95 protein-coding genes, 1 other RNA gene, 2 pseudogenes and 1 riboswitch (2 of these 99 only partly in view) are annotated in these 115,343 nt (G+C 63.4%); of the genes and pseudogenes, 56 read left to right on the top strand and 42 right to left on the bottom strand.

The annotated features are described in order from the left end of the window. Positions 1–2,317 carry the 3' portion of a GcvT family protein gene (locus tag SJ05684_RS11095; protein WP_034851339.1) on the top strand. The gene continues 131 nt to the left of window position 1, outside the view, so only the last 2,317 of its 2,448 coding nucleotides appear in the window; its start codon lies beyond the left edge, outside the window; its stop codon occupies positions 2,315–2,317. 231 nt (positions 2,318–2,548) lie between these two features. Continuing rightward, complete coding sequence (locus SJ05684_RS11090; RefSeq protein WP_034851336.1) at positions 2,549–4,093, top strand: trimethylamine methyltransferase family protein; 1,545 nt, start codon at positions 2,549–2,551, stop codon at positions 4,091–4,093. A gap of 163 nt (positions 4,094–4,256) precedes the next feature. Here the strand turns inward: SJ05684_RS11090 and SJ05684_RS11085 are convergent, their stop codons facing one another. Next, positions 4,257–4,778: a hypothetical protein gene (locus tag SJ05684_RS11085; RefSeq protein WP_034851335.1), complete on the bottom strand. Its 522-nt coding sequence runs from the start codon at positions 4,776–4,778 to the stop codon at positions 4,257–4,259. Positions 4,779–4,850: 72 nt separating this feature from the next. Then, a pseudogene (locus SJ05684_RS30390) lies at positions 4,851–5,161 on the bottom strand (ABC transporter substrate-binding protein); the annotation flags it as partial. An 84-nt stretch (positions 5,162–5,245) separates the two neighbouring features. On the opposite strand from SJ05684_RS30390, the gene SJ05684_RS11075 reads away from it, so the two are divergent. Continuing rightward, positions 5,246–6,169, top strand: a complete 924-nt coding sequence (locus SJ05684_RS11075; protein ID WP_034851386.1) for an alpha/beta hydrolase — start codon at positions 5,246–5,248, stop codon at positions 6,167–6,169. Positions 6,170–6,327: 158 nt separating this feature from the next. Here the strand turns inward: SJ05684_RS11075 and SJ05684_RS11070 are convergent, their stop codons facing one another. The 10 genes from SJ05684_RS11070 to bcoG form a co-directional block, all read right to left on the bottom strand. Beyond that, positions 6,328–8,322, bottom strand: coding sequence for a CocE/NonD family hydrolase (locus tag SJ05684_RS11070; RefSeq protein ID WP_034851333.1), 1,995 nt, complete (start codon positions 8,320–8,322; stop codon positions 6,328–6,330). Between the two features lie 94 nt (positions 8,323–8,416). Continuing rightward, positions 8,417–10,048, bottom strand: a complete 1,632-nt coding sequence (locus SJ05684_RS11065) for an ABC transporter ATP-binding protein (RefSeq protein WP_034851330.1) — start codon at positions 10,046–10,048, stop codon at positions 8,417–8,419. Then, on the bottom strand, positions 10,041–10,868 hold the full coding sequence (locus SJ05684_RS11060) for an ABC transporter permease (protein ID WP_034851329.1): 828 nt from the start codon (positions 10,866–10,868) through the stop codon (positions 10,041–10,043). Before SJ05684_RS11060 ends, SJ05684_RS11065 begins: the two co-directional genes overlap by 8 nt. After that, entirely contained in the window at positions 10,865–11,992 is a 1,128-nt protein-coding gene (locus SJ05684_RS11055) for an ABC transporter permease (RefSeq protein WP_034851326.1), read from the bottom strand. Before SJ05684_RS11055 ends, SJ05684_RS11060 begins: the two co-directional genes overlap by 4 nt. Further along, positions 11,977–13,566: an ABC transporter substrate-binding protein gene (locus tag SJ05684_RS11050; RefSeq protein WP_034851324.1), complete on the bottom strand. Its 1,590-nt coding sequence runs from the start codon at positions 13,564–13,566 to the stop codon at positions 11,977–11,979. The genes SJ05684_RS11055 and SJ05684_RS11050 overlap by 16 nt, the downstream gene beginning before the upstream one ends. A gap of 376 nt (positions 13,567–13,942) precedes the next feature. Beyond that, a complete protein-coding gene (locus SJ05684_RS11045) occupies positions 13,943–14,725 on the bottom strand; it encodes a carnitinyl-CoA dehydratase (protein WP_034851321.1) in 783 nt (260 codons plus the stop codon). 5 nt (positions 14,726–14,730) lie between these two features. After that, complete coding sequence (locus SJ05684_RS11040; protein ID WP_034851385.1) at positions 14,731–16,815, bottom strand: acetate--CoA ligase family protein; 2,085 nt, start codon at positions 16,813–16,815, stop codon at positions 14,731–14,733. 4 nt (positions 16,816–16,819) lie between these two features. After that, a complete protein-coding gene (locus SJ05684_RS11035; RefSeq protein ID WP_034851320.1) occupies positions 16,820–17,980 on the bottom strand; it encodes an acyl-CoA dehydrogenase family protein in 1,161 nt (386 codons plus the stop codon). 239 nt (positions 17,981–18,219) lie between these two features. After that, positions 18,220–19,710 (bottom strand): carnitine 3-dehydrogenase, encoded by a 1,491-nt coding sequence (locus SJ05684_RS11030; RefSeq protein ID WP_034851317.1) that lies wholly within the window; start codon positions 19,708–19,710, stop codon positions 18,220–18,222. Between the two features lie 234 nt (positions 19,711–19,944). Beyond that, positions 19,945–20,847, bottom strand: a complete 903-nt coding sequence (gene bcoG, locus SJ05684_RS11025; RefSeq protein WP_034851315.1) for a 3-dehydrocarnitine:acetyl-CoA trimethylamine transferase BcoG — start codon at positions 20,845–20,847, stop codon at positions 19,945–19,947. Between the two features lie 107 nt (positions 20,848–20,954). Here bcoG and SJ05684_RS11020 point away from each other — a divergent pair, with 107 nt between their 5' ends. After that, positions 20,955–21,926: a GlxA family transcriptional regulator gene (locus SJ05684_RS11020; RefSeq protein WP_034851313.1), complete on the top strand. Its 972-nt coding sequence runs from the start codon at positions 20,955–20,957 to the stop codon at positions 21,924–21,926. Positions 21,927–22,149: 223 nt separating this feature from the next. Here the strand turns inward: SJ05684_RS11020 and SJ05684_RS11015 are convergent, their stop codons facing one another. The 6 genes from SJ05684_RS11015 to SJ05684_RS10990 all read right to left on the bottom strand — a co-directional run bounded on the left by SJ05684_RS11015 (position 22,150) and on the right by SJ05684_RS10990 (position 27,973). Next, positions 22,150–22,623: a 6,7-dimethyl-8-ribityllumazine synthase gene (locus SJ05684_RS11015; RefSeq protein WP_034851311.1), complete on the bottom strand. Its 474-nt coding sequence runs from the start codon at positions 22,621–22,623 to the stop codon at positions 22,150–22,152. A gap of 90 nt (positions 22,624–22,713) precedes the next feature. Next, positions 22,714–22,879: riboswitch (FMN riboswitch) on the bottom strand. Positions 22,880–22,998: 119 nt separating this feature from the next. Then, positions 22,999–24,060 carry an ABC transporter ATP-binding protein gene (locus SJ05684_RS11010; protein ID WP_034851384.1) on the bottom strand — a complete coding sequence of 354 codons (1,062 nt, stop codon included), beginning with the start codon at positions 24,058–24,060 and terminating at the stop codon, positions 22,999–23,001. A 5-nt stretch (positions 24,061–24,065) separates the two neighbouring features. Continuing rightward, positions 24,066–24,854, bottom strand: coding sequence for an ABC transporter permease (locus tag SJ05684_RS11005; RefSeq protein WP_034851309.1), 789 nt, complete (start codon positions 24,852–24,854; stop codon positions 24,066–24,068). Further along, positions 24,851–25,732 (bottom strand): ABC transporter permease, encoded by an 882-nt coding sequence (locus SJ05684_RS11000; RefSeq protein ID WP_034851308.1) that lies wholly within the window; start codon positions 25,730–25,732, stop codon positions 24,851–24,853. The genes SJ05684_RS11005 and SJ05684_RS11000 overlap by 4 nt, the downstream gene beginning before the upstream one ends. Positions 25,733–25,801: 69 nt before the next feature. Further along, positions 25,802–26,905: an ABC transporter substrate-binding protein gene (locus SJ05684_RS10995; RefSeq protein ID WP_034851306.1), complete on the bottom strand. Its 1,104-nt coding sequence runs from the start codon at positions 26,903–26,905 to the stop codon at positions 25,802–25,804. 189 nt (positions 26,906–27,094) lie between these two features. Further along, entirely contained in the window at positions 27,095–27,973 is an 879-nt protein-coding gene (locus tag SJ05684_RS10990) for a MurR/RpiR family transcriptional regulator (protein WP_083846054.1), read from the bottom strand. Positions 27,974–28,144: 171 nt separating this feature from the next. On the opposite strand from SJ05684_RS10990, the gene SJ05684_RS10985 reads away from it, so the two are divergent. The 8 genes from SJ05684_RS10985 to SJ05684_RS10950 all read left to right on the top strand — a co-directional run bounded on the left by SJ05684_RS10985 (position 28,145) and on the right by SJ05684_RS10950 (position 37,129). Then, a complete protein-coding gene (locus SJ05684_RS10985) occupies positions 28,145–28,915 on the top strand; it encodes an N-formylglutamate amidohydrolase (protein WP_034851379.1) in 771 nt (256 codons plus the stop codon). Positions 28,916–29,057: 142 nt separating this feature from the next. Further along, entirely contained in the window at positions 29,058–29,567 is a 510-nt protein-coding gene (locus SJ05684_RS10980) for a TRAP transporter small permease subunit (RefSeq protein WP_034851377.1), read from the top strand. Continuing rightward, entirely contained in the window at positions 29,564–30,889 is a 1,326-nt protein-coding gene (locus SJ05684_RS10975) for a TRAP transporter large permease (RefSeq protein ID WP_034851303.1), read from the top strand. Before SJ05684_RS10980 ends, SJ05684_RS10975 begins: the two co-directional genes overlap by 4 nt. A 112-nt stretch (positions 30,890–31,001) precedes the next feature. Then, positions 31,002–32,048: a TRAP transporter substrate-binding protein gene (locus tag SJ05684_RS10970; protein ID WP_034851300.1), complete on the top strand. Its 1,047-nt coding sequence runs from the start codon at positions 31,002–31,004 to the stop codon at positions 32,046–32,048. Positions 32,049–32,147: 99 nt separating this feature from the next. Next, positions 32,148–33,518, top strand: coding sequence for a glutamine synthetase family protein (locus tag SJ05684_RS10965; protein ID WP_034851375.1), 1,371 nt, complete (start codon positions 32,148–32,150; stop codon positions 33,516–33,518). Between the two features lie 162 nt (positions 33,519–33,680). After that, complete coding sequence (locus SJ05684_RS10960) at positions 33,681–35,066, top strand: aldehyde dehydrogenase family protein (RefSeq protein WP_034851298.1); 1,386 nt, start codon at positions 33,681–33,683, stop codon at positions 35,064–35,066. Then, positions 35,063–36,208: an iron-containing alcohol dehydrogenase gene (locus SJ05684_RS10955; RefSeq protein WP_034851296.1), complete on the top strand. Its 1,146-nt coding sequence runs from the start codon at positions 35,063–35,065 to the stop codon at positions 36,206–36,208. The genes SJ05684_RS10960 and SJ05684_RS10955 overlap by 4 nt, the downstream gene beginning before the upstream one ends. 204 nt (positions 36,209–36,412) lie before the next feature. Next, the gene (locus SJ05684_RS10950) at positions 36,413–37,129 is read left to right on the top strand and encodes an AAA family ATPase (protein ID WP_034851294.1); all 717 of its coding nucleotides are present in this window, start codon (positions 36,413–36,415) and stop codon (positions 37,127–37,129) included. Between the two features lie 108 nt (positions 37,130–37,237). Here SJ05684_RS10950 and SJ05684_RS10945 read toward each other — a convergent pair whose 3' ends face one another. Together SJ05684_RS10945 and SJ05684_RS10935 are read right to left on the bottom strand one after the other, a co-directional pair. After that, positions 37,238–38,527 carry an NAD(P)/FAD-dependent oxidoreductase gene (locus tag SJ05684_RS10945; RefSeq protein WP_034851292.1) on the bottom strand — a complete coding sequence of 430 codons (1,290 nt, stop codon included), beginning with the start codon at positions 38,525–38,527 and terminating at the stop codon, positions 37,238–37,240. Between the two features lie 265 nt (positions 38,528–38,792). Further along, the gene (locus tag SJ05684_RS10935) at positions 38,793–40,238 is read right to left on the bottom strand and encodes a L,D-transpeptidase family protein (RefSeq protein WP_034851288.1); all 1,446 of its coding nucleotides are present in this window, start codon (positions 40,236–40,238) and stop codon (positions 38,793–38,795) included. Between the two features lie 225 nt (positions 40,239–40,463). Between SJ05684_RS10935 and SJ05684_RS10930 the strand changes: the two genes are divergently transcribed. Then, on the top strand, positions 40,464–41,324 hold the full coding sequence (locus SJ05684_RS10930; RefSeq protein WP_095694252.1) for a DUF4432 family protein: 861 nt from the start codon (positions 40,464–40,466) through the stop codon (positions 41,322–41,324). 72 nt (positions 41,325–41,396) lie between these two features. Then, positions 41,397–41,735 carry a protein tyrosine phosphatase family protein gene (locus SJ05684_RS10925; protein ID WP_034851279.1) on the top strand — a complete coding sequence of 113 codons (339 nt, stop codon included), beginning with the start codon at positions 41,397–41,399 and terminating at the stop codon, positions 41,733–41,735. Positions 41,736–41,751: 16 nt separating this feature from the next. Here the strand turns inward: SJ05684_RS10925 and SJ05684_RS10920 are convergent, their stop codons facing one another. From SJ05684_RS10920 to SJ05684_RS10910, 3 genes are read right to left on the bottom strand one after another with little or no spacing between them, the layout of a single operon-like run. Beyond that, the gene (locus tag SJ05684_RS10920) at positions 41,752–43,398 is read right to left on the bottom strand and encodes a thiamine pyrophosphate-binding protein (protein WP_034851277.1); all 1,647 of its coding nucleotides are present in this window, start codon (positions 43,396–43,398) and stop codon (positions 41,752–41,754) included. Between the two features lie 44 nt (positions 43,399–43,442). Next, positions 43,443–44,393, bottom strand: coding sequence for a DMT family transporter (locus SJ05684_RS10915; RefSeq protein ID WP_034851274.1), 951 nt, complete (start codon positions 44,391–44,393; stop codon positions 43,443–43,445). Then, positions 44,390–45,340: an alpha/beta fold hydrolase gene (locus SJ05684_RS10910; protein WP_034851270.1), complete on the bottom strand. Its 951-nt coding sequence runs from the start codon at positions 45,338–45,340 to the stop codon at positions 44,390–44,392. The genes SJ05684_RS10915 and SJ05684_RS10910 overlap by 4 nt, the downstream gene beginning before the upstream one ends. A 223-nt stretch (positions 45,341–45,563) precedes the next feature. On the opposite strand from SJ05684_RS10910, the gene SJ05684_RS10905 reads away from it, so the two are divergent. The 4 genes from SJ05684_RS10905 (at position 45,564) to metF (ending at position 50,566) form a co-directional block, all read left to right on the top strand. After that, positions 45,564–46,337, top strand: coding sequence for a ribonuclease T2 (locus SJ05684_RS10905; protein WP_034851267.1), 774 nt, complete (start codon positions 45,564–45,566; stop codon positions 46,335–46,337). A gap of 118 nt (positions 46,338–46,455) precedes the next feature. Next, positions 46,456–48,105, top strand: a complete 1,650-nt coding sequence (gene ettA / locus SJ05684_RS10900) for an energy-dependent translational throttle protein EttA (RefSeq protein ID WP_034851264.1) — start codon at positions 46,456–46,458, stop codon at positions 48,103–48,105. A 491-nt stretch (positions 48,106–48,596) separates the two neighbouring features. Further along, on the top strand, positions 48,597–49,619 hold the full coding sequence (locus SJ05684_RS10895; RefSeq protein ID WP_095694251.1) for an ArsR/SmtB family transcription factor: 1,023 nt from the start codon (positions 48,597–48,599) through the stop codon (positions 49,617–49,619). 2 nt (positions 49,620–49,621) lie between these two features. Continuing rightward, entirely contained in the window at positions 49,622–50,566 is a 945-nt protein-coding gene (metF, locus tag SJ05684_RS10890; protein ID WP_050979911.1) for a methylenetetrahydrofolate reductase [NAD(P)H], read from the top strand. A 289-nt stretch (positions 50,567–50,855) separates the two neighbouring features. Here metF and SJ05684_RS30385 read toward each other — a convergent pair whose 3' ends face one another. The 6 genes from SJ05684_RS30385 to SJ05684_RS10860 all read right to left on the bottom strand — a co-directional run bounded on the left by SJ05684_RS30385 (position 50,856) and on the right by SJ05684_RS10860 (position 57,403). Continuing rightward, complete coding sequence (locus SJ05684_RS30385) at positions 50,856–51,092, bottom strand: hypothetical protein (protein WP_034851245.1); 237 nt, start codon at positions 51,090–51,092, stop codon at positions 50,856–50,858. Positions 51,093–52,013: 921 nt separating this feature from the next. Further along, positions 52,014–52,919, bottom strand: coding sequence for a DMT family transporter (locus tag SJ05684_RS10880; RefSeq protein WP_374188700.1), 906 nt, complete (start codon positions 52,917–52,919; stop codon positions 52,014–52,016). A gap of 175 nt (positions 52,920–53,094) precedes the next feature. Continuing rightward, positions 53,095–54,285 carry a lytic murein transglycosylase gene (locus SJ05684_RS10875; RefSeq protein WP_034851243.1) on the bottom strand — a complete coding sequence of 397 codons (1,191 nt, stop codon included), beginning with the start codon at positions 54,283–54,285 and terminating at the stop codon, positions 53,095–53,097. Positions 54,286–54,492: 207 nt separating this feature from the next. Next, positions 54,493–55,278 carry a glycoside hydrolase family 25 protein gene (locus SJ05684_RS10870; RefSeq protein ID WP_034851241.1) on the bottom strand — a complete coding sequence of 262 codons (786 nt, stop codon included), beginning with the start codon at positions 55,276–55,278 and terminating at the stop codon, positions 54,493–54,495. A 209-nt stretch (positions 55,279–55,487) separates the two neighbouring features. Continuing rightward, positions 55,488–56,156, bottom strand: a complete 669-nt coding sequence (locus SJ05684_RS10865) for a class I SAM-dependent methyltransferase (protein WP_034851239.1) — start codon at positions 56,154–56,156, stop codon at positions 55,488–55,490. Further along, positions 56,153–57,403 carry a BtaA family protein gene (locus SJ05684_RS10860; protein WP_034851237.1) on the bottom strand — a complete coding sequence of 417 codons (1,251 nt, stop codon included), beginning with the start codon at positions 57,401–57,403 and terminating at the stop codon, positions 56,153–56,155. The genes SJ05684_RS10865 and SJ05684_RS10860 overlap by 4 nt, the downstream gene beginning before the upstream one ends. A gap of 183 nt (positions 57,404–57,586) precedes the next feature. On the opposite strand from SJ05684_RS10860, the gene SJ05684_RS10855 reads away from it, so the two are divergent. Further along, positions 57,587–58,951 carry a serine hydrolase domain-containing protein gene (locus SJ05684_RS10855; protein ID WP_034851249.1) on the top strand — a complete coding sequence of 455 codons (1,365 nt, stop codon included), beginning with the start codon at positions 57,587–57,589 and terminating at the stop codon, positions 58,949–58,951. A 20-nt stretch (positions 58,952–58,971) separates the two neighbouring features. Here the strand turns inward: SJ05684_RS10855 and SJ05684_RS10850 are convergent, their stop codons facing one another. The 3 genes and pseudogenes from SJ05684_RS10850 to SJ05684_RS10840 all read right to left on the bottom strand — a co-directional run bounded on the left by SJ05684_RS10850 (position 58,972) and on the right by SJ05684_RS10840 (position 62,061). Further along, a complete protein-coding gene (locus SJ05684_RS10850) occupies positions 58,972–59,967 on the bottom strand; it encodes a lytic transglycosylase domain-containing protein (RefSeq protein ID WP_034851235.1) in 996 nt (331 codons plus the stop codon). 117 nt (positions 59,968–60,084) lie between these two features. After that, positions 60,085–60,716 (bottom strand): annotated as a pseudogene (locus SJ05684_RS10845) (LysE family translocator). Positions 60,717–60,846: 130 nt separating this feature from the next. Continuing rightward, on the bottom strand, positions 60,847–62,061 hold the full coding sequence (locus tag SJ05684_RS10840) for a pyrophosphate--fructose-6-phosphate 1-phosphotransferase (RefSeq protein ID WP_034851233.1): 1,215 nt from the start codon (positions 62,059–62,061) through the stop codon (positions 60,847–60,849). Between the two features lie 316 nt (positions 62,062–62,377). On the opposite strand from SJ05684_RS10840, the gene SJ05684_RS10835 reads away from it, so the two are divergent. The 25 genes from SJ05684_RS10835 to ligA all read left to right on the top strand — a co-directional run bounded on the left by SJ05684_RS10835 (position 62,378) and on the right by ligA (position 92,873). Then, a complete protein-coding gene (locus SJ05684_RS10835) occupies positions 62,378–63,085 on the top strand; it encodes a J domain-containing protein (protein WP_034851231.1) in 708 nt (235 codons plus the stop codon). Next, on the top strand, positions 63,082–63,846 hold the full coding sequence (locus SJ05684_RS10830) for an N-acetylmuramoyl-L-alanine amidase (RefSeq protein ID WP_034851230.1): 765 nt from the start codon (positions 63,082–63,084) through the stop codon (positions 63,844–63,846). Before SJ05684_RS10835 ends, SJ05684_RS10830 begins: the two co-directional genes overlap by 4 nt. 225 nt (positions 63,847–64,071) lie before the next feature. Further along, on the top strand, positions 64,072–64,599 hold the full coding sequence (locus SJ05684_RS10825; protein WP_034851227.1) for a lytic transglycosylase domain-containing protein: 528 nt from the start codon (positions 64,072–64,074) through the stop codon (positions 64,597–64,599). Between the two features lie 246 nt (positions 64,600–64,845). Further along, the gene (locus SJ05684_RS10820) at positions 64,846–66,033 is read left to right on the top strand and encodes an NAD(P)/FAD-dependent oxidoreductase (RefSeq protein ID WP_034851225.1); all 1,188 of its coding nucleotides are present in this window, start codon (positions 64,846–64,848) and stop codon (positions 66,031–66,033) included. Positions 66,034–66,103: 70 nt separating this feature from the next. Next, positions 66,104–66,504: RNase P RNA component class A (rnpB, locus tag SJ05684_RS10815), an RNA gene on the top strand. Positions 66,505–66,965: 461 nt separating this feature from the next. Beyond that, positions 66,966–67,406: a division/cell wall cluster transcriptional repressor MraZ gene (gene mraZ / locus SJ05684_RS10810; RefSeq protein ID WP_034851224.1), complete on the top strand. Its 441-nt coding sequence runs from the start codon at positions 66,966–66,968 to the stop codon at positions 67,404–67,406. Between the two features lie 14 nt (positions 67,407–67,420). After that, entirely contained in the window at positions 67,421–68,446 is a 1,026-nt protein-coding gene (gene rsmH, locus SJ05684_RS10805; RefSeq protein ID WP_034851222.1) for a 16S rRNA (cytosine(1402)-N(4))-methyltransferase RsmH, read from the top strand. Positions 68,447–68,452: 6 nt separating this feature from the next. Next, positions 68,453–68,836: a cell division protein FtsL gene (gene ftsL / locus SJ05684_RS10800; RefSeq protein WP_034851220.1), complete on the top strand. Its 384-nt coding sequence runs from the start codon at positions 68,453–68,455 to the stop codon at positions 68,834–68,836. Further along, on the top strand, positions 68,836–70,584 hold the full coding sequence (locus tag SJ05684_RS10795) for a peptidoglycan D,D-transpeptidase FtsI family protein (protein WP_034851219.1): 1,749 nt from the start codon (positions 68,836–68,838) through the stop codon (positions 70,582–70,584). The genes ftsL and SJ05684_RS10795 overlap by 1 nt, the downstream gene beginning before the upstream one ends. A 162-nt stretch (positions 70,585–70,746) precedes the next feature. Next, complete coding sequence (locus tag SJ05684_RS10790) at positions 70,747–72,204, top strand: UDP-N-acetylmuramoyl-L-alanyl-D-glutamate--2,6-diaminopimelate ligase (RefSeq protein WP_034851217.1); 1,458 nt, start codon at positions 70,747–70,749, stop codon at positions 72,202–72,204. Between the two features lies 1 nt (position 72,205). Then, positions 72,206–73,639, top strand: coding sequence for a UDP-N-acetylmuramoylalanyl-D-glutamyl-2,6-diaminopimelate--D-alanyl-D-alanine ligase (locus SJ05684_RS10785; protein WP_034851215.1), 1,434 nt, complete (start codon positions 72,206–72,208; stop codon positions 73,637–73,639). A gap of 145 nt (positions 73,640–73,784) precedes the next feature. Further along, positions 73,785–74,885, top strand: a complete 1,101-nt coding sequence (gene mraY, locus SJ05684_RS10780) for a phospho-N-acetylmuramoyl-pentapeptide-transferase (protein ID WP_034851213.1) — start codon at positions 73,785–73,787, stop codon at positions 74,883–74,885. A 6-nt stretch (positions 74,886–74,891) separates the two neighbouring features. After that, complete coding sequence (gene murD, locus SJ05684_RS10775; RefSeq protein WP_034851206.1) at positions 74,892–76,283, top strand: UDP-N-acetylmuramoyl-L-alanine--D-glutamate ligase; 1,392 nt, start codon at positions 74,892–74,894, stop codon at positions 76,281–76,283. A gap of 74 nt (positions 76,284–76,357) precedes the next feature. Continuing rightward, entirely contained in the window at positions 76,358–77,512 is a 1,155-nt protein-coding gene (gene ftsW / locus SJ05684_RS10770; RefSeq protein WP_034851204.1) for a putative lipid II flippase FtsW, read from the top strand. Positions 77,513–77,521: 9 nt separating this feature from the next. Beyond that, positions 77,522–78,649: an undecaprenyldiphospho-muramoylpentapeptide beta-N-acetylglucosaminyltransferase gene (gene murG, locus SJ05684_RS10765; protein WP_095694299.1), complete on the top strand. Its 1,128-nt coding sequence runs from the start codon at positions 77,522–77,524 to the stop codon at positions 78,647–78,649. Continuing rightward, complete coding sequence (murC, locus tag SJ05684_RS10760; RefSeq protein ID WP_034851153.1) at positions 78,646–80,061, top strand: UDP-N-acetylmuramate--L-alanine ligase; 1,416 nt, start codon at positions 78,646–78,648, stop codon at positions 80,059–80,061. Before murG ends, murC begins: the two co-directional genes overlap by 4 nt. After that, entirely contained in the window at positions 80,058–81,032 is a 975-nt protein-coding gene (gene murB, locus SJ05684_RS10755; protein WP_034851151.1) for a UDP-N-acetylmuramate dehydrogenase, read from the top strand. The genes murC and murB overlap by 4 nt, the downstream gene beginning before the upstream one ends. A 322-nt stretch (positions 81,033–81,354) precedes the next feature. Continuing rightward, positions 81,355–82,281, top strand: a complete 927-nt coding sequence (locus SJ05684_RS10750) for a D-alanine--D-alanine ligase (RefSeq protein WP_034851150.1) — start codon at positions 81,355–81,357, stop codon at positions 82,279–82,281. Next, the gene (gene ftsQ / locus SJ05684_RS10745; protein ID WP_034851148.1) at positions 82,269–83,207 is read left to right on the top strand and encodes a cell division protein FtsQ; all 939 of its coding nucleotides are present in this window, start codon (positions 82,269–82,271) and stop codon (positions 83,205–83,207) included. Before SJ05684_RS10750 ends, ftsQ begins: the two co-directional genes overlap by 13 nt. Next, a complete protein-coding gene (gene ftsA, locus SJ05684_RS10740) occupies positions 83,204–84,535 on the top strand; it encodes a cell division protein FtsA (protein ID WP_034851146.1) in 1,332 nt (443 codons plus the stop codon). The genes ftsQ and ftsA overlap by 4 nt, the downstream gene beginning before the upstream one ends. Before the next feature lie 99 nt (positions 84,536–84,634). After that, positions 84,635–86,395: a cell division protein FtsZ gene (gene ftsZ / locus SJ05684_RS10735; RefSeq protein WP_034851143.1), complete on the top strand. Its 1,761-nt coding sequence runs from the start codon at positions 84,635–84,637 to the stop codon at positions 86,393–86,395. 300 nt (positions 86,396–86,695) lie between these two features. Then, positions 86,696–87,649 carry a UDP-3-O-acyl-N-acetylglucosamine deacetylase gene (lpxC, locus tag SJ05684_RS10730; protein WP_034851141.1) on the top strand — a complete coding sequence of 318 codons (954 nt, stop codon included), beginning with the start codon at positions 86,696–86,698 and terminating at the stop codon, positions 87,647–87,649. A 340-nt stretch (positions 87,650–87,989) separates the two neighbouring features. Continuing rightward, entirely contained in the window at positions 87,990–88,856 is an 867-nt protein-coding gene (locus tag SJ05684_RS10725; protein ID WP_034851139.1) for an outer membrane protein assembly factor BamD, read from the top strand. Positions 88,857–88,950: 94 nt separating this feature from the next. Further along, on the top strand, positions 88,951–90,624 hold the full coding sequence (gene recN, locus SJ05684_RS10720; RefSeq protein WP_034851137.1) for a DNA repair protein RecN: 1,674 nt from the start codon (positions 88,951–88,953) through the stop codon (positions 90,622–90,624). 95 nt (positions 90,625–90,719) lie between these two features. Continuing rightward, on the top strand, positions 90,720–92,873 hold the full coding sequence (gene ligA, locus SJ05684_RS10715; protein ID WP_034851136.1) for an NAD-dependent DNA ligase LigA: 2,154 nt from the start codon (positions 90,720–90,722) through the stop codon (positions 92,871–92,873). A gap of 180 nt (positions 92,874–93,053) precedes the next feature. Here the strand turns inward: ligA and SJ05684_RS10710 are convergent, their stop codons facing one another. Then, positions 93,054–93,455: a VOC family protein gene (locus SJ05684_RS10710; RefSeq protein ID WP_034851134.1), complete on the bottom strand. Its 402-nt coding sequence runs from the start codon at positions 93,453–93,455 to the stop codon at positions 93,054–93,056. Between the two features lie 376 nt (positions 93,456–93,831). Between SJ05684_RS10710 and panC the strand changes: the two genes are divergently transcribed. From panC to SJ05684_RS10685, 5 genes are all read left to right on the top strand, one after another. Beyond that, on the top strand, positions 93,832–94,707 hold the full coding sequence (panC, locus tag SJ05684_RS10705; protein WP_034851132.1) for a pantoate--beta-alanine ligase: 876 nt from the start codon (positions 93,832–93,834) through the stop codon (positions 94,705–94,707). A 2-nt stretch (positions 94,708–94,709) separates the two neighbouring features. Continuing rightward, positions 94,710–95,531 carry a 3-methyl-2-oxobutanoate hydroxymethyltransferase gene (gene panB, locus SJ05684_RS10700; protein ID WP_034851130.1) on the top strand — a complete coding sequence of 274 codons (822 nt, stop codon included), beginning with the start codon at positions 94,710–94,712 and terminating at the stop codon, positions 95,529–95,531. 262 nt (positions 95,532–95,793) lie between these two features. After that, positions 95,794–96,510 carry an AzlC family ABC transporter permease gene (locus SJ05684_RS10695; protein ID WP_034851129.1) on the top strand — a complete coding sequence of 239 codons (717 nt, stop codon included), beginning with the start codon at positions 95,794–95,796 and terminating at the stop codon, positions 96,508–96,510. Between the two features lie 3 nt (positions 96,511–96,513). Continuing rightward, positions 96,514–96,825 carry an AzlD family protein gene (locus tag SJ05684_RS10690; RefSeq protein WP_034851127.1) on the top strand — a complete coding sequence of 104 codons (312 nt, stop codon included), beginning with the start codon at positions 96,514–96,516 and terminating at the stop codon, positions 96,823–96,825. 214 nt (positions 96,826–97,039) lie between these two features. Next, positions 97,040–97,279, top strand: coding sequence for a PA2433 domain-containing protein (locus tag SJ05684_RS10685; RefSeq protein WP_034851125.1), 240 nt, complete (start codon positions 97,040–97,042; stop codon positions 97,277–97,279). Positions 97,280–97,623: 344 nt separating this feature from the next. Here SJ05684_RS10685 and SJ05684_RS10680 read toward each other — a convergent pair whose 3' ends face one another. From SJ05684_RS10680 to SJ05684_RS30000, 4 genes are all read right to left on the bottom strand, one after another. After that, positions 97,624–99,459: an aminopeptidase P family protein gene (locus SJ05684_RS10680; RefSeq protein ID WP_034851123.1), complete on the bottom strand. Its 1,836-nt coding sequence runs from the start codon at positions 99,457–99,459 to the stop codon at positions 97,624–97,626. A gap of 546 nt (positions 99,460–100,005) precedes the next feature. Continuing rightward, positions 100,006–100,881: a 50S ribosomal protein L11 methyltransferase gene (locus tag SJ05684_RS10675; protein WP_034851122.1), complete on the bottom strand. Its 876-nt coding sequence runs from the start codon at positions 100,879–100,881 to the stop codon at positions 100,006–100,008. A 217-nt stretch (positions 100,882–101,098) separates the two neighbouring features. Further along, on the bottom strand, positions 101,099–101,698 hold the full coding sequence (locus SJ05684_RS10665; RefSeq protein ID WP_034851191.1) for an SCO family protein: 600 nt from the start codon (positions 101,696–101,698) through the stop codon (positions 101,099–101,101). A 172-nt stretch (positions 101,699–101,870) separates the two neighbouring features. Then, a complete protein-coding gene (locus SJ05684_RS30000; RefSeq protein WP_034851119.1) occupies positions 101,871–102,029 on the bottom strand; it encodes a hypothetical protein in 159 nt (52 codons plus the stop codon). Between the two features lie 239 nt (positions 102,030–102,268). On the opposite strand from SJ05684_RS30000, the gene SJ05684_RS10655 reads away from it, so the two are divergent. The 4 genes from SJ05684_RS10655 to SJ05684_RS10640 all read left to right on the top strand — a co-directional run bounded on the left by SJ05684_RS10655 (position 102,269) and on the right by SJ05684_RS10640 (position 106,114). Further along, complete coding sequence (locus SJ05684_RS10655; RefSeq protein WP_034851190.1) at positions 102,269–104,338, top strand: methyl-accepting chemotaxis protein; 2,070 nt, start codon at positions 102,269–102,271, stop codon at positions 104,336–104,338. Between the two features lie 2 nt (positions 104,339–104,340). Beyond that, a complete protein-coding gene (locus SJ05684_RS10650; protein ID WP_034851117.1) occupies positions 104,341–104,805 on the top strand; it encodes a chemotaxis protein CheW in 465 nt (154 codons plus the stop codon). A 255-nt stretch (positions 104,806–105,060) separates the two neighbouring features. Next, entirely contained in the window at positions 105,061–105,447 is a 387-nt protein-coding gene (locus SJ05684_RS10645; protein WP_034851115.1) for a hypothetical protein, read from the top strand. A 343-nt stretch (positions 105,448–105,790) separates the two neighbouring features. Next, positions 105,791–106,114, top strand: a complete 324-nt coding sequence (locus tag SJ05684_RS10640; RefSeq protein ID WP_034851112.1) for a hypothetical protein — start codon at positions 105,791–105,793, stop codon at positions 106,112–106,114. Between the two features lie 74 nt (positions 106,115–106,188). Here the strand turns inward: SJ05684_RS10640 and SJ05684_RS10635 are convergent, their stop codons facing one another. Both SJ05684_RS10635 and SJ05684_RS10630 read right to left on the bottom strand, forming a co-directional pair. After that, positions 106,189–106,686: a CreA family protein gene (locus SJ05684_RS10635; RefSeq protein WP_034851110.1), complete on the bottom strand. Its 498-nt coding sequence runs from the start codon at positions 106,684–106,686 to the stop codon at positions 106,189–106,191. Between the two features lie 246 nt (positions 106,687–106,932). Further along, positions 106,933–108,165: a GGDEF domain-containing protein gene (locus SJ05684_RS10630; protein ID WP_034851188.1), complete on the bottom strand. Its 1,233-nt coding sequence runs from the start codon at positions 108,163–108,165 to the stop codon at positions 106,933–106,935. Between the two features lie 299 nt (positions 108,166–108,464). Here SJ05684_RS10630 and SJ05684_RS10625 point away from each other — a divergent pair, with 299 nt between their 5' ends. Next, positions 108,465–108,926, top strand: a complete 462-nt coding sequence (locus SJ05684_RS10625; protein WP_034851186.1) for a GNAT family N-acetyltransferase — start codon at positions 108,465–108,467, stop codon at positions 108,924–108,926. Positions 108,927–108,934: 8 nt separating this feature from the next. Here the strand turns inward: SJ05684_RS10625 and SJ05684_RS10620 are convergent, their stop codons facing one another. Genes SJ05684_RS10620 through SJ05684_RS10610 form a run of 3 tightly spaced genes read right to left on the bottom strand, consistent with a single transcriptional unit; the run spans position 108,935 to position 112,900 of the window. Next, positions 108,935–111,538 (bottom strand): ATP-dependent helicase, encoded by a 2,604-nt coding sequence (locus SJ05684_RS10620; protein ID WP_034851184.1) that lies wholly within the window; start codon positions 111,536–111,538, stop codon positions 108,935–108,937. 52 nt (positions 111,539–111,590) lie between these two features. Continuing rightward, the gene (locus tag SJ05684_RS10615; protein WP_244426586.1) at positions 111,591–112,064 is read right to left on the bottom strand and encodes a carboxymuconolactone decarboxylase family protein; all 474 of its coding nucleotides are present in this window, start codon (positions 112,062–112,064) and stop codon (positions 111,591–111,593) included. A gap of 14 nt (positions 112,065–112,078) precedes the next feature. Beyond that, positions 112,079–112,900, bottom strand: a complete 822-nt coding sequence (locus tag SJ05684_RS10610) for a cyclase family protein (RefSeq protein WP_034851109.1) — start codon at positions 112,898–112,900, stop codon at positions 112,079–112,081. Between the two features lie 288 nt (positions 112,901–113,188). On the opposite strand from SJ05684_RS10610, the gene SJ05684_RS10605 reads away from it, so the two are divergent. Beyond that, complete coding sequence (locus SJ05684_RS10605; protein ID WP_034851108.1) at positions 113,189–114,382, top strand: efflux RND transporter periplasmic adaptor subunit; 1,194 nt, start codon at positions 113,189–113,191, stop codon at positions 114,380–114,382. Beyond that, on the top strand, positions 114,379–115,343 hold the start of the coding sequence (locus SJ05684_RS10600) for an efflux RND transporter permease subunit (RefSeq protein WP_050979909.1). The gene runs 2,194 nt beyond the window's last position; 965 of the gene's 3,159 nt are visible here — the first part of the coding sequence; the start codon lies at positions 114,379–114,381; its stop codon lies off the right edge, out of view. Before SJ05684_RS10605 ends, SJ05684_RS10600 begins: the two co-directional genes overlap by 4 nt.

The raw sequence follows: 115,343 nt of genomic DNA, 5'->3' as shown, positions 1-115,343 counted from the left end.
CTCAGGCACCACCTGGCACGCGGCCGGACTGATCGGGCAGCTGCGCGCCTCGCAGAACATGACGCGGCTCGCGAAATATTCGGCCGACCTCTATGTGAAGCTCGAGGCGGAAGCCGGTATTGCCACGGGCATGCGCCAGAACGGCTCGATCACCGTGGCGCTGACGGAGGAGCGCAAGGAGGAGATCTACCGGCAGGCTTCGCTCGCCCGCGCCTTCGACGTGGATGTGCGCGAGATCAGCCAGGGCGAGGTGAAGGAACTCTATCCGCATCTCAATGTCGCCGACGTGAAGGCGGCGGTGCATCTGCCGCTCGACGGCCAGTGCGACCCCGCCAATATCGCCATGGCACTCGCCAGGGGCGCGCGGCAGAACGGAGCCACGATCATCGAGGGGGTCAAGGTCACGTCGGTCCTGAAGAGGGACGGCCGGGTCACCGGCGTCACCTGCGAGCAGAACGGCGAGCGCATCACGATCGAGACGGAAGACGTCGTCAATTGCGCCGGCATGTGGGGGAGCGAACTTGCCCGCCAGTCCGGCGTCACGCTGCCGCTGCATGCCTGCGAGCACTTCTATATCGTCACCGAGGCGATCCCGGGCTTGGGCCGGCTGCCGGTGCTGCGCGTGCCGGACGAGTGCACTTATTACAAGGAAGACGCCGGCAAGATGCTCGTCGGCGCCTTCGAGCTGAAGGCGAAGCCCTGGGGCATGGAAGGCATCCGCGAGGACTTCTGCTTCGATCAGCTGCCGGAGGACTTCGATCATTTCGCTCCCATCCTCGAAATGGCGGTGAACCGCATGCCGATGCTGGAAACGGCCGGCATCCATACTTTCTTCAACGGGCCGGAAAGCTTCACGCCGGACGATCGATACTATCTTGGCGAGGCACCCGAACTTAAGGGCTACTGGATTGCCGCCGGCTATAATTCCATCGGCATCGTTTCGTCCGGCGGCGCCGGCATGGCGCTGGCGCAATGGATGAACGACGGCGAGCCGCCCTTCGATCTGTGGGAGGTCGATATCCGCCGCGCGCAGCCGTTCCAGAAGAACCGCGCCTATCTCAGGGAGCGCGTCTCCGAGACCCTCGGCCTGCTCTATGCCGATCATTTTCCCTATCGCCAGATGGCGACGGCCCGGGGCGTCCGCCGCTCGCCACTGCACGAGCATCTGAAGGCGCGCGGCGCCGTTTTCGGCGAGGTGGCCGGATGGGAGCGCGCCAACTGGTTTGCGAAAGACGGGCAGGAGCGCGCCTACCGCTATTCCTGGAGGCGGCAGAACTGGTTCGAGAACCAGCGGGAGGAGCATCTGGCCGTGCGAAACGGCGTCGGCCTTTTCGACATGACCTCTTTCGGCAAGATCCGCGTCGAAGGTCGTGATGCGCTCTCCCTCCTCGAGCGTGTTTGCGCCAATCGGATCGACGTCGAGCCGGGCCGTATCGTCTACACCCAGATGCTGAACGCCCGCGGCGGAATCGAGAGCGACCTGACGGTCACGCGGCTTGCGGAAACCGCTTTCCTGCTCGTCGTTCCGGGTGCCACGCTGCAACGTGACCTCGCCTGGCTGCGCAAGCATCTCGGCGACGCGTTCGTGGTGATCACGGATGTGACGGCCGCCGAAAGCGTGCTCTGCGTCATGGGGCCGAGATCGCGCGAACTGATGCGGAAGGTCAGCCCCAACGATTTCTCCAATGACGCCCATCCCTTCGGCACGGCGCGCGAGGTCGAGATCGGAATGGGGCTCGCCCGCGCCCACCGCGTCACCTATGTCGGCGAGCTCGGCTGGGAGCTCTATGTCTCGACCGACCAGGCGGCGCATGTCTTCGAGACGCTGGAGGAGGCCGGGCGGGATGTCGGTCTGAAACTCTGCGGCCTTCATACGCTCGACAGTTGCCGCATCGAGAAGGCGTTCCGCCATTTTGGCCATGACATCACCGATGAGGACCACGTGCTCGAGGCCGGGCTCGGTTTCGCCGTGAGGCCGGACAAGGGCGACTTCATCGGCCGCGATGCGGTGCTTGCCAGGCGAGCGGAAGGCCTGTCGCGCCGGCTCGTGCAGTTCCGGCTTGCCGATCCAGAGCCGCTGCTCTTCCACAATGAGGCGATTATCCGCGACGGCGAGATCGTCGGCACCATCACGTCCGGCAATTACGGCCACCACCTCGGCGGTGCGATCGGGCTCGGTTACGTGCCCTGCAGGGGCGAGAGCGAGGCGGAGATGCTGGCATCGGGCTACGAAATCGAGATTGCCGGAACGCGGATCAAAGCCGAGGCGTCGCTGAAGCCGATCTACGACCCACGGGCGGAGCGGGTGCGGGCGTAAGCGTGAGACGATGGGTGGGGGGTGACTGCCCCTCATCCGCCTGCCGGCACCTTCTCCCCGTTCTGACGGGGAGAAGGGGACTCGCGGCGCGGCTTGTGCCCTCCCGGCTGCGGCCGCGAGCCGGCGCTCACTTTGGAAGATGACGCGCGATCCGCAAGACCTCCCCTCTCCCCGCCTGCGGGGAGAGGGGCAGGGCGAGGGGCAAGACGACGGCGCCATGGGAGATGAATGATGGCTGAGGAATGCACAGTTGCGGTTTCGAGACGGTCCGGCGGACGGGCGGCGCGTGTCGCGTTGCGCTCGGCCCCCTTGGCCGAGAACATCCGTCCGGTTCGCCCCGGTCTTTCGGGCGGCCAATACAAGCCGTTGACGGAGGCGGGCGTCAAACGCATCCATGAGGCGGCGCTCAAGGCACTGGAAGAGATCGGCCTTGCCAATGCGCCGAAATCCGGGATCGAGATCATGACCGGCGCCGGTGCGATCCTGGGCGATGACGGACGCATCCGTTTTCCGCGGGCACTGGTCGAGGACATGCTAGCGATCGCCGCGCGCGACATCACGCTTCATGCCCGGGACCCGAGGCAGGACCTCGAACTCACCGGCACGCGCGTCTATTACGGCACGGCGGGCGCGGCCGTGCATGTTGTGGATGTCGAAAAGCGGGACTATCGCGAATCCACGGCGAAGGATCTCCTGAACGCCGCCCAGCTCGTCCACCACCTGGACAATGTCCATTTCTTCCAGCGGGCGATGGTCTGCCGGGATGTTCCAGACAATTTCCTGATGGACATCAACACGCTTTACGCCTGCTGCGCCGGCACCACCAAGCATGTCGGCACCAGCTTCTCCGACCCGTCGCATGTCGAGGGATGCTTCGATCTGATCCATATGATCGCAGGCGGCGAGGAGAAATGGCGTGCACGGCCCTTCGTCTCCAATTCCAACTGCTTCGTCGTGCCGCCGATGAAGTTTGCGGAAGAAAGCTGCATCACCATGGAGAAGTGCATCCGCGGCGGCATGCCCGTTCTCCTGTTGTCCGCCGGTCAGGCGGGTGCGACCGCACCCGCACCGCTTGCGACCGCGGTCGTGCAGGCGGTTGCGGAATGCCTGGCGGGGGTCGTCTATGTCAACGCGCTTTCACCCGGGCATCCCGCCATCTTCGGGACGTGGCCCTTCGTCTCCGACTTGAGGAGCGGCGCCATGTCCGGGGGCTCCGGCGAGCAGGCGCTGCTGACGGCGGGCTGCGCGCAGATGCACCAGTTCTACCGCCTGCCGGGCGGGGCCGCGGCGGGTATCGCCGATGCGAAGCTGCCCGACATGCAGGCCGGCTGGGAGCAGGCGATCTCCAACCTGATGGCCGGGCTTTCCGGTCTGAATATGGTCTATGAGGCTGTCGGCATGCACGCCTCGCTGCTCGGCTTCTGCCTGGAATCGCTGGTACTCGGCGACGATTTGCTCGGCCAGGTACAACGATGCATCCGCGGCATCGACGTGTCGGAGGATTCCGTGTCGATCGAGACGATGCGCTCCGTGTGCCTCGACGGCCCCGGCCACTATCTCGGCCATCCGCAGACGCTCGGGCTCATGCAGACGGAATATATCTACCCGACCGTTGCCGACCGCACGAGCCCGAAGGAATGGGCCGAGATCGGCCGGCCGGATCTCGTCAAGCGGGCGATCGAGCGGAAGAACCGCATCCTCGCGGATGCCGCCCCCTCGTTGATCGTGCCGGAGGTCGACCGAGCAATCCGGGAGAGGTTCAGGATTTACTGCTGAGGGGAGCCGCAATAGTGATTTGCCCCACGGCCTAGCCCTCTCCCCGCAGGCACCCGCAGGCGGGGAGAGGGGGAGCGCGCCGCTTGTCCCTTCGCGCCGCTCGCGGGGAGAGGTGCCGGCAGGCGGATGGGCAAAACGCGGACGAGACTGATCTTCCAATCGATCACCGCGCTGCCGCGCCCCGGACCTGGCTCACCTGATAGCTCCATTTCGGCGCAACCGGCGCTTCATCGGCCCTGAACGGGAAGGTAAGGAAGGTCTCGAAGGGGCGGCTCTGGCCGCCCGGGACGCGAACGAGGATCAGCGCCGTGTCGTCGCCGATGCGACGGCATGTGTCATCGGGGCAGTCTTCCAGCGTCACGGTCAGCCGGAAATATTCCAGGGTGAACTCGGAAGCGTTCTCGATGGTGCCGCGGACACGGTAGCTGCGCGCGGACTCGCTGGCGTCGAAACTCAGGCCTTCGAGCGCAATGTCGTCCGCGGTGATCCCGGCTGCGCTTGTCCTCGGTTGAGGAGCCGGAGCCCGCTCGGGCGTACCCTCGCTCAGCCATATCAGGAAGGCGGCGGCAAGCCCCAGGGCAACGGCAACCGACAGGACCGGCTCCACCCAATTGCGAAAGCGGCCATAGCGGACCGCGAAATATATGATGGCTACACCGGACGCTAACGCAATCAGCCACAGCATGAAGAGCCTCCCGATAGACTCTTATACAGGGCGGCGCGTAACTGGCAATTACCGGATGGCCGCAACCGCGGGTCATTCCGCCGGCTTCAGGCTGACGCAGTAGCTCGCCTCGAAGGGAACGGCGGCAAGCGGCGGTTGATTTCGGCAAGCGTGTCGGCCGGGTCGACGTCGGGAAGATGTCCGGGCGGAACCAGACGGCAAAGGCTTCTGCGGCGACGATGTTGAGCGGGATCGCGTTGAAGAAGTTCCAGAGGCCGTGCACGCGTCCGCTGCGCACCGCCGCGATGCTCGCCATTACCAGGGTGTCGACCGCCGCGGAGCGTCCGCTCCGCCTCTTCGGCCCCGACGCCCGGGTCGACGGAGAAGCCGCTGTATTTTCCGCCTGCGATCGGCTGCGGCGGGCATTGCCGCATTTTGTCGTGCGGGAACTGGCCCCGATGATAAGCTGGCTCGAGAGGGAGCGCCGGATGGATTCAAAACTGCCAAAGCCTATGCCGACAGAAGCCGGCATAGTTGCCTTCCATGGACGTTGCGAAGCGTTCTATCCCGCCGATGCCGTGAACGCCTCGGTGGCGCAACAGCGGCAATGGTACGACGCGCTCTGCGCCGCCTTCGACGCATCGTCGCCCGCGGGGCTTACGCGACAGGACGAACTCCTGGCGGGGCGCATCCGCGTGAGGCGCTATCGGCCGGCTCAAATCGCGACCGAGACGCAGGTCTTCTATATTCATGGCGGCGGCTTCGTCGTCGGTTCGCTCGACAGTCACGATGCGATCTGCGCCGAGCTCGCGCATGGCACCGGCGCGGAGTTCGTCGCGATCGAATACCGGCTGGCGCCGGAGCATATCTGGCCGGCCGCCTTGGAGGATTGCTACGCCGTGCTCGAAGCCCTTCTCGCCGAGGGGCGGCCGCTTGTCGTCGCCGGCGACAGTGCCGGCGGCAATCTTGCGGCAGGCGTCGCGCTCAAGGCGAAAGCGGTAGGGCTTTCCGGCATTGTCGGCCAAGTGTTGATCTATCCTCTCCTCGGCGGCGATCTCGCCAGCGGCTCCTTTGTGGAGATGGCCGAAGCCCCGGGACTTTCGACGGCGGATGTCGCCTATTACCGCGGCATACTCCAGGCGCCGCCGGACGAGCTCTTCGCCCATCCCCTGAAGGCGGGCGATTTCGCGGGCCTGCCGCCTGCCTATATCTCCGCGGCGCATTTCGACCCCTTGCGCGACGATGCGCGTCAATATGCGGCACGGCTCATTGAGGCGGGCGTCGACGTCACCTTCCGCGAGGAGCCGCAGATGATCCACGCATGGCTACGGGCACGGCATATGAGCCCGGGAGCGCGGGAAGGGTTCGCCCATCTCGTTCACGGCCTCGCGCGGCTGGTCGGGTCGGCGTGAGTTCGGCGGGGAGATCGATCTTGCGCGGCATGCATGAGGCTGAGTCACGGCGCGGACGCGCCGTGACTGGATGCCTGTGACGAGCACAGGCATGAGGGTGCAGGGAGACGACCGCGTCATCCCGCCACAGTCGGCGACCGCCCGCAAAGAGGCGCCGTTCACATCAGGTCCCGCCGGATGCGCTTCTCGAAGATCTTTTCGAAGAACTTTGTCTCCTCTTCGAAGGCTTCGACCTTGCCCGAGGTGATCCATTCGCTCTCGGTGCAGGAAAGTCGCGACTTCGAGATCGTCTTCAAGGAGTGGCCATTGCGGCGGGCGACGCAGGTCCAGGTGGAGACGCCCGTCATCGAATGCGGATCGCCGGGAGCGATCGACCAGATCTCGCAGCGTATGTCCTGCGTCGCATTGCCGGTATCGGGGTGCTCGACGAGGCCGGTGTCCTCATAGATCGTGTAATGGGTCACGCCCCGCGTCATGTCGCGCTCGACCGTCCGCCGGGTCTGCGGCTGCGAGTGCGCGATATACTGCGGCAGCGGGTCGGGATTGGCGGGCTGCGGCACGACGATTTCGCGATGGTCGCCGAGGAGCGGCAGCGAAAGCGACAGGCTCTCCGTGTCGATCGTCAGGCCGGGATCGCTCGGGCTCGGCAGGACCATCGGCCAGTAGGAGGTCGATAGCGACAGCCGGATCCGGTGGCCGGCGCGGAATCGATAGCCGCAGGCGTCGAGCACGAGGGTAATTGGCGTCTTGTGGTTCTTTTCCATCGGCACCGGCATTGCGTTGCCGTTGCGATGGGCGAGGTTCAACACGCCGAAGGAGACGCGGGCCGCCGTGCCGTCGGGGTGGACGTCGACGAGGCGCGCGATCAGGTTGGCGGTCGCAACATTGCAGGCGACGTCGAGGCTGAGGACCGGTTGCCCGAGATAGTCCTCGGCCTTGAGCAAAGGAGGCGTCTCGAAGGTGAGGGAGCCGGCGTCGTCGATACGCTGGTCGCCCGCCATCTCCGCGTCAGGCTTCAGGGTGAAATATTCGCCGGCGGCCGTGCCGGTATCGAGCGGCGAGCGGAGGTAGACGTCGCCAATGCCTTCTCTCGAATGGCCGCTGGCGAGGCCGCCGTCGTGGGCTATGCCGAAGGAGCGCATCTCGGGTGCCGTCCAGACATCCTTGGCGATCCAGCGGCCGGGATCCTCATTGCGGCGAAGCGCCGGCCTCGGCCCGTCGAGGATATAGGCGCGCATCTGCGGCAGCTGCTCGGCATCATTCAATTGGTCTCGCAGCCAGCGGTTCCACCAGCGGATTGCCTCGCTCAGGAAGTCCGCCCGCGGCTTCGGCCAGGCGAAATGCGGATATTTGTGAACCCAGGGACCGATCAGCGCCTTGGCCCTGTCGCCCAGACCCTCGATCGCCTTGATCGGCGTGTTGCGGTAGCCGTCGGACCAGCCGGCGATGACGAGGGCCGGAATCGGGAAGCCGTCGAAGTCTTCGCATATGGAGCCGTGGCGCCAGAAGTCGTCGCGGCGCTGGTGTTGGAGCCACTCCTCGAGAAAAAAGGGTTCGTTCTCCAAGCGCTCCAGCCACATTTCCTTCCAGCGTTCGCCGACGAGCTCTGGATCGGGCGAGCGCGACTGGTAAGCGAGCATGGTTGCAGCCCAGGAGAGCTGTGCGGAGAGGTGGCAGCCGTTCTTGTAGTGGATATCGTCATTGTAGCGGTCGACGGTCGAGGCGATGGAGATCACCGCCTTCAGGGCTGGCGGCTTGAGGGCGGCCACCTGCAGCGAGTTGAAGCCGCCCCAGGAAATGCCCATCATGCCGACCTTGCCGTTCGACCAGGGCTGCGCCGCGATCCATTCGATGATCTCTGAGCCGTCGGACAACTCGCGCGGCGTGTATTCGCCGTCGATCACGCCTTCGGATTCGCCCGATCCGCGGATGTCGACGCGGACGCCGGCGATGCCGGCGGCGGCGAAGCCGGGATAGGTCGATTCATCACGGGCGCATGTGCCGTCGCGCTTGCGATAGGGCAGAAACTCGAGCACCGCCGGCACCGGGTTCTGCTCGGTGCCCTCCGGCATCCAGATGCGCGCGGCAAGCCGAGTCCCATCCTTGAGCGTAATCCATTCGTTTTCGATGACGGTGAAGTTGCGATCGGTCATGTTTCTCCCCGAGATGCTCCTCCGCGCACACTATCTTAGATAGCGGAAGGACGGGCGCAGGCGGAAAGGGAGCGCGCCTCCGATCCGCCCGCCATCAATTCCCCGCGCTTTCCATGCGCCGAGTCGAGAGCACCCTTTCAAGCCAACCGATCTCCATCTCCGGAACCGACTTCAGCAGAAGGTCGGTATAGTCGTCGAAGGGGGGCGACAGCACCTTCGATTTCGGCCCGAAGCGAACCAGCCGGCCGCGATGCATCACGGCCACGCTGTCGGCAATAGCTCGGACGATGGCGATGTCGTGGGTGATAAAGACATAGGAAACAGCGGTTTTCTCCTGAAGCTTCAGCAGCAGATTCAGGATGCCTTCGGCCACAAGCGGGTCGAGCGCCGAGGTCGGCTCGTCACAGAGGATCAGGTCGGGGTTCGCGGCAAGAGCCCGGGCGATGGCGACGCGCTGTTTTTGGCCACCGGACAGTTCGGCCGGATAGCGGTCGAGAAAGCGCGAGCCCATTTCGATCTGGTCCAGCAGTTCCTTCACGCGCTCGGACTTCCGGGCGCCGGACATGCCGAAATAGAAGGAGAGCGGCCTTCCGATGATGTCGCGTACAGTCTGACGCGGGTTCATCGCCGTGTCCGCCATCTGGTAGATCATCTGAATGCGGCGCAGCTCATCGCGCGTACGCCCGTTCAAGGCCTTCGGCAATTCCTTGCCCTCGAAGGTGATCCGCCCCTCGGTCGGCGGCAGAAGCCCCGTGATGACGCGCGCGAGGGTCGATTTGCCGGAACCGGATTCGCCGACGATCGCCAGCGTCTGGCCCTTCGGCAGATGCATCGAGACGTCATGCAGCACCTTGAAGCCGTTGCCATAAGCGGCGTGGACATGCTCGATCTTGAGAAGTGTGTCGGATTGGTCTTCAGCTTCTTCTCGCTTCGTTTGGCGGACGCTGACCAGCGCCCGCGTATAGTCTTGCTTTGGCGCTTCGATCACCTGCTTCGTCGTCCCGTACTCGACGGTCTTGCCGTGGCGCAGCACCATGATGTCGTCGGAGACTTGCGCCACGACGGCGAGGTCGTGGGTGATGTAGAGCGCTGCCGTGTGCGTTTCCTCGATGGCGTGCTTGATCGCCGCGAGTACGTCGATCTGCGTCGTTACGTCGAGCGCTGTCGTCGGTTCGTCGAAGACGATCAACTCCGGATTGGGGCAGAGCGCCATGGCGGTCATGGCGCGCTGCAACTGCCCGCCGGAAACCTGATGCGGATAGCGCTCGCCGAAGCTTTCCGGATTGGGAAGGCCGAGCACCCGGAAAAGGTAAAGCGCACGCTGCCGCGCTTCCTCCCGCGTCATGATGCCATGGCGGAGCGAGGCCTCGACAACCTGGTCGCCGAGCTTGTGGGCCGGATTGAAGGCGGCAGCAGCGGATTGGGCGACATAGCAGACCCGGGCGCCGCGGATCGCACGGATGCCGTTCTTGTTGAGCTTCAGGATGTCCTTGCCGTCGAGCAGCACTTCGCCGCCGGTGATCCTAACGCCGCCGCGGCCATAGGCGAGCGCCGAAAGGCCGATCGTCGACTTGCCGGCACCGGATTCGCCGATCAGGCCCAGAACCTTGCCCTTCTCGAGATCGAAGGAGACGTTTTCGACCAATGTGACCACCTTTGGCGGTTCGCCCGGCGGATAGCTCGTCGCCTCGATCTTGAGGTTCTTGACGGAAAGCAGATCAGGCATCGCCGCGGCCTCCTTTCAGGCTCGAGGTGCGCTTCATCAGCCAGTCGACGACTAGGTTGACGCAGATGGCAAGCGTGGCGATCGCGGCACCGGGTACGAGCGCGGCCGAGATGCCGAAGATGATGCCGTCCTTGTTGTCCTTGACCATGCCGCCCCAATCGGCGGCCGGCGGCTGGATGCCGAGGCCGAGGAACGAGAGGGTGGAGAGAAACAGGATCGAAAAGGCGAAGCGCAGACCGAATTCGGCCAGGAGCGGCGAGAGCGTGTTCGGCAGGATCTCCCGGAAAATGATCCAGAGCGAGCCTTCCCCGCGCAGCCTTGCCGCCTCGACGAATTCCATCACCGCTACGTCGAGCGCGACGGCACGGCCGATGCGGAATACGCGGGTGGAATCGAGCACGGCCATGACAAGGATCAGGATCCACAGCTGCTGTGGCAGCACGGCAAGCACGACAAGGGCGAAGATCAATGTCGGGATCGCCATCATCAGGTCGTTGAAGCGCGAGAAGAGCTGATCGACGAAGCCGCCTATGACGGCTGCGGCAAAGCTCAGGATCATGCCGAGCGCGAAAGAGAGCACGGTTGCCGCCAGCGCCACGAGGATGGTGGTGCGGGCGCCATAAATCAGGCGCGAGAGCAGGTCGCGCCCGAGGTTGTCGGTTCCGAGCAGGAATTCGCCGCCGGCCGGCATCCAGATGTCGCCGACGATCTCCCGCTCGCCGTAGGGAGCAAGGACCGGAGCGAAGATCGCGCAGAGGACGGCTATGCCGATGCCGACGATGCCGATCCATGCGCTGATTGGGATGGATTTGGCATTCATCGCGGGTGCCTCAGTCTCGGGTTGGCGAGGATGGCGAGGATGTCGGCCGCCATGTTCAGGAAGATGTAGAAGGCCGCAAAGATCAGGCCGCAGGCCTGCACGACCGGCATGTCGCGCACCGTCACCGCATCGACCATGTATTGGCCCATGCCGGGATAGACGAAGACGACCTCCACGACGACGACGCCGACGACCAGATAGGCGAGGTTGAGCGCGATGACGTTGATCACAGGCGCCACCGCATTGGGCGCGGCATGACGGGCGATGACGCGGAAGGTGCTGAGCCCTTTCAACTCCGCCGTCTCGATATAGGCCGAGGACATGACGTTGAGGATTGCCGCCCTTGTCATGCGCATCATGTGCGCGAGTACGACGAGCACGAGCGTCGCGACCGGAAGCGCAATCGCCGACAGCCGCTCGCCAAAGTCCATGCTGTCATAGACGGTTGCCGGGAAAGTGGCGACCCCCCATTCGACGGCGAAGAACATGATCAGGAGATAGCCGATGAAGAATTCAGGCAGGGAGATCGCCGCAAGCGAGATCACATTGATGATCTTGTCCGGCATGCGGTTTCGGAACTGTACGGCCAGCATGCCGAGGCCGACCGCAAGCGGCACCGAAACGAGCGCGGCGAAGAAGGCGAGGAAGAGCGAATTGCCGAGCCGATTGCCGATCTGTTCGCTCACCGATTGCTTGCTTGCCCAGGAGGTGCCGAAATCACCGGTGACGGCGCCGCCGAGCCAGCTCAAATAGCGTTCGCTCCACGGCCGGTCGAGGCCGAGATCCTGGCGGATGTTCTCGACCGCCTGGGGCGTTGCCGATTGCCCCAGATAGGTGGTCGCGAAATCGCCGGGCAACGCCTCGACGCCGCCGAAAATCATCAGCGACACGGCGAAGAGCAGTCCGACGCTCAGTCCGAGGCGCTTGAGGATCAGCGCCAGGAGAGGACGACGAAAGACAAAACGCCGCCAGAACGTGCCGCCGATCTCGGCCGAGACGGCGGGGGTGGATTTTGCTGGCATTCCGGAAATGTCGGCGGACCGCGCGTCCACGTTGCGCGCGGCCCCATCCGTCGGAACCGGACCAGCGATCGGTCCGCTTTCCATCATCAGCTGTCCAGCCATACCCGGGTGGCGACATAGCCGTTCGACATGTCGTTGCCGATGTCGTGGACATAACCCTTCACCTGCTTGCCCGCTGCGTTCACGAAGTCGTTGAACATCGGCAGGATCAGGCCGCCTTCGTCGCGCACCATCATCGCCATGGTGCGATACATCTCCTTACGCTTGGCCTCGTCCAGTTCGGAGCGGGCCTCGAGCAGAAGCTTGTCGAAGTCCGGGCGCTGGAAGCGCGTATCGTTCCAGTCAGCCGTCGACAGATAGGCGGTCGAATACATCTGGTCCTGGGTCGGCCGGCCGCCCCAGTAGGAGGTGCAGAAGGGCTGTGTGTTCCAGACATTCGACCAATAGCCGTCGCCCGGCTCGCGCTTGACCTCGATGTCGATGCCGGCTTTCTTGGCGCTCGCCTGATAGAGAACCGCCGCATCGACCGCGCCCGGGAAGGCGACGTCGGAGGTACGCAGCAGGACCGGTCCGCTGTGGCCCGATTTCTTGTAATGGAACGCCGCCTTGTCCGGATCGTAGGTTCGCTGCTCGATCCCTTCCGGAAAGAGGGCATAGGTCTCGTTGATCGGGAAATCGTTGCCGATCTTGCCATAACCGCCAAGGATGCGCTGGACCATGGTTTCGCGGTCCATAGCCAATTTCAGCGCCATCCGGAGGTCGTTGTTGTCGAACGGCGCGGTGTTGCAGTGCATGATGAAGACGTAATGGCCGCGGCCCGCCGTGTTGAGAATCTCGACGGTCGGTGCCCGCTTCAACAGAGAGACCGTCTTCGGGTCGACACGGTTGATAAAGTGTACCTGTCCGGACGAAAGCGCGGCGATACGCGCCGTCGCGTCGTTCATGGCGATGAGTTCGACCGAATCGACATAGCCGCGGTCCGTTCGCCAATCGTCGGCATACTTCTCGAAGGTGGCGCGCACGCCCGCTTCGAAGCTCGTGACCGTATAAGGGCCGGTGCCGATCATCGCGTCCGGATTGTCGAGGCCGCCATTCGGCTGGATGATCAGGTGGTAGTCGGAAAGAAGCAGCGGCAGGTCCGCATTGCCTTCGGTCAGCGTCAATACGAGCTTGTCGCCGTCCGCCTTGATCTCCTTGATCGACTTCATCACACCAAGCGCGCCCGACTCGGACTTCTCATCGGTGTGGCGTTGCAGCGTCTTGATGACGTCGTCGATCGTCAGTTCCTTGCCGTCGTGGAACTTCACGCCCTTGCGGATCGCAAACGTCCAGGTCGAGGCATCGGCGGAGGGCTCCCAGGATTCGGCGAGCGCCGGCACCGGCGCACCCGTCGTCGGATGACTCTCGACGAGCGTGTCGCCCCAGTTGCGGCCGACGACGAACATGAACTGCGAGAGCGCCTTGGCCGGGTCTTTCGAGTCGGTTGCGGCTGCACCCTCGAGGCCGAGTTTCAGGTGGCCGCCGCGCTTCGGCTCCTGCGCTGCCGCGCTTGTCGCGAAAAGCGTGTTCGCCGTCGACGCTGCAATGCCGAGCGCGGCCGCGCGTCCGAGAAATTCGCGCCGGTTCATTTTGCCCAGCATGACCTGTCGTGTCAGATAATCCTTGTAATCGCTCATTCCCCTGTTCCCTTCTTTAGCCGGCATTCGCCGTTTCGTTGTGGTTGCTAGGGCATCGCCCCGAAATCGGACTCGATTTTGGAAAGCTCGATGCGCAGATCCAAAGAGTTACAGCGACCTTTGCGCGCTGAACGACGCGTGGTGCTGTAGAGGCTGCCGCGTGTCACCAAAGCTTTGACTCCTGCGGCTTCGACCCGTTTGAGTGGTTTCTCTGCTGTCCTCCCGTTCCTGATGTGCCAGCCGCTACAACTTTCCATCCATAAGCTAGCCGCTTGGATCCGGCTTGTAACGGCCTATTTTATCGATCCCTCCCATAAACAACGTCTATCGGAAGTGTTCTAGGCGGCCGGCAGCCTCGTTTCAGCGCCCCTTCGTCTTAACGCCCCTTCCATACCGGGTCGCGCTTCTCGGCAAAGGCGCGCGCTCCTTCCAGCTGGTCTTCACTCGAATAGAGCACGTCGACCGTCCGGAATTGGCGGCGGGTGACCTTGTTCATCGTCGTCTGGAAGTCGCGGCCTTCGGCTTCGCGCACGACCTCCTTGATCGCGGCATAGACGAGCGGCGGTCCGCTCTCGAGCAGGCGCGCGAGTTCCCAGGCGCGCTCCATCAGCCGCCCGGCCGGCAGGATCTCGTTGACGAGGCCCCAGCGATGGGCCTCGCCGGCTTCGAGCCAGCGGCCGGTCAACAGCATATCCATGGCGATGTGGTAGGGGATGCGCTTCGGAAGCTTGATCGAGGCGGCATCGGCGACCGTGCCCGAGCGGATCTCCGGCAGCGCGAAGCTTGCATGCTCCGCGGCAAGGATGATGTCCGTGGACAGCGCGATTTCAAGACCGCCGCCGCAACAGATGCCGTTGACGGCGGCGATGATCGGCTTGTTGAGATCGCGTAGTTCCTGCATCCCGCCGAAACCGCCGATCCCATAGTCGCCGTCGACGGCATCGCCCGCTGCCGCGGCCTTGAGATCCCAGCCGGCGCAGAAGAATTTTTCGCTCGCACCGGTGACGATGGCGACGCGGAGTTCCGGATCGTCGCGGAAATCCCGGAAGACTTCGCCCATGATCCGGCTCGTCTCCAAGTCGATGGCGTTCGCCTTCGGCCGGTCGATCGTGACTTCGAGAATACCGTCTTCGCGACGGGTGCGGATCGGTCCGATCATGGGCGTTATTTCCTCCGGCGGATCAGGGCGTCGGCGGCTACGGCTCCGTAGCCGTCCGGCAACACCATTATAGGATTAATTTCCAGTTCGTCGAGTTTCGCAGCGTTTGCAACGACATAGGATGCCACGGCAGCGACAACTCTTACGAGAGATGCGACATCTGCCTTCGGCGCGCCGCGATAGCCGCCCATCAGCCTGCTGATCTTCAGGCCGTGAATGGCTTCGCGGATTGCCTCTTCCGTCGTCGGAAGCGTCAGGATCGCCGTGTCGTCCAACAGTTCCACCAAAATTCCGCCGGCGCCGATGGTCAGAACGGGTCCGGCGACCGCATCCCGCATGGCGCCGACGATCACTTCCGCGACGGGCTTGGCGACCATCTTCTCCACCAGAAAGCCGGGCGCGACCAAGGCCATCGCCTCGGCCGCGGCTAGGACCTGATCGCGACTCGTGAGATCGAGCCTGACTGCGCCGGCTTCGGTCTTGTGCGCGATGCCCAGCCCCTTGAGCACCACGGGGAAACCCAGCACCTCGGCGGCGTCCGCCGCTTGCGTCGGCGACTTGGCGGTCCTGCCCGGCGGAACGGCGATGCCGGCTCGCGCGAGTTCCGCCTTGGCCTCAGCTTCCGTCAGGGTAACGGCTTCGCCATCCGGGACCGCCGCCGCCATAAGCGGCGGGGCGGCTGGTCTCGCCCAGGCCGCGCCGATGGCGGCGGCGACCTCGGCGGCGGCGAGCGCCTCATCAATGCCGAAGAAGGGCACGACGCCTGCTCCCATCAGCGAGAGTGCCGTTTCCTCCGGCATGTTTTCACCGAGGCTGGCGACGATTCCCGCGGCGGCGCCGGTCGTCTTGGCCGCGTCGATCACAGCTTCGCAGGTCGTCACCCAGTCGGCGGCGTCGCAGCGGTCGAGGCGCGGAAAGTCGAGCACGATCAGGTTGAGCGCATAGCCGCCCCGCATCATGGCGATAAAGGCGGTCGTCTGCTTTTCGCGATTGCCCCAGACGAAGGTGTGGTAGTCGAGCGGATTGGCGATCGCCACCATTTCGCCGAGGCTTTCCTTGAGCGGCTGGCGCTGATCCTCCCGCAGGGGACGGAAATTGACCCGCCGTTTGACGCCGGCATCCGCCATGAGCGACGCCTCGCCGCCCGAACAGCTCATCGAGGAAATATCGGCGCTCCCGAGCGGGCCGTGTAGATGCAGGAGCTTCAGCGTTTCGAGAAGCTCCGGAAGCGTGTCGACGCGGCCGATGCCGAGGCGGGCGAGAAGCGCCGAAGAGACGCGATCGTTGCCGGCGAGCGAGGCGGTGTGGGAGATTGTCGCAAGCTTCGCGGCTTCCGACTTGCCGACCTTGAGCGTCACGACCGGCTTATGCAGTTCCCGGGCACGCTCCGCCAGACGCTCCAGCGCTTCGATACTGTCGAAACCCTCGACGTGGAGGCCGACGGCGGTGACGCGCGGATCCTCTACGACGGCACAGGCGAGGTCGGAAAGCCCGGTCTGCGCCTGGTTGCCGGCAGTCATGACATAGGCGAGCGGCAGCCCCCGCTTCTGCATCGAGATGTTGCAGGCTATGTTGGAGGATTGCGTGAGAACGGCCACGCCGCGCGCGACCCGCTGCATGCCATGCTGATCCGGCCAGAGCAGGGCGCCATCCAGCATGTTGATGAAGCCGTAGCAATTGGGCCCGACGATCGGCATGTCGCCGGCAGCCGCGACCAATGCCTCTTGAAGGTCCGTGCCGTCGAAAAGTTCGCTTGCTGCCTCCCGGAAGCCGGAGGCATAGCAGATGGCTCCGCCGGCGCCGCGTGCTGAGAGTTCTCGGATGATGTCGATCGTCAGCGCTCGGTTAACCCCGACGAAGGCGGCGTCCGGTGCCTCCGGCAGTTTGGCGACCGAGCGGTAGCAGCGGCGGCCGAGGATTTCCTCTTCGCGCGGATGAACCGGCCAGATTTGGCCGGAAAAACCCGTCCGATCGCATTGCTCGATGACCCGGTGGGCCTCCTTGCCGCCGAAGACGGCGATGGAGCGCGGGCGGATGAGGCGGTCGAGGGACCGGGGAGGGGCTCTTTCTGTGCCAAGAACAACCGCCATTCCCTCAAGCCCCCAGAGGCCGAAGAAGATCACGGCTGATGATGTGCCGCTGGATCTCCGAGGTGCCGTCCCAAATGCGTTCGACGCGGGCGTCCCGCCAGAAGCGGGCGAGCGGCAGGTCATCCATCAGGCCCATGCCGCCATAGATCTGGATCGCCTCGTCGGTGACGCGGGCGAGCATTTCGGTGGCGAAGACCTTTGCCGAAGCGATCTCCCGGTTCGACGGCAGGCCCTGGTCGAGCCTCCAGGCGGCCGAAAGCGTCAGCAGATCGGCGGCGTCGATTTCGGTGATCATGTCGGCGAGTTTGAAGGAGACGCCCTGGTTGGCGCCGATCGGCTTGCCGAACTGCTTGCGCTCGGCCGCATAGGTGAGCGCGTAATCGAAAGCGCGGCGGGCGCGGCCGACGGAGGTCGCGGCAACGGTCAGCCGCGTCGCATAGAGCCAGTCATTGGCGAGGTCGAAGCCCCTGTGGACCTCGCCCAGGATATGGGAAGAGGGCAGGCGGCAATCGTCGAAGGTCAGGATGCAGTTCTTGTAGCCGCGATGCGAGACAGAATTGTAACCTTCGCGGATTTCGAAGCCCGGCGTGCCGCGATCGACGAGGAAGCAGGTGATCTTCTTCTTCGGACCGCGCGGCGTCTCTTCTTCGCCGGTGGCGATGAAGACAATGACGAAATCGGCAATGTCGGCATGGCTGATGAAGTGCTTCGTGCCGTTGACGATCCAGTCGTCGCCGTCCTGCCGGGCGAAGCATTTCATGCCGCGCACATCGGAACCCGCGTCCGGCTCGGTCATCGCAAGCGCGTCGAACTTGTCGCCGCGGACGGCGGGGAGCAGATAGCGCTCGCGCTGTTCGTCATTGCAGGCCATCAGGATGCCGGATGGGCGGCCGAAAAAAACGGTGAGTCCCATGGAACCACGGCCGAGCTCACGCTCGACCAGCGTGAAGGTCAGGTGATCGAGCCCGGCACCGCCAACTTCTTCGGGGAAGTTGCAGGCGAAGAAACCTATGTCCTTGCACTTGCGGGCGATCTCGAGACCGAGCTCGCGTGGCACGATACCGGTGCGCTCGACCTCGTTCTCATGCGGATAGATCTCCGTCTCGACGAAGCTGCGGACCGTGTCGACGATCATCTCTTGTTCTTCGGACAGTGCGAAATTCATCGTTCTCCCTCGTCAATTTTGGCCCGCCTGCCATGACCGATCTCCCGTTCGGCTCGGGCGTGCTTGGCTATTTGCCCCTCACCCTAGCCCTCTCCCCGCGCGGGGAAAGGGGACGCCCTTGCAGCCTCTCCCGACTATGAGAGCTGGGCGAGTGGTTGCGGCAGGTCCCTTCTCCCCGCTCGCGGGGAGAAGGTCGCGGCAGCGGGATGAGGGGCAGCTCATCCCACCGCCACCTCTCATCACCGCCTCTGCCCCACGTGCCGCCCCGCGCCTTCCGGCGGCGGCAGCTTCGCATGCGCTTCCGCGATCGGCGTCAGCTTCGCCATGACCTCCGCCGGCGCCGGCACCGACTTGCCGGCCTTGGCGTCGACATGCAGCATCATCTGTTCGGCGGTAGCGATCACGTCGCCCGAGGCCGCATCATGAATGCTGGTGAAGAAGTGGATGCGCTTTTCGTCGACTCTCAGAAGCTGCAACGTCGTGTAGAGCGCCTGTCCAGGCTTCGCCTCGCCGAGATGGCGGATATGCGTCTCGACCGTGTAGTAGCTGTGGCCCGCTTGCACGTAGGCGAAGTCGACGCCGATCAGCCTGAGCAGCGCATCGGACGTATCGCCGAAGAGCTGCAGATAACGATGCTCGGTCATGTGGCCGTTGTAGTCGACCCAGGCGGCGTTGACCTTGGTGTCGACGAGACGCAGCGGCCGCGAGGCATCGTATGTTTTCGACTGATCGCCGCCCTTGGCCCAGAGGCGTTTTTCGAAATCGGCCAGCAGCTTGCCGGCGCCCCAGCCCTTGCCGCCGTCTCCGGCTTTCAAGGCATGCATGATGCCGACGAGATTTTCGTCGCGGATGCGTTCGAGTTCGCGGACCGACCGCCCCGCGGCCTGCGCGTCCGACTGCGCGCCGATCTTTTCGACCAATGCGTCGTCGAGGTCGACCACATCGGTGAATTTGGTCCAGGGCCATTTGAGGCAGGGGCCGAACTGCGCGAGGAAGTGGCGCATGCCGGCTTCGCCTCCGGCGATGCGATAGGTTTCGAAGAGGCCCATCTGCGCCCAGCGCATGCCGAAAGAATAGCGCATGACATCGTCGAGCGTTTCGGTGTCGCAGATGTCGTCCTGGATGAGCCAGAGCGCCTCGCGCCAGAGTGCTTCCAGCAGCCGGTCGCCGACGAAGGCCTCGATCTCCTTGGCGATGACGACGCCCTTCATCCCGATCTCGGCGACGGCTGCTTCAGCGCGCCTGATCGTCTCGGGCGAGGTCTTCTTCCCTCCGACGAGTTCGACCAGCGGCAGCAGATAGACGGGGTTGTAGGGGTGCGCGACGAACATGCGTTCGGGATGCTTCATCTCCGCCTGCAGGTCAGAAGGAAGCAGGCCCGAGGTCGATGAGCCGATCAGCGCGTCGGGGCGGGCGGCCGCGTCGATCTCGGTGATGACGCCGCGCTTCAACGGCAGCCGCTCGGGAACGCTTTCCTGAATCCAGTCAACGTCTTCAACGGCGTCTTCAATGCTCTTGCAGAAGGTGAATTTGCCGCGCGGCGGCAACGGCGCCATGGTCAGCATGCCATAGGCGCGCTCGGCATTGGCCATGACCTCGCCGATGATGCGTTCGGCTTCCGGATGCGGGTCGAAGATATTGACGTCGATGCCGGCGAGCGCGAAGCGCGCCGCCCAGGCCCCGCCGATGACGCCGCCGCCGATGCAGGCGGCCTTTGTGATGATGGTCATTCGTTATCCATCCTGTTGCTCCGTGGGAACCCCTCCCGGCCCTTCGGGCCACCCTCCCCACAAGGGGGAGGGTTGGGTGGCTCCGGATCTCTCTCTCCCTCTTGCAGACTCGTCTGCCGCCTTCTTCGTCGTTCGACACGCTCAGCAAGGCATGCCGACGTTGCTTTCGATCCGCGGCCGGCGCGGCCGGTTAAGCCCTCCCCTTGTGGGGAGGGGTGGGAGGGGTTTCTTGCCTTACCTCTTCGTCAGCTTCAGCTTCTCGCGAACCTCTTCCGGTCCGATGATCCTGGCGCCCATGCCCTCGACCACAGTCACCGCCTTTTCGACGAGCTGGGCATTCGTCGCGAGCCGGCCCTTCGCGACATAGAGATTGTCCTCCAAGCCGACGCGGACATTGCCGCCGGCAAGGATCGCGGCAGCCGGATAGGCCATGGCGTTGCGGCCGATCGAGAAGGCCGAGAAGGTCCAGGTCGATGGCACGTTGTTGACCATCGCCATGAAGGTGTTGAGATCGTCGGGGGCGCCCCACGGAATGCCCATGCAGAGCTGGATCAGCACCGGATCCTCGATCAGACCTTCCTCGACGAGCTGCTTTGCGAACCAGAGGTGGCCGGTATCGAAGGCCTCGATTTCCGGACGCACGCCGAGCGCGGTCATCTGGCGCGCCATTTCGCGCAGCATCGACGGCGTGTTGGTCATGACATAGTCGCCGAGCGAGAAGTTCATGGTGCCGCAGTCGAGCGTGCAGATCTCCGGCAGGCATTCGGCAACATGGGCGACGCGCTCGGTGGCGCCGGCCATGTCCGTGCCTTTTTCATTGACCGGAAGGGGGCTCTCGACATTGCCAAAGATGAGGTCGCCGCCCATGCCGGCGGTCAGGTTTAGGACCACGTCGACATCGGCGGAGCGGATGCGGTCGGTCACTTCCCTGTAGAGGTCGAGGCGGCGGGCCGGAGCGCCTGTCTCCGGATCGCGGACATGGCAGTGGACGATTGCCGCACCCGCCTTGGCCGCCTCGATCGACGCTTCGGCGATCTGTTTCGGCGTCACCGGAACGTGGCTGGATTTCGAAACGGTGTCTCCCGAACCGGTGACTGCACAGGTTATGAAAACCTCACGGTTCATGCTGAGCGGCATAGCTGTCTCCCTTTTCGTTGAGCCCATTACGAGCCAGAAAGGTCGACGCTGCTTTCCATAAGCGGAACGATCCTATACATTATTGGAAAGGATGAGGAAGTTTCGCAATGGATCTTATTGCTTCGCGGGTGCAGCACGTCGATTTGCTGGTCCTGCCGGAGACCAATCTCATCCTCGTCGCCTCGGTCGTGGAGCCATTGCGGGCCGCCAACCGCATTGCCGGCCGCAGCCTTTACAGCTGGACGATGTTCAGCCCGGACGGTGAAGCGATCGAGACGAAGAGCGGCATTCCGATCCCGGTCGCCGGTCCCTTTCGGCCGCAGCGCGAGGCGGCGCCGCTCTTCGTCCTGTCGAGCTACAATTGGCGGCGCAGCGCGACCTCGCATTTGAAGATGCTGCTGTCGCAGACGGCGCGCCACCGCGAGGTGATGGCGGGGATCGAATCCGGCTCCTGGCTGCTTGCCGAGACGAGCCTCCTCGACAATTTCTCCGCGACGACCCATTGGGAGGACTTCGAGGACTTTGCTGCGACCTATCCGCAGGTGACGATGGTGCGCGAGCGTTTCGTCATCGACGGCAAGCGCATCACCACCGGGGGATCGCTGCCGACGCTCGACCTGATGCTGGAACTGATCCGGCGGGCGCATGGCTATTCGCTGGCGCTCGAAGTCTCACGCCTCTTCATCTATGAACAGGAGCGCACACGCGGGGACCTTTTGCAGGTGCCGGCGATCGGCAATATGCGCATTCTCGACTCCCGGGTCGGCGCGGCGGTCAGGCTGATGGAGGAAACCGTCGAGGCGCCGCTTACGCTTGCAAAGCTGGCACGCCGGGTCGGCGTCAGCGCGCGGTACCTGCAGGACCTTTTCCGGGAGACGATGGGCGTGGCGCCGCACGCGCACTATCTGGCGCTGAGGCTCAATGCAGCGCGGCGCAAGGTGATCGAGACGCGGATGGAGTTTGCCGACATCGCGGCGATTTCCGGCTTCAATTCCTCTTCGTCGTTCTCGCGCAGCTATCGCGCGCATTATCGCGAGAGCCCGAGCGAAACGCGCCGGCGGCTGAAGCTAAAGAATTGATTCAAGCATTTGAGGTGCCGATCGAACGGCCGCTGATTTCGTCAGTCGGATCAGGGGCCTGGCGCTCCCGGATGAGGAATGGATTCAAAGCTGGAGGCGCGACTTACAGCGCCGCGCGTCTTTTCGGACGCGCGAAGGTCGCTGCAGCCTTTTGAAGTTCTGCATGTCCTTAATCGAGGTCGATTTAAGGAGACATGCAGTAGCCGATCGCGCCTCCCTCGGATCAGGCGTTGACGAGCGCGAGCTTCGCGCGGGCGTCGAGAATTTGCGCGCAGGCGTTCGCCGCTTCCTCGCCCTTGGTGACGAAGTGGTCGCGGAAGAAGGCGATCAGCGGCTCGCATTCCTGGAAGTTGTGGGGCGTCAGAACGGCCGAGAGCACCGGTACGTCCGTGTCCAGCTGGACGCGCATCATCCCCTCGAGCACCGTCCCGGCCACGAAATCGTGGCGATAGATGCCCCCATCGACGACGAGGGCGGTGCCGAGGATCGCCGAATAGCGTCCGGTTTTCGCCAGCGTCTGCGCATGCAGCGGGATTTCGAGCGCGCCCGGCACGTCGAAGATCTCGACATCGGCCGTATTGCCGCCGAGCTTCGCCCATTGCGTAACGAAGGCAGTGACGCATTGGTCGACGATGTCGGCGTGCCAGCGGGCGCGGACGATGGCAATTCTGGTGGAGGGGTGAGAAAGAATGGTCATGATCTCAAGCCTTTCAGGGTTGGCATTTTTTCCAATGATCCCGTCGGGCGAACAGGCACGCGCGATGCCCCGGGGAGGGGGCTCGCTCCTGCTTGCTCTCTTCCATCCGGACTGTAACCGTCGGCTCCGGAGTTTGACCGGATCTGCTGACCTTCAAGCAAGATGCTGGAAGCGCTCGCGGGCTTCGATCGTGGGATCCTTCGATCCGACCATCGCTACCGCCGGTGGGGAATTTCACCCCGCCCTGAGAACACTTGCGACTATAGAGACGGATTGGCGCCGGTCAAACGCGGCATACGACGCAAAAGCGAGAATTCACGACAGACTTTTCGGGGAACCGGCCACAGAGAACAGGTCGCGACCGGGGGGCATGGCCTATTCGCGGATGACCAGCAGGTCCTTGGCCGCAAAGCGGAGTGTGACATTCTCCCCGGCCGCAGGCGGGAGGGTGCCCGGATTGTTGAACATGTCGAAGGAGATGACGTCGCCACCGACCCTGAGCTTGGTGCGGATGACCGAGCCCAGGAAGCTCGTGGCCACGACCTCGCCCGACAGCGAGGCGTCGCCCGTGGCGCTTTCGGCAATCGAACCCGCTTCCGGCCGGAGCGCCAGCGAGATCATATCCCCGCCATTCAGGCCGGCAATCGGCTCCTGCAAAGTAACCGACTGGTGGCCTATGGTGACGCTGCCCGCCGCGGGGTCGGTGACTTTGGCCTCGATGATGTTGAGCGTGCCGACGAAGGAGGCGACGAAGCGGGTCGCTGGCGTGTTGTAGATCTCGAAGGGCGTGCCGATCTGGTCGGCGCGGCCGGCATTCATGACCACAATCCGGTCGGAAATCGACAGCGCCTCCTCCTGGTCGTGCGTCACGAACACGGTGGTGATGCCGAGCTGCTGCTGGATCTGCCGGATCTCTTCGCGCAGCGAAATGCGGATCTTCGCATCGAGCGCGGAGAGGGGCTCGTCGAGCAGCAGCACCTGCGGCTTGACCGCAAGCGCGCGCGCGAGCGCCACGCGCTGCTGCTGGCCGCCGGACAATTGATAGGGGAAGCGGTCCGCCAGGTGCTCGAGCTTGATGAGCCCGAGCATCTGCTTCACCCGTGTATCAATCTCCGATTTTGAAGCGCCTGCGACCTTGAGGCCGAAGGCGACATTGTCGTGCACGTTCATGTTGGGGAACAGTGCATAGGCCTGGAACACCATCCCGATATTGCGCTGGTTGGGCTTGAAGGTGCCCTGGTCCTTGCCGTCGATCAGGATCGAGCCGCCCGACGGCGTCTCGAAGCCGGCGATCATCCGGAGAATGGTGGTCTTGCCGCAGCCGGAGGGCCCGAGAAAGGAAACGAATTCCCCCTTCTCAATGCCCATGTTGAAATTATGCACGACCTGAACCGGGCCGAAGGATTTCTGGATATTGGTCAGTGTCAGGAATGCCATATTGATCAAGCCTTGGCCGGAGCGGATTTCTGGAAGCGGGAGACGAGCTGGATCAGCCCCATGCTGAGCCAGGTGATGGCGAATGCGATGACGGCAAGCGCCGAGGGCTCATAGGCCTTGTTGGCGCCGACGAGCTGCAGGTAAGGGCCGAAGGCCGGCCGGTTGAGCAGCGCCGCCATGGTGAATTCGCCCATGACGATGGCGAAGGTGATGAAGGCGCCGGAAAGAACGCCGCTCATCACGTTCGGGAAAATGCAGCGGAAGAGGATTGTCGGCCATTTGGCGCCGAGGCTTTCTGCGGCTTCGGTGAGCGTCCGTACGTCGATCGCCCGCATCGCCGTATCGACGGCGCGATACATATAGGGGAGCGACAGCGTCATGTAGGAGAACATCAGCAGCGAATTGGTGCCGGTGGTGGAGCCGGTGAGCGGCAGGACCGACGACGAGTTATAGAGCCGGAGATAGCCGAAGACGATGACGATCGCCGGGATGACGAGCGGCAGCAGCGTCACGAATTCGACGATGGGCCTCACCTGCGGCAGGCGCAGCCGCACCCAATAGGCGGTCGGCACCACCAGCAGCATGCCGAAGATGATGGTCAGCAGCGCCATCAGCATGGAATAGCTGAAGGTCTCGCGGAACTGCATGTCGGCGAAAACCGACTGGTAGGCGTCGAAGGAATATTCGCCCCGGCGCATGCGCAGCGAGAATTCCAGCGTGCCGAGAAGCGGAACGATGAAGTAGCTCGCTCCGATGGCGATGGCGATCCAGGCGCCCAGGCGTTGTGCTTTCATTTCTGCCACCGTTCGGCGCGCATCCGCAGCCAGATGTATAGAATGTTGGAAATGCCGGTGATGACGATCATGCCGAGCGCCAGCGCATAGCCGAGGTTCGGATTGTGCAGCACGTCGCCGCGGATCTGGGCATAGAGCAGGATCGGCACGATGTTCAGCGAACTGCCGGTCAGCGCGTAGGCCGTGGCGATGGCGCCGAAGGCGTTGGCAAAGAGCAGGAGCGTCGTCCCGAGCAGGCTCGGCCACAGGATCGGCAGCGCCACCATGCGCCAATATTGCCAGGTGGAGGCGCCGAGAATTTCGGAGGCCTCGCGCCATTCCTTCTTCATGCCATCGAGCGCCGGCGTCAGGATCAGCACCATCAGCGGGATCTGGAAATACATATAGGTGATGCTGAGGCCGAAGAAGCTCAATAGGTTGAAGCCGGTGCCATAGAGATTGAAGCCGAACCAATCGCGCAGAAAAACGGTGACCAGGCCGGTACGGCCGAGCGTCGCCAGGAAGGCAAAGGCGAGCGGCACGCCGGCGAAATTCGAGGCAACGCCGGAGAAGGTGAGCAGGCCCGAGCGGATCCACTTCGGAACGCCGCCGAGCACGATCGCCCAGGCAAGGAAAAAGCCGATCAAGGCGCCGCCGAGCGAAGAGGCGACCGAGACCCGGATCGAGATCCAATAGGCGCTGATGATCGACGGAGTGAACAGGTCGCTAATGTTCTTGAAGGTGAATGCGCCCTCAGGCGTCAGGAACGCGCCGGTGACGAGGTAAAGCGTCGGAACAATCAGGAACATCAACGCGAAGATCGCGAAGGGCGCGATGCCGAGCCAATCGACGATCGTTCGTTTGCTGATCAGGGGTACTGCTGCGGTCGTGGTGGTCATGAAGGCTTTCGGCGGTCCGTCGTCAAGATTTGTGCCTCCCCGCCCGTGAGGGCGGGGAGGCTGTTTCAGCTACTGGACGTTGGCGCCGACGACGCTGTCCCACTTGGTGGTGATCGCTTGCTTGCCCTTCTCCTGCTCTTCGAGCGTCGGGAAGACAGCCTTTTCATAGGCTTCTGCCGGCGGCAGCTTGTCGAGCAGTTCCTGCGGAACCTTGCCGTTCTTGACGAGGTCGTTGAAGCGGATCGGGTGGCAATAGCCCTTCAGCCAGCCGAGCTGACCTTCGTCCGAATAGAGATATTCCATCCAGAGCTTGGCGGCGTTCGGATGCGGCGCATAGGCCGAGATCGCCTGGACGTAAACGCCGGCGACGACGCCCGTGTTCGGAACGACCACTTCGACCGGCGGGTTGCCGTTCAGGCTGTCGCGCCAGGAGAGACCGTTATAGTCCCAGGCGATGATGATCGGGGTCGAGCCCTGGGCAAGCGAAGCCGACTTGCCGATGACCGGAACAAAGTTGCCGGCCTTGTTGACCTCCGCAAAGAAGGCGAGGCCTGCTTCGCCAGCCTTGGCGGCGTCCGTTTCGCCAGTCGAAAGCCCGGCGGCGTAGACGGCCTGCACCGCCTGGTTGGACGCGCGCGGATCGCCGGCGAGCGCTACGGCATTGGCGTATTCGGGCTTCTTCAGGTCGGCCCAGTCCTTCGGCACCTCCTTGATGATGTCGGTGTTCACGATGAAGGAGAGAACGCCGTAATAGTCGCCATACCAGTAGCCTTCCGGATCCTTGGCGCTGTCCGGAATCGTATCCCAGGTGGAGACTTTGTAGGGCTGGATCAGGCCTTCGGCCTTGGCCGTCGGGCCGAAGGAGAGGCCGATGTCGAGCACGTCAGGCGCCTGCGGCCCGGTGTTGCCCTTGTTGGCCTTCACGGCTTCGAGTTCATCGCCCGAGCCGGCGTCCGGGTTCAGTTCGTTGACCTCGATGCCGTATTTCTCCTTGAAGCCGGCAATGACATCGCCGTAGCCGCACCAGCTGTGCGGAAGCGCGATGGTGGTCAACATGCCTTCCTTCTTGGCAGCGGCGATAAGCTCCTCGCTCGGCTCGGCGGCGGCGATGGCCGTCGTCGCCAGAAGCATGGCGGTCGAGAGCGAGAGCAGGCGTTGAGTCTTTGAAATCACTGGCGTTCTCCTTATTGGGTTTCCGTTAATTTCGGCGATGCTGTTAAAGCGCTGTGATGAAACTTATGTGACAGTCGCCGCCCGGGTTACAGCCAGGATGCGGTGGCCGGAAGGCCGCTTCCTCAAGGGTCGAAGCATTGCGCTTGCCACATGGTTCATCAATTGACTTCAGATATTGCCGGGCACCTCCTAGACCGGCTTGCGGAAAATGCGGGTCGAGTCGAACAGGCCCTCTAGGGTCTTCATCCGATCGCGGGTTTCCTCCCAGTTGGAACTCTGCACGGCCTCGATCAGCGCCTCGACGAGGAACAGGAGAAGGACGGAGCTGTCCCAGGCCGAGGGTACCTCGATCCGCGCACGGAAAACCTTGGACGCGGATTTGGCGACAGGCGAGCCCCACTGGTCGGTGAAGAGAACGATTTCGACGCCACGCTCGCGGGCAAAGCGGGCGAGCGTCTCCATTTCCTGCTCATAGCGGCGGATGTCGAAAAGGATCAGGACATCGCCCTGCTTCATGTCCAGGACATAGTGGGGCCAGGAACTCGGATTGGCCGCGATTTGCGTGACGCCGGTGCGTATGACCTGAAGATGGGTGAACAGATAGTCCGCCATCGAACGGGTGATGCGCCCACCGACGAGATAGACGTGGCGATTGCGATCCGCGACGAGTGCCGCGGCGGTGTCGAATTCGGCGGGTTCGATCTGCGAAAGCGTCTGGCGCATATTGCCCATGACCGCGTCGGCAAAACGATTGAGGGTGTGGGTCCCCGGCGCGCTTGCCGCCCAGCGATCGTGCTTGGCGATCGGATTGGAGATCGTCGCTTCCAGTTCCTGGTGGAGCCTCGCCTGGAAATCGGGAAAACCGCGGAAGCCGAGCTTCTGCACCATGCGGGCAACCGTCGGCGTGGAGACGCCCGCGTTCTCGGCGACCGTGGTGATCGAGCCGAGGCCGGACACGGGATAGTTGTCGAGAAGTGTCTCCGCCAAGCGTTTCTCGGCGCGCGTCAGCGCCGGGAAATGTGCGTTGATCACATCCGACACGGTCATGGATGTCGTGTTGCCGTTCACTGTAACCCCTCAGCCGGTCTCCGCCAGCTTGAACGGATTTAACATTGCTGCCGCACGACGAGTCAATCGATTTTTGAAGAGATCGTTTCAGATTTTGGTTGACAGCCACTTTCCTGTGAAGAATTCTTTTCACGATTTTCGTCGGCAGGGCTGTTGATGGGGGCGCCGGTTGTGACGCGACTTTTGACTGAATCGGAAGGCAATCCGGTCGCCATCACCAATACGCACGCGAAGGGTGATTTCGTCTTCCTGTGCGAGCATGCGTCACGCCGCCTGCCGGAGCGCCTGGGAACGCTCGGGCTCTCCGAGGACGCGCTCAAGAGCCATATCGCCTGGGATCCGGGTGCGCTCGCGGTGGGCGAGCTGCTCGCCAGAAAGCTCGACGGCGCGCTGATCTATCAGCGGTTCTCCCGTCTTGCCTATGATTGCAACCGGCCGCCGGAATCGGAGGTGGCGATGCCCATTGTCAGCGAAATCTACGAGGTGCCGGGCAACAGGGCGATGTCGGCGGCCGAGCGCCAGGCGCGGGTCGACGAGCTCTACCGGCCGTTCCACGACGCCGTGTCGCGCTTCATGGTCGATCGCAAGGCGGCGGGCCGGCAGCCCGTGCTCGTCACGATGCACAGCTTCACCCCGGTCTATTTCGGCAGGCTACGCACCGTGCAGCTTGGCGTTCTCCACGATGCCGACAGTCGGCTGGCCGACCGTATGCTGGCGGTCGCGGCGGCGGACGGTACCTACGACGTCCGTCGCAACGAGCCTTACGGGCCAGCGGACGGGGTGACGCATAGTCTGATAGAATACGGCGTCCGCTACGGACTGCCCAACGTGATGATCGAGATCAGAAACGATCTCATCCGTGATGAAGTCGGCCAGAGGGGCATGGCCGAATATCTGGAAGGGCTGCTCGCCAAGAGTGTGGCCGCCTTGTCCGCACAATAAAAAGCCCCTGGGGAGCGGCAGCGCTCGCGGTGACGACCGGTGATCTATTGAACAGGAGAATGACAGCCAATGCTTGGATCGGCAGCAAGGGGAGGCGCGTTTCCTCGACCGGATGACGCATGCGCCCGGCGGGGGCGCCGCCATGCCTGAATATCTAAAGACCTATGTCCGCGTCGTCGATGGGTTCAATCGGCGCGTCGGCAGGGCAACCATGTATCTGATCTTCGCGATGATGGGCATCCTCCTCTATTCATCGATTTCGAAGGCATGGCTCCTGCCGTCGCTCTGGACTCTTGAAATGGCGCAGTTCGTCATGGCTGCCTATTATCTGCTGGGCGGGGCCTACTCGCTGCAGCTCGACAGCCATGTCCGCATGGACCTGCTCTATGGCCGCTGGACGCTGCGCACACGCGCCATGGTCGATGCCGTCACCATCATCATGCTGCTCGTCTATCTGGCGTTTCTGCTTTACGGCGGCATTTCCAGCACCGCCTACGCGTTGAAATACGGCGAGACCAGCTATTCGGCCTGGGCGCCCTACATGGCGCCGATCAAGATCATCATGACGATCGGTATCGTGCTCACTTTCCTCCAGGCGACGTCCATCTTCATCAAGGACCTGGCCCATGCCGTCGGGAGGCCGATCGCATGAGCTACGAAATGATCGCCTTTACGATGTTCTCGTCGATGATGATGACGATGCTGACCGGCCAGCGCGTCTTCGCCGCCATCGGCGTCGTCGGCGTTGTCGCCGCCGCATTCCTGTGGGGCAATGGCGGCTTCGAAATGGCCTTCGCCGCCTCGATGAAGCTGATGAAGTGGTACCCGCTTCTGACGCTGCCGCTCTTCATCTTCATGGGCTACATGCTGTCGGAATCCGGCATCGCCGAGGACCTCTACAAGATGTTCCATGTCTGGATGGGGGGCTTGCGCGGAGGGCTTGCGCTCGGAACCCTCGGGCTCATGGTCATCATCTCCGCCATGAACGGCCTCAGCGTTGCCGGCATGGCGATCGGCGCGACGATCGCGCTGCCGGAACTGCTGAGACGCGGCTATGACAAGACCATGGTCTCCGGCGTCATCCAGGCGGGCAGCTCACTCGGCATTCTGGTGCCGCCAAGCGTGGTTCTGGTGCTCTATGGCATGATTGCCCGCCAGCCGGTCGGGCAGCTCTGGCTCGCCGGCGTCTTCCCAGGCCTGCTTCTGGCGTTTCTGTTTTCGCTCTACGTCGTCATCCGCTGCAAGATCCAGCCGCATCTGGGGCCGGCGCTGCCGAAGGAAGAGCGCAATATTCCGCTTGCCGAAAAGCTCAAGCTGCTCAGGGCCGGCATCCTGCCGTTCATGATCTTCTTCCTGATGATGGGCCTCTTCGTCATGGGCGTCACCAGCCTCGTCGAAAGCTCGGCGGTCGGTGCGATCTCCGCGCTCGCGGCCGCCTGGTGGAAGGGACGGCTGACCTGGAACGTGTTCGACAAGACGGTCGAGCAGACGCTCGGGATATCCTGCATGTTCATGTGGATCATCCTGGCCGCGCTCTGCTTCGGCGCCGTTTTCGACGGTCTCGGCGCGGTCAAGGCGATCGAGTACCTGTTCCTTGAAAAATGGGGCCTTGGTCCTTGGGAGGTGCTGATTCTGATGCAGATATCCTATCTGATCATGGGCACCTTCCTCGACGACACGGCAATGCTCGTCATCGTCGCGCCGCTTTATATTCCGCTCGTCGGCAGCCTCGGCTTCGATCTCATCTGGTACGGCGTGCTCTACACCATCACCTGCCAGATCGCCTACATGACCCCGCCATTCGGTTACAACCTGTTCCTGATGCGGGCGATGGCGCCACCCGAGATCACGCTGATGGACATCTATAAATCGGTATTCCCCTTCGTGGCGGTGATGGTGGTGGGCCTGGCGATCGTGACGGCCTTTCCGGAGATCGCACTCTGGCTGCCGCAACACGTCTATGTAAGGGGCTGACGGGAGCCAGCGCTCGGCGCTGCAAGAAACGATGCCCTCTCCGCCGTCGGAGAGGGTTCCAATAAAATGAAGAAGTGCAACTGAACCAAGAAAGATAGAGGGAAACAGAAAGATGACCAACAGACGCGATTTTCTGAAGAAGGCGGGGCTCGCTGCCGCCGCCGGCACGACGGCGCTGGCGGCGCCGGCCGTGCGTGCGCAATCGAAGATCACCTGGCGCCTGCAGACTTATGCCGGCCCGGCGCTCGCCGAGCACGTGATCAAGCCGGCGATCGACGCCTTCAACAAGGCGGCCAATGGTGAGATGCAGATCGACCTCTACACCGCCGACCAGCTGGTGCCGACGGGCGAGCTCTTCCGCGCAATGCAGGCGGGCACGATCGACGCCGTCCAGAGCGACGACGATTCCATGGCTTCGCCCGTCGACATCAAAGTCTTCGGCGGCTATTTCCCCTTCGCCTCGCGCTACAGCCTCGATGTGCCGACGCTCTTCCATCAGTACGGCCTCAACGAGATTTGGGCCGAGGCCTATGGCGAGGTCGAGGGCGTCACCTGGCTCTCGGCCGGGGCCTGGGACCCGTGCAACTTCGCGACCATCAAGCCGATCAAGTCGCTCGAGGACCTGAAGGGCCTGCGCATCTTCACCTTCCCGACGGCCGGCAAGTTCCTGACGCGCTTCGGCGTCGTGCCGGTTACGCTGCCCTGGGAAGACGTTCAGGTCGCCATGCAGACAGGCGAACTCGACGGTCTCGCCTGGTCGGGCATCACCGAGGACTACACGGTCGGTTGGGCGGACGTGACCAAGTATTTCCTCACCAACAATATTTCCGGCGCCTGGTGCGGCTCCTTCTTCGCAAACTCGGCGCGTTGGGACGAGGTGCCGGAGCATCTCAAGACGCTCTTCCGTCTCTGCATCGATTCCTCGCACTACTACCGCCAGCACTGGTATTGGGGCGGCGAGGCTATGCTGCGCGCCGAGGGCACCAAGCTCGAACTGACGACCATTCCTGACGAGGAATGGGAGACCGTCGAACAGGAAGCGTTGAAATTCTGGGATGAGATCGCGGCCACCAGCCCGCGGGCGGCCAAGGTCGTGGCGATCCTCAAAAAATATCGTGAAGTGATGGAGAAGGCGGGCCCGCCCTACCGCTACAGCTGATCACGAACATCTTGAAACTCGCGTCCGGAGCCGCACCCGCGGTTCCGGATGCCGACAGGCCAACGCAAGCCGGCTCAACACCGCAACCAGGACTTCTCGATGAGCGCGAACTACACATTCGATGATTTGAAGAAAGATGTGGCCGAGGGCCGCATCGACACGGTGCTCGCCTGCCAGGTGGATATGCAGGGTCGTCTGATGGGCAAGCGCTTTCATGCGGAATATTTCGTCGAAAGCGCCTGGAAGGAAACCCATAGCTGCAACTATCTGCTGGCGACCGACCTGGAGATGGAGACGGTCCAGGGCTACAAGGCAACGAGTTGGGAGAAGGGCTACGGCGACTATACGATGAAGCCGGACCTCTCGACGCTCCGGCGCATACCCTGGCTCGAAGGCACGGCGCTCGTCATCTGCGACGTGCTCGACCACCATACCCATGAGGAGGTGCCGCATTCGCCGCGCGCCATCCTGAAGAAGCAGGTTGCGCGCCTCGAAGCCATGGGCCTCAAGGCCTTCATGGCGAGCGAGCTCGAATTCTTCCTCTTCGACCAGTCCTACGAGGATGCGAGGGCGTGCGGATACCGCGACCTGCAGCTCGTCAGCGGCTACAACGAGGACTACCACATCTTCCAGACGACCAAGGAAGAGGACGTGATGCGGGCGATCCGCAATGGCCTGCAAGGCGCCGGCATCCCGGTGGAAAACTCCAAGGGCGAGGCGTCCGCCGGCCAGGAAGAGATCAACGTCCGCTATGCGGATGCACTTGCGATGGCCGACCGCCATGCGATCATCAAGAACGGCTGCAAGGAGATCGCCTGGCAGCGCGGCAAGGCGATCACCTTCCTTGCCAAGTGGAACTACTCGGCCGCCGGCTCCTCCTCGCATATCCACCAGTCGTTGTGGAGCGCCGACGGCGAGACGCCGATGTTCTTCGACAAAGACGGCCGCTACGGCATGTCCGAACTGATGCGGCACTACGTTGCCGGGTTGCTCGCCCACGCGAGCGAGACCACCTATTTCCTCGCCCCCTACATTAATTCCTACAAGCGCTTCATGGCCGGCACCTTCGCGCCGACCAAGGCGATCTGGAGCAAGGACAACCGCACGGCCGGTTACCGCCTCTGCGGCGACGGCACCAAGGGCATCCGCATCGAGTGCCGGGTCGGGGGCTCCGATCTCAACCCCTATCTCGCCTTCGCCGCCTTGCTTGCGGCCGGCATCGCGGGCATCGAGAACAAGCTGGAGCTGGAAGCGCCCTTCGTCGGGGATGCCTATCACGGCAAGGACGTGCGCGAAATTCCGCATACGCTGAGGGAGGCGGCCGAAGCCCTGAGCGGATCGGAGATGCTCAGGGCGGCCTTCGGTGACGACGTCATCGATCATTATACCCGTGCGGCGCGCTGGGAGCAGGAGGAATACGACCGGCGCGTCACCGATTGGGAGGTCGCGCGCGGGTTCGAACGGGCGTAGCCATGCGCCGATTTACCCCTCCCCAACCCCTCCCCAAAAGGGGGAGGAGCTTTGGCGCTCGCGGCGCTCGCCTGCCCATATACAGCCTTTTCGCCTAGCGAGGGTTGCGGCAGAGGCGGAGAGCCTCGAAGACGATTTTTAGTAACGAACAGGGAAACGATCATGACGATGATCAGATGTATTTCGCCGGTCAATGGCGAGGTCTATGCCGAACGCGCGGCCATGCCGACCGAGCAGGCGAAAGAGGCGGTGGCGAAAGCGCGGCTGGCGCAGAAGGCGTGGGCGAAGCGTCCGCTTGACGAACGGGTCAAGCTGGTGCTTGCCGGCGTCGCGAGGCTCAACGACATGGCCGAAGAGGTGGTGCCGGAACTTGCCTGGCAGATGGGCCGGCCGGTGCGCTATGGCGGCGAGTTCAAGGGGTTCAACGAACGGTCCAACTACGTCGCCTCAATTGCCGCCGATGCGCTGAAGCCGCTCGTCGTTGAAGACAGCGAGCGCTTCGAGCGTCGGATCGAGCGTGAGCCGCATGGCGTTGTCTTCGTCATCGCGCCCTGGAACTACCCCTATATGACGGCGATCAACACGGTCGCTCCGGCGCTTATTGCGGGCAACACGGTCGTCATCAAGCATGCAAGCCAGACGATCCTCGTCGGTGAGCGCCTAGTGCGCGCCTTTGTCGAGGCCGGCGTGCCGGAGGACGTCTTCCAGAACCTGTTCCTCGACCACGAGACGACGGCGGCGCTGATCGCCGCCAAATGCTTCGACTTCATCAATTTCACGGGTTCGGTGGAAGGCGGGCGCTCGATCGAGCGCGCGGCGGCTGGAACCTTCACCGGGCTGGGGCTCGAACTCGGCGGCAAGGATCCGGGCTATGTGATGGAGGATGCCGACCTCGACGCGGCGGTCGACACGCTGATGGACGGCGCGACGTATAATTCCGGCCAATGTTGCTGCGGCATCGAGCGCATTTATGTGCACGAGTCGCTCTACGATGCCTTCGTCGAAAAATCGGTCGCGTGGGTTTCCAACTACAAGCTCGGCAACCCGCTCGACCCGGAAACGACGCTCGGCCCCATGGCCAACAAGCGCTTCGCGGAGACCGTGCGCACCCAGATCGCCGATGCGGTAGCGAAGGGGGCGCAGGCGCTTATCGATCCCAAGCTCTTCCCTGAGGATGACGGCGGTGCCTATCTCGCGCCGCAGCTTCTCGTCGATGTCGACCATTCGATGGCGTTCATGCGCGAGGAGACCTTCGGCCCGGCCGTCGGCATCATGAAGGTGAAGACCGACGCGCACGCGATCGAACTGATGAATGATTGCCGGTATGGGCTGACGGCCTCGCTCTGGACCAAGGACGCCGAGCACGCCGCGCGGATCGGACGCGAGCTCGAGACCGGGACAGTGTTCATGAACCGCGCCGACTATCTCGACCCGGCGCTCTGCTGGACCGGCGTCAAGGAGACGGGTCGCGGCGGGTCGCTCTCCATCATCGGCTTCCACAATCTTACCCGCCCGAAATCCTATCACCTGAAGAAAGTCACAGCATGACGATCACTGCCAACTGGAGCTATCCGACCGCCATCAAATTCGGTGCCGGCCGGATCAAGGAGCTTGCCGACCATTGCAAGGCCGTCGGCATGAAAAAGCCGCTGCTCATCACCGACCGCGGTCTCGCGCCGATGGCGATCACGCAGGGCGCGCTCGACATTCTCGATGCCGGCGGTCTCGGTCGCGCGATCTTCGCGGACGTCGATCCGAACCCAAATGACGTCAACCTCGAGGCCGGCATCAGGGCCTTCAAGGATGGCGGCCATGACGGCGTCGTCGCTTTCGGCGGCGGCTCCGGCCTCGATCTCGGCAAGTGCGTCGCCTTCATGGTCGGCCAGACGCGGCCGGTCTGGGATTTCGAGGACATCGGCGACTGGTGGACGCGTGCGAATGTCGAGGGTATTGCGCCGATCATCGCGGTGCCGACCACCGCGGGCACCGGCTCGGAAGTCGGTCGCGCCAGCGTCATCACCAATTCGCAAACCCATGTGAAGAAGGTGATCTTCCATCCGAAGTTCCTGCCGGCAGTAACGATCTGCGACCCGGAACTGACGGTCGGCATGCCGAAGGTGATCACGGCCGGCACGGGCATGGATGCCTTCGCCCATTGCCTGGAAGCCTATTCCTCGCCCTTCTACCACCCGATGTCGGCCGGCATTGCGCTCGAAGGCATGCGGCTCGTCAAGGAATATCTGCCGCGCGCCTACAAGGATGGTACCGATATCGAGGCCCGCGCCCACATGATGAGCGCGGCGGCAATGGGGGCAGTCGCCTTCCAGAAGGGGCTGGGCGCAATCCATTCGCTCTCCCATCCGGTCGGCGCCATCTACAACACCCATCACGGCATGACCAATGCGGTCGTGATGCCGCCGGTTCTGCGCTTCAATCAGCCGGCGATCGAGGAGAAGATTGCCTGCGCCGCCGCCTATCTCGGTATTTCCGGCGGCTTTGACGGCTTCTATGATTATGTGCTGCAACTGCGCGAGGAACTCGGCGTCCCGGACAACCTCGCGGCCCTCGGCGTCGGCACCGACCGCATCGACGAGATGGCGGAAATGGCGATCGTCGATCCGACGGCGGGGGGCAATCCGGTGGAGCTGACGCTCGAGGCGGCAAGGAAACTCTTTGTCGAGTGCATTTGAAGGCGTCGCTCGTTAATTTCTTCAAAGCCCGGGAAATCCCCGATTTCCCGGGCTTTCCGGTGCGTAAAGGCCTTAAGCGGCGGCGCGGCGGTTAATCTTTGGCAGTCAAAAATTTCCATTTTGTTAACCATGTTCTGAAAGGTTCCGTTAATCGAATCTGCCCCGGGGCGCGGGGGGATGGAGCATGAAAGAACGAGGTGGAACATGGCGGTCATTACACTCGCCAATGCCAAGGGTGGCGCCGGCAAGACGACGGCGGCTCTGATCCTGGCAACGGAGCTTGCCCGACAGGGAAGCCGCGTGGTTATTCTCGACGCGGATCCGCAACGCTGGATCACCAGCTGGTCCGAGCTATCCGGCACCATCCCCAATCTCGAAGTGATCTCGCATATCACGCCGGCTTCGCTGCCCTGTCATATCCGCGAGCTCAAGGATGCGGTCGACTTCATCGTGATCGACCTTGCGGGCGCCAAGGACGCGATCGTCGCGCTGGCGCTCGGGCTGTCCGATCAGGTGCTGATCCCCGTTCAGGGCTGCGCCATGGACGCGCGCGGCGCCGTGCAGATCCTCGAACTCATCCGCCAGATCGAAGAGAAGGCGAGGACGCGCATCAATCACTCGGTGGTTCTCACCCGCGTCAACTCGCTGGTCACCACCCGGGCGCTGCAGACGATCAAGGCATTGCTCGCCGCCCGCGGGGTTTCCGTTCTCGACACCCCGATCGTCGAGCGCGCCGCCTATCGCGAGATATTCGAATGCGGCGGAACGCTGCAGACGATGGATGCAAACCGCGTCAGCAATCTCGACAAGGCGCGCGAGAATGCCTTTGCCCTTGCCCGCGAGGTGCAGGAGATCCTCCCCGTGCGCGTTCGCCGCTCCCTTGCCTTGCGCCTTCACTGGGCTTTGCCGCGCGCGGCGTGACGACGGATTTCCGCCGGATGCTGGCGGTGCACGGACTTGCCATTGATTGAGCCGGAATCCACTGGCGCCGGCAGCGGCGCACGATCTCGCTCGGCGGGCGGACTGCCGTCAGAATCGCCGGTCGATGAAGTGCTTGGCCTGCGCGCCCGCGTGGTAGAAGGCGGACTTGACGTTCCGCCAGGGATCCGCCGTGATCGGCGTCTGTGCCAACGGGATTGCCGAGCCATCGCCGGTAACATGGCGGGCGAGCGCGCGGCCGAATACGGTTCCGGGCGCGATGCCGCGGCCATTATAGCCGCTGACGGAAATGACATTCGGCGCGAGCTCGTGCACCACCGGCAGGTTGTTGGTGGTCATGCCGATGCGGCCATCCCACCAATATTCGAAGCGGAAATCGCCGATATAGGGGAAGAGCTTGCGCAGCGAACGGGCGGCAAAGGCGCGGTGGGTGCCTTCGGCCATCGCATCGAGGCGACCGATGGAACCGAAGATCAGCCGGTTCTCTTGATCCATGCGGAACGACGTCATCACGAGGCCGGTATCCCAGGCCCCCTGACGTTCCGGCAGGATGCGTTCGGCGACCCTGTCGGCAAGCGGATTGGTTGCGAACTGGAAAAAGGGAAGGATCGTCAGTTCCCGCGTCTGCGCCTTCCATGGCGTACCGTTCACCATCGCGCCATAGGCATTGGTGGCGACTATGACATGCCTGGCCGTAAGCGTGCCGCGGCCGGCCTCCAGTTTCCACAGGTCGCCCTTGCGTTCGGCGGCCAGAAGCGGCGTGTCGGTGAAGATCTCGGCACCCGCGGCGATCGCCGCACGGGCGAGTCCCCTTGCATAGGCGAGCGGCTGGATCGTGCCGGCCCGCCGGTCGAGCAGGGCGCCGGTGAATCCTTCGGCGCCGGAAAGCACATGCGCCTTCTCGGCCGGGAGCACCTCGACGGGTGCGCCGCGCTTCTGCCACTGCGCCTCGCGCTCGCGGATCTCGTTCAGTCCCTCGGCGCTGACGGCCATGTGCAGCGTTCCGTTGCGCACCGCTTCGCATGCCATGGCGTGCTTGGCGACGAGCTCGTAGACGAGGGAGGGGCCGGCGCCGAGCTCATGCAGCAGACGGTTGCCGGCTTCGGCTCCCAGCGTGGCGATGAGGTCGTCGGGTTTCACCCACATGCCGGCATTGACCAGACCGACATTGCGGCCCGAGCCGCCGTGGCCGATGGTCCTGGCTTCGATCACCGCTGCCTTCACGCCCATTTCGGCGAGGTGCAAAGCAGCCGAGAGACCGGTGAAGCCACCGCCGATGATCGCCACATCGCACCGCAATTCCCCTGTTAGCGGCGCCGTCCCGGGGGCAGCTGGTGCCGTCGCATGCCAGAGATTGGGAAGAGGGCGCTCCGTCGCCATCGCGGATATTCCTTTATCAGCCGGGATTCTTTGCCTTTGATAGAGCGAATGCGGCAAACATTTTCATGACAATGTTTCATGAAGTCATGAAGGCTGACGATGCTGGACGAAACGACGAAAGGCAGGCGAGAACCGCCCTCCGCCCAGTCGAGCTTAGCGCATCGGCCCGAAAATCGTATCCGGTTTTCGGAAAGCTCGATGCGCAGATTCAAAGAGTTCAGCGAACCTTCGCGCGTCTGAAAAGACGCGCGGCGCTGTAGGCGAATTAATAAGGATTCCAAACATCCGCCGAAATCGGCGCCCCGGGCTCGTCGACGAATTGGACGGTGACGCCCGCGCTCACCATCTTGCCGAGCTCGGTCGCATCCCAGTTGGTCAGGCGCACGCAACCGTGGCTCTGGGTCTTGCCGATCTTCGACGGATCCGGGGTGCCGTGGATGCCGTAGGTCGGCCTGGAGAGTGCAATCCAGACGGTGCCCACCGGACCGTTCGGTCCCGGCTGCAATTGCAGGATCTTGTCGTTCGAGCCCTGTTTGAAATTGATCTTGGGGTTGTAGGTATAGCCGGGGTTGAAGGCGATGCGCTCGACGGTCACGGTGCCGCTGGGCGAGGGCGTGTCCGAGGATCCGATCGTCGCCGGATAGGCGGCAATCATCTTCCCCGCCTCGTCATAGGCGAGGACCTGCTTGCGTCCCTTGTCGGCGACGATCCGCGCCACCTTACCGTTCTTGTTCGGGCCTGGATTGATCACCTTGATCGTGGTGCCCGGAATGGAAAAATCCACACCGGGATTGAGCTCGCGCAGATAGTTCTCGTCCATATGAAATTTTTCGCCAAGCATTTCGGCGGTGGACGTGAAGGAAAGATGCGGGAGCTGGGCCTTGTGGGCGTAATCTTCCGGAATCGAGGCGACATAGGGGCCGGCCGCATCGGCCGCGGTAATGGTATAGGTGGTAATCGGCAGGCCGCCGTTGAAGCGCAGCCGTTCGAGGATATCCTCGGTGTTGTTTGGATCGAGCGTTTCGCCGGTTGCCTGTTGCCAGGCCTCGATCGCCTTGGTGACGTTGGACCCCATCTTGCCGTCGATCACGCCGGGCGAGAAACCTTCCCGGTCGAGAAAGACTTGCAACGCCGCGACCTCCGCCCGGGACTTGCCGTGGACCGGGGCCGTCGGCGGCATAGGTTGCCTCAACGGGTCCTCATACTGCGGATCATAGGCGGCCTGGTCGCCTTCGATCAGCGAGGGCAGGCTGTTCGGAAGCTCCTCGCGCTCCACCGGTGCCGGCGTCACGTCACGGTAATCGGGGACGGTGCCGGTAAATTCGCCCGGCTCGGAGTAGTCGTATCCGCGGTCGGGCCGGTTGGAATAGACGTCGACGCCGTAGCCGCGGCGGCGGCGGACGCCATAGCCGTCATTCGGCACGACGGTCGCAACGATATTGCCCCAGTCGTCGATCAGCAGCGTGCGGCCGCGGCGATCGCGCACGACGTGCACTTCGTCCTCCCGGGGCATGTAGTCGAGAATGTCGCCCTCGGGCGTGACGAGCATAATCTCGCCGCGGTGCCAATAGCCGCCATAGCCTTCCTGCGCACGCGCCGGTGCAAGCCACACGGCCACAAGGCCGGCGGCGGCGAGAAGCGAAAGGCCGATGCGGGTCGTTGACGTCACGATAGAACCTGTTTTCATGCTGGCTGCCTCGCGGCGGTACATGGCGATTTCGACGTTAATGTGAAAAAAATGAATTCATCATGAACATTCCCTTAAAACCTAGTTAGGCGAGACCCTTCGCGAGCGCAACGGCCGATCGCCGCCACTCTCGACCGTCTTGAATTCAACGTTTTCCAGCGCGGGATGGTTCAAGCTGATGCGGCGAGCAAGGACTGGCCCAATTGAGCTATCCTGCCCTCGTCACAGCTGATTCTGAGGGCCAAGGGGATGGAAGTGCGGACGGGCGTGGGGGCAGGCGGCAATGCAGTCGAAACGGGCGAGGTCTATCTCCTGTTCGACCGCTCCTCGGCACTCGACATCGCTGCCTTCGTCGTTGCGGGCGTCGACCTCTCGCCGGGCGACGCAATTCCGTTCGACGGAGACCCGCGGATCGACCGCGCGCTGGCCGGCTTCTTCTTCACCTGCGGCCCCGACCATATCCGTCACCCGGAGCCGGTCGAGGGCCGTGGTGACGGCGCATGCTATCCGCTGCATGGCTCACTGCCCGGGACCCCGGTGGCAGGAACGGACATGGCTTCCGCCGGCAGCCATTGCACGGCGATTACGGAAGTCGCGCTTGCCTGCGGCGGCAGGGCGGCGATCGAGCGCTGCTGGCGGGTCGAGCGGGGTGGCCAGAGTGTGCTGCTCGAGGATCGCGTCGTCAATATCGGACCCACGGCCTTTGCGCCGATGATGATGTATCACATGAACATCGCCGGCCGTCTCCTCGGCGAGGAAACGCGGATCGAAAGCCCATCGGTCGAGGGCGGTTCGCTGGCCTGGCGCTTCGGCGAGGGGGAGCGCGCGCATTTCTGCCTGCCCGCCGTCGTCGGCGCCGACGCGTGGGCGGAGGTTTCGCTTTCCCCGCTGCCGGGGCTTGCAGGGCGCAGCCTCCACGTGCGGTTCCGGGCCGAGACGCTGCCCTTCCTGCAGATGTGGCGCTGCCAGCGCGGCAGTGCCGATGTGATCAGCATCGAGCCCGCGTCGCACCGGCTGGCGAAGCGGGCGGAGCTTTTTGCGGGCGGCGAACTCGACCTCCTGGAGCCTGGCGGCAGCCGCGACTATGCGCTCGCCTTCGCGATCTCCTGAAGCCGCTTGGCGATTGACGCCGAGGGGTGCCCGGCCTACACCAAGGCAAAGGACTCATGAGGAAACGCCATCATGGACATTCGCCAGATCAACGACGAATATTCGGTCGCGGGCCAGATCACGGTCGAGGACCTCGACGAGATCAAGGGGCTCGGCTTCAAGTCCATCGTCTGCCACCGTCCGGATTTCGAGGCGCCCGACCAGCCGACCTTCGATGCGATCGCCGCGCGCGCTGAGGAATTGGGGCTGGAAATCACCCATATCCCGATCGGCCCCATGGGGGTCACGGCAGACGCCGTCACCCGCATGGTCGACGCGCTCGACGAATTTCCGCGCCCGATGCTTGGCTACTGCCGCTCCGGCGCACGCTCCACCGCCGTCTACCAGCAGACGCTGCATATCCGAGGCTGACGACACGCCGACTCTCTCAACCCTTGCGGATTTCGGTGAGCGTGCGGGTCGGCGTGATTGCTTCCGGGTCGAGCTTGATCTCGATTATGGCCGGCTTGCCGCTGGCGCGGGCCCGGCGGAAGGCTTCGGCAAATTCCTCCGTCCGCTCCACCGTCTCGCCGTGCCCCCCATAGGCGCGGGCAAGCGCGGCAAAGTCCGGATTGGTGAGATCCGTGGCGCTGACGCGGCCGGGATATTCGCGCTCCTGGTGCATGCGGATCGTGCCGTAGATGCCGTTGTTGATGACGAGCACGATGATCGGCAGTCGGTAGCGGATCGCGGTCGCGAATTCCTGGCCGTGCATGAGGAAACAGCCGTCGCCCGCAAAGCAGATGACCTCGCGGTCGGGGTGGAGGTGCTGGGCTGCCACCGCCGCCGGCAGGCCGTAGCCCATTGAGCCGGAGGCGGGGGCCGCCTGGGTTCCGTAACGGCGGAAGCGATGGAAGCGGTGCAGCCAGGTGGCGTAGTTGCCAGCACCATTGGTGAAGATGGTGTCGGGGGCCGTATTGGCCTCGATCCAGTTCATGATTGGCCCCATCTGCACGTCGCCCGGTCCCGTCTCCGGCGGCGTCGACCAACGGAGATAGGCTGCGTGCATGGCCGCCGTGCGGGCGGACCAGGCGGGTTCTGCGGCAGGCTTTACGTTTTCAAGCGCGGCCACGAAATCGCGAGGGCTCGCGGCGATCGCGAGATCCGGACGATAGACGCGTCCGAGTTCGGAGGGATCGGGGTGCACATGGACCAGCCTCTGTTTCGGATAGGGCACATCGATCAGCGTATAGCTGGAGGAGGGCATCTCCGAGAAACGGCCGCCAACGAGCAGGACGAGATCGGCTTGCCGGATTTCCTCGGCGAGCGCCGGATTGATGCCGATACCGACATCGCCGGCATAGACCGGGTGCAGATGGTCAAACAGCATCTGGCGGCGGAAGGAGCAGCCGACGGGCAGATGCCAGCGCTCGGCGAAACGCTCGAATTCGGCGACGCTCCCGGCCGTCCAGCGCGTGCCGCCGAGAATGGCGATCGGCCGCTTCGCTTCCGAGATGAGCGCCTCGAGGCGGGCGATCTGAGCTGGTCCCGGATGGCTTTCGACCGGCTGGTAGGCGCGCGCGGCGGGGGCATCTGCGCTCTCGGTGAGCATGTCTTCCGGCAGGGTCAGCACGACCGGGCCGGGGCGGCCGGAGGTGGCGACGGCAAAGGCGCGGGTGACGAATTCCGGGATGCGCGCCGGGTCGTCGATCTCCCCCACCCATTTCGCGACCTCGGTGAAAGCGCGGCGATACTCGATTTCCTGGAATGCTTCGCGTTCGCGGGCATCGCGCTGCACCTGGCCGATAAACAGGATCATCGGAGTCGAATCCTGCCGGGCGACGTGCAGGCCGGCAGACGCGTTCGTCGCGCCGGGGCCTCGGGTGACCATGCAGATGCCGGGCTCGCCGGTCAGCCGGCCCCAGGCGTCAGCCATCATCGCGGCGCCGCCTTCCTGGCGACAGACGACGACGTCGATATCGGTGTCGTAAAGTGCGTCCAGAACTGCCAGATAGCTTTCACCCGGTACGCAGGAAACGCGCTTGACGCCGTTCGCCACCAGCGCCTCTACGACCAGTTGCCCTCCTGTTTTCATCCGAACACCTCCCAATGCTTTGTCACAATGTCCTGTCCGGCACCTCAGATTGCCGGCGTGACCGGCGGCGTGCCGGCGGTCTTCTGCACCTGTCGCTCGCGCCAGATGATATAGAGCCCGGAGCCGATGATGATAGCGATGCCGAGCCACTTCAGCGCATCCGGCAGATCGCCGAAGACAAGCCAGCCGAAGATCGTCGCCGACACGATTTCCAGATATTGCAACGGCGCGAGCACCGAGGCCGGTGCGGCGCGATAGGCATAGACGCCGAGCACGCCGGACACGGTGGCAGTGATCCCGACACCCAATAGATAGAACCAGGCGTGACCCTCCGGCCAGACGGGATCGAAGACGCTCGAGCCCGTACCCTCGCCGAATCCCAGCAGCACGAGGCAGAAAAGGCCGCCCCATATGCCGGCATGGAACTGCATCGACCAGGGATCCTCGTTCTGCGCGACCATGCGGGTGACCAGCAGGAAGACGGCGAGGGTGAAAGCCGCGACGATCGGCAGCAGCGCGATCGGGCCGACCTCCTGCATGCTCGGCTGGATGACGAGGATGGCGCCGAAGAAGCCGACGGCGCAGGCTGCGTAGCGCCTCCAGCCGATCGTCTCCTTCAGGAAGATGCTGCCGAGAATGGTGAGGATGATCGGTTCGACGAAAAAGATGGCGATGGCATCGGCCACTTCCATCACTTTCAGCGTCGTGATGAAGGAAAGCATGGTCAGCACCAGGAGACCGCCGCGCAAGGCATGCAGCGCACTTTTCTTCCAGGTGAGGTCGAGGAGCGTGCGCCGGACGAAGACGATTGGGAGAATGAAGACGACCTGGAGCAGGAAGCGCACGGCGGTGATCTCCGCCGACGGGACGGTGGCGATCGCCAGCTTGGCGAAAATGTCGATCACCGGCGAAATCAGCACCGAAAGAACCATCAGCGTCAAGCCGTAGGTGACGCGGTGATCGGGCGCAGGCCGGGAAAGAGTGATATCGGTCATGATCGTGCGCCTATCGGGGGATTCGCGCCCACCGCTTTTTGGCACCAGGCGGCAAAGTCTTGCGTCGCCTTTTCGCGGCCGATCTCGTTGAGCGTCTCGTGGCGCATGCCCTGGTGGATAACGACCGTGACGTCCGTCATGCCGCGCGCCTTCATGCGATCGCCAAGCCAGCAAATTGCCGCGCCGCCATCGGTCGAAGGATCCGCGGTGCCGCCGACGAGGTGAACGGGAAGGTGCGCGGACAGTTGCGCCAACCGGTCGGCGCGCGCTCCGGCGTAGACGAGTTTGAAGACGTCGATCCACAGCGACACGGTGGGATCGAAGCCGCAAAGCGGATCGGCGATATATTTCGCGACCTCTTCTTCGTCCCGCGACAGCCAATCGAAAGCAGTCTTCCGATTCGGGATGGCCTGAGCCCAGGCGCCGAAGGTGAGACGCGAAAGGAAGAGGCTCGGTACGTCCGAACCCTTCAGCATTCTCTCGATCCTGAGGATCGCCTGGGCCGCGCGGCCGGCAGGGCCCGGCCGGAAATTGGAGTTCCAGACGGCGAGCGCGTCATAGGATCGAGGATCCGTTTCGGCTGCATTGAGGGCGATTAGACCGCCCATGGAGTGGCCGAAGAGGATGACCGGCAGGCCGGGATGACGGGCGACGGCCATCTCGCGGACGGCGCGCAAGTCGGCAATGACCATTTCGGCGCCCCCCTTTGCTGCAAATGTCGCCAGCGGCGCGTCAGGTGCGCGGGTGTGGCCGTGTCCGCGATGGTCGTGGGCGTAGACATGGAAGCCGTGGGCGGCCATGGCCTCGGCAAAACGTGCGTAGCGTTGCGCATGTTCGGCGAGACCATGGCTGACGAGCAGAATGGCGGTCGGTTTGAGGGCAGGCCAGTGGCGCCAGGCGAGCAATGCGCCCGTCGGGCTTTGATGCGTATCTATCTGCCCGAACATGCGATCCCCCGAACAATTCCTCAAAGCCCGCAACACCGCCTCCGAACGGACAGAGCGCGAAATCCGCGCCGAGATATCAAATCGATTTGGCCGGCAAAGGCAATCGCCGCTTGTTGCTCGTTGCGCATGAGATCAGGAGAATTCCGAAGGTGTTCAGCAGGGGTTGCAATATTCCCGCTTTTGTTGTTCATTTGTTCTTGTTTTGTTTTCAACGGAGGCCATTATGGCAGTGCGGGAAATGGTGAGAGTAGCGCGGGTTGCCGCGCTTGTACTGGGCCTGGGACTTATGTCCCCGGTGGCGGCGCAGGAAGAAGCAGCGCCGGAGGGCGGCGTGGCGGCGGAGGCTGGCCGGACGCAATATGTCCTGGCGGTCAGCTGGCAGCCGGGTTTCTGCGAGACGCGACCGACGCGCAAGGAGTGCGTGGACCAGGCGGCCGAGCGGTTCGATGCGACGCATTTCTCGCTGCACGGTCTCTGGCCGCTCAGGAAAAGCTATTGCGGCGTCGAGGCAGAGCTGAAGACCCGCGATCGCAAGGGCGATTGGCTCGACCTGCCGAAACTCGCCATAGCGGACGAGACTGCCGCGCGCCTGCTCGTCGCCATGCCGGGCGTGAAATCCGGCCTCGACCGGCATCAATGGTTGCGCAGCGGCACCTGCCAGGCGGCGAATGCCGAGGATTATTTCGCGTTGCAGCTTCGCCTGCTCGACCAGTTGAACGATTCCGCCGTGCGAGCCCTCTTTGCCGACAGGATCGGCTCCGAGGTCGGCGAAGCCGAGATCAAGGCGGCATTCGACAGGAGCTTCGGAGCGGGTGCGGGAGAGCGGGTGCGGATGCGCTGCCAGACGGTTGCCGGACGCAGCGTGATCACGGGCCTCACCGTCGGGCTTACCGGCGATCTTTCGGGCAAGGCGGATCTCCAGGGCCTGATCCAGGCGGCCGGAACAACCGAGTTCAAATGCGCGAAGGGGATCGTGGACGCCGCCGGGCGAGCCTGATCCGAACGACACTCCGCGAGCGGGGATCGGCGTGGGCAAAGCCTTTGGCGGATTGCCCCGCCACCATATTTCGCCTACATAGCGGGCAAAATTCCCCTTCCGATGCGGAGCATGCTTTATGGCACGTCAATTCATCTATCACATGGCCGGGCTCAACAAGGCCTACGGCAACAAGAAGGTCCTGGAGAACATCCATCTGTCCTTCTACCCGGATGCCAAGATCGGCATCCTCGGCCCGAATGGGGCGGGTAAGTCGACCGTTCTCAGGATCATGGCCGGTCTCGACCATGAATATACCGGCGAGGCCTGGGTCGCGGAAGGCGCCACCGTCGGCTATCTGCCGCAGGAGCCGCAGCTCAACCCCGCAAAGACCGTGGTCGAGAACGTCATGGAAGGCGTTGCAGCCAAGAAGGCGATCCTCGACCGCTATAATGAGCTGATGATGAACTATTCCGACGAGACGGCGGAAGAGGGGGCGAAGCTCCAGGACATCATCGACAGCCAGAACCTCTGGGATCTCGACAGCCAGGTGGAAATGGCGATGGATGCGCTGCGCTGCCCGCCGAGCGACGCCGACGTCAACAACCTCTCGGGCGGTGAGAAGCGCCGCGTCGCGCTCTGCAAGCTGCTGCTCTCGCAACCGGACCTGCTGCTGCTCGACGAACCGACCAACCATCTCGACGCCGAGACGATCGCCTGGCTCGAAAAGCACCTGCGTGAATATCCGGGTGCCGTGCTGATGATCACGCACGACCGCTACTTCCTCGACAACGTCACCGGCTGGATCCTCGAGCTCGATCGCGGTCGCGGCATTCCCTATGAGGGCAACTATTCCGCCTATCTCGAAGCCAAGGGCAAGCGCATGTCGCAGGAGGGGCGCGAGGAGGCTACCCGACAGAAGGCGATCAGCCGCGAGCAGGAGTGGATCGCCTCGAGCCCGAAGGCCCGGCAGGCAAAGTCCAAGGCACGCATCCGCGCCTATGACGAGCTGGTCAAGGCGGCCGCCGATCGGCGCCCGGGCGACGCGCAGATCATCATTCCGGTCGGAGAGCGGCTCGGCCAGGTGGTCATCGAAGCGGACAATCTTTCCAAGGGCTATGGCGACCAACTGCTGATCGATGGGCTGAGCTTCAAGTTGCCGCCGGGCGGCATCGTCGGCGTCATCGGCCCGAACGGCGCCGGCAAGACGACGCTCTTCCGGATGATCACCGGCCAGGAACAGCCGGATGACGGCTCCTTCCGCATCGGCGACAGCGTGCAACTCGCCTATGTCGACCAGAGCCGCGATGCGCTCGACCCGAACAAGACCGTCTGGGAAGAGATCTCCGGCGGCAACGACGTCATCAAGCTTGGCAAGCACGAGGTCAATTCGCGCGCCTATTGCTCGTCCTTCAACTTCAAGGGCGGCGACCAGCAGCAGAAGCTCGGCACACTTTCCGGCGGCCAGCGCAACCGGGTGCACCTCGCCAAGATGCTGAAATCCGGCGGCAATGTCATCCTGCTCGACGAACCGACCAACGATCTCGACACCGAGACGCTGGCCGCGCTCGAGGATGCGCTCGAGAACTTCGCCGGCTGCGCGGTGATCATCAGCCACGACCGTATGTTCCTCGATCGCCTCGCGACCCACATCCTCGCCTTCGAGGGAGACAGCCATGTCGAGTGGTTCGAGGGTAACTTCGAGGACTATGAGAAGGACAAGATCCGCCGCCTCGGCCCCGATTCGGTCAACCCGACACGGGTGACCTATAAGCGCCTGACGCGGTAGGGCGTCGGCCCGGGATGTCCGGTGCCGGAACCCACATACCGGCCGCTTCGTTCGCGAGGCGGCGCGGTCGCTTGGGCCAGAGGGTAGGTTCCATTATTGTGATGGCTCGGAGAATGGGGACGGCGCCGAACGGCACGTCCGTTTCTCCGCCCTACGGCGCGTGCGTCCTTCAGGACGCAGACAGCACGCAGTAAGCATTTGAAGCTGCCTCGTGCTTCCGAAAATCGGGTCCGATTTTCAAGGCCGATGCGATAGGACTTGTGCGCCGGATTCCAAATGACAAGCACAGGAACGAGGTGCCGAGTCGAGTGCCGCGAGCCGGCAGCATTGACGGCGCGGATGCGCCGTGGCGGATTTCCGTGACGAGCGCGGGGGAAGGTCGACTGTCGGCCTGACTTTCCAACGACGTCCCTTTGCCTTCCTGCGCAAATTCGCTTGCGCACCATCTGCAATTCACATAAAGATATCTTTATGTGTTGATGGGGAATGCGATGGCTGATCGTGACACACTTGGCTTGGATGCACTGGTCGACGTCTTGAAGGCGGCGGGGGAACCGACGCGCATGCGCCTGTTGGCGCTGCTTGCCGCCAGCGATCTCACCGTAACCGACTTGACCGAAATTCTCGGCCAGTCGCAGCCCCGCATTTCGAGGCACCTGAAGCTCCTGGGCGAAGTCGCCCTGATCGATCGCTATCAGGAAGGCGCCTGGGCCTATTTCCGGTTGCGCCAGGAAGGTGGCCGCGTGGCGCTGGTGCGCGAGCTCTTAGCGGCGGCCGCTGCCGACGATGCCGTTCTCGCGCGCGATGCGATGCGGCTTGTGGCATTGAAGAAGGCGCGTGCGGAAAAGGCGCAGGCCTATTTCAGCCGCAATGCCGCCGAATGGGACGAATTGAGGCGCCTGCATGTGAGCGAAGGCGACGTCGAGGCGGCGCTGAAGGCGATGGTCGGCGACGAACCCGTCGACAGCCTGCTCGATCTCGGCACCGGCACCGGCCGTATCCTGCAGCTCTTCGAAGGCATCTACCGGCGCGGCATCGGCGTCGATGCCAGCCGCGACATGCTGGCGGTGGCCCGCTCCAACCTCGACAAGGCCGGCATCACCAAGGCGTCGATCCGCCATGGCGACATCTTCAATCTGCCGCTCGACGATCAAACCTTCGATCTCGTGACGATCCACCAGGTGCTGCATTACCTGGCGGAGCCGGAGGCGGCGATCGCGGAGGCCGCGCGCATGCTCATGCCCGGCGGCCGGCTCGTCATCATCGATTTTGCCCCGCATGGGCTCGAATATCTGCGCGACGAGCATGCGCATGCCCGCCTCGGCTTTTCACAACAGACGATGGCCGAGTGGCTGCAGCGGGCCGGTCTCGCGCCCGAGAAGACGACCGACCTTGCGCCCGAGGATGCCGATGAGGGGAAACTGACGGTCACCATCTGGCTGGCCCGCGACCAGCGCGTCGCCAGCAACATCGCGGATATGCCGCGCCAGCGTCTCCAGGCGGGGGGAGTTTGAGCATGGAAAGAACGTCGCTACATCCGAGCGAGCGCGGCAATATCAGGCTCTCGTTCGAATATTTCCCGCCGAAGAACGAGGAAATGGAAACGCAACTCTTCCAGACGGTGGCGGATCTAGCGTCCTTCGCCCCGGCCTTCCAGACCGTAACCTACGGCGCCGGCGGCTCGACCAAGGCCCGCTCGCTGACGACGGTCAGGCGCATGATCGGAGAGATGGGTTTCCGGAACACGGCCGCACATATGACCTGTGTCGGCGCGCCACGGTCCGAGGTCGACGCGGTCGTGGAAGAGTTTTTGGCCTGCGGTGTCCACCATTTCGTGGCGTTGAGGGGTGACCCGCAGGGAGGCGTCGGCAGCGCCTACCAGCCGTTTCCGGGCGGATACGAGAACGCTGCGGCGCTCGTCAAGGCACTGCGCGCGCGCGGCGATTTCGAGATTTCGGTGTCAGCCTATCCGGAAAAACACCCGGAAAGCCGCGACGCTGCGGCTGACATCGACATGTTGAAGCGCAAGGTCGACAACGGCGCGACACGGGCGATCACGCAATTCTTTTTCGACAACGACCATTTCGAACGCTACCTCGATCAGGTGCGGCGCGCGGGCATCGACGTCCCGATCGTCCCCGGCATCCTGCCGATCAACAATCTTTCACAGGTGATGAAATTCGCCGGGCTTTGCGGCTCCACGGTGCCGGATGCGATCACCTCGCGCCTTGCGCATCTCGATGACCAGCCTGCGGAGCGGTTCCGGGAGGCGAGCCATATCGCTGCCGAGCAGATCGTCGATCTCGTCCGGCGCGGCGTGCGCGACTTTCATATCTATACCATGAACCGCTCGCCCCTCGTCGCCGCCGTGTGTGAGCTCCTCGGTTATGTCCGTTCGCCGGTGAAGGCCGAGGAAAGGGCGGTCGACGAGTCGATCAAGACGGCCGCGGGAGCTCGGTGAACCGAGGTTTAGCGGCAGTCTGCACGCTCGATTTATGGAGATTGGCCAAGACGATTTGGGACCTCCAAATCGCTGTGCTGGCTGGCTGGCCCGGAAATCGGACCCGATTTTCGGAAAGCACGATGCGTAAGTTCAAAGAGTTTGCAGCGGCCTTTGCGCGTCCTAAAGCGCGTCGCGATCAAGCGTACTCCTGCGACGCGCTTTAGGCCGTTGGTTTTTATGCCTGTCGTTGTCCCAAACCGCTGCACAGTCTTGAGCGACATGCATAAGGACGTAAGGCGCTGTAGCCTCAAATCCTGACGTCCCACAGGAAAGATCTGATTTGCCCGGGCGCGTCGTCGTTTTCCGGCAGGCCGACGTCCCGGCGCATTCGATTTGACAGGTGGGAGACTTGATTCGTCATCTGGCGACGCCGCCAGGCGGCGCGGGCCAATGCATGTGCGGTCTTCCAGACGCCAAATTGCTGGCAGAGTTCGTCGACCGTGGCGGTCAGGGCATTCGCAACCGCGGATTGTGTATCGCGCATGATTTTCCGTCCCGGCGCAATATCGCAGCCAGGTCCTCTCGATGGTAAAAGACGCGCGGATGCGGCAGCAGAAGTCGCGAGACATCGCTCCGTCAGCCGGTCACGTCAGGTCAATTGGGAAAGATGCCGCTTTGCGGAAATCCAGGGATTACAAAGCCTTGGAGGCAAATCGGCTTCCGGTCGATTTATGATGCACCGACAGAAAAGCCGCTCCGCAAGAGAGGCGCACAAACATGACAACAGAATCCATTTCACGCCTCCTTCGATTGAAATTGCGAGCGTATGTATCTTACATCAGATTTGCCGATCGGCAAGTCATGCAATTGCGAATTGTACGGGCCACGGGAATCTGTGGCAGGGGTGCAACATCGTTCTACAGCGCTGTGCGGCCTGTCGGGGCGCTGTAGCGATGGCGCCGCCCGCCTGAAAACAAAAGCCCCAGAAAGCGAAAGCCCATGAACGCATCCTCGTCCATGGGCTTTGGTCTTGTTGCAACTCCAGGCCGGGTGCTCTCGGAGCGGCCTGCCTGCCAGTATTTGCTTCGGTCTCTATTTTCCCGGAAACTTAAGTCCCTCTTCCTTTTGGACTTTCAGCGGCCTTGCATCAGATGAAGAGCATAACGGCCACGAATGCGAACGCTGCACTGATCATAAGGACATTCAACGAATGTGTAAGTCCCATAGGATGATCCTCCCTGCGTTGACGGGTAAAACATAGGGCGAAAGAACGGCACTTCAAAGCGAAACTTGTGCTGCAGCGCGAAAAGCGGCGTGCCGGTCGCGCATATTCACAGCCTTAAGGTATTGGCGCGGCAGGCGAATTTCCAATGCCACATTTTTTTCATAATTACTGCGGGCGAGTTAATATGAACGGCTGTAACGACGCGTGAACAGGCCGGAGAGTGCCGTTTTCCGAATCTCATCAGGCCGGGCGACGCGGTCTCAGGATGCGTCCGTCGAGAACCGCAAGGCCGGCCGCGATCAGGGCCATGCCGGCGAAGTCGATCGGCTGCAGCCTTTCTCCAAGGAAAAGATAACCGAGCAAGATCGCGCTTGGCGGAACGAGCAGGGTCACCAGCGAGGTATTGGTGGCGCCCGCCTCGGCCATGATCCGGAAGAAGAGTATATAGGCATAGGCTGTGGAGACGAATGCAAGGCCGAGGATTGCTCCGATGGCTGTTACCGACGGCATCGGCAAGGTCCATGGCATGTCGGCAAAGGCGGCAACCGGCAGCATGAGGATCGTGGATGCCGTCAACTGTCCCGTTGCGGTGACGGTCGGCGCCAGATTGCGGAAACGCTTGCCGTAGGTGGCGGAAAAGCCGTAGCTCACCGCCGCCAGAACCGGCAGGACCAGCGCCCAGAGGGGAACGTCGCCCGCTCTGCCGAAGAGATCCGACAGGGCGTTCGGTCCGATGAGGACGATCGTTCCGGCAAGGCCGAGCAGGCAGCCATTGATCTTTGCGGCACTCAGCTTCTCGTCTTCAGTCGCCATATTGGCGATGAGCACCGTCCAGACAGGCGTCGTCGCGTTGAGGATGGCCGCGAGGCCGGCGCCGATATGCGTCTGGCCGAGAAAGATCAAGGCATGCGGGATGGCGTTGTTGATGAGCCCCATCACGAGGAATTCGCGCCAGCGCGCGGCGAGCGCCGGGTAGAGGCCGTAGCGGCCGCGAATATAGAGATACAATGCAAGAGCGGCAAGGGCGACACGCGCGAGCACGAGGGTGAAAGGCGGCACATGGAGGACAGCCACGCGGGCGAAAAAGAACGAGCCGCCCCAGATCAGGCCGAGCAGCATCAACAGCGCCCAGAGGCGAACGCTCATCTGCGTATTTCCGGTCCCGGCATATTGCATGCGCTGTCTGCCATCGATGGTCGGCGGAAGTGGGCAAATGCAGCGCATACCCGTTCCAGCAAATTAGACTTGTGCAAGCAGTAATGGAAGAAAGCGGGCGTTGCCACCCGCTTCTTGCAAGAATAGCAGTTCGCTACCGGCGATGTCAGAGAGCGTTCATCACAGCGGGTGTCGCCCAGCCGTCGGCCGGGAGCCCGCGTTTCAATTGCTCCTTCTGTAAGGCGGTGCGGGTGCCGGCCCCGAGAATACCGTCTATCTTGCCGACATCGTGGCCGAGCGCCTGCAGCTTCTCCTGCAGCGCCTTCATTTCCGCGTCGCTCAGCCCGGGTTCCGGATTTCCGGCCCGATAGGGCGGTGCACCGGCAAGGCGGGTGGCAAAATAGGCGGCCGACGTCGTGTAGATGAAGGACTGGTTCCACTCGAGATAGATATTGAAGTTCGGATAGGTCAGGAAGGCGACGCCTTTGTGGCCCTGCGGCAGCACCAGCGATGCCTCGAGCGCGCTGTTGGCGGTGTTGCCGTCGCGCGGAGTGACGCCAAGTGCGAACCAGTCGCCCGCCGTCATGCCCGACTGCAGCCCGGTTTTTTCCCAGGGAAGCCGATCGGGGACGGTCACTTCCTGGATCCAGGGCTGGCCCGCCTTGAAGCCGAGGCTCTGGATGAATTTCGCCGCCGTCAGAATTGCGTCCGGCGCGCTCTTCTTCAGGTCGACATGGCCGTCGCCGTCGCCGTCGACGCCGTAGGCGATAATGTCCTCCGGCAGCATCTGAACCTGGCCGATCTCGCCGGCCCAAGCGCCGTTCGTCGCTGCGGGATCGAGGTCGCCGTGCTGGACCATCTCGATCGCAGCGAGAAGCTGCGGCCGGAACATTTCCGGGCGGCGGCAGTCATGGGCAAGCGTCACCAGAGCGTTGCGGGTGTTGAAATCCCCCTGGACGGCGCCGAAGTCCGTTTCCATCGCCCAGAAGGCAGTGATGACCGGCGCCGGCACGCCGTACTCCTGTTCGGCGCGGGCGAAGACCTCGGCATATTCGCGCATTTTCTGAGCCCCGATATCGAGCCTCGATTTGCTGACCGTGCGCTTGGAAAATTCCATGAAGGTCTGCTTGAAGACGCCCTGGGCGCGGTCGCGGCTCAGCACCTTCTGGTCGATAGCGGCACCCGCAAGCGCGTGGTTGGCGGCCTCGGCGGGGATGCCGCGGGCGATCGCCTCGGCCTTTACGCCCTCCAGGAAGGTGCCGAGATCGCCGCCGCAGGCGACTGGCGCGGTGGTTTGCGCCAGTGTCGGGGTGCTGGCAAGTGCGAGCATTCCGAGGGAGAGAAGGGCCTTGCGCATTTTTTAATCCTTTTCCATGGCCGGTCGCTGCAGCACTTTGAACTGCTGCATGTCTCCTTAAATCGCGGTCGATTTTAGGAGACATGCAGTCGCGGCAACTGGCTGCGATCCTGTCCGTCGAGCAAATCCGTCGATGCTCTTCCAGAGCATTATGACCGAATGAAGAAATGCAGGGGCCGCGCGAGCGGATCCGAGTTGAATTGGAGGCTATCGCGCCTGCGAGACGGCGGCGACCCACTTCTGCCAGTTCCTGGTGGACCCGGCGAAGGTATTGATGTCCGTATGGCCGTCAATGCCCGGTATGATGCCGGTGCTGGTGTATTGCCAGAAGGCCCAGCGACGGTCGACGTAGATGTCCTTGGGGTGCTTCGCGACGGAACGTACCCAGAAATGATAGTCTTTGAAGACGCCGACCAGATTGTCGCGATGGAAATCGACCGAAGTATAGATGATCGGCCGCTTGCCGTAGTGGGCTTCCAGCCGGTCCATGAACCGCTTCATTTCGGAGCGCACCGTTTCGGGTGCCGGCCGATAGCGGCAGGTCTTCGATTCGCCGTTCCATTCGACGTCGAGCACCGGCGGCAGATAGACGGCGCTCTTCGGCACATTGTTGATGAACCAGTCGGCCTGCGCATCGGCGGACGAGCAGAAATAGTAGAAGTGATAGGGCGCATAGGCGATGCCGACGGCGCGCGCCTGCGGCCAATATTCGTGGAAACGGGCGTCGAGCCTGTCCTTGCCCTCGGTAGCCTTGATGAAGGCGAAGGAAACGCCGGAATTCTTGACCTTCGCCCAATCGATATTGCCATTCCACTTGGAGACGTCGATGCCGTGGATGCTGTGATGGTGCGGTGTGCGGTCGCCGAAATCCTGCGGATCGGTATCGTGGAAACGTGCCGGGATCGAGGCCGTATTCACCAGATCGTAATCGGTGGCCGAGCAGGCGGAAAGAAGGGTCGCGATTGGCAACAAAGCCAGGAGAAGCCGGCGCATGGGGGTTCCGTTTGGAGACGAACGACGATCCTGCCTCACGCGATGGCTTCCATGTTTTGCGATGTCCCCCAGGGAGGCTTGCCTCCTTTTCACCATATCATCGTAAAAATTGCGTTAGCTCAAGCGACAATTGCGTCGCCGCGATTGCATGTCTTTTCAATCGACTTCGACATAAGGACGAGGACATGCAGCACTTCGAAGTGCGACATTCATTCTGCGGCGGGGCGGCGGTAGACGGCGAGCCAGGCATAACCTCTGCCGATCGATTTGAGCTCGAGCGTTGCCCCGCGACCGTCTGCCTCCTCGCGGGTGACGTCGAAGAGTGTTTCGCGCGGTGACACGTGGAAGCGCCTCAGCCATGCCTGCAACAGGCGGCGGAAGCCGCCCGGCCAGCCTTCCTGCTGGCCGAAATCGGCAATGTGCAGGGAGCCGCCCGGGTTGAGGGCGTCGATCGCCGCCCCGAGCGCCTTTTCCCATGCGGGGATCATCGACAGCGCATAGGAGATGACGATCCGATCGAAGCCCTTCTCGCCGAAGGAGGCTGGGCTGAAATTCGTGGCGTCGGCGACGCGCAGCACCGTATCCGGACGGCCGTGCCGCTTGAGCTTTGTCCTGGCGGTCGCCAGCATCTCGGCGGAGATGTCGAGCCCGAAGAGACGTGCCTCCGGATAGAGATCTGCGATCACGGCAAGGTTTCGGCCGGTGCCGCAGCCGACCTCCAGCACGGAGGCGCCGGGTGGAGCCTGAAGGTCACGGATCAGCGTGTCGCGCCCGAAGAGATAGTATTTGCGGGTGAAATCGTAGATGTACCGCTGGTAGCGGTACATTCGGTCCATGAGCCGCGCATGGCTGTTTGCTGCTTGCTGCACGCCGCTCATGCTTTCTTGCGGTAGATATGGAACCCGCCATAGATGGCCGAGCGGTCCTGCGCACCGAGCCGCAGGGAGGCTTCCGCATCGTAGTCCCACTGGTCGAGCAGCGCGGCCGAGAGCCGGCCCGGCAGGATGCTGGCTTCCGCCGCCGTGCGGAAGATCACCACCGCGCCGGCATCGGCCGTGCGGGTGATCTCGCTCCAGAGGTCGTTCAATTGCCGGTCGCTCATCCAGTCCTGGGCGTCCAGCAGCACGTAGCGGTCGACCGAGGAGGCGGGCTTGCGGGCGAGCAGCTCGGTGAAGCTTTCGTGGTGGACGGCGACGCGATGCGCGTGGTTGCGGATCGTTTCGTAATTCGAGGCCTGCAGATAAGGCGGCAGATCGCCCTCGTGCGGCAGCGGATAACGCCGCGCGAAGGCCTGCCAGGCAAAGTAGTTTTCGCGGAGCGGAAAATGGCAGGTCAGCTTTTCGAGGCGGTGCCGGAGTACGGCTGCGAGCGACCTCTCGCCGCTGAGGCTTGCGAGCTCGTCGAACTGCTGCGGCGGGATGCCGAGCCCGAAGAGTGAGCTCTTGCGGCTGGTTATCCAGCGGATGACCGGGCGCTCGAAGAGCGGCGCGAGCTTGTCGTCGAAGAACTGCCGCTGTTCGCGCATCGAGCGCGCCTGGATGAAGTCCGCCGGATTGATGCCGTGCAGCCGCGCGAGCAGGTGGCTCACGGAGATGAAGCGGCCGAGCAGGCCGGTGCGGTAGATGTTGCGGCCGAAAACGCCGATACGGCGGCGGCCGGAGATGTCACGGCTGGTCCAGTAGGCGCGGCTGGCGGCGTCGAGCTTCGGCGCGATGAAGAGGTCGAATGCGTCGCTGTTCGTGCGCAGGCCTGTGGAGGCGAGGAACCGCAGCACATCCTTGTGGCTCGGCAGGTGGCGGAAGGCCGCGAGCTTCAGCCGGTTGAGCGCGATGTGATGGCGATTGAGGTCGACCACGTCGATGCGGGCCGGGCCGGCGGAAAGATAGGTCAGCATGTTGCAGCCGCCGGAGCCGATCGTCACGATCCGGTGTCCGGGTCGGATCTGCATCGCCTCCATGTCGACGATCGGATCCTCCCAGATCTGGGGATAGACGAGGCCGGAGAAGAGCAGGCCGAACAGTCGCTCGGAAAGGCCTGCCAAGGAGAGAGCCTTATGCTGGAGGAGCGCGCTTTTCAGCTTCGTGTTCTTTCTGCCGAAGCCGGCATCGGGTGCGAGATCCGTCATATTGCTGCCATCCAAGTTGAAACTGAGCCGCTTCTAGAATGACTCGACTACACTTTGATGACGGGGTGCGCGCAGGCTGCGCATGACTTGCTCGGAGCCTGTGCGGCAAATCAGGCGCTGCCCGCCGAAGGGGCTTTCGCTTTTCCGGCAATTCTGATTTCCTCATGGGGAACAGGAGTGATCATGCGAGGGTTGTCGAAGAAATTCGGAGCCTTGGCCGTTGCGGCGCCGGCAGCGGCCGCCGGCTGGCTGACGCTCTATCCGCCGGAGCTCCTCAAGGTCGGTGACGGATACGCCGCCAAGATCGTCTGCTCCAATGTCTTTCTCGCCGGGCGCGACCCGCAAGAGGTGCTCGCCGTGGATGTGCAAGCCCCCGGCCATCCCCTGCTGAAATTCGTCAGCGTATCCGTGGATCACGAGGAGCAGCGTGTGACCGCGCGCATATTCGGGTTCGCCGCGCCCGGCCGTGCGGTCCACCGGCCCGGGCTCGGCTGCATGAACAGCGGCAATGGCGTCGCCCAGGCTTTCGCAAATCCGGCGGCGGCAAGCGGCGGGGCGATGGAGGCCGCAGCCGGTGATCCCGAAGCCGGCTGGCCGGCAGGGAGCCGGGCGGAGATCGACCCGACGATCCAGGCCCTTGTCGAGGATCCGGAATTGGCGGGTACCGGCATGCGCGCCATCGCGGTCATTCGCGATGGCCGCCTTGTGGCGGAGAGCTACGGCCCCGGGTTTGATCGCGATACTCCCTTGCTCGGCTGGTCGATGACGAAAACGGTCACGGCGGCGCTGGTCGGCATGCGTATTGCCGAGAGGCGTATGAACGCGGAGGAGGACCGCCTGCTGCCAGAATGGAATGGCGACGGACGCGCCGCCATAAAGCTGGCGGATCTATTGGCGATGCAAAGCGGGTTGGCGTTCAACGAGGAGTACGGCGACGTCACCGATGTGACGCGCATGCTTTTTCTCGAAAGCGACATGGCCGGTTTTGCCGCATCGAAACCGCTCGGGGCGGCGGCCGGCACGAAGTTCAGCTATTCGAGCGGCACCAGCAACATTCTCTCCCGGCTCTGGATGCGGAGCTTCGACGATCCGGCCGCCGCGCTCGCCTATCCGCGCGAGGCTTTGTTCGAACCTCTCGGCATGAAAAGCGCGGTGATGGAGGCGGATGAAAGCGGCACCTTTGTCGGCTCGTCCTACATGTATGCGACGGCGCAGGATTGGGCACGCTTTGCGCAATTCCTGCTCGACGATGGACGTTGGAGGGGGAGGGCGTTGCTGCCGGAGGGCTACGTGGACTTCATGCGCAATCCGACCGCAGCCTCCGGCGGCGATTACGGCTCCGGCCAGGTCTGGCTCACGGCGAATGGTATAAGGGCCGGTACGGGCGGGTTCCCGGCGGATAGCTTCTGGATGCTCGGGCATGACGGGCAAGCCATCATGCTCGTTCCCTCTCTTCGCCTTGCCGTCATCCGCCTTGGCCTCACGCCCTGGCGCGACGGTTACAATGTACAGGCGCTGAACGCCAAGGTCATCGACGCGCTCGATTGAGCGCAGTCTCAGCCGGAATTTCAACGCATGCCGAGTTGGTCGAGCATGCCCTTGCGCTTGGCGTGATAGTAGTAGCCGCTGGCATAGAGCCGCACGGCACCGTCGTGCTGGTTGTCGGCAACCATCCAGGCACCGCGCAGATATCTGGTCGCGTATTTGAGATTGGTTTCGGCGTCGAAAAGGCCGTCGGCCGGACCGTTGTAGCCGAGTCCCTTGGCGGTGTTGTAGCGGATCTGCATCAATCCGTAATTCCCTTTGCTGTAGGCGCGGGGATTGTAGTTGCTCTCGCGCTTGACCACACGATGCACGAGTTCGACCGGAAGACCGTTGAGTTCGGCATAGTGCTCGATCAGCCGGTCGAGTTCGGGTCGGGAGCTCGTCGGTGTTTTGGTGAGCTTGAGCGAATCGGGAATGACGTTGGCGACGGCATCGACCGCCGAGCCGATGACCCCGGTCTTGGGCCGCTCGGTCGGAACGATCATGCGCTTGGCAACGAGGGTCTCGAGGCCGACCGGTTCACCGGTGTCGAAATCCGATTCCATCGCGGCGGCAATGCCGAGGAGCGGGGCGGCCGGCTCGCCGGGTACGGAATCGGCAGCGGCGGTTGCCTCCGGCAACAGGGATGCCGCAGCAGGCCCTGCCATCGCCACTTGAATGGCCTGGGTGGGCTTGGCGACCGGAATTGCGGTCGTCTGCGGCGCGGCGAAGGCGAGCGTCGCATCCTTCGACGCGGTGTCGGATTCAGCCATCGTCACGGTTGTCGACCCGTCGCTAGCGTTCGTGGCTGCCTCGGCCGCAGGCGTGGCGGATGCTTCGGGCGCCGCACCGGCCGTCGCCGGCAAGGCATGGGCCGCCATCTCCCCGCCGGGCTTCGGGACCGGCGTAACCGTCTGCACGGCAGTCAGCTCACCGAGCGAGGTTCGCTCGACCGTCGAACACCCGGAGGCAATTGCGACGGAAACCAGTGCGGTCGCCGCAAGCGCCTGTTTCCTAAGGGAGATACGGATTTTCGCCATGCTGTCACTTTCGTGCTTCTGGGCCCCGTAGCCCCCCACAAATCAGCGGCTGCCGTCCGCTGCGCTTGAATCTCCCTTATCCCATGCCGCCTGTTGCGGCAAGCAGGCGGGCGGTTTTCACGCCGTTGCGCGCTTGAATCCGAGCGACAGGATACCCGCGCTGATGAGCAGCGAGCTTCCGTCGCGGTTGACGATCCGGTGGATATGCGGCATGCGAATCGTGCTTCCTGCGGTCGAGGCGAGCGATGCGTAGAGCATCGCGTTCACGGCAGCGAGCGCCAGAAACGTCGCTTCGAAAACGACCATCTGCCGCACGAGCGGTCTTGAAAGGTCCAGAAATTGCGGCAGGAAGGCGACGAAGAAGGTAATGCTTTTCGGGTTCAGCGCAGTGACAGCGTAAGCGTGCAGAAAAATCCGCAAAGGCCGTTCCGTCGCGGATTCGCCACCTCCCTCGCCAGCAACGGCAATGGGGGCTCTCCAGAGCTTGATGCCGAGCCAGACGAGATAGGCGGCACAATCCATTTCAGTATCGTAAAAACCGTCGCCGAAGTGGCGAGCAGAGCGCCAAGACCGAGCATGGAGGCGGTCATCGCCGTGAAGTCCCCGAGCGCAACGCCGGCGACGGTTGCGCCCTGCCGCTTTGCGACCGTGGCTGACCGCATAGGAAATGACGAGCAGAATAGTCGGGCCGGAACGGCGAGGAGAGCCGCCGAGGTGGCGGCAAAGGCAAACCATTGTTCGAACGACATGAAAACGGCTCCGTGCAACTGATTTCCTGGGCAATCGCCGGGAGGAAGCCATGCGAGCACGGAGCCGTCAATAGGTGCTGAACCTAGCGCATCGGCGGGCGCGAAAAACGGCCTGCCAACGCAAGTCTGCTTAGTCGGTCGCCTGCCATTTCTGGCCGATAGTGTCCATCACCTCGCCGAACCACTTCACCGACGTGTCGAAATGCTTGCCGCCCTTGATGCGGGGGAATTCGATCGTGCGCAGGCGGCCGCCCTGGTCCTCGTCGTGGCCGGTGACGCCGGAGATCTTGTTGAGCGCACTTTCGACCGCAAGGTCGACCATGCTCTGGATGAGGCGCAGGTCGTCGCCATTGGCGGGGGCGGAGCGGGCATAGTAGCCGGATTTCTGTACCATCGAGCGTTCGGCGCCAAGAAGCGCGGCGAACTGCTTGGAGAACCAGTTGCCGACATTGATGGTGTCGATCTTCACATGGCCGAAAGCGTCGCGCTTGACCGTGTCGCCGGCCGCCTCGCGTTCGGCAACGATCGCGTCGAGGCAGGCGCCTTCACTGACGAACAGCGTCACGAAGCCGGCGCGGTCCATGATTGCGCGCAGGCGCGCCGCCTCCGATTCGAGATCGAACTTCATCTCCGGCAGATAGAGGCCGTCGATGTTCTTCAGCTGCTCGTTCATCATGAAGCCGTCGACATAGTCCTTGCCGCCGGACAGTTGCATATAGGCGCGTGCCGTCGCCGCGGTCAGCCAACCGCAATGGCGGCCCATCACCTCGTGGACGACGAGGGTGCGCGGGGCGGCGCTCTGCTCGTTGCTGACATGGTCGAAAAAGCGCGCGCCGTATTCGGCGGCCGTCCAGGCGCCGAGCGTCTGGCGGATCGGCACCACGTCGTTGTCGACGGTCTTTGGCAGGCCGACTACGGTAAGGTCGTAACCATTTGCGCCAAGATAGGCGGCAAGATCGGCCGCGGTCGTGTTGGTGTCGTCGCCGCCGATCGTGTGCAGAATGCTGATGCCGTCGGCCGCCAGCCTGTCGGCCGCCACGCGAAGCGGGTTGTCGCCTTCCTTGACCAGACCGCGTTTCACGCAGTCGGCGGCATTGGTGAGCTTCACACGGCTGTTGCCGATGGGAGAACCGCCATGGCGGTGGAGAAGGTGGGCCTTCTCACGCATCTCTTTCGTAATCTCGATGCGGTCGGCCAAAAGCAGGCCCTGATAGCCGGAACGATAGGCGACGAGCTCGTAGTCGGGTGCGATGTCCGTATAGCGCTCGATCAGGCCGCCGACAGCAGATGAAAGGCAAGGTGCGAGCCCGCCCGCCGTCAGCATTGCGACTTTCTTCTTGGCCATGTTTCCTCCTCGGGGTTTCGGCAAAGGGGTAACCGGAACGCAGATCGCGTTTCAAGGTCCTCGGTCAAAGATACCCCGTGATCTAGCGCAAATCGGGTGGAAGTAAAATGACAGGCCTGTGGATCGCGCGCATGGCTTCGAGACTCGACGGAAGCTCATAGGCCAGCGCGCGAATTCGATTGCGATTTACGGTTATATGATTTATTGAGGGGCCATCACAAATTCGTCATTCCAATGACGTTTGGCGCGGGCAGCCGCTTGCAATTTGCCACCACATCTGGCCATGCTCGGTGGTGGAAAGGGAACAATCGCACTCATGACAGTTTGGGATAGCCTCCTCAAGATCGTCGCGACCACCGGCAATGCGCTTGCGGGCGTTGTCGAGGCGGTCCGAACCCTCTTCGAGGGCGATCCGGAAACGCGTCGCAGGGTTGCCTTCTCGGTTGCCATGATCGCCCTTTCGGCGAAGATGGCGAAGGCAGACGGCATCGTGAGCGAGGCCGAGGTCGCGGCCTTTCGCGATATCTTCAAATTCCCGGCGGACCAGGCGAAGAACGTCGCCCGGCTCTATAACCTCGCACGTCAGGACGTGGCTGGGTTCGAGGCCTATGCGGAGAAGATGGCTTCGCTTTGCGCCTCCTGCGAGCGCAATTGCCCCATTCTCGAGGATATCGTCGACGGGCTGTTCCATATCGCCAAGTCCGATGGCGTCGTGCACGAGAAGGAGCTCGCCTTTCTGCTGCGAGTCGCCGAGATCTTCAGGATGGACGAGGCGCGCTTTCAACGCATGATGGCGCGTCACGTTCATGCCGACGGTCGCGATCCCTATCAGGTACTCGGCGTTTCGCCGAAGGACGATTTCACCGAGATCCGCAAGCGTTATCGCGTGCTCGTTTCGGAGAACCATCCGGACATGCTGGTTGCGCGCGGCGTGCCGGAGGAATTTCATGCCATTGCCAATGATCGTATGGCCGCGCTGAATGCGGCCTACGAGGCGATCGAGAGAGAACGCCGCGCCGCATGACATCGACGAGCTGCGATTTCGCCGGAGCCCGTTTCGTGCCGTCACCCAACCATGGGGAGCGCGCGGGCGGGCGCGGGCCGGATATGATCCTCCTCCATTACACCGGCATGGAGACGGCGGCTTCGGCGCTCGACTGGCTCTGTCGCGAGGAAAGCCAGGTCTCCTGTCATTATTTCGTGCATGAGGACGGTCGCGTCGACCAGCTCGTGTCGGAGGGTCGCCGTGCCTGGCATGCGGGCAAGAGCTTGTGGAAGGGCGAGTCCGACGTCAATTCCCGTTCGATCGGTATCGAGATCGCGAATCCCGGCCATCCCGGCGGGCTGCCGGATTTCCCGCAAGCGCAGGTCTCAGCGGTCATCCATTTGTGTCGAGATTGTGGCGCACGCTGGCGAATCGCCCCCGAAAGGGTGCTTGCCCATAGCGATGTGGCGCCGATTCGCAAGGTCGATCCGGGAGAAAAATTCCCCTGGAATGAGCTCTTTCGACAGGGGGTCGGTCACTGGGTCGAACCGGCACCGGTCGGCGGCGGGCGCTTCTTCCAGCGCGGCGATCGCGGACAGCCGGTGGAGGCACTGCAATCGATGCTCTCGCTTTACGGCTATGGCATTGAAGTCACGGGCAATTTCTGCGAGCAGACCGAAGGCGTCGTGGCCGCTTTTCAACGGCATTTCCGGCAATCGCGGGTGGACGGGATCGCAGACATCTCCACCATAGATACGCTACACCGCCTGCTGGCCGCACTGCCGAAATTCAGCGCATAGGTTGCAATCTGCGATCGCACTAAATTAGCGCCTTCGACGACTTTATGCACAAATTGTTCGCCTTGCCACATGTTTACCATGATGGGGGGGTCATTTTCGCCGCGTCAACCGCAGGGGACGCAGGCAGAAGACCGGGGACCTTGCCAACGAAATCGATCGGGAAATCGGTCGTGACGGTGGGGTGCGCCGTCCGGCCAGTTCCCCAGACCGGAGACTCCAAACTACATGAGAATATCGTCTGTTGCTGCGGTGGCGGCATGCTTTGGCATGTTCGTTGCCGGGATGGGTACGTCGTATGCAGGGGGTGTCGACCGAGCCATCAAAACCTCGTCCCTGAAGTCCGTTACCAGGACTGCAGGATTTCCCACACCATCCCTTTCGCCGAAATCGCAATATAAGGTCCTCATCCATTCCTACGCCAAGGAATATGGCGTTCCCATCGATCTCGCCCATGCCGTCGTCGAGGTCGAAAGCAACTTCAATGCGAAAGCACGGGGCAGGGCCGGTGAGATCGGGCTCATGCAGATCAAACCCGCCACCGCCCGCATGATGGGCTATTCCGGCTCGGCCAAAGGGCTCTACGATCCGGAAACCAACATCAAGTTCGGCATGATGTATCTGGCCAAGGCGCAGGAGCTTTCGGACGGCAGCACTTGCGGCACAATCCTGAAATACAATGCAGGCCACGGCGCTAAGCGGATGAACCCCGTTTCGAGGGCGTATTGCGGCAAGGTCAAGAAGATCCTGGATTAACCGTCGGTTGAGATCGATGCAGCTCGTTGCGAAGCCGACCGGCTGAATGTCTCCTTTGGTCGACCGTGATTCAAGGACATGGACCTGCAGCAATCCAAGGCGCTGCAGCGACCTTTGCGCGCCTGAGAAAACCCGCGGCGCTGTCGGATCGGCCGCGGTGCAGGAGGTAGCCGGATAGGTCTCGCGTTCCGGTGTACCGTTGAAAATCCACATGCTATTCCCGCAGCGAAGCAATCGGGGAAGCGCATGTCGGAAAGCTTTGATTTCGTCGTGGTCGGCAAAGGCATGATGGGTGCGACGGCGGCGCGTCACCTCAGCCTGGCCGGCGCCAGCGTTGCGCTCGTCGGACCGGACGAACCAGAGGACTGGGCAAGTCACGGCGGCGTGTTCGCCAGCCACTACGACAATGCCCGCATCACCCGCACGATCGATACGGACCCGGTCTGGGCGCGTCTTGCCCGCCGCTCGATCGTTCGCTATCCGGAAATCGCGGATGCGAGCGGGATGGATTTCTATTTCGAGAGCGGTTGCCTGATCGCGGCGCCGGCTCCCGGCGGCGATTTCGATTATCTCGAGAAGGTCGAGCGTGCCCGCGACAGGCTGGGCGTGGAAGCGCCGCTGATCGGCGGCGGGGCACTCGCGGAGCGCTTCCCCTGGTTCCGTTTCCCGGCCGGCCATGCGGGCGTCCACGAGGCAAGCGGCGCAGGCTATATCAATCCGCGTGCATTGGTTCGCGCCCAGACCAGGGCGGCGGAAAGACAGGGTGCTCGGATCATCCGCTGCGAAGTGGTATCAGTCTCGGAAGAGGCGGAGCAGGTGCTCGTGACCACCGCCGACGGCCAGGCTATCAAGGCGCGCCGCGTGCTTGTCGCCGCCGGCGGGTTTTCGCTTTCGACGGCTTTGCTGTCGAAGCCGATCTGTCTTGCCGTCAAGGCGCGCACCGTCTTGTTTGCCGAGGTCGGTGAAGACGATCTTCCTGCTTTCGAAGGCATGCCGTCGCTGATCGTCGCGGCGCCGGAGCAGGATAAAAGCTATTACCTGCTGCCACCCGTTGCCTATGCCGACGGCAAACACTACATCAAGATTGGCGGCGACCCGACCGATCGGGTGCTTGCGGGCGAGCCGGCGGTCCGGGACTGGTTCCGCAGCGGAGGCAGCGCCGAAGCGGCCTCCCACCTGTACGGGCTGCTCGGCGAGGCGATGCCGGCGTTCACGCCGGTTTCGACCCATTTTTCTCCTTGCGTTACGTCGTTCACCCGGCACGGCTATCCCTATATCGGCTTTGCCGGCGACCGCATCGCCGTTCTGGCGGGCGGCAACGGCCAGGCCGCCAAGAGCTCCGACGAGATCGGCAGGCTTGGGGCAATGCTCGCCATGGAAGGCCGCCTGAATGCAAACGAGTACGAGACCGATTTCGCCGTCGCATTTCAGTGAGCCGGCGATCAATCGGCAGAAGGCGCGATTTTTCTGGCGCTTGTCGGCCTGGTCGGTTAATGAGCCTCTGCCAGTTGGCCGGGCAGCCGCGCCCCGCAAGCGCCGAAAGGCCGCGGGGTGAGGAAAGTCCGGGCTCCACGGAAACACGGTGCCGGATAACGTCCGGCGGGGGTGACCCCAGGGAAAGTGCCACAGAAAGCAAACCGCTCCGCTTCGCGGAGTAAGGGTGAAAGGGTGGGGTAAGAGCCCACCGCGGACATGGCAACATGGACGGCACGGCAAACCCCACCGGGAGCAAGACCGAATAGGGATGACACGGGCGCGCAAGCGCCCAGCCGGTTTCCAGGCCCGTCATCCGGGTGGGTTGCACGAGGCTGCGCGCAAGCGCAGCCCCAGATGAATGGCTGCCACGTTCCGTTTCCTTCGGGAGGCGGGGCCATACAGAACCCGGCTTACAGGCCAACTGGCGATTTTTTCTTCCGTATCAGTTTCGGGCGCGGGTCCGCGGAACGGGTGGCGCTTCTTTTTCAAGCGTCAGAGAGGAACCGCGGCCGCTCCTTAAGGTTTGCCTGCGGCGCAGGCCAATTCCGATCTCGTCCCGGTGCTTGTCAGCAGCCGCATTTCCTCGGGATTCCAACGGATTAGGGGTACCCTCGTAACCCTTTATTAAACTTAACGACCTATCAATATTTGATCATTCAGGAGGCTGATTTCGGCCTTATCCCATTGACGCCCATATGGTCCCATGTTATCCCATAATGGTACTGCGCAAGGGCCGCGTCGTGGCCCGTCATCGCGAAATTCGAGGTCTCCTTCTTCGGAGGGTTCAGGCGGATGCGCTCGTGTCCGGCGGGGATGTTTTGCGTGCGCAGGCGGGTATTCGTGCGGGTCGATGACTGTGACCCGTCAATCGGGGGCGGCCGTTTCGCGTCATGAACCGCTTCTTGTCACATGCGACGAACCGGATCGATGCCAAGGGGCGGGTCTCCGTGCCTTCGGCCTTCCGCGCCGTGCTTTCGGAGGCGGGCGTGCGGGAGTTATATTGTTTCCAGGATTTCGTCTTTCCGGCGATCAGCGTCGGTGGGCCGGAGCTTCTGGACCGGTTCGAGAGGCAGATGGCGGTCGAGGATCCGTTTTCGGATGCGGCCAATCAGATGTCGCTCCTCGTTCATGGGGGCGGCGTCTTCTTGAAGCTCGACCCGGAGGGTCGGCTGATGGTCACGGATTTCATCCGCGACTTCACCGGCATTTCGACGGAGGTGACCTTCGTCGGGCGGGGCGATCATTTTCAGCTCTGGGAGCCGCAGGCGTTTGCGAGGGCGCAGGCGGAGGCCCGGGAAGGGCGCAAGCAGCGGGGGTTGCGCCCGGGTTAGTGTGGAGAGGCGGAATGGTGGCGGATCAAGGCGACAGGACTTCTGAAGCCGATGGCGGACCGGTTCGTCACATTCCCGTCATGCTCGCCGAGGTGCTGGCGGCGCTCGAGCCGGCGCCCGGCAAGGTCATTCTCGACGGCACCTTCGGCGCGGGCGGCTACACCTCGGCGCTCCTCGATGCGGGTGCGGATGTGATTGCGCTCGACCGCGATCCGACCGCGATCGCTGCCGGGCAGGCCATGGCGGCCGCGGCCGGCGGGCGGCTCAAGCTTGTTCATTCGCGGTTTTCCGAACTGGCGGGGCATGCGCCGGACGAAGGGCTCGACGGCGTCGTGCTCGACATCGGCGTCTCGTCCATGCAGATCGACGAGGCTGAGCGCGGCTTTTCGTTCCAGAAAAAGGGCCCGCTCGACATGCGCATGTCGGCGAGCGGCGTGACCGCCGCCGACGTCGTCAATCGCGCCAAGGTTTCCGATCTCATCCGCATCTTCGGCTTTCTTGGCGAAGAAAAGCAGGCCGGCCGCATCGCCCGGGCGATCGAGAAGCGCCGTACCGAGCAGCCTTTCGAGACGACTCGCGACCTTGCGGGCCTCATCGAAACAGTCGTGCCGCGCAAGGCCAAGGACAAGATCCATCCCGCAACGCGGGTCTTCCAGGCGCTGCGCATCTTCGTCAATGACGAGCTCGGCGAGCTTGCCAACGCGCTCTTTGCCGCCGAGCGCGTGCTGAAACCCGGCGGACGTCTCGTCGTCGTCACTTTCCATTCGCTCGAAGACAGGATCGTCAAGGCCTTCTTCCAGGATCGCGCGGGCAAGGCGGGCGGCTCCCGGCATATGCCGATGGTGGCGGCGCGTGTCGCAACCTTCACGCCAGTCGGCAAGTCTATGATCGCGGCCAGTGACGAGGAAGCCTCCCGCAATCCGCGCGCCCGATCTGCCAAGCTCAGGGCCGGCATCCGCACGGAGGCGCCGTCGCCGGGTAGCGATCCATCCATTTTCAATCTACCGGAACTGGCGAGTCTTGCGAGGTTAGGGGGCTAAGTAGCGATGCTGAGAACGATCGATATCGTCCTGATCGTCATCATGACGGCCGCCGCTGCGGTCACCTACACGATCAAGCATCAGGCCGAGAACAAGCTTGAAGAAGTCCGCAAGCTCGACGCGGCGATCAAGCTCGAAGAGGATACGATCGACCTGCTCAAGGCCGATTGGGCGCTCTTGACCCAGCCGAACCGCCTGGAACGGCTCGTGGCGGCCTTTGCCTCGGACCTGCAGCTTGCACCGACACCATCCACGCAACTCGCTCAACCTGAGGAGCTGCCGATGTTGCGGGCCGATCTGCCGCGGCCGGAGGGGGAGGAGGCGCCGGAAGACGGCATCGCCGCCGTTATTCAGGCCGACAATATCAACACAGGCTCGGTGGCGCACTGATGTCCTTTCTCTCCCGGATAATGCTGCTGAAAAGCAAGGCGCACTTCTCCGCCGGGGGCAACAATCGCGCTCCCGAGACGGGTCTCAACGTCACCTTCCAGGGGACCCGCAAAAAGAGTGCCAGCCAGGCGAAGAGCCGCGTGGCGATCATCATCGCCAGCTTCGGCATCGTCTATGCGGTGATCGGCGGCCGACTGGTGCAATACGGCATGGCGCAGCCCGAGACGGTTTCCTCGATCGGCCGCGCCGACAGCCTGATGGCGTCTCGTCCCGATCTCCTCGACCGCAACGGAGAAATCCTGGCGACCGATATCCGCACGGTCTCGCTTTATGCCGAGCCGCACAAGATCGTCGACGCCGACGAGGCTATCGAGCGCCTGGCGACCGTGCTGCCCGATCTCAATGCGCGCGAGATCTACCACAAGCTGAAGTCGAATTCGCGCTTTCAATGGCTGCGCCGCCAGCTGACTCCGAAGCAGCAGAGCGAGATCCTGGCGCTCGGCATTCCGGGCATCGGCTTCCGGCCGGAGAAGCGCCGCTTCTATCCCGGCGGCCCGACCGCCTCCCACATCGTCGGCCACGTCAATATCGACAATCGCGGCATCGCCGGCATGGAGCGCTATATCGACAATCAGGGTCTTGCCGATCTGGCCGCCATCGGCTTGACCAGCGACGCCAAGCTCGAGCCGGTCAGGCTCTCGATCGACCTGCGCGTCCAGAACATCGTGCGCGACGTCATCGCCGCCGGCATGAAGAACTACGAGGCGATCGCGGCGGGCGCGGTCGTTCTCAACGCTCGCACCGGCGAAGTGCTGGCCATGGCCTCGGTGCCGGATTACGACCCGAACAATCCGGCCGAAGGTGCCGAAGAGGGCTGGATGAACCGCATGTCGAACGGCACGTTCGAAATGGGCTCCACCTTCAAGACCTTCACCATCGCGATGGGCCTTGATTCCGGCAAGGTGACGCTCAACGACAGTTTCGACGCGACGGCGCCGATCCGCATCGGCGGTTTCACCATCAAGGATTTCCACGGCAAGCGCCGCGTGCTGACCGTGCCGGAAATCTTCCAATATTCGTCGAACATCGGCACGGCCAAGATCGCCGACCTCGTCGGCATTCCGGGTCACCAGGAATTCCTGACGCGCCTGGGCCTGCTGACGAAGCTTCCGACGGAGCTTCCGGAGGTGAAGGCGCCGTCGCAGCCGCGCGAATGGAAGAAGATCCACTCGATCACCATCTCCTTCGGCCACGGCGTCTCGACCACGCCGCTGCAGACAGCCGTTGCGGGTGCCGCCCTCGTCAATGGCGGCAAGCTCATCCCGCCGACCTTCCTGCCGCGCACGGAAGAGGAGGCGAACAATCTCGCAAGCGTGGTGGTCAAGAACAGCACCAGCGACGACATGCGTTATCTCTTGCGCTGGAACGGCATTGCGGGCTCGGGCAAGCGGGCGCTCGTCCCCGGCTTCAATGTCGGCGGCAAGACCGGAACGGCCGACAAGGTCGTCAATGGTCGTTACGCCCACGACCAGAACTTCAACGCCTTTCTCGCGGCTTTTCCGATCTACGACCCGCAATATGTGGTGCTGACCTTCATCGATGCGCCGAAGACCGGCGAAGGGGGGGGGCGGACGTCCGGCTCGAACGCCGCACCGATGGTGCGCGACATCATCAGCCGCTCCGCGCCGCTTCTCGGGGTCGAGCCGAAATTCGGAGAAGACGGTTCTGCCTTGCTTGTGTCTTATTGACCGTGAAATGAGAATGCGGACGATTCGTCATCCGCTGCCTGGTTCCTGAAATCGAAGCCGATCCGGGATCAACCATGCGGCGATTCAAGGTGTTACAGCGACCCGTTGCGTTTTCAAAGACATGCACGCGGTGGGTCGATATCGATGTGAGACAGGCGGTTCATGAAGATCAGGGACCTGGCGGGACCAAACTTCCCGGAACTTTCGGCGCAACTGAAGGATGAGTCGGCAAATGTCGAGATTTCCGGACTGACGGCCGACAGCCGGCAGGTGAAGCCGGGCGATCTGTTCGTCGCCGTTGCCGGGACTAAGGCGAATGGGACCGCCTATATCGCCGACGCGATCTCGCGCGGCGCGGCGGCGGTCGTCGCTGCCGATCCCCATGCGGATGCTGGTGTCCCGGTCTTCACGCTCTCGGAGCCGCGCCGCTTTCTGGCGCAGGGCGCCGCCGCCTTCTATGGGCGTCAGCCCGAGACCATGGTCGCGGTGACGGGAACCGCAGGCAAGACCTCGGTCGCTTCCTTCACACGCCAAATCTGGGCGCATTCCGGTCTTCCGGCGGCGATGATCGGGACGACCGGCGTCATAGCGCCAGGCCGTAACGCGTACGGATCGCTCACCACGCCGGATCCGGTGTCGCTGCACGGGCTGCTCGCCGAGCTTGCCGATGCCGGTGTCACCCATGCGGCCATGGAAGCATCGAGCCACGGGCTCGACCAGAACCGGCTGGATGGGGTCAGGCTCGCGGCCGCGGCCTTCACAAATCTCGGCCGCGATCATATGGACTACCATCCAACAGTCGAGCACTACATGGCGTCGAAGATGCGCCTTTTCGAGGCGCTCCTGCCGAAGGGCTCACCGGCGGTGATCTTCGCCGACGATCAATGGTCGGCGGCGGCGATCGCCGCTGCCCGCAAGGCAGGTCACGACGTGCGCACCGTCGGACGCAATGGCGAGTTCCTCGCCCTGAAGCGCGTCGAGCACTTTCGCCACAAGCAGTCGGCGGAGGTGCATGTCGGCGACGACATCTTCGAAGTCCACGTGCCGCTCGCCGGCGATTTCCAGGTGGCCAATGCGCTTGTCGCCGCCGGTCTCGCCATGTCCACGGGAATTCCCGCCGCGGCTGCGTTCGCTGCGCTCGAAAAGCTGCAGGGCGCATCGGGCCGGCTGGAACTTGTCGGCCAGACCAAGGACGGCGCGCTTGCTTATGTGGACTATGCGCACAAGCCCGACGCGCTGCAGAACGTGCTCGATTCGGTGCGCCCCTTCACGACCGGGCGGGTCATTCTCGTCTTCGGCTGTGGTGGCGACCGCGACAAGGGCAAGCGGCCGATCATGGGCGAAATCGCCAGCCGGCTTGCCGATGTCGTCATCGTCACCGACGACAATCCCCGCTCGGAGGTGCCGGAGGCAATCCGCGCCGAGATCATGGCCGGTGCCAAGGGTGCGACCGAGATCGGCGACCGCGCCGAGGCGATCCGCGCTGCGGTCGGCATGCTGACGACCGGCGACACGCTGATCGTCGCCGGCAAGGGGCATGAGGAGGGGCAGACGATCGGTTCCGTGACGCTGCCGTTCTCGGACCATGCGGAATTGCTGAAGGCCCTCGGAGGACTATGACTTGAACTGGCTCTGGACAAGCAGCGATCTTCTGGCGGCGATGAACGGCCGGCCGGTCGGTACCCTGCCGGAAGGCATCGTCGGGATCTCGATCGACAGCCGCACGATCGGCGAGGGCGAAGCCTTTTTCGCGATCAAGGGCGATCGCGTCGACGGCCACGACTATGCCGGCATCGCGCTTGCCAACGGCGCTGCGCTGCTCGTCGTCAGCGAAGCCAAGATCCCGGCGCTCGGACGGCTGATCGCGCCGATGATCGTCGTCGACGACGTGCTCGAGGCAATGATCCGGCTCGGCTGCGCGGCGCGCGACCGCAGCGCCGCGAAGGTTATCGCCGTCACCGGCTCCGTCGGCAAAACCACGACCAAGGAAATGCTCCGGCACGTTCTGGCGCCCCTTGGGCGCGTGCATGCATCGGTCGCCTCCTTCAACAATCACTGGGGCGTGCCGCTGACGCTCGCCCGCATGCCGGAGGCGACCGATTTCGGCATCTTCGAAATCGGCATGAACCATCCCGACGAAATCCGTCCGTTAACGCGGATGGTGCGTCCGCATGTGGCGCTCGTCACGAGCATTGCCGCTGCCCATCTCGGCAATTTTTCAAGCCTCGACGAGATCGCTTCGGCGAAGGCGGAGATATTCGAGGGCGTCGTCGGAGGCGGTCATGCCGTCATCAACCGCGACACACCGCACTATGACCTGCTCGAAATGGCGGCCCAGGCGGCGGGCGTCAGCCATATCCACTCTTTCGGCGCCAATCCGAAGGCCGACTATCGTCTGGTCGAGTTTGCCGGCGGTGCCGAAGGCTCCGTGCTCTGGGCGGGCATAGGCGGCAGGACGCTGGAGGTCGCGATGGGTGCGCCCGGCCGCCATATCGCCGAGAATGCGCTGGCGGTGATCGCCGCGGCCGAACTCGCCGGGGCGGACATCGAGCGTGTCGTCGCCGCGCTGGCGACCATGCGGCCGGAAAAGGGCAGGGGCGTGCGGCACCGTCTGGGGATCGGCACAGGCCATATGACGCTGATCGACGAAAGCTACAACGCCAATCCCGCGTCGATGCAGGCGGCGATCGCACTCTTGCGCGATGCCGAACCGGCGCCCGGCGGGCGACGTATCGCGATCCTCGGCGACATGCTGGAGATGGGCGAGCATGCCGCCGAAGTACATGCCGGCCTCGCGGCGCCGGTCGTCGAGGCTGGCATTGCCGACGTCTGGCTCGCCGGACCGGCAATGGCGCATCTGCGCGATGCCCTGCCGCCGGAGATTTCCGTGGTCTATCGAGAATCGGTCGGCGACCTCTCATCCTATGCGGTCGGCGCGGTCGCTGCCGGCGACGTCGTGATGGTCAAGTCCTCGAAGGGCACCGGCTGCGGGCAGATCGTCGAAGCGCTTCGTGCCGCCTATCCCGAACAGACGGCCGAGACGGGGGAAGCTTAGGGGCTTTGCCACTGCTTTCGTGCTGGTGGATAGAGCGCTCGGCCAGGGGAAATGGTCTTAACATAGTTGAACGCAAGCGGGTATCGTCTATCAGATGATTCTGTCGGACGATGTCCGGTTACAAACCTTTTGGGGAAAGTCCCTTATGCTGATCTGGCTCGTGGACCTGGCGGACCACCTTCAATTCTTCAACCTCTTTCGCTACATCACCTTCCGCACGGGCGCAGCTCTCTTCACCTCGGCCCTGATCGTGTTCCTGTTCGGCCCGGCGATGATCGATTCCTTACGCATCCGCCAGGGCAAGGGCCAGCCGATCCGTGCCGACGGGCCGCAGACGCACTTCAAGAAGGCCGGCACGCCCACCATGGGCGGCCTGATGATCCTCGCGGGCATCGTCGGCTCTTCGCTGCTCTGGGCAGACCTTTCGAGCGTCTATGTCGTGTCGACGCTTCTGGTGACGCTCGGCTTCGGCGCCATCGGTTTCTATGACGATTATCTCAAGGTCACGAAGCAATCGGACAAGGGCTTTTCCGGCAAGGCGCGGCTCGGCATCGAATTCGTGATCGCCTCGATTGCCGTCTTCTTCATGATGCGGGCGGCGCTTTCCGCCGGCAGCGCCGGTTCCACCTTCGGCTCGTCAGTGACATTCCCCTTCTTCAAGGACCTGATGCTCAATCTCGGCTATTTCTTCGTGCTGTTCGGTGGCTTCGTGATCGTCGGGGCGGGTAATGCCGTGAACCTGACGGACGGTCTCGATGGGCTTGCGATCGGGCCGGTGATGATCGCATCCGCAGCCTTCGGCCTGATCGCCTATCTGGCCGGTAATGCCGTCTTCGCCAACTATCTGCAGATCCATTTCGTGCCGGGCACCGGCGAGCTTGCGGTGATTCTCGGCGCGGTCATTGGTGCGGGCCTCGGCTTTCTCTGGTTCAATGCGCCGCCGGCGGCGATCTTCATGGGCGACACCGGTTCGCTCGCGCTCGGCGGTCTGATCGGCACCGTCGCCGTCGCCACCAAGCACGAAATCGTCATGATCATCATCGGCGGCCTCTTCGTCATCGAGACGCTGTCGGTCATCATCCAGGTCTTCTGGTTCAAACGCACCGGCCGCCGCGTCTTCCTGATGGCGCCGATCCATCACCATTTCGAGAAGAAGGGCTGGACGGAGAGCCAGGTCGTGATCCGTTTCTGGATCATCGCCGTCATCCTGGCCATGGTCGGTCTTTCCACCCTGAAGCTCAGGTGAGCGGCGATGATACCGGTCACCACATTCAAGGGCAGGAAGGTCGCACTCTTCGGATTGGGCGGTTCGGGGCTGGCGACGGCCCGGGCGCTGGTTGCCGGCGGCGCGGAGGTTGCCGCCTGGGACGACAATCCCGACAGCGTCGCCAAGGCCGCCGCGGCCGGCATTGCGACGATGGACCTGCACGGAGCGGACTGGCCGGCCATCACCGCCCTCGTGCTTTCGCCCGGCGTGCCGCTGACGCATCCGAAGCCGCATTGGAGCGTTGATCTTGCTCGTCAGGCGGGCGTGGAGATCATCGGCGATGTCGAGCTTTTCGTGCGCGAGCGCCGAGCACATGCGCCCGATTGCCCGTTCATCGCGATCACCGGCACCAACGGCAAATCGACGACGACGGCGCTGATCGCGCATATCCTGAAGACGAGCGGGCGCGACACGCAGCTCGGCGGCAATATCGGCACGGCGGTGCTGACGCTCGATCCGCCAGAGGCCGGACGCTTCTATGTGGTCGAGTGCTCCTCCTACCAGATCGACCTTGCGCCGACGCTTGATGCGACGGCCGGCATCCTGCTCAACCTGACGCCCGATCACCTGGATCGGCACGGCACCATGCAGCACTATGCCGATATCAAGGAGCGGCTGGTGGCGGGAAGCGGCACCGCCATCGTCGGCGTCGACGACAGTTTCTCGAGCCTGGTCGCCGACCGGGTCGAGCGGGCCGGCACGAAGGTCGCGCGAATCTCGCGCCGCCATGCGCTTGCGGACGGCATCTATGCAGAAGGCTCGCAATTGATGCGGGCTCACGGGGGCACGGCCGTGCTCGTCACCGATCTTTCCGGCATTGAGACGCTGCGCGGCGGGCACAATGCCCAGAACGCCGCTGCGGCCGTTGCCGCTTGCCTCGCCGTCGGGGTCGACGAGAAGGAGATCGTGGAGGGGCTTACGACCTTCCCGGGTCTCAAGCACCGGATGCAGCCAGTCGCGAGGATGGGCGAAGTCGTTTTCGTCAACGACAGCAAGGCGACGAATGCCGATGCGGCCGCGCCCGCGCTTTCGAGCTATGAGCGGATCTATTGGATTGCAGGGGGGCTTCCGAAGGAGGGCGGCATTACCTCACTGGCGCCATTTTTCCCGAAAATCGCCAAGGCCTACCTGATCGGCGAGGCGGCGCCGGCCTTCGCCGCGACACTCGGCGAGGCGGTGCCCTACGAGATTTCCGGGACGCTCGAGAAAGCGGTGGCGCATGCGGCGGCGGATGCGGCGCGGGATCCGCAAGGTTTTGCGGCCGTGATGCTTTCCCCGGCTTGCGCAAGCTTCGACCAGTACAAGAATTTCGAGGTGCGGGGAGATGCCTTCGTCGGCCATGTGGCGGCGCTCGAAGGTGTGGCCATGCTCATCTGACGGCCGCGAGGAGGGGAGCGGCAGTCGAGCGGTTTTTGGACGGGCGCGCAGGCGCCGGAAAAGGGGACAGACAGATGGTAAGCCGAGCCGAACGTGGCCCCGTGGCCGACTGGTTCTGGACGATAGACAGGCTCTTTCTGGCGACCTTCGTTCTGCTGATGGGGGTCGGGTTCATGCTCTCCTTTGCGGCCAGCCCTCCGGTTGCCGAGAGGCTCGGCCTCGACAGCTTCCACTTCGTCAAGCGCCACGCGGTGTTCCTGTTTCCCTCGCTTGCGGTGATGATCGGCATTTCCTTCCTCTCTCCGCGGCAGGTGAGGCGGGTGGCGATCATTCTGCTCGGCGCTTCGCTCGCGATGATGGTCCTCGTCCTGTTCGTCGGACAGGAGGTCAAGGGATCGCTGCGGTGGATCTCGATCGCCGGCATTTCGATCCAGCCGTCGGAGTTCATGAAGCCCGCCTTCGTGGTCGTCTGCGCCTGGCTTTTCGCCGAGCACGCCAAACAGCCGGAAATCCCCGGCAATCTTTTGTCCATCCTCCTGTTCGGCATCGTTGGTGTGCTGCTCGTCGCCCAGCCGGACCTTGGCCAGACGGTGCTGACCGCAACGGTGTGGGGCGGCATGTTCTTCATGGCCGGCATGCCGTGGCTCTGGATCATCGTGCTTGCCGCCCTGGCGATGGGCGGCTTCTTCGCCGCCTATACCGTGCTGCCGCACGTCGCAGGCCGTATCGACCGGTTCCTCACCGGCGAGGGCGACACCTTCCAGGTGGACACGGCGCGCGAGGCGATCATTCGCGGCGACTGGTTCGGCCGCGGCCCGGGCGAGGGCATGGTCAAGCGCATCATCCCCGACAGCCACACCGACTTCGTTTTTTCCGTGGCGGCGGAAGAGTTCGGCATCCTCTTCTGCATGATCATCGTGATGATCTTTGCCTTCCTGGTGATGCGCGGCCTCAACCATGCCTTCCGCGAACGCAACGACTTCAACAGGTTTGCCGTCGCCGGCCTGGTGCTGCAGATCGGTATCCAGTCGCTGATCAATATCGGCGTCAACCTCGAACTGCTGCCGGCGAAGGGCATGACCCTTCCGCTGATTTCCTATGGCGGCTCGTCGATGGTGGCTATCTGCGTGACGGCCGGTTTCATCCTGGCCCTGACGCGGCATCGGCCGGAAAAGCGCGCGGTCGAGCGCAGCCTCTTCCGATCCGGCGTCGGGGTCCCGGCGGAGTAGGACATGGATATGGGCTACGACAAGGGCATCGTTCTTCTGGCCGCCGGCGGCACCGGCGGACATCTCTTTCCCGCGGAAGCGCTGGCGCATGAGCTGAAGACCGGCGGCTATTCCGTGCATCTGGTGACCGATAGCCGCGCCGAGCGCTACGCCGGCAAATTCCCGGCGGACGAGATCCATGTCGTGCCGTCCGCGACGATCGGCTCGAAGAATCCGGTCAAGCTGGCGCGGTCGCTTTGGAAGCTCTGGACGGGCTTGCGGGCCGCGCGGCGGCTGATTACGCGGCTCAAGCCGCGCGCCGTGGTCGGCTTCGGCGGCTATCCGACGGTGCCGCCGCTGCTCGCCGCGACCCAGATGGGTGTCCCCTCGCTAATCCACGAGCAGAACGCCGTCATGGGCCGCGCCAACCGAATGCTGGCTTCGCGGGTGCAGGCGGTTGCGGGCGGGTTCCTCCAGGAAGGCGTCGGAGCCTTTTCCATGAAGACCGTGACGACGGGGAACCCGGTTCGCCCGGCCGTACTGGAGGCGGCCACGTCCCCCTATGCGGCTTCCGGCGACGGGCTGTTCCATCTCGTCGTTTTCGGCGGCAGCCAGGGTGCGCAATTTTTCTCCAAAGCGGTGCCGCAGGCGATCTGCCGCCTCGACGACGGGCAGCGCCAACGGCTCAAGGTGACGCAGCAGGCGCGCCCGGAGGACCGGGAAGGGGTGATCTCCGCCTATGAGAAGCTTGGCATTCGGGCCGAGGTTTCCCCGTTCTTCTCGGACATGGCTGCGCGGCTCGCTTCGGCGCATCTCGTCGTCTGCCGCTCCGGCGCTTCGACCGTCTCCGAGCTTTCCGCCATCGGCCGGCCATCGATTCTCGTGCCCTATCCCTATGCGCTCGATCACGACCAGGCAGCGAACGCCGCGACCCTTGCGGCCAAGGGCGGGGCGCAGGTGATCGCGCAGGCGGAACTCGGCGCCGAGCGCTTCGGCAAGCTTCTCTCCGACGCGATGAACAATCCAGAGGGACTGGCCGACATGGCGGCAAAGGCCCGCGAGACAGGCAAGCCGGAGGCGGCGCGCTTGCTTGCATCCTTGGTAGAGGCTATTGCCAGCGGTTCGACAGTCGCGAAATTCAAGGAAACACGCTCATGAAAATGCCGAGGACGATCGGGCTCGTACACTTCATCGGTATCGGCGGCATCGGCATGAGCGGAATTGCCGAGGTGTTGCATAATCTCGGTCACCGCGTTCAAGGCTCCGACCAGGCCGACAACGCCAATGTCCAGCGCCTGCGCGAGAAGGGCATCGAGATCTCGATCGGCCACCGGGCCGAAAACCTCGGCGACGCCGAAGTGGTGGTCGTCTCGACAGCGATCCGCCAGGACAATCCGGAACTCATTGCCGCGCGCGAGAAATTTCTCCCGGTCGTGCGCCGCGCCGAGATGCTGGCTGAACTGATGCGCTTCCGCAATGCAATCGCGATCGGCGGCACGCATGGCAAGACGACGACGACCTCAATGGTGGCGGCGCTGCTTGACGCCGGCGGCCTCGATCCGACCGTGATCAATGGCGGCATCATCAATGCCTATGGCACGAATGCGCGTATGGGCGCGGGCGACTGGATGGTGGTCGAAGCGGATGAATCCGACGGCACGTTCCTGAAGCTTCCCGCCGACATCGCCGTCGTCACCAATATCGATCCGGAGCATCTCGACCACTACGGCAATTTCGATGCGGTGCGCGCCGCCTTCCGGCAATTCGTCGAGAACGTGCCTTTCTACGGCTTCGGCGTGCTCTGCCTCGATCATCCCGAGGTGCAGGGCATGGTCGGCAAAATCGAGGATCGCAAGATCGTCACCTATGGCGAGAACCCGCAGGCCGATGTGCGTTATCACAATATCCGCATGGACGGGGCGACTTCCGTTTTCGATGTCGTGATTCGCCGCCGCCGCACCGGCCAGGTTATCGAACTCAGGGACCTGCGCCTGCCCATGCCCGGCCGGCATAACGTCTCGAACGCTACGGCGGCCGTTGCCGTCGCCCAACGTCTCGGTATCAAGCCGAAGGATATCGCGCGCGGGATTGCCTCCTTCGGCGGCGTCAAGCGTCGCTTCACGCTGACCGGGGAGTGGAATGGGGCGCGCATCTTCGACGATTACGGCCACCATCCCGTGGAGATCAAAGCTGTCCTCAGGGCGGCGCGCGAGTCTTGCCGCGGCCGCGTCATCGCCATTCATCAGCCGCATCGCTACTCGCGGCTGTCGAGCCTCTTCGAAGACTTCTCCTCCTGTTTCAACGATGCCGATACGATCCTGATCGCGCCGGTCTATGCGGCGGGCGAGGAGGCGATCGACGGCGTAAGCTCCGAAGCGCTCGTCAGCAGCATCAAGGCTGCCGGTCATCGCGACGCGCGCTACTTCTCCGGCCCGGAAGCATTGGCGCCGACCGTCTCGAAGATTGCGCAATCGGGCGACTTTGTGGTTCTCTTGGGGGCAGGCAGCATTACCTATTGGGCCGCGGCCCTGCCCAAGGAACTCGCGGACATCTCAGGAAATCGAGCATGAAGCAGGTTGACGGTCAGAAAATCATCGAGGCGCTCGGAAACGGCGTCGACGCAATCCGCGGCCGCATCACGCCCGATGCGCCCATGGACCGGGTGACCTGGTTTCGTGCGGGCGGTCTTGCCGAGGTTATGTTCCAGCCGCACGACACGGACGACCTCATCGCCTTCCTGAAGCTTGTCCCGAAGGATATGCCGGTGATGGTGGTCGGCGTCGGCTCGAACCTGCTCGTGCGCGACGGCGGCATTCCGGGCGTCGTCATCCGGCTCTCGGCCAAGGGCTTCGGCGATCTCGAACTCGTCGGCGAAAACCGGATCAAGGCCGGTGCGATCTGCCCGGACAAGAACATCGCCGCCATGGCGCTCGACCACGGCATCGGCGGCTTCTATTTCTACTACGGAATTCCCGGCTCGATCGGCGGCGCGCTGCGCATGAATGCCGGCGCCAATGGCGGCGAGACGAGCGAGCGGCTGGTCGAGGTCCATGCGGTCGACCGCCAGGGCAACAAGCATGTGCTGACCAATGCCGACATGGGCTATTCCTATCGCCATTCCGACGCGGCCAAGGATCTGATCTTCACGCATGCGATCTTCGAGGGCTATGCGGAGGACAAGGCGAAGATCCGCGCCGATATGGACGCGGTGCGCCAGCATCGCGAGACGGTGCAGCCGATCCGCGAGAAGACCGGCGGTTCGACCTTCAAGAATCCGGAGGGGCATTCCGCCTGGAAGCTGATCGACGAGGCCGGCTGCCGCGGCGTGATGATCGGCAACGCCCAGATGTCGCCGCTTCATTGCAATTTCATGATCAATACCGGTCAGGCAAGCGGCTACGAACTCGAATATCTCGGCGAGACCGTGCGCGCTCGCGTGATGGAGCATTCCGGCGTGAAGCTCGAATGGGAGATCAAGCGCGTCGGCAATTTCATGCCCGGCTACGAGATCAAGGAATTCCTCGGCCGCGCCGTCGCCTGAGGCGGCGGCCTGTTTACATGAAAATGGGCCGCGGCCGGCGCCATGGCCCTTCGTATCTCTGCCGATGCACCGGCGGATCCGGTCTGCGCCACATTTCCTGCCTCCGCCTTAGAAAGCCCCGATTCAGCCGCAACGGCTGGTGTCGGTTGATTCTGCTCGGACCGCGGCGCACTGGCACCGCAACAAGAGTTAACCAAAGTAAACGGTTCATTAACCATAATGTCGTTGTAGTGGCCCTACGCGGCGATCTCGCGACTCACGGCTGGAATCAGCCAGGCGCAAGCAAGCTTCGCGATAGTGGCGTATTGTTTTGGGGGTTTGAATGAGCGGCAGGCATGTTGCTGTCCTGATGGGTGGATTTTCCTCGGAGAGGCCCGTGAGCCTGTCTTCCGGGGCAGCTTGCGCGGACGCTCTGGAAGCCGAGGGTTATCGCGTTGCGCGCGTCGATGTCGGGCGCGATGTTGCGGCGGTACTTGCGGAACTTCGCCCGGATGTCGCCTTCAACGCGCTCCACGGCCCCTTCGGCGAGGACGGCACGATCCAGGGCATTCTGGAGTATCTGGAAATTCCCTATACGCATTCCGGCGTGCTCGCCTCCGCGCTCGCCATGGACAAGGCGCAGGCCAAGCATGTCGCCAAGGCTGCCGGCATACCCGTTGCCGAAGCGTTGGTGATGGATCGACATGCTTTCGGCAGCGATCATCCGATGAAGCCGCCCTACGTGGTCAAGCCGGTGCGCGAAGGCTCGAGCTTCGGCGTCGTCATCGTCAAGGAGGATCAGTCGCATCCGCCCCAGGTCATCACGTCGAGCGATTGGCGTTACGGCGACCGGGTCATGGTCGAGCGCTATGTCGCCGGGCGTGAACTCACTTGCGGCGTGATGGGCGACATGGCTCTCGGCGTTACTGAAATCATCCCGCAGGGTCACGCCTTTTACGACTATGATTCCAAATACGTAAAAGGTGGCTCAAGACACGTCATTCCCGCTGAGATTTCACCAAATATTTACCAAAAAATACAAACACTCGCATTGAAGGCGCATCAGGCAATCGGCTGCCGCGGCGTCAGTCGTTCCGACTTCCGTTTCGATGATCGTGGCGACGGCGAGGGCGAGCTTATCTGGCTGGAGATCAACACCCAGCCCGGCATGACTCCGACCTCCCTGGTGCCCGAAATGGCGCAGCATGCAGGCCTTCAGTTTGGCGAGTTTCTCAGGTGGATGGTGGAGGACGCATCGTGCTTGCGTTGAGGGGCAACAGGGGCAAAAGGGTTCGTCACCCGCTCGGCGTTTCGGCCGAAGCGGATGGCGCGTTCGTGTTGCCGCGTCCGCTGCGCAAAAGCGTACGCTTGCTCGTCGGGCTCGGTACGGGCCGCGTCCGTTTTCCTGCGCATACGGGGACCTTCTCCGCCGCCGCCTTCCTGCTGGCGACCGGCCTCTACGGCATGTCGCTCGGCGGTCACACGCAGAATTTCGCCCAGGCCTCGACGACCGCCGCAGGCTTTGCGATCGAGGATGTGCGCGTTTCCGGCAATGAGCAGACCTCGGAGATCGATATTCTCCAGCAGCTTGGGCTCGACGGGGCGACGTCGCTGGTCGCGCTCGACATCGCCGAGGCGCGCCGGCTGATCGGCGAACTGCCGTGGGTGGAGAGCGTCACCGTGCGCAAGGTCTATCCCGGCACGATCGAGGTGGACCTCGCGGAGCGCAAGGCCTTCGGTATCTGGCAGCACGGATCGGACCTTTCGCTCATCGAGCGCAGCGGCAGCGTCATTGCGCCTTTGCGCGACAACAAGTTCGCCGCGCTGCCGCTCTTTGTCGGCCGCGATGCCGAGACGGCGGCTGCCAACTTCTACGACGATTTTTCCCGTTGGCCGGAATTCCGCGCACGCGTGAAGGCATTCGTGCGTGTGGCGGGGCGGCGCTGGGATCTGGTCCTCAAGAACGGCATCGTCGTCAAGCTTCCCGAAAAAGGCGTTGCCCGGGCGATGAGGGTGCTCGCCGATATGGAAGAGGGGCATCAGCTTCTCGAGCGCGACATTGCCGCCGTCGATCTGCGGCTCGACGATCGGACGACCATTCAATTGACCCCGGATGCCGTGGCGCGCCGGGAAGTCGCGCTCAAGGCGAGGGAGAAGATGCTGAAGGAGCTGGAGAAACAGGAGAAGCGGATATGAACCTGTTCGGTTCCTCCAGTTTCGGTCTTCCGCGCCTGAAGCCGCTTTCCTCGAAGCGGTCTCATGTCGTCTCCGTGCTCGATATCGGTTCGACCAAGGTCGTCTGCATGATCGGCCGGCTGACGCCACGCGCCGAAAGCCAGATTCTTCCCGGCCGCACCCACAACATCGAAATCATCGGCATCGGCCATCAGAAGTCGCGCGGCGTCAAGAATGGCGTGATCGCCGATCTCGATGCTGCTGAAAGCGTCGTGCGGCTTGCGGTCGACGCCGCCGAGCGCATGGCGGGCCTGACGATCGACAGCCTGATCGTAAACGTTTCGGCCGGGCGCCTGCAGAGCGACGTCTATACCGCGACGATCGACCTCGGCGGCCAGGAAGTCGATGCCAACGACCTGCGGAAGGTGCTTGCCGCCGCGGGCCAGCAGTCCCAGCGCACGGACCGGGCGATCCTCCACTCGCTGCCGACCGGCTTCTCGTTGGACGGCGAGCGCGGCATTCGTGACCCGTTGGCGATGTTCGGGGACGTGCTCGGCGTCGACATGCATGTGCTGACGTCGGAGCGGGCGGCGCTAAAGAACCTGGAGCTCTGCGTCAACCGCGCGCATCTTTCGGTCGAAGGCATGGTCGCCACCCCCTATGCCAGCGGCTTGGCAGCACTTGTCGACGACGAGGTCGAACTCGGCTGTGCCGCAATCGACATGGGCGGCGGCACGACGACGATCTCCGTCTTCGCCGAAGGCAAGCTTATCCATGCGGATGCCGTCAGCCTCGGCGGGCATCACGTGACCACCGACCTCGCGCGCGGTCTTTCGACCCGCATCGAGGATGCGGAACGGCTCAAGGTCGTGCACGGCTCGGCGCTCGCCAACAGCGCCGACGAGCGCGATATCGTCTCGGTTCCGCCGATCGGCGAGGATGAGCGCGACCAGCCGACCCATGTCCCGCGTGAGCTCGTTTCCCGCATCGTGCGGGCCCGCATCGAGGAGACGCTGGAGCTTATCCGCGACCGCATTCAGCGCTCCGGCTTCAGCCCGGTCGTCGGCAAGCGGATCGTGCTGACGGGCGGTGCGAGCCAGCTGACCGGCCTGCCGGAGGCGGCTCGACGCATGCTGGCGCGCAATGTCCGCATCGGTCGGCCGCTCGGGGTTTCCGGTCTGCCGGCCGCAGCAAAGGGGCCGGCATTTTCCACGGCCGTCGGACTGATGATCTACCCGCAGGTTGCCGATCTCGAGACCCATGCCAGCGACGGCGGCGTGTTCTCGGCCTTCGGCGGCGGCAACAGCCGCATTGCCCGCGTGGGGCAATGGCTGAAGGAAAGCTTTTAGGCTTCGCCGGGCACCAGTTGCCGGCGAAACCGGGTGTTTGAGTTTTCAAGGATTTGGCCGACTCGGCAAGGCGGCCAGAGAAAGAGAAGGAACGGTAAAATGGCCATCAACTTGCAGAAGCCGGACATTACCGAGCTGAAGCCCCGCATCACGGTCTTCGGCGTCGGCGGCGGCGGCGGCAACGCCGTCAACAACATGATCACCGCAGGCCTCCAGGGCGTCGATTTCGTCGTCGCCAACACGGATGCGCAGGCGCTCACCATGACCAAGGCGGAGCGGATCATCCAGATGGGTGTCGCCGTCACCGAGGGTCTCGGCGCCGGTTCTCAGCCGGAAGTCGGCCGGGCGGCCGCCGAGGAGTGCATCGATGAGATCATCGATCACCTGAACGGCACCCATATGTGCTTCGTCACCGCCGGCATGGGCGGCGGCACCGGCACGGGCGCGGCCCCGATCGTCGCCCAGGCGGCCCGCAACAAGGGTATCCTCACCGTCGGCGTCGTCACCAAGCCCTTCCAATTCGAAGGGGGGCGCCGCATGCGCATTGCCGACCAGGGCATCGCCGACCTGCAGAAGTCGGTCGACACGCTGATCGTCATCCCGAACCAGAACCTCTTCCGTATCGCCAATGACAAGACGACCTTCGCGGACGCCTTCGCCATGGCCGACCAGGTTCTCTATTCGGGCGTCGCCTGCATCACCGACCTGATGGTCAAGGAAGGCCTCATCAATCTCGACTTCGCCGACGTCCGCTCGGTGATGCGCGAGATGGGCCGCGCCATGATGGGCACGGGCGAAGCCTCCGGCGAGGGCCGCGCCATGGCCGCTGCCGAAGCCGCAATCGCCAACCCGCTGCTCGACGAGACCTCGATGAAGGGCGCTCAAGGGTTGCTCATTTCCATCACCGGCGGCCGCGACCTCACCCTCTTCGAGGTGGACGAAGCCGCGACGCGTATCCGCGAGGAAGTGGATCCGGACGCCAACATCATCCTCGGCGCGACCTTCGACGAAGAGCTTGAGGGCCTGATCCGAGTCTCGGTCGTCGCAACCGGTATCGATCGCGCGGTGGCGGAAGGTTCCGGCCGCTCTGCCGACTTTCGCCCGGTAGCGCCGAAGCCGATCGTTCGCCCGTCCGCCGCTGTTCCGCAGCCGGCGGTGCAGCAGCAGCCCGCGCCTCAACCGCAGCCGCCGCTTCAGCAGGCCGCGCCGCAGCCGGCACAGCCGGTCGATCACATCGCTCTGGCGATCCGTGAGGCCGAGATGGAACGCGAGCTGGATATCGCCACCCGCGCTCAGGTCGCAACCCCTGCGCAGCCGGCACAGGAAGAGGCCTTTCGTCCGCAGAGCAAACTCTTTGCCGGCCTCGCCCCGGTGGAAGCCGTTCCCGTAGCTCGCCAGGTTCAGCCGGTACAGCGGCCGGTCGATGCGCCCGTACAGGCCCAGGCTCAGCCGCAGCCGCAGCCGGTTCGCCAGGAACCGGCCGCCGTCGTGCGCCAGCATGCCGAGCCGGTCCGCATGCCGAAGGTCGAGGATTTTCCGCCGGTCGTAAAAGCCGAGATGGAACGCCGCACGCAGCCGGCGCCCTCGCTGCAGGAAGAGCGTGGCCCGATGGGGCTCCTTAACCGGATCACGAGCTCGCTCGGTCTGCGCGAAAGGGACACCCAAAACGTCTCTGCCGACATGACCGCAGCCGCGCCGAGCGCCGCCTCGCAGCAGCGCCGGCCGCTGTCGCCGGAGGCAAGCCTCTATGCGCCGCGGCGCGGCCAGCTCGACGATCAGGGCCGCGTCACGCCGCAGATGCGTGCGCACGACGACGATCAGCTCGAAATTCCGGCCTTCCTGCGCCGCCAGTCGAGCTGATTCGAAGGTCGTTCCTTCGCCTTGCCGATGCCCGGGCTCACGCCCGGGCATTTTAAATTCTCGTTGCAAAATCGGTGGTTTACCCGTTCTATTGTGCGCATTTGAATTGCGTAACAAAACGAAACGAACAGTGATTTGGAATGGTGCCTCCGAACTCTTATTTTCACGATCGGATTTGGGGGTGCATGCGATTCGATTGGGCGCTGTGGGTTCGATTACGGGTATCGAGCCGAAGGTGTCGAATGTCGCTGTACTCGTTAGCAGATTGGCCTTGGCCGTGAAATGAAAGTGACGACGAGAATGGGAATTGAACTGCTCGGGTTTCAGACGACGATTGCAAGCCCGGTAACTCTCAAGGGGATTGGCGTTCACTCGGGCTCCGAGGTGGAGATTACCTTCCATCCCGCCGAGGCCGATGCCGGCATCGTATTCCAGCGAGTGCTAGCGGACGGGCGTGTCAGCGAATTCAAGGCCGTTTCGTCGCAGGTGGGCAATACGGATCTTTGCACGGTTCTCGGCCTTTCGCCGGCGACCTCGATCGCGACCATCGAACACGTCATGGCGGCGATCTACGCGCTCGGCCTCGACAACCTGTTGATCGAGGTGCACGGCGCGGAAATGCCGATCATGGACGGCAGTTCGGAGCCTTTTATCGAGGCCATCGAGCAGTCCGGTATCCAGGCGCTTGCAGTGAAGCGCCGCTACATCCGCGTCCTGAAGCCGGTGCGCGTCGAATCGGGCGCCTCCTGGTCGGAGTTCATGCCCTATGACGGCATGCGCTTCGAGGTAGAGATCGACTTCGATTGTCCGCTGATCGGCCGCCAGTCCTGGAAGGGCGATCTCACCCCCGCGGTCTTTAAGCGGGAATTGTCGCGGGCGCGCACCTTCGGTTTCATGCGCGACGTCGAGCGGCTGTGGGCGGGCGGCTTTGCGCTCGGCTCGTCGCTTGAGAATTCAGTGGTGATCTCGGACGACAACACGGTCATCAATGTCGAGGGGCTTCGCTATGCGGACGAGTTCGTTCGCCATAAGACGCTCGACGCTGTCGGCGATCTTTCGCTGGCAGGCGCGCCGTTCCTCGGCTGCTACCGGTCCTATCGCGGCGGCCACAAGATGAACGCCAATGCCTTGAAGGCTCTGCTCAGCGATCCGAGCGCCTATGAAGTGGTGGAAACCGCGAGCCAGCGTCAGCGCACCCGCTCGCGCGACATGGTCGCGGTTGCCGCCACCGGCTTTGCACCCTGGTCGGCATAGTAACAGAATTCCTCGGTTCTCCAGTCGCCGGCCCTGAGGGGTCGGCATTTTCTTTCAGGCGAAGTCGGCAAGTCGTTCGCGGTTTCGGCGCCACCTGTGCGCCTGAAATGACGCAGGGCGCCGCACAATGCCACAAATTTGCATGAATTGCCGATCATGACGTTGCGGTCTTTAGGCAACTTGCTCTAAAACCCGCAAGTCTGGCGGGTGCTGGCCGCGACTGCATGATTCCTTACATCGAGAACGATTTAAGGAATCATGCAGCAACTTAAAAATGCTACAGCGACCTTTGCGCGTCGGATCATACGCGCGGCGTTGTAGGGGGAAACGGGAATATCCGATGGTTCTTGCAGTTTCTGTTGAGATGAGAAAAGCAGCGCGCGTTGCCACGGTCGTCCTTGCGACCTTCGCCGGCAGCAGCCTGATCACCGCCTGCCAGAACGATCCCGACATCGATATCACCAAACTCACCGCCGAGACGGACCCGCCGGAAGTGCTCTACAACCAGGGTCTCGCCAACCTCAATGCCGGCAAGACCACCGAAGCGGCGCGCAAGTTCGAGGCCATCGACCGCCAGCATCCCTTCTCCGAGTATGCACGCAAGGCGCTGGTGATGAATGCCTTCGTCGCTTACCGCAACGGCCAGTACCAGGAGGCGATCAACTCCAGCAATCGCTATCTGAACCTTTATCCGCAGTCGGAAGACGCGGCCTATGCGCAATATATCCAGGGCCTCGCCTATACGAAACAGATTCCGGCGGTGACGCAGGACCAGAAACCTGCGATGAAGGCGATCGAAGCGATGCAGGTGGTCGTGGATAAATATCCCGAGTCCGAATATGTCGACGATGCGCAGGCAAAGATCCGTTTCGCCCGCGATCAGCTGGCCGGCAAGGAGATGCAGGTCGGCCGCTACTATCTCGAGCGCAAGGAATATCTTGCCGCCATTTCGCGCTTCCGCGTCGTCGTCGAGCAATATTCCAATACCAATCAGGTCGAGGAAGCGCTGGCGCGTCTCGTCGAGGCCTATTACGCCATGGGCGTGACGGCGGAGGCCCAGACGGCGGCGGCGGTTCTCGGACACAACTACCCGGACAGCAAGTGGTACGCCGATTCCTATAAGCTGCTGCAGTCGGGCGGTCTCGAACCGCGCGAAAGCGGCACGTCCTGGATCGCGCGCGCCGGCAAGAAGCTCATCGGCGCCTGATTGCCTCGCGCCCTGCCTTTTGTTTTCACGCAATTCCGAATGCAAAACCGCTACGCACTTTTGCTGGAACTGCTCTAGGAAGATCTGAAATCGGATGCTCGCGCAGCTCTCGATCCGCGATATCGTCCTGATCGAACGGCTTGACCTCAGCTTCGACGCCGGGCTCTCCGTGCTGACCGGCGAAACCGGCGCCGGCAAATCCATCCTCCTCGACAGCCTGTCGCTGGCACTCGGCGGGCGCGGTGACGGCTCGCTCGTCCGCCACGGCGAGGACAAGGGGCAGGTGACGGCCGTGTTCGACGTGCCGGCGGCGCACGCGGCGCGGCTCTTTCTACGCGAAAACGGCATTGACGACGACGGCGATCTCATCTTCCGCCGCGTGCAATCGGCAGATGGCCGCACGAAAGCCTTCATCAACGACCAGCCGGTGAGCGTGCAGTTGATGCGTCAGGCGGGGCAGACGCTCGTCGAGATTCACGGCCAGCATGACGACCGGGCGCTAGTCGACATCGACGCCCATCGTGCGCTGCTCGACGCCTTCGGCGGCACCGTCGAGGCGGCGGACGAGGTGGCGGCGCTCTACCGTGCCTGGAAGGATGCGGAGCGCGGCCTGAAGAAGCATCGTGAAAAGGTGGAAGCGGCGGCGCGGGAGGCGGATTACCTGCGCTCCTCCGTGGAGGAACTGGAAACGCTGTCACCGCGCGACGGCGAAGAGGAGGAGCTGGCGGAAGCCCGGGCGCGGATGATGAAGGTGGAGCGCATCGCAGGCGATATCAGCGAGGCGTCCGATTTCCTGAACGGCAACGCCTCGCCAGTGCCTCTGATCGCCTCGCTCGTCCGGCGGCTCGAGCGCAAGAGTCACGAGGCGCCGGGCCTGCTCGAAGAAACCGTCGAGCTTCTGGACGGCGCGCTCAATCAGCTTTCCGACGCGCAGATGGCAGTGGAACGGGCACTGCGCAATACAGAGTTCGACCCGAAGGAACTGGAGCGCGTCGAGGAGCGGCTGTTTGCGTTGCGTGCCGCGAGCCGCAAATATTCCGTCCCGGTCGTCGAACTGCCGGCTCTCGCCGTACGGATGATTTCCGACCTCGCCGATCTCGATGCGGGCGAAGAGAAGTTGAAGCAGTTCGAGGTGCAAGTCGCGGAGGCACGGGCCGCCTTCGACGCGGCAGCCCGCGCGCTTTCGGAGAAGCGCCGCAACACGGCGGCGGCGCTCTCGGCCGCCGTGATGGAAGAGTTGCCGGCGCTGAAGCTCGAGCGGGCGCGCTTCATGGTCGAGGTCGCCACCGACCCGGCCACGCCGACGGCAGAAGGTATCGACGTCGTCGAGTTCCATGTGCAGACCAATCCCGGCACCCGTCCGGGGCCGATCATGAAGGTCGCCTCGGGCGGCGAGCTTTCGCGTTTCCTGCTGGCGCTCAAGGTGGCGCTGGCCGATCGCGGCTCGGCGCCGACGCTCGTCTTCGACGAGATCGACACCGGCGTCGGCGGCGCGGTTGCGGATGCCATCGGCCAGCGGCTGAAGCGGCTCTCGAAGACCGTTCAGGTGCTTTCCGTCACCCATGCGCCGCAGGTCGCCGCCCGCGCGGCGACACACCTCCTGATCTCCAAGGGGCCGTCGGCGGAGAGGGCCGAAACGATCGCGACTCGTGTCGCCCGCATGGACGACGACGCGCGCACCGAGGAGATTGCCCGCATGCTGGCCGGCGCTTCGATCACCGAGGAAGCGAGAGCGGCCGCGGCAAGATTGCTGGCGGGGAATGGGTGATCTTTCCAACGCAAAGGCGTTGAAAACGCGAGGGAACTGATCTTCCCGTCGCTGATCTTTGCTATAAGACAACTCCCATTTCGGAGTCGTGGCGCATGTCGAACAATCAGAAACCCGTCGATGAATTGAGCGATACGGAAGCGGCCGAGGAGCTTGCCTTCCTGGTCACTGAACTCGCGCGCCACGATGCGCTTTATCACGGGCAGGATGCGCCGGAGATTAGCGATGCGGATTACGACGCGCTGAAGCGGCGCAACGATCTGATCGAGGCCCGCTTTCCGGCGCTGATCCGCGAGGATAGCCCGTCGAGGAAGGTCGGCGCGGCACCGTCGCTCACCTTCCAGCCGGTCCTCCATGCGCGGCCGATGCTCTCGCTCGACAACACGTTCTCCGACGAGGACGCGCGCGACTTCGTGGCGAGCATCTATCGCTATCTGGGTCTCATCCCCGACCATTCGCTTGCCTTTACCGCCGAGCCGAAGATCGACGGGCTTTCCATGTCGCTCCGCTATGAAAACCGACGTCTGGTGACGGCGGCGACGCGTGGCGACGGCACGACGGGAGAGAACGTCACCGCCAATATCCGCACGATCGGCATGATCCCGCAGACATTGCCGGCCGGGGCGCCGGATGTGCTCGAGGTCCGCGGCGAGGTCTATATGGCGAAGTCGGACTTCGCCGCATTGAATGCCGAGATGGCGGCGCAGGGCAAGCCGCTTTACGTCAATCCGCGCAACACCGCGTCCGGCTCTCTCAGGCAGCTCGACGCCAAAGTGACGGCGAGCCGAAAGCTGCGGTTCTTCGCCTATGGCTGGGGCGAAGTCTCGGAAATGCCGGCGGATACGCAGTTCGGCATGGTGGAGGCATTCAAGGCCTGGGGCTTTCCGGTCAATCCGCTGATGCGCCGATTCCATTCCGCCGACGAGCTGCTGGAGCACTATCACCAGATCGAGCGTGAGCGCCCGGATCTCGACTACGATATCGACGGCGTCGTCTACAAGGTCGACCGGCTCGACCTGCAGACCCGGCTCGGCTACCGCTCGCGTAGCCCACGCTGGGCAACCGCGCACAAGTTCCCGGCCGAGCAGGCCTTCACGCGATTGAAGGGCATCGACATCCAGGTCGGCCGCACCGGTGCGCTCACACCGGTCGCGCGGCTGGAGCCGATCACCGTCGGCGGCGTGGTCGTCACCAATGCGACCCTGCACAATGAGGACTATATTCGCGGCGTCGGCAACAATGGCGAGTCGATCCGCGATGGCCGGGACATCCGCATCGGCGACATGGTGATCGTACAGCGGGCAGGGGACGTGATCCCGCAGATCGTCGACGTCGTGATGGATGAGCGGCCGGAGGGGGCGGCACCCTACAGCTTCCCGACGGCGTGCCCGGTCTGCGGCAGCCATGCGGTGCGCGACATCAATGAGAAGTCCGGCAAGGTCGACGCGGTGCGCCGCTGCACGGGCGGCTTCGTCTGCCGGGCACAGGCGGTCGAGCACCTGAAACATTTCGTCTCGCGCAATGCCTTCGACATAGAAGGGCTCGGCTCCAAGCAGATCGAGTTCTTCTTCGAGAGCGACGACGAGAATCTGAAGATCCGCACCGCGCCCGATATCTTCACGCTGGAGCGCCGGCAGGAGACTTCGCTGACGAAGCTCGAGAACATTGAGGGCTTCGGCAGGGTCAGCGTGCGCAAGCTCTATGATGCGATCAATGCCCGCCGCTCGATCGCGCTCCACCGCTTCATCTACGCCCTTGGCATCCGCCATGTCGGCGAGACGACGGCGAAGCTGCTGGCGCGATCCTATGGCAGCTACGAGGCCTTCGGCGCGGCGATGAACGAGGCGGGCAGCTATTCGGGTGACGCCTGGAACGAGCTCAACAGTATCGACGGCATCGGCGAGGTCGTCGCACGCGCCATCGTCGAATTCTACAAGGAGCCGCGCAACGTCAAGGTCATCTCCGACCTGCTCGAAGAGGTGACGCCGGAGAGCGCCGAAACGCCGGTCACGACCGACAGTCCGGTCGCCGGCAAAACGGTCGTCTTTACCGGCTCTCTTGAAAAGATGACGCGCGACGAGGCGAAGGCGAAGGCCGAGAGCCTCGGGGCCAAGGTCGCGGGTTCGGTGTCGAAGAAGACCGACATCGTCGTCGCCGGCCCTGGCGCCGGCTCCAAGCTCGAAAAGGCGCGCGAGCTCGGCATCCAGACCATGGACGAGGACGAGTGGCTGGCGCTGATCGGCAGTTGAGCCGCGGCGGGCGCGGGGATGCCGCGCCGGAGAGGTGCATTGCAGTCACAGCCGCGCCAGGAATTCCGTCGCTCGCATCGTATGCAAAGCCTTCGCGGCTTTTCCTGAAGGAGGGGGTCCCTCTACGCCGCGTCGGCGGCGTAGAGGGACCCCGAAGGCGCTGCGGGTCCCGCCCGTCGCTCACGCCTGCTGCGCTGACATATCCATCCACATGAATTCCCAGACGTGGCCATCGAGGTCCTGGAAACTGACGCCGTACATGAAGCCGTAGTCGATGGCCGGCTTCCAGGGCTTGCCGCCTGCCGCAAGCGCCCTTTCCAGCATGTCGTCGCACTCCTGTCGGCTCGAAGCGGAGAGGGCGGTGATGACTTCGGTGCCCTTGGCGGTGTCGCTGATCTCGCCGGTGATGAAATCGCGGAACTTCGGCTCGGTCAGGAGCATGACGAAGATGTTCTCGTCGACGACGGTGCAGGCGGCGGTGTCGTCGGAGAACTGCTCGTTGAAGGTGAAGCCGAGGGCAGAGAAGAAGGCGCGGGAGGCCTTGAGGTCCTTGACCGGCAAGTTGACGAAGATCATGCGCATGGATTTTCCTCGTGATTGTTTGACGTGACTGGCCAAGGACGCGGGCAGAGGCCGCTGGCCGACAGGTGGCGGGAAATTTATCTGGCGCGGTGGCAACGGCTTTCAAGGCCTCGGTCATCCGGGACTGCGCCGCCACAATCGGCGAGCCGGTTGCCTGAAACGCCGCTCTCGCAGCGCTTCAAGCCCAGGGTTCTCCTGTCGCTCCCGCCTTGATGTCGCCACGCTTCCGCCATTTCCATTTGTGTTTTTGCGCCGCACAAGATAGAGCTTTGCCGCCAAATTTTGTGCAATTGCCTTTTCGCGGGGCTGGCGGCTAGCCATATCAGCGAAGCGGGGCGCATCTTGCCACAGCCCCGGCGGATTGGAGGGTCCGGAGATGAAGACCATCACCACCATCGCCGCATTGCGTGCGGCGCTTGCCGAGCACCGACGCGCCGGGAAGTCGATCGGACTGGTTCCCACCATGGGCTATCTCCATGTCGGTCACATGGAACTGGTGCGCCGCGCACGCAGCGAAAACGACGTGGTCGTCGCGAGCATCTTCGTCAACCCGCTGCAGTTCGGGCCGAGCGAGGATCTTGCCAAATACCCGCGCGATCTCGCCCGCGACGAGAAGATGCTTGAAGAGGGCGGCGTCGACTTCCTTTTCGCACCCGGCGTTGCGGACATGTATCCGCGGCCGATGGAGGCCGTGGTCGACCTGCCGAAGCTGGGTTCCGAGCTCGAGGGCTCGGTCAGGCCCGGGCATTTCGCCGGCGTTGCGACCGTCGTCACCAAGCTCTTCAACATCGTCCAGCCCGACCGCGCCTATTTCGGCGAGAAGGACTTCCAGCAGTTGCAGATCATCCGCCGCATGGTGGAGGATCTGGCGCAGCCGGTGACCGTCGTCGGCGTGCCGACGGTACGGGAGGACGACGGGCTCGCCTGTTCGTCGCGCAATGTCTATCTCACCGCGGAGGAGCGCCGCGTCGCTGCGATCGTGCCCAAGGCCCTGGAAGAGGCCGAGCGGCTGATTGCAAGCGGAGAGACCGATCCCGGCACGGTCGAGAAGGGGGTAACAGCGTTTCTTTCGTCCGAGCCGCTCGCCTGTCCCGAAGTGGTTGCGTTGCGCGACCCGGAGAGCCTCGAACCGATCGGGGAGATCGGCGATAAGCCGGTGCTGCTCCTGCTTTTCGTTCGCTTCGGGTCGACGAAGCTGCTCGACAATCGCGTCATCGCACCGAACTCCGCCCGTTATGCAAAGGTAGCCTGAGAATGAGCGTCCAGAACACCAAGCGGCGGCTCAGCCCCGCCAATATCGAGGCCCTGAAGGGTGAGCGGCCGATCGTCAGCCTCACGGCCTATACGACGCCGGTTGCGCGGCTCCTCGATCCGCACGTCGATTTCCTGCTCGTCGGCGATTCGCTCGGGATGGTGCTCTACGGCCTCGATACCACTGTCGGCGTGACGCTCGACATGATGATCGCTCATGGCCAGGCGGTGATGCGCGGCGCAGAGCGCGCCTGCGTCGTCGTCGACCTGCCGTTCGGCTCCTATCAGGAATCGAAGGAACAGGCCTTCCGCAGCGCCGCGCGTGTCCTGAAGGAAACCGGGTGCAGCGCGGTCAAGCTCGAGGGCGGGGCGGAGATGGCCGAGACGGTCGACTTCCTCGTCTGCCGCGGCATTCCGGTGCTCGGCCATATCGGGCTGATGCCGCAACTCGTCAACACCACCGGCGGCTATCGCTCGGTCGGGCGCAACGACAAGGAAGTGGCGAAGATCCGTCGTGACGCCAAGGCGATCGACGATGCCGGAGCCTTCGCGATCGTCATCGAGGGCACGGTGGAGCCGGTTGCCCGCGAGATCACCGCAATGCTCCGGTCGCCGACGATCGGCATCGGCGCGTCGCCCGCCTGTGACGGCCAGATCCTCGTTTCCGACGACATGCTCGGGCTGTTCAACGATTTCAAGCCGCGCTTCGTCAAGCACTTCGCCGAGCTCGCTCCGGCGATCTCAAAGGCGGCGGAAGACTATGCCAACGAGGTGAAGGCCCGTACGTTTCCGGGAATCGAGCATACGTTCCAGGTGAAGCGCTGAGCAAGGCCTGGAGGCGGTGCGGGAGACGCCCCCACCACGGCGCAGCCATCCAAAGAAGCGTCACCGTCGGCAAGGCACCATCTGTGCGGATGCGCGGTCGCGTCGCTGTGAACAGCAGCGGCGACGATCGCTTTTCCAACCATCAGAAGATTCAATCATTGCATCAGCCTAATTGAATTGTCGTTTTCTGCCGTAGCTCCTATCTGTCCGAAGCGGCTTGCCGATGCGCCTTAACGCCCTTGGTGTCCGCCGGAGGATTCTCATGAACAGAGGTGAATTTCGCGAGGGCCTGCGCGAGGGATTCCCCGTTATCGTGGCGGCATCGCCATTTGGCGCTTTGTTCGGTGCGCTGGCGGTTGAAAACGGCTTTTCGATTGCCGACGCGGTGCTGATGAGCGCGACCGTCTACGCGGGCGCCAGTCAGATGGTCGGCATCGAGCTTTTCGGCAACCGTGTCCAGCCGTGGCTGATCGTGCTTTCGATCTTCGCGGTCAATTTCCGGCACGTGCTCTATTCGGCCTCGCTTGCGAGGCACGTCAAACATTACACGCCAATTCAGAAGTTCTTCGCTTTCTTCCTGCTCGTCGACCCTCAATATGCCGAGAGCGAAAGGCGGGCGGAGCGCGGTCTTCCCGTGACCTTCTCCTGGTATCTCGGCTTCGCCCTTGTCATCTATTTCCTATGGCTCGTCACCACGGCGGTGGGCGCGGTCTTCGGGCAGATGATCGGCGATCCGCAGGCGATCGGGCTCGACGTGCTGCTGCCGATCTATTTTCTCGGGCTCGTGCTCGGCTTCCGCAGGCGCGACCGCTTCCTGCCGGTGGTGGCGGCCAGTGCGGTCGCCTCGGTCGCGGCCATGCATTTCGTCGGTTCGCCCTGGCATGTCAGCATCGGCGCGCTCGCCGGCATCGTCCTCGCCGCCTGCCTGCCTAATGAGCGGGCGGAGGGAAAACGCGATCCGGTGGAGCAGGAGAACTGAGCCATGGACGCCGCCCAGCATCTCGATCTGATCTATGTCATCCTTGCCGCGGCGGTCGCGACCTTTGCGACCCGGGTCGGCGGCTATGTGCTGATCACCCGGTTGAAGCACATTCCGCCGCGCCTCGAAGCGGCGCTCAATGCCGTGCCGGCGGCGGTACTGACGACGCTGGTGGCGCCCGCCTTCGTCTATGGCGGGATCGATGTTGCGGCATCGATGCTGGTCGCCTTCGCCGTCGGGCTCCGCTTTTCGACGCTCCGGATGCTGGTCGTCGGCTGGGCTGTGGTGATGGCGATCCGGCATGGCTTCCTCTAGCGCATCGGCCTGAAAATCGGAACCGGTTCCCGGAAAGCTCGATGCGCAGATTCAAAAAGTTTCAGCGACCTTTGCGCGTTTAGAAAGACGCGCGGCGCTGTAGCCGTCATTACGGCACATCACGGTATCGGGATTTGGCGACGGGCCGGGCGCGGATTATCATGCTCCCGTTGCCGGCGAGCGGAACAGGCCGCCGGTTGTGGAGGAAGCAACCATGTTGACCAGGATCTCGATTGCCCTTTTTCTGGCGCTCGCGCCTGTAACTGTTTTTGCAAATTCCTGCCCAAGCCAAATGGCGGAGATCGACGCGGCCCTGCAGACGGCTTCTCTTTCCGAGGCCGACATGAACAGGGTCAAGCAATTGCGCCAGCAGGGGGAAGAGCTGCACAATGCCGGCGATCATGCCGGTTCAGAGGCAGCGCTCGGCGAGGCGAAACGTTTGCTTGGAATCTGACCCGGCAGGCCGGCAACGCCGCGCTTTTCACGTTTCTTGAAGGATTGCGGGACCGGAAATTGCGATTTCCGTCGAAAAATCGTGCAGAACCCGTAGAATTCCCGGGTTACGCGACGGCTCTGCGTGAAATATGACGGTGGCGTTGGTTGAGACATCGAACCTCCCAACGGAGGCCCGGTTGCCCCTGTAGCCCCACCCACGCCGCCGGGCCTCCCTTCTCTTCTTTCAGTTTCGCGTGGTGCATCGGCCCGAAAATCGGACCCGATTTTCGGAAAGCCCGATGCACCGAATCAAAGAGCTACAGCGACCTTTGCGCGTCTGAAAAGACGCGCGGGCGCTGTGGCTCAGCGGCGGATCGCTTGCGTAGCGGCCGTCAGCCAAGTGCGCGTCTCCTCATCGGCAATCAAGGGCATCAGCTTTTCGCGCGTCTCGGCGTGATAATCGTTGAGCCAGGCCAGTTCCTCGTCCGTCAGCAGCGCCGGCAGCACCAGCCGGCGATCGATCGGGCAATAGGTCAGGGTGTCGAAGCCGAGCATGGGCTGGTCGCCGCCTTCGATCTCGGCCGCCTCCCTGACGGCGATGAGGTTCTCGATGCGGATGCCGAAGGCACCGGGGCGGTAGTAGCCCGGCTCGTTCGAGAGGATCATACCCGGCAGCAATTCCTGGGTCGCGAGGCGGGCGATCCGCTGCGGCCCCTCATGCACGGACAGATAGGAGCCGACGCCGTGGCCCGTGCCGTGGGCATAGTCGGCGCCGGCCTTCCATAGCGCGATGCGGGCGAGCGGATCGAGATCCACGCCGCGCGTGCCCTTTGGGAAGCGAGAAGTGCTGATGGCGATCATGCCTTTCAGGACCAGGGTGAAGAAGCGCTTCTGCTCCTCCGGCACGGAACCGATTGCCACCGTGCGGGTGATGTCCGTGGTGCCGTTGACATATTGCGCGCCGGAATCGATCAGGAACATGGTCCCGGCCTCGATTGCCTGGTCGGTATCCGTCGTCACCCGGTAATGCATGATCGCCGCATGCCCACCGGCGCCGGCGATGGTGTCGAAGGAGATGTCCCTCAACGGGTTCTGCATGCGTTCGCCGACTGCGGTACGCAGGGCCTCCAGTCGCTTCGCCGCGCCGATTTCCGTGATGCTGCCGGGGTCGGCCATGTCGAGCCAGGCTAGGAATTCGACCATCGCGGCCCCGTCCTGCAGGTGGGCGCGGACCGCTCCGGCGATCTCCGCCGCATTCTTGCAGGCGCGCGGCAGGCGGGCCGGATCGGTTGCTTCGATGGCCACGCCACCCTTGCTGCGGATCAGTTCGCCGATCGCGAACGGCGAGAGATCCGGATCGACCATGATCGCTGCACCGCTCGAAGCAAGCGTCACGAGGCGATCCTCGAAACTGGCCGGCGGCAGGATGTCGGCGAGCTGCGTGAGGTAGGCTTCCTGTTCTATCCCGGTCTTCCGCTTGTCGAGGAAGATTTCGGCGCTTCCATTCGCCTGGATGATGGCGCGTGCCAGCGGATGCGGCGTATGCGGCACGTCGCTCCCGCGGATATTGAACGCCCAGGCGACGGAGGAGGGATCGGTCAGCACGACGGCCGCCGCCTTCGCCCTCCCGACAGATGCGGCAATCTCCGCAAGCTTGTCCTTCGCCAGCCGACCGGCATGCTCGAGCGGCTGGATCGTTACGCGACCGAGGGGGGCGGGGGGTCGGTCGGTCCAGATCCGGTCGAGCGGATTGTCTCCCAGAAAGACGAGCTTGCCGTCGATCGCCGCAAGCGCCTTTTCCAGGCGGCGGACTTCGGCCGCGGTATGCAGCCAGGGATCGATGCCGAGACGGAAGCGCGTCGGCGCATGGCGTTCCAGCCAGACATGCGGCGGCTCGCCGACGAGATCGCCTCCTGTGAAGACGCTTGCATCGACCTGCTCCTTGAGCTGAGTGACGTAACGGCCGTCGACGAAGACGATCGCCTCACGCTCCGTGACGAGCGCGACGCCGGCCGAGCCGGTGAAGCCGGTCAGCCAGGAAAGCCGCTCGGAGCAGGCTGGCACGTATTCGCCCTGGAATTCATCGGCGCGCGGCACGAGAAAGCCGTCGATGCCGAGCGGCGCGAAAGCAGAGCGCAAGGCCGCGATGCGCTCCCTGCCGAACTGGGGCGTGGAGGTGACTTCGAAGGATTGAAACATGGATACGTCCGGTGAGGTTTGGCGAGATCGCGGGTGAGTTCGCCATGTTAGCGGAAAGCCCGCTTCAGGGGAAAGAGGCGATATCCTGCCGGTCCGACTGCTTGTCCTTGATCGAGCCCATTTGTCATATTTATGCGCCAGGCGCATGGCACCCATGCGAGAAAAACATCTTTCCCTACAGAATTTATGGGTTATAAGCGCGCCCAACGAACAGGGACGACCGTTCCCGGTTCAAAAAAGCTGCAGTTCCGAGAATGGTTGGTCATCTGTTCTCCTCCTCCCTCAGGGTGGCCAACTTCGGAACGGTAGAGCCCGCTCGAGCGCTCCTCCTCCTCAGGCTCGCGGGCAACTGGTCGGTCTCGATCGGCCAGCGGGCGATGCTCCGGCATCGCCTTTGTTTCGAAAAGGCCACCCGTTCATGATCGACCGGGTGGCCTTTTCGTCTTTCGGGGGCCGCCAAGCCTCTCGGACTCTCATCTCTGTGACAAGCACTGGAAGGAACGAGTCCGAGGAAGTTGCACGCAAGCCCGGCGCCTGCGACTTACGCTACTTCGCCAGATGGATCGTCACCCAGCCGTTGCGCCAGATCGTGCGCACATGTTCGAGATGCTGGCCGTTATAGGCGGCGAGCACTTTCCAGCGCTGCTCTGCCAGGATGCCGGAGAGAATGACCGAGCCGCCGGGGGCGAGGTTGGCGACGAGTTCAGGCGCCATCTTCATCAGCGGCCGCGCCAGGATATTGGCGATGATCAGATCAAAGGGGCCGTTGGCGCTGAAGGTCGTGGAGTGAAAGCCCGGCGCGGTCGCGAAGGCAAGCCCCGTCACAACACCGTTGCGGCGTGCGTTCTCGGTGGCGACGCGGGTTGCGATCGGATCGATATCGGTCGCGAGCACCGGCACATGCAGGAGCTTCCGGGCGGCAATCGCCAGCACGCCGCTGCCGGTGCCGAGATCGAGGACGTTTCGGATGCGCCGTGTCCGTGCGACGGAAGCGAGCATTTCCAGACAGCCGGCGGTCGTCCCGTGATGGCCGGTGCCGAAGGCCTGGCCGGCATCGATTTCAATGGCGACCTCGCCGGTCTTCACCTTGTCGCGATCATGGGAGCCGTGCACGACGAAGCGACCGGCACGCACTGGAGCGAGGCCCTCAAGCGATTTGGCGATCCAGTCGATGTCCGGCAACACCTCCCGTTCGATCGGGAGATGGGAGAAGCCGGGCTGGAGCGCCTCTTCGAGCCGCGCCTTCACCTCCGCTTCCTCGTCCGCCATCATATAGATTGAGGCCTCCCAGACGTCGCGCGTCTCGTCGATCTCCATCGTCGCGATCGCAAAGTCCTCTTCTCCGAAGACTGCGGTCATGATGTCGAGAACGGCCCCAGCCTGCTTCTCCGTGGTGCTGACGAAAAGGCGTATCTCGCTCAAGCTTCTTTCCTTCTGCTACGGCAGCGCCCTTGCGGGGCGCGCAGCGCTACCTGCATGTCCTTCGATTCAAGGAAAACGCATGCGGCAATTCCAAGTGCTCCAGCAAGCTCTGCGCGGCTGATAAGACGCGCGGCGCCGTAGAGTCGATCCGCCGCTATCACGAATGCGACGCGAAGGCAAAGCACTCGATTTTCGAGCGGAATGGAACGGGGTGAAATCAGCCCTTGATCAGGTTTTCAAGCTTCCTGACGGCGGTATCCGGGTTCTCGCCATAGGCGATCGTGCCGCTGAACTGTCCATTCGCGTCGAGCAGGAAAACCGAGGCGGTGTGGTCCATAGTGTAGTCGCCGTCTGGGGTTGCCTCGTCGGTCGGCACCTTCTTGTAGTAGACGCGGTAGCCCTTGACCATTTCCAGGACCTTGTCGGGAGAGCCGGAAATACCGGTGATGCGGTTGGAGACGTTCGAAACGTACTGGGCGAGAATATCCGGCGTGTCGCGCTCCGGGTCGACGGTGATGAAATAGGCCTGCAGCCTGTCGCCCTCGGGGTCGACCTTCTCCAGCCAGCCGTTCAATTCGAACAGCGTCGTCGGGCAGACTTCGGGGCAATGAGTGAAGCCGAAGAAAAGCGCGGTTGGCTTGCCGGCAAACGCCTTTTCGGTGATCGGCTGGCCGTCCTCGGCCACGAGCGTGAAGGGCACGCCGAAGGGGCCGGAGGATGCCTGCTGCCTGGACTGCGTCATGTCGTAGGTCAGCCAGCCGAGAACGGCCACCATGACGAGGATGGCTGCCCAGAGAACGATACGTATGGATTTCATCATTGCCACCGGTCCGTTGCGGCCCATCGTCCGCCGTCGAAAATGCGCAAGCCTTGATACCGTGTCACTCAGTTCCGCGCAAAGGTACAATTGCCGCAGGCATCGCGGGAAAGAGGCTCTACCGCAATGGCGTAACGCTGGCTGATCGAAAGGTGTGGAGCCTTCCCCCGGCTCAGAAGCACCAGGAAAGGCCGGCCTGCGCAAGCGAGAGGAAGATGTCCGCGCCATGCGCAATCCAGCCCTGAAACGCGAACAGAGAGACGAGCGTGAGCACCGCCCCGATGAAGGCAATGACGAGGGGAGAGATCGCTTTCTTCGTTTCCGTACGCATGCACGGATCATAGCATCGTCGTGCGGGAAGGAAATCGGCAATTTGCAGATTGTCTCCGATGATCGGGGGCTTGTTTTAGCGAATGGTTAAGGTCTGTTTGCCAAAGTCCGTCAGTGCGGAGAAGTGCACCGCTTCCCTCTGACATGACGTCACCCGGTTTGATCAAGTCCGGCTTCCGCATCGACCGCAACCAAGGACCATGCCGGCGGCGGCAGGTCCGTGTCACGGGCTCCCCATCCATGAACGAACATTCCACCGCCAAGCGCCACCTTTCGGTCAGCCAGAGGTTGGCGACACTTGCAGGTGCCGCCTTGCTCGGTTTCGGCTCCGTGCTGGCGGTAAGCTGGTATCAGAACAGCCGGTCGGAGGAGGCCCTCGAGAAGGCGCTGGTCGCGGAACACGGCATGAGCATGGCCGAGAAAATGCGCTTCGCCGGCATCGAGGTCGTGCTGATCGCCATGGATACGATCATCGATCGCGAAGAGCGCCAGATACGGCCGGAGCGCCTGACAGGGATGAAGACGTCGCTCGCCTTGCTGGATGCGAAGACGAAGGATCTGGAAGCGCTGGCGCGCCTTGTCGGCAAGGAGCAGCTCCTTTCGACATTCGGGAGCGACCTTGCCGAAATGCGCAAGGCCGTCGAGGTCGACCTGAAGCAGATGGTGGAAGCTGGGGCGCCTGCGGCGGATTTCGCGCGCATCGACGACGTGATCGACGGTGCCGGCGAGCGCATGGGCGCGGTGCTGACCGAAATAGCTGAAACTGCCGGCGAACTCGCCGCCGAACGAATTGACGAGGCGCGCGCGGAATCGAACAATGCGCTGTTCCTCCAGGCGATCGCCGGAATTCTGGCAATGGGCAGCATGCTTGCGCTGATCTGGTTCCACGGTGGCGTGCTTCGCCGCGGCATACTCGGTCTGCGCGACAGCATGCGGCGGATCCAGTCGGGCGATCTTTCTGCAGCGGTGCCGACGCTTGAGCGTGGCGACGAGATCGGCGAGATGGCGCGCTCGGTCGAACTGTTCCGTACCGCGGCGATCGAAACGCGCTCTCTCGAGCAATCCTCCGCCGCCGACCGGCAGGAGATGGACCGGGCGCGGGAGCGCCAGGCGACCGAGCGCGAGCAGGCGGTTGCCCTTATCAGGACCGCCGTCGACGCCCTGGGACGTGCCCTCAATCAACTCGCGGAGGGCAACCTCGCCGTTGCTATTCTCGAGCCCTTCGAGGGCGACCTCGATGCGCTCCGGCGCGATTTCAACAATGCGGTCGAGCGGCTCAGCCATGCCCTTGCCGATGTGAAGGAAAACACGGTTTCGATCGAGGCCAATGGCCGTCAGATGCGCAGCGCCGCCGACGATCTGGCGCGCCGGACGGAAAGGCAGGCCGCCTCGCTGGAGCAGACATCCGCCGCACTCGAGGAGATCACCGCCACGGTGAAAACGGCGACACAACGCGCCGAGGAGGCGAGCCGCATGGTCGGCGAGACGCGCGTGAATGCGGAGGAATCCGGCCGTATCGTCGGCGAAGCGATCGCCGCCATGGCGCGGATCGAAGGCGCGTCCAACGAAATCGGCAAGATCATCAACGTCATCGACGAGATTGCCTTCCAGACCAATCTGCTGGCGCTCAACGCCGGCGTTGAGGCGGCGCGGGCCGGCGAGGCGGGCAAGGGCTTTGCCGTCGTCGCCCAAGAGGTTCGCGAGCTCGCCCAACGGGCCGCCGGCGCGGCGAAGGACATCAAGGCGCTGGTCACGCGCTCGGGCGAAGAAGTCGGAAGCGGCGTCAAGCTGGTGCAGGCAACGGGCGACGCGCTCGGCCGCATCGGCGTCAATGTCGCGCGCATCAACGAACACATGAGTTCGATCGTGGTGGCGGCCCGGGAGCAGCAGACCGGACTGAACGAGATCAACACGGCCGTCGGTCAGCTCGACCAAATGACGCAGCAGAACGCTGCGATGGTCGAGCAGACCAATGCGGCGAGCCACACCCTTGCACAGGACGCCGAAAGGCTGAGTGCACTCGTCAACCAGTTCCGCAATGGTGAGATGCGCGAAACCCCCATGCGCGTCGCGGCTCCGACGGCATCTCTGGCGCAGCCGGCGATGAAGACCGGCGGGGCCAAGGCAGAGAAGGCGCCGGCGACAGCGGCGGCGCCCGCACGACCGGTGTCGCTGCGCAAACCCGCGCCCGTGCAGGCATCCGCCCGACCCGCTCCATCCCCCGCCAAGGCGCTCATGGGCAAGTTGGCGGGCGCATTCGGCAACACATCGGCGGCCGCGCCGTCCAGTGACAATTGGGAAGAATTCTAATCATGAGCAACGCAATCAAACAGACCGGTGCCTATCTCGAAATCGTCTCCTTCCACCTCGGAGACCAGGAGTTCTGCATCGACATCATGGCCATCCGCGAAATCCGCGGCTGGGCGCCGGTGACGCCGATGCCGCACACGCCGCCCTACGTGCTCGGCCTCATCAACCTGCGCGGCGCGGTGATCCCGGTTATCGACATGGCGAGCCGCCTCGGCATGAAGATGACGGAACCGTCGGAGCGTGCGGCCATCATTGTCACCGACATCAACGGCAGGCTGGTCGGCCTGCTCGTCGAGCAGGTCTCGGATATGATGACCATTCGCGGAGAGGATCTGCAACCGGCGCCGGAAATCATCCCGGAGGCCCAGCGCGCCTTCTGCCGCGGCATCGTCGCGCTCGAGAAGTCGATGGTCTGCTTCCTCAATCTCGATACGGTTATCGCCGACGAACTGGCACAGGCGGCCTAGCGCATCGGCCGAACATCGGCACCGCTATTCGGAAATCACCATTCAATAGCCCTACGGCGCCGTCCGTCCCGGATGACGCGCGGCGTCCCGTAGGCTGTCACGTCACTGACGTTTAGGGCCGCGAGAGCGGCCCTTCTCCGAAAAGACACATCGCCGATGCAGACAGGAACACCTAGAGCGGGAAACGAGTTATCATGGCGACTACTCCCAGCATTCGCAACGCCTGCGGGTGCTGATCAGAACAGGAGCTTCGCTATGAGTATATCGCTCAGAACATCCTTAGCGGCCTTCGCACTTACTAGCGCCCTTGCTGGCGCTACCACCACGGCCATTGCCAACGGTTTTTATACCGGCATCGATCCGCATAACCCGCCGGGAACCCAGAACAGGGTCATTGTCGTGCCGCGGGCAGTGAGCCCGTATTATGTCGACCCCGCACCCACCGGAAGCGTCTACGTGGACACGATGCCGACGGGCAGCATTTACGTTGATCCGGCGCTCATGGGACCGGTCTATGTTCGTCCAGCGCCGATCTACAACCTGACGCCCTCAGAGATCCGTGAGCGGCATCTGAATGAATATCATGCGGGCGGAGAAGGCGATTATTACCAGGGCATCATCCCTCCGGCGCCCGTTCCGTGAATGGACAGTTCCGGACCGCCGATTTGAACCGCTCGTGCCGCAACGATTGCGGCGGGGGGCGGATCGCCCCGCCTTGGAGGTGCGTCAAGCTAAATACCGCGCAAATGTCATCACGCTCGTATGAGCATACGTGACCAAACGTCAACGCTCGCGCCGAAACATCCGCCACAATGTGGCGTTAGCTCATTGCGCGTCCCTTTAAATCGTTACCCGATTTAAGGACAGTATGCGCGACAAGCAAAGAACGGTAGCCCGTCTTGCGCGCCCGACGAGGGCAGCGGCGGTGTGAATTTCGGCATTCGTAGGTGGCCGGATGCTTAACGGACAAAGGAGTGTGAACGCTATGAGACTATCTCTGAAGACGTCAATCCCCGTACTTGTCCTCTCGTCCGCGCTCGTTGGAGGCGCTGCACCGGCCTTCGCGGACGGTTATTATCAGGGCATCGATCCCCATAATCGTCCGGTAACAGAGAGCCGGCCGCTGATGTCGTTGCCGCCGGTTACGGTGACACCGGATGCCGATGTCGATCGCATGCCGACCGGCAGCATCGACCTCATGCCCACGGGCAGCATCTTCGATGGCCGGACCATCGATCGCGATCCTTATCCGGAGTACACGCCCGGTGAGGGCCAGTATTATCGCGGAATCGTTCCCCCGAGGCGGTGACGCTTTAAACGGGAATCCTACGAAGCGGGATGGCGGCATTCGCCATCCCTTTTTTCCGGGGTCCTGAGACTGGATCAGTCGGGACGCCCGTTTTCCCAGGTGACCGACTGTCCGAAAAGCGGAACCGTGGAGATCGACATCTTGGCGGATCCATCCGTCACCTGGCGCGAATGCGCCAAATAGATGAGCGTGTCGTTGGCCCTGTCGTAGATGCGGGTCACGAGCAGGTCCTTCCAGATCAGCGACAGTCCGGAGCGAAAGACCTCTTCTCCCTCTTTCGACAGATCGATGCCGCCGATCGTGATGGGACCCGTTTGCCGGCAGGCGATCGAATTGTTCGAAGGATCCTCGAACCAATTGCCGTTCTTGAGGCGATCGATGACGCTGCGGTCGAAATAGGTGACGTGGCAGGTCACGCCGCCGATTTTCGGATCGCGCACGGCATCGATTTTGATGTCGTTGCCGAGCCAGTCGACACCAACTTCGCCGACGGTCTCGGCGCGGGCGGCGACGACGGCCGCGGCAGAAAGGGCGAGGGCGGCGACGGCCAAGATGCGGATGCGGCGGAACATGATTATCCTCCTATGGGCGATAGCTTTCACATAGGTGGAAACGGCGCCGATTGCGATAGCGCATCGGCCCGAAGATCGCGACCGATTTTCGGAAAGCACGATGCGCAGATTCAAAGAGTTACAGCGACCTTTGCGCGTCTAAAAAGACGCGGCGCTGTAGCGCTCTCGCGCCGCTAGCGCGGGTTGAGGAAAACTGTGCCCGGTTTTCCGCCCGCATCCCGCGCTAACTTCTTAAAATCATCGTGTCTATGCGCTCTGGCGCATTCGCTCCTGGCCGGAGATATCGGCCTGGCGCAATTGGGCGGCGGCCGCCGCGAGCGCGCGGGCACTGGCGTCGGCATGGCGGTGTCTGGCACGCGAACAGCGGTCGCGGCCATCCGCCTTGGACACGTAGAGCGCCATGTCGGCGCGGATCATCACGTCCATGAACGAATCGCCGGGCTCGGCGGCGGCGATACCGATACTGACCGTCAGTCGGACGCGCTGGTGCGTCCGGCCGGCCGGTGTTTCGCGCACGAGGCGGCAGATCGCCTCGGCGAGAGCGGCCGCCTGTTCCTCCGTGTGGTTCGGCAGGACGATGCCGAATTCCTCGCCGCCGATCCGCCCAAAGGCGCCGCGATCGCCAAGGAAGCCCGAGACCGTCTCGGCAAAATGGGCAAGTGCCATGTCGCCGCAGGCGTGGCCGTAGTGATCGTTGATCTGCTTGAAATAGTCGAGATCGAGCAGCAGGAACGAAGCCGGACAATCGCGCGAAAGACAGAAGGCGAGAATCCGCTCGCCCTTCTCGATCAGCGCCCCGCGCGACAGAACGCCCGTGAGCTCGTCGCGAGCGATCGCCGTCTTGAGGTCGGCGATCATGCGGTTCTGGAGCGTGAGAATCAACGCCAGGAAAAGGGACGGCAGGCCGAGCGTCTGCAGGACTGCCAGCGAGAAATCATAGGCGACGGCGGGGGAGGGCGCAGCTTGGAGCGCCACCGCGGACATGGGGCCGAGGGCGTGGATGAGGGAAACACAGGCGATCGTCAGCGCTGCCACGGCGGCAAGGCGGAAGGCGGGCTTGGCCGCCGCCCGGCGATCGAGGGTCGGAAGACCGATCACGAGAAGAAGGCAGCCGCCGAGGCCGGTGCCGACGATCACGCGCGCGGCGGTACCGTCGTGACTGCCGATCGCAACGACGAGGCCGGCGGTGCCGGCAGCAAGGGCGACGGCTATGAAAACAGCCGGTGGTGCCGTCAGGGCGAGGAGACGCCGGAAGGCGAGGAATTTGAAGACGACGGCGGCTATCAGTGCCGCATAGCCGAACACCGCGGCAAGCGGCATTCCGAGCGCCGCCGCCACGGTCATAAGTCCGATCGCAACCGCCGACAGAGCGCAGGCGGCCGAAAGCTCATGGGTTCCGGCGGCAGTGCGTTCAAGGGACAGGAGAACCGGCAGTATGGCCAACAGCGCAAGTACGGATACGGCAGGGAGAAAGGTCATTTCGAAACGGCCTGTCGTGCTAAAAATCAAAAGCGGCTTGAGTTCCAGCCGATAAGCAATGCCGATTCGTACCGGTGGGGTCTTAACGAAGGTCGGAGAAATTCACTGCAATTTTAGTGGACAGCGACTTGAGCCGCGGTTAACGCGCGGTTCAACGCCAGGACAATTTCATGGGCTTTAGGCCACGCGCGAATGGCGCGCGGAGGTGACAATGTGTGATGAGCGGCTGATGGACCGCGTCATTTCGAGGGTTTATGCTGGCGCCCCCGCAAAGGGTGGTCTTTCCTGTGGGTTCGACGATGAGCGAAAACGTCTCCATCCGTCCGGTCGTTCGCAACGACTACGATCAGTGGCTGGTCCTCTGGGAGCACTACAACGCCTCCAACGGACGTTCCGGTGAAAGGGCGCTCGACGCGGACATAACCCTCATGACCTGGTCGCGCTTCTTCGATGCCTATGAGCCGATGTATGCGCTGGTCGCGGAAAACAATGGCCGGCTGGTCGGGCTCACCCACTACATCTTTCACCACAGCACCACGGCAATCCAGCCGAACTGCTATCTCCAGGACCTCTTCACCAGTGAGGCCGTCCAGGCGAGGGGGGTCGGCCAGGCCCTGATCAACGGCGTGTTCGACGCCGCACGACGCGCCGGCACGTCACGCGTCTACTGGCTGACACACGAGTCGAATCTCACGGCGATGCAGCTTTATGACAAGCTCGCCGAGAAGTCGGGGTTCGTGATGTATCGGATGGTGATTTGAGTGCGGGTTCACACCCTTTCCACAAACCCGTCCAAAACCCGCTTCTGTCCTGCACGGTCGAAGTCGATCGTCAGCTTGTTGCCCTCGATGGCGGCGATGTTGCCATTGCCGAATTTCAGGTGGAAGACGCGGTCGCCGACCTGGAAGCGGGAAGGTTCCGCGGTCGTCGACTTGGCGACGAGCTCGCCGTCGATGGTGCGGGTGCGCGGACCGGACTCGCCGTAGCCGATGCGTTCGACGGCGTGGCCGGAGCGGGTGCCCCAGTTGTCGCGGGTGGCATCCGAGCGGTGCTGCTGGGCGCGCTTCCAGCCGGGCGTCTGGTAGCTGTTCTCGAAAGGATCGGCCTTGTCGAAGCGCGACTGGCCGTAGCCGCCGCGGCCATAGCCGCCATAGGAGGCTTCCTGCTCGGCCACTTCCACATGATCGATCGGCAGCTCGTCGAGGAAGCGCGACGGCATGGTCGATTGCCAGAGGCCGTGGATGCGACGGTTCGAGACGAACCAGATATGGCAGCGTCGCTTGGCGCGGGTGATGCCGACATAGGCGAGGCGGCGTTCCTCCTCGAGCCCGGCGCGGCCGCCCTCGTCGAGCGCGCGCTGGTGCGGGAAGAGCCCTTCCTCCCAGCCCGGCAGGAAGATCGTATCGAACTCCAGGCCCTTGGCCGAATGCAGCGTCATGATCGAGACGGCATCCATGTCCTCGTTCTGCTCGGCATCCATGACCAGCGCGACGTGCTCCAGGAAGCCGCGCATCGACTCGAAGGCCTCCATGGAGCGGATGAGTTCCTTGAGGTTTTCGAGGCGTCCGGGGGCTTCGGCCGACTTGTCCGCCTGCCACATCGCCGTGTAGCCGCTTTCCTCGAGAATCTGTTCGGCAAGTTCCGTATGCGGCGTCGTCTCGAGCAGCGTCTGCCAGCGGCGGAAATCGGTGACCACGTCGAAGAGGGCCTTGCGCGCCTTCGGCTTTACCTCGTCCGTTTCGATGATTTCGCTTGCCGCAGCGAGCATCGGAATGTCGCGGCTGCGCGCATAGTCGTGCAGCGTGCGCACCGTGGTTTCGCCAAGGCCGCGCTTTGGCGTGTTGACGATGCGCTCGAAGGCAAGGTCGTCGGCCGGCTGGCAGACCAGGCGGAAATAGGCCATGGCGTCACGGATCTCGAGCCGCTCATAGAAGCGCGGGCCGCCGATGACGCGATAATTGAGGCCGAGGGTGACGAAGCGGTCTTCGAACTCGCGCATCTGGAACGAGGCGCGCACCAGGATCGCCATGTCGTTCAGATTGTGCTTGCCCCGCTGGAGCTGCTCGATCTCTTCGCCGATGGCGCGGGCCTCCTCCTCGGAGTCCCAGGCGGCGTGCACATGCACCTTCTCGTCGTCCGGATTGCTGCGCTCGGTGAAGAGCGTCTTGCCTAGGCGGCCTTCATTGTGGGCGATCAGGTGCGACGCGGCGCCGAGAATGTGCTCGGTCGAGCGGTAGTTGCGCTCCAGCTTGATGACCTTGGCGCCGGGAAAGTCCTTTTCGAAGCGCAGAATGTTGTCGACCTCCGCCCCGCGCCAGCCATAGATCGACTGGTCGTCGTCGCCCACACAACAAATATTGATTTGTTGTGTGGGTTTCTTCGCGCTCACGCTGTCGCCGCTTGCGCGGCTACGCTCCGCGGGGGCGGACGAAACGTCGTCCGGCCAGCGTTCGCTGGCTCGGGCTTCGCCCGGGACGTTTATACCGTCGCCGTTCTTGTTCGAACTGGAAGATATCTCTCCGGACTTGGCCTGCGGCCGCTGTGCCAAGAGCCTCAGCCACATATACTGCGCCGTGTTGGTGTCCTGGTACTCGTCGACGAGGATGTAGCGGAACTTGTCGTGATAGTCCTTGAGCACGTCCGGATTGGCGCGGAACATCCGGATCGGGTGCAGCAGCAGGTCGCCGAAGTCGCAGGCGTTCAGCGTCAGAAGCCGGTTCTGATAGGCGGCGTAGAGCTCGCGGCCCTTACCGTTGGCGAAGGCGCGGGCGTCGCCCTCGGGAATCTGCGAGGGGTCGAGGCCCTTGTTCTTCCAGCTGTCTATCATGCCGGCGAATTGCTTGGCCGGCCAGCGCTTGTCGTCGAGGCCTTCCGCCTGGATCAGCTGCTTGATGAGACGCACCACGTCGTCGGTGTCGAGGATCGTGAAATCGGACCTCAGGCCCACCAGTTCCGCGTGGCGGCGCAGGAGCTTGACGCCGATCGAGTGGAAGGTGCCGAGCCAGGGCATGCCCTCGACCGCATGGCCGACGAGCACGCCGATCCTCTCCTTCATCTCGCGCGCTGCCTTGTTGGTGAAGGTGACGGCGAGGATCTGCGAGGGATAGGCACGGCCGGTAGAAAGGATATGGGCGATGCGGGTGGTCAGCACGCGCGTCTTGCCGGTGCCGGCGCCGGCGAGCACCAATACCGGGCCCTCGAGCGTTTCGACGGCGTCCGTCTGTTCCGGGTTGAGGCCGGAGAGATAATCCGGGCGCTTGGACCTGTCGCGGGCAGCCATGGCACGCGCGGCGATCCCGCCTGTGGCGGGGGGCGGCTTGCGCAGTGCCGGCTCCTCGTCGAAGAAGGGAATGTCGTCGAAACCTTTGCTCATGCGGCCCAATGTAGTGATTCGGGGCCGAAAGGCCAGAAAGGATGTTCCTCTTTTATTCCGGATTCTCTGCCGGGCTCAGCAAGCCTGTGGAAAGACTGGCATTTTCACCGCGCGCATCATTGTTGCCGTTCGCGTCGAAGACCGCATCGACCGGCACCTGCAGCGCGGTCGCGAGCTGATTGGTCTTGGCGGCAAGCGAGATGACCCGCAGTAGCTCGGCGTGTTGCACCTCCGTCATACCCTTCGCCTTGGCTGAAGCCGTATGGGAATGAATGCAGTAGCCGCAGCCGTTGGTGACGGAAACTGCGATATAAAGCATCTCCTTGACAAGGGGATCGAGGGCCGACGGCGTCGCCATCACCGCCTTGACCTCCGCCCAGGTGCGCTCCAGCAGATCCGGGTCGAAAGCGAGCCAGAGCCACATATTGTTGACGAAGTCCGATTTGCGTGTCTCGCGGATGTCGTCGAAGACCGCCTTGACGCGAGGGTTTGCTTCGGGATCGGACGGTGGCGCGACGGTGCTCATGCGCTCTCCTTTGCTCAGACGAGTGCGAAGACGCGGGCCGGGCCGCCGGTACCGCCCCTGTGCTTCGGGGCGCCGAGAACGAGTGTTGCGCCTTTGGCCGGCAGCTGATCGAGATTGGCTGCGGCCTCGAGCCCCCAGCGGCCCCCGGGAAGCCAGGCGTAATGCGTGGCAAAATCGGGCGAAATCCCGTGGTCGAGCGAGAGCGTGTCGACGGCGATGCCGGCGGCCTGCGTTTCCTCCAGCAGAAATTTGGCGGCCTCTACATGGAAGCCCGGGAAGTGCATCTTGCCGTCGGCATCGGCATTTCGGAACTTGTCCGTGCCGACATGATCGGCCCAGCCGGAGAGCATGGCGATACAGGCGTTTTCCGGGATCTCGCCGTTTGCAGCCATCCAGGACTTGATGTCGTCCGGGGTCACCTGGGCTTCCGGATCGGCCGCGGCCTTGTTGCGGATGTCGACGACGCAGAGCGGCACGACGAGCTTTTCGACGGGAAGTTCGGCAACCGACAGCCCGTCGGCCGAGAAATGCAGCGGTGCATCGACATGAGTGCCCGTGTGCTCGTTCACGCGGAGCTCGAACAGGTTGAACTTGTGTTCGGCGAAGCTGAACTTCTGCTCGCGGAAGAATTGCTGCTGACCGAAGTAGGTCGGAAATTCCTCGTGAAGCTCATGCGTGAGGTCGGTAACGCGGGCGTGGCCCTCGGCAAGCGCCGGCGGCGCGGCTCCCATGCTTGCCGCCGCAATCCCGGCCGTGCCGACCGCGGCCGCGCGGAAGAAGTCTCGCCTCGAAAGCATCCGCTCCTTTACCGATTGAATGACGCACGCATCGCACATTGCCCCTGCTCCCCTGATTGAGCGAAACCTGATTGGAAATGCCGCAGTCAAGAAGCAGGATAGCCGAGCCGTGGCGGCTGTAAACAATGCTTTTCCAGGGTGACCGCGTCTTCTCCCATTATGGCAGACGCCATCTTGCGGCCAACAAATTTTGCTTTCATTACAATTGCGTAATGATTGGCGTTCCGAGATTGCCCGAGGGCGCGCGAACAACCATACTCACGACAACTCGGAACGTTCCTCCCGGTGCGCACCGCGCGGTCGCGTGCACATAAATCGGAGACATGGATGCGCTTTTGGAAGCAACTCGCGGTCAGCCTCGTCGTTCTCGTCGTCGGGGGCGCTGCCTGGATACGTTTTGCCCCCGGTGCGGGGGAAACGCTGGCGGCGATCGGGGTTTCCCACCCTCTCATCGATGCGCTGTCGCCTCCGCAGGGCGGCGACGGAGGGGGCGGCCAAGGCAATGGCGGGCGCGGCCAGGGCGGACGCGGCGGCCCGGGCGGGGCGGCTCTGGTGGTGGTCAAGCCCGCCGCCACGGCAGTCGCCAACGACAGGCTGAACGTCATCGGCAGCGGCGAGGCCATCCAATCCGTCACCGTGACGCCGGCGGCAACCGGCAACCTCACCCAGATTATCGTCCGGTCCGGCGACCGGGTCGAGGCGGGCCAGGTGATCGCGCGGCTCGACAGCGACGAGCAGATGATCGCCGCCGAACAGGCGCGGCTGGCCCGCGACAGCGCCCGCGAAAAGGTTGAGCGCTACCGCAATCTCGGCAGCGCCCGCGTCGTGACGGCGGTCGACGTGCGTGACGCGGAGATCGCGCTGCAGGCGGCCGAGCTGGCGTTGAACACGGCGGAACTCGATCTCAAGCGCCGCGACATCGTTGCCCCTTCGAAGGGAATGGTCGGAATCATCACGGTCAATATCGGGGATTACGTCACCACATCGACGCCGATTGCCGTCGTCGACGACCGGTCCGAAATCCTCGTTGATTTCTGGGTGCCGGAACGTTTCGCCAGCAAGATCTTCGTCGGCCAGCCGGTGACCGCGAGCGCGATCGCCCAGCCCGGCCGGCCGCTCGACGGCGTCATCCATGCGATCGACAACCGCCTCGACCAGGCGAGCCGAACGCTCCGAGTGCGGGCGCGAATTGAAAACCCGGACGACATGCTGCGCGCCGGCATGTCGTTCTCGGTCACCATGGCCTTTGACGGCGACCGCTATCCGACCGTCGATCCGCTGGCGATCCAATGGAGCTCGGAAGGGGCCTATGTCTGGCGGATCCAGGGCGACAAGAGCGAGCGTGTGCCGATCAGGATCATCCAGCGCAACTCCGACACGGTTCTCGTCGAGGCCAAGCTCGCCGAGGGCGACCGCGTCGTGACGGAGGGTGTGCAGCGGCTGCGCGACGGCGGCACGGTGCGGATTGCCGGCGAAGCCCCGGCCGAACCGGAGCAGAAGGTGGCGGGAGAGGCGCAATGAACATCGGCTTCGGCGGTCATCCCGGAGGATTGCCAGGCGCGGGAGAGGGTGGGAAGACCGGTTTTACCGCGCTTTTCATCCGGCGTCCGATTTTTGCGCTCGTCGTCAACATGCTGATCGTGGTGGCAGGTCTTGCCGCCTGGAACGGCATCGAAATTCGCGAACTGCCCCAAGTCGACCAGCCCGTCATCTCGGTGACGACGAATTTCGACGGAGCGTCCCCTGAAACGATCGACCGCGAGGTCACCTCGGTCATCGAAGGCGCTGTTTCCCGCGTCCAGGGCATCAAGGGCATCTCGTCCACGTCTTCCTTTGGCCGCAGCCGCGTCACGCTCGATTTCTCCGACACGACCGATATCGGCCAGGCCGCCAACGACGTGCGCGACGCATTGGGCCGCATCACCAACCAGCTGCCGGACGATGCCGACGAGCCGCGGATCGTAAAGGCGGATTCGGACAGCCAGCCGATCATGCGCCTGGCGCTGACCTCCGACACGATGTCGATGGAAGACATGACGCTTCTGGTCGAGAACGAGATCAGCGACCGGCTGGCGGCCGTGGAGGGCGTTGCCGACGTTACCGTCTATGGCGAGCAGGAGAAGATCTTCCGCATCGACCTGAACCAGGCCAAGCTTGCCGGGCGCGGCATTACCGTCGCCAACCTGCGCGAGGCTCTCGCCACCGCTTCCTATGACGTGCCGGCGGGGTCGCTGACGAGTTCGAGCCAGGACATCTCGGTCCGGGCAACGGCCGACCTGCAGACGCCCGAGCAATTCGAAAACCTGATCCTCGGCGACAATGTCAGGCTCGGCGACGTGGCGACGGTGACGCTGGGTCCGGACACGGGCACCTCAGCCTTGCGTTCCAACGCCCGCCAAGGCATCGGCCTCGGCGTCATTCGCCAGGCGCAATCGAACACCCTCGACATATCGGAGGGCGTCCGCAGAGTGGTCGATACGAT

This window comes from Sinorhizobium sojae CCBAU 05684 (assembly GCF_002288525.1).
Classification (GTDB): domain Bacteria; phylum Pseudomonadota; class Alphaproteobacteria; order Rhizobiales; family Rhizobiaceae; genus Sinorhizobium; species Sinorhizobium sojae.
The sequence above is the reverse complement of the archived record's forward strand: the minus strand, read 5'-3'. Positions and strand labels throughout refer to the sequence as shown.

Coding starts and splice junctions, on each gene's coding strand:
- SJ05684_RS11045 (WP_034851321.1), bottom strand. CDS start 14,725: ATGATCGGACCGATCCGCACCCGTCGCGAAGACGGTATTCTCGAAGTC.
- SJ05684_RS10915 (WP_034851274.1), bottom strand. CDS start 44,393: ATGACCGATATCACTCTTTCCCGGCCTGCGCCCGATCACCGCGTCACC.
- SJ05684_RS10605 (WP_034851108.1), top strand. CDS start 113,189: ATGCGCTTTTGGAAGCAACTCGCGGTCAGCCTCGTCGTTCTCGTCGTC.
- SJ05684_RS11035 (WP_034851320.1), bottom strand. CDS start 17,980: ATGAATTTCGCACTGTCCGAAGAACAAGAGATGATCGTCGACACGGTC.
- recN (WP_034851137.1), top strand. CDS start 88,951: ATGCTCGCGCAGCTCTCGATCCGCGATATCGTCCTGATCGAACGGCTT.
- SJ05684_RS10665 (WP_034851191.1), bottom strand. CDS start 101,698: ATGAAATCCATACGTATCGTTCTCTGGGCAGCCATCCTCGTCATGGTG.
- SJ05684_RS10960 (WP_034851298.1), top strand. CDS start 33,681: ATGACGATGATCAGATGTATTTCGCCGGTCAATGGCGAGGTCTATGCC.
- SJ05684_RS10655 (WP_034851190.1), top strand. CDS start 102,269: ATGAACGAACATTCCACCGCCAAGCGCCACCTTTCGGTCAGCCAGAGG.
- SJ05684_RS10865 (WP_034851239.1), bottom strand. CDS start 56,156: ATGAGCGGCGTGCAGCAAGCAGCAAACAGCCATGCGCGGCTCATGGAC.
- SJ05684_RS30000 (WP_034851119.1), bottom strand. CDS start 102,029: ATGCGTACGGAAACGAAGAAAGCGATCTCTCCCCTCGTCATTGCCTTC.
- SJ05684_RS10680 (WP_034851123.1), bottom strand. CDS start 99,459: ATGTTTCAATCCTTCGAAGTCACCTCCACGCCCCAGTTCGGCAGGGAG.
- SJ05684_RS11070 (WP_034851333.1), bottom strand. CDS start 8,322: ATGACCGATCGCAACTTCACCGTCATCGAAAACGAATGGATTACGCTC.
- lpxC (WP_034851141.1), top strand. CDS start 86,696: ATGGGAATTGAACTGCTCGGGTTTCAGACGACGATTGCAAGCCCGGTA.
- SJ05684_RS10935 (WP_034851288.1), bottom strand. CDS start 40,238: ATGTACCGCCGCGAGGCAGCCAGCATGAAAACAGGTTCTATCGTGACG.
- SJ05684_RS10630 (WP_034851188.1), bottom strand. CDS start 108,165: ATGACCTTTCTCCCTGCCGTATCCGTACTTGCGCTGTTGGCCATACTG.
- SJ05684_RS10620 (WP_034851184.1), bottom strand. CDS start 111,538: ATGAGCAAAGGTTTCGACGACATTCCCTTCTTCGACGAGGAGCCGGCA.
- SJ05684_RS11000 (WP_034851308.1), bottom strand. CDS start 25,732: ATGACCACCACGACCGCAGCAGTACCCCTGATCAGCAAACGAACGATC.
- SJ05684_RS10905 (WP_034851267.1), top strand. CDS start 45,564: ATGGCAGTGCGGGAAATGGTGAGAGTAGCGCGGGTTGCCGCGCTTGTA.
- SJ05684_RS10860 (WP_034851237.1), bottom strand. CDS start 57,403: ATGACGGATCTCGCACCCGATGCCGGCTTCGGCAGAAAGAACACGAAG.
- SJ05684_RS10685 (WP_034851125.1), top strand. CDS start 97,040: ATGTTGACCAGGATCTCGATTGCCCTTTTTCTGGCGCTCGCGCCTGTA.
- SJ05684_RS10970 (WP_034851300.1), top strand. CDS start 31,002: ATGACCAACAGACGCGATTTTCTGAAGAAGGCGGGGCTCGCTGCCGCC.
- ftsW (WP_034851204.1), top strand. CDS start 76,358: ATGGTAAGCCGAGCCGAACGTGGCCCCGTGGCCGACTGGTTCTGGACG.
- SJ05684_RS10870 (WP_034851241.1), bottom strand. CDS start 55,278: ATGCGCCGGCTTCTCCTGGCTTTGTTGCCAATCGCGACCCTTCTTTCC.
- bcoG (WP_034851315.1), bottom strand. CDS start 20,847: ATGCCGCTCAGCATGAACCGTGAGGTTTTCATAACCTGTGCAGTCACC.
- murB (WP_034851151.1), top strand. CDS start 80,058: ATGAAGCAGGTTGACGGTCAGAAAATCATCGAGGCGCTCGGAAACGGC.
- SJ05684_RS10725 (WP_034851139.1), top strand. CDS start 87,990: ATGGTTCTTGCAGTTTCTGTTGAGATGAGAAAAGCAGCGCGCGTTGCC.
- SJ05684_RS11065 (WP_034851330.1), bottom strand. CDS start 10,048: ATGCCTGATCTGCTTTCCGTCAAGAACCTCAAGATCGAGGCGACGAGC.
- murC (WP_034851153.1), top strand. CDS start 78,646: ATGAAAATGCCGAGGACGATCGGGCTCGTACACTTCATCGGTATCGGC.
- SJ05684_RS10895 (WP_095694251.1), top strand. CDS start 48,597: ATGGCTGATCGTGACACACTTGGCTTGGATGCACTGGTCGACGTCTTG.
- rsmH (WP_034851222.1), top strand. CDS start 67,421: ATGGTGGCGGATCAAGGCGACAGGACTTCTGAAGCCGATGGCGGACCG.
- SJ05684_RS10650 (WP_034851117.1), top strand. CDS start 104,341: ATGAGCAACGCAATCAAACAGACCGGTGCCTATCTCGAAATCGTCTCC.
- ligA (WP_034851136.1), top strand. CDS start 90,720: ATGTCGAACAATCAGAAACCCGTCGATGAATTGAGCGATACGGAAGCG.
- SJ05684_RS11050 (WP_034851324.1), bottom strand. CDS start 13,566: ATGAGCGATTACAAGGATTATCTGACACGACAGGTCATGCTGGGCAAA.
- mraY (WP_034851213.1), top strand. CDS start 73,785: ATGCTGATCTGGCTCGTGGACCTGGCGGACCACCTTCAATTCTTCAAC.
- SJ05684_RS11040 (WP_034851385.1), bottom strand. CDS start 16,815: ATGGCGGTTGTTCTTGGCACAGAAAGAGCCCCTCCCCGGTCCCTCGAC.
- SJ05684_RS11030 (WP_034851317.1), bottom strand. CDS start 19,710: ATGACCATCATCACAAAGGCCGCCTGCATCGGCGGCGGCGTCATCGGC.
- SJ05684_RS10910 (WP_034851270.1), bottom strand. CDS start 45,340: ATGTTCGGGCAGATAGATACGCATCAAAGCCCGACGGGCGCATTGCTC.
- SJ05684_RS10610 (WP_034851109.1), bottom strand. CDS start 112,900: ATGTGCGATGCGTGCGTCATTCAATCGGTAAAGGAGCGGATGCTTTCG.
- metF (WP_050979911.1), top strand. CDS start 49,622: ATGGAAAGAACGTCGCTACATCCGAGCGAGCGCGGCAATATCAGGCTC.
- SJ05684_RS10825 (WP_034851227.1), top strand. CDS start 64,072: ATGAGAATATCGTCTGTTGCTGCGGTGGCGGCATGCTTTGGCATGTTC.
- SJ05684_RS10955 (WP_034851296.1), top strand. CDS start 35,063: ATGACGATCACTGCCAACTGGAGCTATCCGACCGCCATCAAATTCGGT.
- SJ05684_RS10840 (WP_034851233.1), bottom strand. CDS start 62,061: ATGGCCAAGAAGAAAGTCGCAATGCTGACGGCGGGCGGGCTCGCACCT.
- SJ05684_RS10615 (WP_244426586.1), bottom strand. CDS start 112,064: ATGAGCACCGTCGCGCCACCGTCCGATCCCGAAGCAAACCCTCGCGTC.
- SJ05684_RS11020 (WP_034851313.1), top strand. CDS start 20,955: ATGGATCTTATTGCTTCGCGGGTGCAGCACGTCGATTTGCTGGTCCTG.
- SJ05684_RS10635 (WP_034851110.1), bottom strand. CDS start 106,686: ATGTTCCGCCGCATCCGCATCTTGGCCGTCGCCGCCCTCGCCCTTTCT.
- SJ05684_RS10625 (WP_034851186.1), top strand. CDS start 108,465: ATGAGCGAAAACGTCTCCATCCGTCCGGTCGTTCGCAACGACTACGAT.
- SJ05684_RS10975 (WP_034851303.1), top strand. CDS start 29,564: ATGAGCTACGAAATGATCGCCTTTACGATGTTCTCGTCGATGATGATG.
- SJ05684_RS11055 (WP_034851326.1), bottom strand. CDS start 11,992: ATGGCTGGACAGCTGATGATGGAAAGCGGACCGATCGCTGGTCCGGTT.
- SJ05684_RS11015 (WP_034851311.1), bottom strand. CDS start 22,623: ATGACCATTCTTTCTCACCCCTCCACCAGAATTGCCATCGTCCGCGCC.
- SJ05684_RS10880 (WP_374188700.1), bottom strand. CDS start 52,919: ATGAGCGTTCGCCTCTGGGCGCTGTTGATGCTGCTCGGCCTGATCTGG.
- SJ05684_RS10820 (WP_034851225.1), top strand. CDS start 64,846: ATGTCGGAAAGCTTTGATTTCGTCGTGGTCGGCAAAGGCATGATGGGT.
- SJ05684_RS10790 (WP_034851217.1), top strand. CDS start 70,747: ATGAAGATCAGGGACCTGGCGGGACCAAACTTCCCGGAACTTTCGGCG.
- ftsZ (WP_034851143.1), top strand. CDS start 84,635: ATGGCCATCAACTTGCAGAAGCCGGACATTACCGAGCTGAAGCCCCGC.
- SJ05684_RS11060 (WP_034851329.1), bottom strand. CDS start 10,868: ATGAATGCCAAATCCATCCCAATCAGCGCATGGATCGGCATCGTCGGC.
- SJ05684_RS10925 (WP_034851279.1), top strand. CDS start 41,397: ATGGACATTCGCCAGATCAACGACGAATATTCGGTCGCGGGCCAGATC.
- SJ05684_RS10920 (WP_034851277.1), bottom strand. CDS start 43,398: ATGAAAACAGGAGGGCAACTGGTCGTAGAGGCGCTGGTGGCGAACGGC.
- ettA (WP_034851264.1), top strand. CDS start 46,456: ATGGCACGTCAATTCATCTATCACATGGCCGGGCTCAACAAGGCCTAC.
- SJ05684_RS10690 (WP_034851127.1), top strand. CDS start 96,514: ATGGACGCCGCCCAGCATCTCGATCTGATCTATGTCATCCTTGCCGCG.
- SJ05684_RS10950 (WP_034851294.1), top strand. CDS start 36,413: ATGGCGGTCATTACACTCGCCAATGCCAAGGGTGGCGCCGGCAAGACG.
- SJ05684_RS11010 (WP_034851384.1), bottom strand. CDS start 24,060: ATGGCATTCCTGACACTGACCAATATCCAGAAATCCTTCGGCCCGGTT.
- SJ05684_RS10710 (WP_034851134.1), bottom strand. CDS start 93,455: ATGCGCATGATCTTCGTCAACTTGCCGGTCAAGGACCTCAAGGCCTCC.
- panC (WP_034851132.1), top strand. CDS start 93,832: ATGAAGACCATCACCACCATCGCCGCATTGCGTGCGGCGCTTGCCGAG.
- SJ05684_RS10930 (WP_095694252.1), top strand. CDS start 40,464: ATGGAAGTGCGGACGGGCGTGGGGGCAGGCGGCAATGCAGTCGAAACG.
- SJ05684_RS11085 (WP_034851335.1), bottom strand. CDS start 4,778: ATGCTGTGGCTGATTGCGTTAGCGTCCGGTGTAGCCATCATATATTTC.
- mraZ (WP_034851224.1), top strand. CDS start 66,966: ATGAACCGCTTCTTGTCACATGCGACGAACCGGATCGATGCCAAGGGG.
- panB (WP_034851130.1), top strand. CDS start 94,710: ATGAGCGTCCAGAACACCAAGCGGCGGCTCAGCCCCGCCAATATCGAG.
- SJ05684_RS10855 (WP_034851249.1), top strand. CDS start 57,587: ATGCGAGGGTTGTCGAAGAAATTCGGAGCCTTGGCCGTTGCGGCGCCG.
- SJ05684_RS30385 (WP_034851245.1), bottom strand. CDS start 51,092: ATGCGCGATACACAATCCGCGGTTGCGAATGCCCTGACCGCCACGGTC.
- SJ05684_RS10830 (WP_034851230.1), top strand. CDS start 63,082: ATGACATCGACGAGCTGCGATTTCGCCGGAGCCCGTTTCGTGCCGTCA.
- murD (WP_034851206.1), top strand. CDS start 74,892: ATGATACCGGTCACCACATTCAAGGGCAGGAAGGTCGCACTCTTCGGA.
- SJ05684_RS10645 (WP_034851115.1), top strand. CDS start 105,061: ATGAGTATATCGCTCAGAACATCCTTAGCGGCCTTCGCACTTACTAGC.
- SJ05684_RS10945 (WP_034851292.1), bottom strand. CDS start 38,527: ATGGCGACGGAGCGCCCTCTTCCCAATCTCTGGCATGCGACGGCACCA.
- SJ05684_RS10795 (WP_034851219.1), top strand. CDS start 68,836: ATGTCCTTTCTCTCCCGGATAATGCTGCTGAAAAGCAAGGCGCACTTC.
- SJ05684_RS11090 (WP_034851336.1), top strand. CDS start 2,549: ATGGCTGAGGAATGCACAGTTGCGGTTTCGAGACGGTCCGGCGGACGG.
- SJ05684_RS10875 (WP_034851243.1), bottom strand. CDS start 54,285: ATGCGCAAGGCCCTTCTCTCCCTCGGAATGCTCGCACTTGCCAGCACC.
- SJ05684_RS10750 (WP_034851150.1), top strand. CDS start 81,355: ATGAGCGGCAGGCATGTTGCTGTCCTGATGGGTGGATTTTCCTCGGAG.
- ftsL (WP_034851220.1), top strand. CDS start 68,453: ATGCTGAGAACGATCGATATCGTCCTGATCGTCATCATGACGGCCGCC.
- SJ05684_RS11005 (WP_034851309.1), bottom strand. CDS start 24,854: ATGAAAGCACAACGCCTGGGCGCCTGGATCGCCATCGCCATCGGAGCG.
- ftsA (WP_034851146.1), top strand. CDS start 83,204: ATGAACCTGTTCGGTTCCTCCAGTTTCGGTCTTCCGCGCCTGAAGCCG.
- SJ05684_RS10850 (WP_034851235.1), bottom strand. CDS start 59,967: ATGGCGAAAATCCGTATCTCCCTTAGGAAACAGGCGCTTGCGGCGACC.
- SJ05684_RS10695 (WP_034851129.1), top strand. CDS start 95,794: ATGAACAGAGGTGAATTTCGCGAGGGCCTGCGCGAGGGATTCCCCGTT.
- SJ05684_RS10965 (WP_034851375.1), top strand. CDS start 32,148: ATGAGCGCGAACTACACATTCGATGATTTGAAGAAAGATGTGGCCGAG.
- SJ05684_RS11075 (WP_034851386.1), top strand. CDS start 5,246: ATGGATTCAAAACTGCCAAAGCCTATGCCGACAGAAGCCGGCATAGTT.
- murG (WP_095694299.1), top strand. CDS start 77,522: ATGGGCTACGACAAGGGCATCGTTCTTCTGGCCGCCGGCGGCACCGGC.
- SJ05684_RS10980 (WP_034851377.1), top strand. CDS start 29,058: ATGCCTGAATATCTAAAGACCTATGTCCGCGTCGTCGATGGGTTCAAT.
- SJ05684_RS10835 (WP_034851231.1), top strand. CDS start 62,378: ATGACAGTTTGGGATAGCCTCCTCAAGATCGTCGCGACCACCGGCAAT.
- SJ05684_RS10640 (WP_034851112.1), top strand. CDS start 105,791: ATGAGACTATCTCTGAAGACGTCAATCCCCGTACTTGTCCTCTCGTCC.